The sequence below is a fragment of the Vibrio sp. ER1A genome (assembly GCF_000733315.1).
Classification (GTDB): Bacteria; Pseudomonadota; Gammaproteobacteria; order Enterobacterales; family Vibrionaceae; genus Vibrio; species Vibrio mediterranei.
In genome coordinates this window covers 481,192-596,534 of record NZ_JPJA01000092.1, presented here as the reverse complement: position 1 = coordinate 596,534, position 115,343 = coordinate 481,192, and the positions used below count along the sequence as shown (strand labels likewise).

Here is a 115,343-nt window from a genome sequence, read left to right as displayed (position 1 = left end):
GCACGATAGGCAGATCATTCAGATTCCACTTTTTATAACGCTCATCGTAGGCATCAGGCTCTACCTGCTCAAGCAAATGACCAATACACCATGTGACCACATCACCATTTCCACATTGGATGTATCCTTCGCCTTTTTTTTGAGGGTTTGGCAAAGCGGCGGCAATAGCACGCCCTAAGCTGGGTTTTTCGGCAATAAAGAGACGAGTCATAGAGAAGGGTCACAGGTATCTGAAAAAATAAAGGTAAGCTTAACTAAGCTTACCTTTAAGAATCAAGAAAAACTGTATAAATAGCCAGTTAAATATTCCGTTATAGGAACTTAACGTATTTATTTAAATCACGCTCTGGCGCTTTCATTGGTGTACATCCGGGCGTACCGACGTAGAGAAAACCAACGATTTGATCATCACCCTCAACGCCAAACGCTTGACGAACGTGTTCATCAAACATCCATTTGCCCGAACGCCAAAATGCTTGGAAGCCTTGAGCCACAGCTGCCATTTGCATTGCTTGAACTGCACAACCAGCAGAAAGATGTTGCTCCATCGCGGGTACCTTGTCATGTTGCGTCACTTTCGCAATGACGGTGATGACCAGAGGAGCACGAAAAGGGGCTTTCTTAGCTTTTTCAATCACCGCCTCCTCACTGCCCGCTTGAGCAGCGGCATCACTTAAGATATCAGCCAGTTTCTGTCTGCCATCACCCTGCGCCAGCACAAACTGCCAAGGAGTAAGCCCTGCATGATCGGGAGCGCGCAAGCCCGCTCTAATAATATTTTCTAACGCTTCTCCTTCAGGAGCCGGTTCTGATAGTCGAGCAATCGAACGCCTATTGAGTAACAGTTCTAGGGCATCCATAACACTTCCCTTTTTGTTTGTTGTAATAACGCTCATTATAACAAAACGTTAACGTCATGACAGCAAAAGTGAGAACTGTTCTCAATCTACTCTATAGCTTGGCAGCTAATTCGACACCTTGGCGAATCGCTCTAACCGCGTCCAGTTCACCAGCATAGTCAGCACCACCAATAACATGCAATTTGTCACCAAAGCTTTGCCACTGGTCTTCGAATGGTTTTACAGACTCTTGCCCAGCGCAGATGACCACTTTATCTGCGGGTATCAACTGCTCTTCACCTTTGACAGTAATGTGCAGACCTTGATCATCAATCTTGTTATAAGTCACGCCACCTAAAAGATGTACACCTCTCTTTTCAAGGGTTTTCTTGTGGATCCAGCCTGTCGTTTTACCCGGGCCTTTACCTACTCTGCCTTCTTTACGCTGCATTACCCAGACATTGGTATCGGTCACTTCTTCCGGGAATGGGAATAGACCTCCTGGATGCTCGATGGTTTTGTCGATGCCCCATTCGTGTAACCAGTCATCTAACGTCTGACCATGAGGTTCAGTAATCATGCTCGCAACATCGACCCCAATACCGCCTGCTCCCATGATCGCCACGTTGTCACCTACTGGTGTCTTATCGCGAATCAATGTTTGATAGTCGATGACTTTATCTTGGTTATCGATACCACCAAGCTTGGGCATTCTTGGCTGAACACCGGACGCCATCACTACTTCATCATATTCGCGTAGCAGGTCAGCCGTCGCTTCGGTGTCAAGATGTAGCTTGACGCCGGTCTCTTCAATACGGTTGGCAAAGTAACGGATAGTTTCTCTGAATTCTTCTTTACCTGGGATTTGCATCGCTAAACGGAACTGGCCACCAATGCGGTCACTCTTCTCGAAAAGATCCACAGAATGGCCTTTTTCCGCCAACATGGTCGCACACGCTAATCCGGCAGGTCCGGCACCTACAACGGCAATGGCCTTACTATTTACGGCCTTCTTGACGATTAAATCCGTTTCATAACACGCTTGAGGGTTGACCAAACAAGTAGCGCGCTTGCCTTTGAATGCATTATCCAAGCACGCTTGGTTACAACCTATACACGTATTGATTAGTTGTGACTTGCCTTGCTCTGCCTTCGCGATAAAGTTTGGGTCGGCCAAGAAAGGTCTCGCCATCGAGACCATATCAGCGTGCCCTGATGAAAGTATCCGCTCGGCTTCTTCCGGTGTATTTATTCGGTTAGTCGTGATAACAGGCACATTGAGATAAGGACGGATTTTTTCGGTTACCCAGGTGAAAGCACCACGAGGAACTTGAGTGGCAATCGTCGGTACTTTCGCTTCGTGCCAACCGATACCAGTATTGATTATCGTTACGCCAGCCTGCTCTAGCGCCTGTCCAAGCTGCACTACTTCTTCAAAAGTACTGCCTTGCTCGACCAGATCCAGCATCGAGAGTCGGAAAATAATAATAAACTCTTTACCCACAGCCGCTCTTACTGCTTTAACAATCTCTAACGGCAAGCGGATACGGTTTTCATAACTACCACCCCACTCATCGTAGCGAACATTGGTGCGCTTACAGATGAACTGGTTGATGAAGTAACCTTCCGAACCCATGATTTCAACACCGTCATACCCTGCTTCTTGCGCCAGTGATGCACTGTTTGCATAAGCGTCGATAGTCTTCCAGATTTGACGGCTGCTCATTTCACTAGGTGCAAAAGGAGAAATAGGTGATTTTATTTTCGATGCGCTTTGTGAAAACGGGTGGTAACCATAACGACCAGCGTGAAGAATTTGCAATGCGATTTTACCGCCATGCTTATGCACAGCCTCAGTAACAACTTTATGCGCTTTGGCATGTTTTGGCTTACTAAATTCAGCAGCAAAAGGGGCAAGACGTCCGCGAAGGTTTGGCGCAAATCCGCCAGTGACAATCAGGCCTACTCCTCCTTTGGCTCGCTCTTCATAAAATGCAGCAAGCTTATGCAGTCCTTCCTTGTGTTCTTCAAGACCTGTGTGCATCGATCCCATCAGCACACGATTACGTAGTTGGGTAAATCCTAAATCCAGAGGCTTAAGTAAGTTCGGGTACATAGCAGACTTCACTTCCGTTGTTATAGTTGTGGTCTGACCAGAATATTATGTAAAGGTTAAAAAATCAAACTAGCGTTTACATTTTCTCAACATTATTAAAAATTTTTTCCTGAATATTTGAACTTAATCTAGTATGTTAAGTCTTTAATTTTTATTCACTTAAAACCTTGATTGAGTGATAGTGGCAACAAGCACGTACAATTACATTATTCATACAGCGAATCTGCCACGCCAACGCTACACTAGTAATTGATGTTTAGGGACAACAACACTCACCAATTGGTGATGTGGAGAGATGATGAAAAAAGTATTTCGATTTATCGGTTTGATCTTCAAAGGGTTCTGGAAAGTCATTAACTTTACCAGACTTGCCATTATTAACCTGCTCTTCTTTGCTGTGATTGCAATGATCTATTTTGCTTTCACTCAAGTCGAACCTGCGCCAGCTACCGTCAAAAAAGAGTCAGCGTTAGTCCTGAACATTTCTGGGCCTATCGTCGAGCAAAGCAGTTATGTGAATCCTATGGATTCTGTCACTGGATCACTGTTCGGGCGCGACCTTCCAAAAGAAAACGTTCTGTTTGATATAGTAGATTCAATCCGCCACGCATCGACTGATGATTCTGTAAAAGGATTAGTGCTATCGTTGAGAGACATGCCGGAAACTAGCTTAACCAAACTTCGCTACATTGCCAAAGCGTTGAATGAGTTTAAGGCGACAGGCAAGCCTATCTATGCCTACGGTGCTTTCTACAATCAAAGTCAATACTATCTAGCCAGCTATGCCGACAAAGTCTACCTTGCTCCTGATGGTGCGGTACTTATCAAAGGCTACAGCGCGTACTCAATGTACTACAAGACGTTACTCGAAAAACTCGATGTGACAACTCACGTATTCAGAGTCGGGACTTACAAATCCGCGGTCGAGCCATTCCTTCGTGATGACATGTCTGATGCAGCGAAAGAATCTGCCACTCGCTGGGTTTCACAGCTATGGGGCGCTTACGTAGATGATGTTGCCTCTAACCGTCAAATCGAAACCAGCGTACTAACGCCAACCATGGATGAGTTTCTTAAAGAACTAGAAGCTGCTGACGGCGATTTAGCCGGGTTATCTAAGCAACTAGGATTGGTCGACGAACTTGTTACTAAACAGCAAGTCAATCAGGCTATGGTCGAGGCATTTGGTAGCGACGGCGATGGTGGCTTTAACGCTGTGGGTTATTACGAGTACTTGGCATCCATGCCATACGACCTACCTGAGCAGCCAGACAACCAAGTTGCCGTCATCGTAGCGAGCGGCACCATCATGGACGGTGAGCAACCACGTGGTACTGTCGGCGGTGATACAACAGCAGCCCTTCTCAAACAGGCTCGTGAAGACGACTCTGTTAAGTCAGTGGTATTGCGTGTTGATAGCCCAGGTGGAAGTGCGTTTGCTTCAGAAGTGATTCGCAACGAGGTTCAAGCGCTACGCGATGCTGGTAAGCCTGTCGTAGTGTCCATGTCGAGTGTTGCTGCCTCCGGTGGTTATTGGATTTCTATGAACGCTAATAAGATCATGGCACAGCCAACAACCATCACTGGTTCAATCGGTATCTTTAGTGTGGTAACAACCTTCGAGAAAGGGTTAAACAATATTGGGATTAACACCGATGGCGTTGGTACATCACCCTTCTCAGGCGTTGGTGTAACCACAGGCATCAGTGAAGGCGCGTCAAAAGCATTCCAAATGGGCATCGAAAATGGCTATAAGCGCTTCATTACGTTAGTCGCGAATAACCGCAACATGTCTGTCACGGATGTCGACTCTGTCGCGCAAGGTCGAGTATGGACCGGTAAAGACGCATTAGATCGCGGCTTAGTTGACCAGATTGGCGATTTTGATGATGCTGTCGCTCTCGCTGCTGAACTCGGCGGTATGGAGAAGTACGATATCTATTGGGTCGAAGAACCGCTAAGCCCAGCGCAACAGTTCGTCCAAGATATTATGCAGCAGGTAAAAGTGAGTCTTGGACTCGACATATCAGCTTGGGTCCCACAAAGCTTACTGCCTGTCGCAACTCAGTTGCAACAACAAGCCAGTTTGCTGGAAAGCTTTAACGACCCAAAAGGCCAGTACGTACTGTGCTTGACCTGTAATATCCAGTAGGCATGCAGAGCTAACAAATTCATTTATCTAGAGCCACCAATCGGTGGCTCTTTTATTTGTTTTGGTTATAATCGCCTGCATCTGTTCCCCTTGATAATAAAGCGATCCCTGGCATGACAAGAAAACACATCTATATTGCGTACACTGGCGGCACCATCGGCATGCAAAAGTCCGATCACGGCTATATTCCCGTCGCCGGTTTTATGGAAAAGCAACTGGCTAGTATGCCGGAATTCCATCGCCCTGAAATGCCAGAGTTTACTATTCACGAATACGAGCCGTTGATTGACTCTTCAGACATGACACCTGCAGATTGGCAACAGATTGCTGACGATATTCGTGATAACTACGACAACTATGATGGCTTCGTTATTCTGCATGGCACCGATACGATGGCGTATACCGCATCGGCACTATCGTTTATGCTAGAAAATCTAGGTAAGCCAGTCATTGTCACCGGATCACAGATTCCTTTAGCGGAACTACGTTCTGATGGACAAGCTAACCTTTTGAATGCACTGCACATTGCGGCTAACTATCCGATTAACGAAGTCACACTGTTCTTCAATAATCAACTGATGCGTGGTAACCGCAGTACCAAATCTCACGCCGATGGTTTCAACGCGTTTACGTCTCCAAACATGTCGCCGATTTTAGAAGCGGGTATCAATATTCAGTTAGGTAGTGGTGTAGAACTGAACAAAATGCCTGAGGGCAAGTTTAAAGTACACGACATTACACCACAGCCTATTGGGGTCATTACTATGTACCCAGGTATCTCACATGAAGTGATTCGTAACACGCTACTTCAACCTGTTAACGCTATGATATTGCTCACTTTCGGTGTTGGTAATGCGCCACAAAACCCTGAGCTTCTCGCGCACCTAAAAGAAGCTTCTGAACGTGGCGTGATTGTGGTTAACCTTACCCAATGTCTAGCAGGTAAAGTCAATATGGGCGGTTATGCCACTGGCTGTGCCCTAGCCGATGCCGGTGTTATCAGTGGTTTTGACATGACCCCAGAAGCGGCTCTAGCCAAGCTACACTATCTACTTAGCCAAAACTTGGGCTACGAAGAAGTCAAAGCCCAAATGTTAGAAGTGCTACGTGGTGAAATGAGTAAATAAATCCTTAATATTGATCATTCTAAAAACGCAGCTATGCTGCGTTTTTTTGCCATTAGACTTTAGCTAACACTGCATCGGCCGCTTCTTCAATGAGATCCAACACCAACTCAAAGCCCTGCTCCCCTCCATAGTAAGGGTCTGGGATCTCACTATAGGATGAAGAGCCATGGCTAAGAAACAACGAAAGTTTGTACTTGAGATGTTGAGGACAACGTTGTTTAAGGTCGGCCAAGTTATCCTTATCTGCGGCTAGAATCATGTCAAAGATCTCAAAGTCTTCATCTGTCACTTGTCGCGCTTTTATTCCCGAAAACGAGTAACCACGAGCTTCGCCAGCGGCTTGCGCTCGCTTATCAGGGGCGTCACCGTGATGGTAGCCAATCGTCCCTGCTGAATCGATAAGGACCTCAACCCCTTGATTCGCTGCTCTAGAGCGTAATACCGCTTCGCCCGTTGGCGAGCGACAAATATTGCCCATGCATACCACCAATATCTTTTTCATCCTATTACCCCTGAACTTTGTCTTGTTTTTTTCTGTTTCTATTTCATTATCATATACCGAACACAGAGGACTAGCAGCTAAACATAAGGAATCACCATGTCACTCTCCGAAGAGCAAAAACAGGATCGTCATAAAGCACGACAACAGAAAGTAAAAGAAAACGTAGATAAAAAGATCGCCAACGCTCAAGAAGAAAAAGGTTTGTTGTTAGTCATCACCGGAAACGGTAAGGGCAAGTCAACATCTGGCTTTGGTACCATTGCTCGAGCCGTTGGTCATGGAAAGCAGTGCGCGGTTGCTCAGTTTATCAAAGGAACATGGGATAACGGCGAACGTAACCTACTCGAGAAGTTAGGTGTTGAGTTTCAAGTGATGGCAACAGGCTTTACTTGGGAGACCCAAAACAAAACCGCTGACACGGAAGCAGCTCAGTTAGTTTGGCAAGAATGTAAACGCATGCTTAAAGACGAATCACTTGATGTGGTTCTATTTGACGAACTGACCTACATGGTGAGCTACGGCTATATCGATTTGGAAGAAGTGGTAGAAGCGTTAACCAACAGACCAAAAATGCAGTCTGTCATTATCACCGGTCGCGGTGCTCACCGAACGCTCATAGACATTGCAGATACCGTTTCAGAGGTTAAAAATGTCAAACACGCCTTCGAATCAGGCGTAAAAGCGCTAAAAGGTGTCGATTGGTGATGTTCTAGCCAATCGAACCAAAAGAGTAAAAAATGAGATGTAAGTCTCATTTTTTACTGTATACTGCCCTCCCGTTTGTTAGGGCACTTCGCATTGTTGCGTAATCTTCTAGCTATACACCAATACAAGCCGTCACCAAGGAACTGTGAACGACCCAAGGATTTGGACCAGCTGCAATCTCCACGCTTGTAAAGGGTATAAAAATGGGCAAATTTATCTTCAGTTACCACAATCAGTGGTTTCCTCAGCTTTCCGCTGTTTCCTCTTGGTCATCGTATTCCATGCTTAACTGTCTAAGCTACGGTGAGGTGACCCAATGTTAATGACTATCCTGTTTGGTTTTGTAGGCATTATCTCGCTGTTAACTATCGGTTTTATTTTCTCCGAAAACCGTAAAGCAATTAACTGGAATACCGTATTACGCGCACTCCTCCTTCAAACATTGTTTGCTGCTTTTGTTCTTTACATTCCTTTTGGTCAACATGTTCTTGGCGCAATGAGTTCTGGTGTTGCCAAAGTACTGAGCTTCTCCGACGTTGGTATTCAATTTCTATTTGGTGATTTAGCTTCTGAAGGCTTTATTTTTGCCATCCGTGTTCTTCCTATCATCATCGTTATTAGCGCTCTTATTTCGGCACTTTACTACCTTGGCATCATGCAAGCGGTTATCCGCGTACTCGGTGGTTTAATTCAGAAGTTCTTAGGAACAAGCAAAGCGGAATCGTTGGTGGCAACCGGCAACATTTTCCTGTCACAAGGTGAGTCCCCACTGCTTATTCGTCCTTTCCTTGCAACTATGACACGCTCGGAACTGTTCGCAGTCATGGCGGGCGGAATGGCGTCTGTGGCCGGGAGTGTTCTTGGTGGCTATGCCGGGTTAGGCGTAGAGCTAAAGTACTTAATCGCCGCAAGTTTTATGGCTGCGCCAGGATCCTTAATGATGGCTAAGCTTATCGTGCCTGAGCAACAAACTCCGGTAGCTCATGACTCTGTCGACTTAGATACTGGCGATCAAAGTAATGTGATCGATGCCTTAGCAGCGGGGGCCATGAACGGAGTAAAAGTTGCGGTCGCAGTGGGTACGATGCTTATCGCTTTTGTTAGTGTTATTGCGATGGCTAACGCCGCTATTGAATCCATAGCGGAGCTGTTTGGTGCGCAAGGAATCACATTACAACTGCTATTCGGTTACCTCTTTGCTCCAGTAGCTTGGCTTATTGGTGTCGATCAAAGTGAGATGCTGATGGCAGGGTCATTTATCGGCCAAAAGGTAGTCATGAACGAATTTGTTGCTTTCATCGACTTCATTCAGCATCAAGCTAGCTTATCGGAGCACAGCCAAGTTATCGTTATATTCGCTCTTTGCGGTTTCGCCAACATTGGCTCTATTGCCATTCAGCTAGGGTCTATTGGTGTAATGTCACCGGAGCGCCGCTCTGACGTGGCAAGCCTGGGCCTTAAAGCCGTGCTAGCCGGTACGTTAGCCAACCTGATGAGTGCTTGTTTAGCGGGCATTTTCATTGCGCTTTAACGCCAAGTAAAACTGCCTTTAGGGTAGCAGTTTAAAGTGTTAGCTTGTTAGCGCTTTGAATCTGTTACCCTCGCTTTAACTCTTACTGACTCCTCTCCTAGCAACAACACCCTGTCACCCCATTTAGGTACAACCAGGCAACCAACTTGGCGTGAAACTGTCGTTATAATTGTTTAAATTAACACAAACACAACATTATAATAACAAGGAGAGTTTCATGGAAAGTGGTCGTTTGATCCTATGGATTGGTAGTAGCGAACACCGATTTATACTTGGCCAAAGTTCAACTCAACCCATCAAACAGCTGAAGCAAGACTGGCAAAATATCGAAAATAGCCAAGAGAAGAGTAGCTATTCGATTACTCTGCAACATGACGGCTTGCCTGCCCATGCTACTCACAACCTATACAAAAACATCACCATGGCCACTGCCGCAGCACTCATAGAGTCATGGCAGCTTCTAGCAGTTGAAGAGCCTGAAGAACAAGATCTCGACTACCATTGGTAGCAAAATCTCTAACGTAATTTGTTCGCCAATACGAAAAATGCCAGCGTCATATACGCTGGCATTGACTTTACTTGTAGCTGGCTAGCTTAGTTAAACAGCCCTTTTAGTAGCCCATCGACGGCTTTCTTGGTCTTTTCATCTTTAATACCAAGACGCTCAGTCGCGCGTTCTACTTCTTTTTGAGCTTTCTGTTTCAACACATCGTCAAACACAAGAGCAAACTTAGGCTCAGTCCAAGCGCCGGTCACTTTGATTGGAATCGTAACATCACGCAGCTCAGTAATGCTTTGACCACCTTGCCCTTCTAGTGTCCCTACGATAGAAGTGCGCACCAAAAAGTCGACCGTCTCATTAATGTAATTCGCAGAGCCTTCACCTTGAATACGCAGTAGCGGCGATTCTGCTGACATATCTTTGGTAGATACGACACCTTTGGCTAGCTTGAGTGTGGCTTTCATCGCACTAAAGTCAGTTTTCTTAGGCCCTTTTTCGGCTTCAACAGACTGACCCTTAAAGCGAGCGTAATTTTCTCTGATAATCTGCGCAACGTTGATACCATTGACGGCACCATCAGCAAAATTGATCTTCACCGTACCCGCTAGATTCTTCTTAATACCCGTTGGGGTTAAGCTCTTACCTGTAACATTCACATCGATATTACCGGTACCTTCGAGCATGTCGTTGTTGGCAACATCTTTTAGAAGCGGTTGTACTTTTACGCCTTTAATGCGCTTCACGGCACTATAAGATGCTGGTGATTTACGCGCATCCAGTTTTGCTTTTGCTGTAATTGAGCCGCTATACAGCTGAGAACTAAATGACGTGAGTTCTGCGACGCCACGATTAACATAAAAGTCGGCTTTTACTTTCTGCATGTGGGCATTAACCGCTTTAAACTTATCAATCGTTACACTGCCTTTTACATCCAAGCCTTTAAGTGCACTTAAGTCAGGTTCTACCTCTTTCACAGGCGCCGAGTTGTCTGAAGAAGCGCTTGGCTGGCCACCAGTCTTGGCTGTTTTGTTGCCGGTCTGAGTTTGGTTTAGTCCTAAAAACTCATCAAGGTCAATATTAGAGCTATGCAGTGAGAAGCGGACTTTCGGAATAGCAGCCAATTGAACCGTCGCCTTCCCATCTAGCTCCATTTTGTTGAGTGATAGTTTTTGAAGCACAAAGTTCAAGAAGTTCTTCTTAAGATCAAAGCTAAGATCTGATGACATTCCCACTTTCATTGGAGACTGAGGTAGTGGTTTACCCTCTAAGGTAGAGTCAAGTGTCAACGCGCTTAGTTTAAGCATGGTCATCGCTTTATCAATTTCAAATGATGTACCACCTTTGGCATCGAAACTAAGATCTGGCGTTTTACCTTTAACCGCAAACTCGATACTGTTTGGTTTATCAAATTCGAATGTCGCTACCGTAAGCTGAGCTTGCTCAACATTATTAACCGCGTCTTGGTATGTAGCATCGAACTTGATGTTTTTCAGTGCGTACTCAGCAAAGTCCTTGCTCAACTTAAAGTCCGCAGTACCTTTAGCAGTAAAACTTTGGTCGTTGTTTTGACCTTTCAAATCAAAGTCGGCTGTAGTCCATTGGTCCGCTGCGAACTGAGAAATATTTAAACCGACATCATAAAGCTTGGTAAATGACCCTGTTTCTTCGTTAGAAATCTCAAGTAACGCATTGGACACCGTCACACCAGAAAGTGAAATGCTCCAACCTTGTGCGGCAGACGCGGACGACGTAGCCTCAGGCTCGGTCGTTGCCTTATCGGCTGGGGTTGCAGATTCAGCCTCTTTGCTAGCCGCAGTCAACGCGTCCAAGTTAGACGTTCCGTCTTTTAATGTTTCTAAGTGAACTTGCGCACCATCAAGAGTCACAGAACCAATTTCTAGGGTTTTATCGAGCAGAGGCATCACCCCAACACTCACGCCCACTTGGCTGACACTGAATAGATTGGGATTCTTAAAGCCCTGAGGATTCTTAAGATTTGTTTGACCAAGTTCAAATCCAAGTGAAGGGAAGAACTGCCAACTGATATCACCGCTTATTTCAAGTTCTAGACCAGTTTGTGCCTGAACCTGCTCAGTTATCATAGGTTTGAACTGATTAGGGTTTACAAACATCACCAAGGCGGCGATAGCGACGACGATAAGCACAATCGGGATCGCCAAGATAAGGAGTAGTTTTTTCATTCGCATCTTCCTTGCAAAGCGGAAAACAAAAAGTGGCACATAAAGTGCCACTAATCTATTAAAAAATAAAGCAATTTAAACGTTATACGTGCACCCGTTCAGTATAGAACAGTTTGGTTACTTATAACGTAAGAATTCAATCCGAATATTGTAAGGATTACGCTTTTAACAGCTTTGCGATGTGTGCTTTGAGTACATCGATCGCAATACGGTTTTTACCGCCACGTGGAACGATAATATCAGCGTACTGTTTTGACGGCTCAATAAACTGCATAAACATAGGACGAACCGTTTTTTGGTACTGCTGAAGAACGGATTCCATGGTACGTCCGCGCTCTTCAACATCACGTTTAACGCGACGCAGTAGGCAGATATCAAGCGGAGTATCCATAAATACCGTCGCATGCATTAGCTTGCGAAGACGAGGATCAGTCAGAAGAAGAATACCTTCAAGGATGATGACTTTCTTTGGTGTCATCGACGTAGTGTTATCAGTGCGAGTGTGTTCGGAGTAGCTATATTCTGGCACTTCTACCGCTTCGCCTTGAATCAGCTTTTCAAGATGGTTGCAAAGCAAGTCATGATCCAGTGCACTTGGGTGGTCGTAGTTCGTTTTTACACGCTCTTCCATACTCAAATGACCTTGGTCATTGTAGTAACAATCTTCCGTGATCACTCCGATTTGATGGTCGCCTACCTTCTCGCGAAGTTCGTTATAGATTGTGCTCGCAATGAGGCTTTTTCCGGAAGCAGAAGCGCCAGCGATACCTACGATGACACATTGATTATTATCAGACATTCTTTGCACCTAGTACATATATGGTGGTGAGGACAAAACCGGGTAATTATATGGACATCAACCCTTAGATACTAGTCGAGATCTCACTTATTTGATGCCCAATTTTGCCCTCGCTCAAGAAATAGGAAATTGCAATCGATTACTTCATTTTACAAAGTAGAAGGCAATAAGAAACCGAGCTCACAACTAGCTCGGTTTCTCCGTTATTCCACCATTTTAAACAAGATGGATTCCGGTTTCGCTTTTCCATTCCAATACAGGTCTGCACATACTCTTTCAGCCAATTGTGTGTAGATCTGAGCATGCTCTCCCTCTGGATTGGACACCACAGTTGGCGCACCATTATCAATGGATTCTCGAATATCAATATGAAGCGGAACTTGGCCCAGCAGGTTAAGACCGAATTTCGAAGCCATCCATTCAGCACCACCTGCGCCAAAAATATGTTCTTTCGAGCCACATTGGCTACAAATGTGATAACTCATATTTTCGACGATACCCACCACAGGAACAGACACTTTTTCAAACATAGCGGCACCTTTGATAGCATCTGCTAGCGCTAAGTCTTGTGGGGTGGTGACAATCAATGCGCCAGTCACCGGGATCTGTTGAGACAGGGTAAGTTGGATATCACCAGTACCTGGCGGCATATCAATCACCAGATAATCAAGTTCTGGCCATTCGGTTTCATTAAGCAGCTGAGCTAACGCTTTGGATGCCATCGGACCGCGCCAAATCGCCGCATCATCAGAGCTAATAAGGTAACCGATAGATTGAGTATAAATGCCGTGCGCCGCAATTGGTTGCATCCACTTTCCGTCGCGGACTTCGGGATGCGCATTGATTTGCCCAAACATCATCGGAATAGATGGTCCATAGACGTCGGCATCAAGAATACCTACCTTCGCCCCAAGCTTACTGATGGCAAGCGCTAGGTTGACCGCTGTTGTCGATTTCCCGACCCCTCCTTTTGCGGACGTGACCGCTATAACGTTCTTCACGCCTTTGATTTCTGACGCCACCGTAGTTTCTAGTGCTTTCACTTGGCTTGATACAGAAAACTCAAATGCTGCCACTTGGTTTGATTGTTGCTGCGTTTTAATCCAAGTCGTCAGCTCTGAAATCAGTGATTGATTAGCGAAAGGCAACGTAATCTGAAATTCACCAGATGCCGATACAGACACTACATCCGGTGACTCGCTCCAACCCAGTTTTAGGTTTTCCCCGTGAAACTCCCCGAGCCACTGGCAAAAATCTTGTTTTGATTCGAACGTGCGCATCTTGCTTTCCTTATTATTTTTTAGTCCTGTTAAGATTAGCATTACGTCGCCAGAACCAGAACCCCAAAAAAGTTATGGGGATTGACTCTGGATACCTTGGAGTCATGGCAGTCATCATGTAGTATTAGCGAATATTTTACTCTGAATAAAGAAAGCGAAACTAAAGTATGGCAACCGATCCAAGAAACCTTAACTCAAGGAAACTGTTGGTCACTTGCGCGCTACCGTACGCTAACGGTTCTATTCACTTAGGACATATGCTTGAGCATATCCAAGCGGATATCTGGGTGCGCTACCAACGTCTACGTGGCAACGTAGTAAACTTCATTTGTGCTGATGACGCTCACGGCACACCAATCATGCTGAAAGCTCAGCAGATGGGGATCTCGCCAGAAGAAATGATCGCTGCAGTTAGCGAAGAGCACCAAAAAGATTTCGCTGGCTTCGATATCAGTTTTGATAACTACCACAGCACGCACTCAGAAGAGAACCGCGAGCTTGCATCTCACATCTATCTGGAATTGAAAAAGAACGGCTTTATTTCTAGCCGCACTATTTCTCAGTTGTTTGACCCAGAGAAAGAGATGTTCCTCCCAGACCGTTTTGTTAAAGGTACTTGCCCTAAGTGTAAGTCTGAAGACCAATACGGTGATAACTGCGACAACTGTGGTGAAACATATAGCCCAACAGAACTTATCAACCCTAAGTCTGCGGTATCCGGTGCAACACCAATCATGAAGGATTCTGAGCACTTCTTCTTCGACTTGCCTCAATTTGAAAGCATGTTGAAAGAGTGGACTCGATCTGGCTCACTTCAGACTGAAACTGCAAACAAGATGCAAGAGTGGTTTGAATCTGGTCTACAACAGTGGGACATCTCTCGCGATGCACCGTATTTCGGTTTCGAAATCCCTGGCGAAAAAAACAAGTTCTTCTACGTGTGGCTAGATGCACCTATCGGTTATATGGGTTCATTCAAAAACCTATGTGACAAGCGCGACGACTTAGACTTTGAAGAGTACTGGAACAAAGACAGTAGCACTGAGCTTTACCACTTCATTGGTAAAGACATTGTTTACTTCCACAGCTTGTTCTGGCCTGCAATGCTTGAAGGTTCTGGTTTCCGCAAACCAAACAACGTATTCGTTCACGGCTACGTAACGGTTAACGGCGCGAAAATGTCTAAGTCTAAAGGTACATTTGTGAAAGCAAGCACTTACCTTGACCACCTAGACCCAGAATGTCTACGTTACTACTACGCTGCAAAACTGAACAGCCGTATCGACGATCTTGACCTTAACCTTGAAGACTTTACGCAACGTGTAAATGCCGATGTGGTGAATAAGATTGTTAACTTGGCTTCACGTAATGCAGGTTTCATTACTAAGCGTTTCGAAGGCAAACTTTCTGAAAACTTCGCTGAGCCTGAGCTATACAATGAATTTATAGCCGCTGCTGATCGCATTGCTGAGTTGTATGAAGCTCGCGAATTTGGTCGTGCAATTCGTGAAATCACCGCACTTGCTGACAAAGCAAACCAATATGTTGATGAAAAAGCACCATGGGTTGTCGCGAAAGAAGAAGGCAAAGACCAAGAGCTACAAGATATCTGCTCTGTTGGTATAAACTTGTTCCGTGTGCTGATGACTTATCTCAAGCCTGTAATGCCTGCTCTTGCTGCTCGCACTGAAGCTTTCCTAAACGAAGAGCTATCATGGGATGGCATTGCGCAGCCACTCACTGCTCATGAGATCACTAAGTTCAAGGCTCTGTTCAACCGTATTGATCCTAAGAAAGTAGAAGCAATGATCGAAGCGTCTAAAGAAGACGCAGCGGCAGAGCAAGCTGCGAAGGAAAAAGCGGAAGCGGCTAAGACTGAAACTGAACTAAGCAAAGACCCAATTGCAGAAGAGATCGAGTTTGATGCTTTTGCTAAAGTTGACATGCGCATTGCTCGTATCATCTCCTGCGAAGAAGTGCCAAAAGCAAACAAGCTATTGAAATTCCAGCTTGATATTGGTGGTGAAACACGTCAAGTATTCTCAGGAATTAAGTCCGCGTACAAGCCAGAAGAGCTTGAGGGTAAGCTAACCGTGATGGTTGCAAACCTAAAACCTCGTAAGATGAAGTTTGGCATGTCTGAAGGCATGATCTTGGCTGCAGGACCAGGTGGCAGCGATCTTTGGATACTTGAACCGCATGAAGGCGCTCAACCAGGTATGCGAGTGATGTAACCGACTCTTTTATGACTAAAAGCCAGCCTTCGTGCTGGCTTTTTTTTGTGACAGAATTCACACAAAATGTGCATTTGCACCAATTAGTCGCATTCCCATTGATTGACTAATATATAAGCCATTGTTTTCAATGGGATAATCAATTGGCATTGAGCTTGCTGAGACATAGACAGTAGATATTGTTCGACAAAGGAGGTCGTTATGTTTGTATTACTGTCTCTACTTCTATCTTTAGCCATACTTGCAGCAATCTATCGATATGCCAAAGTCACCGAGGCAAAAACTGAGCGTAAATATCAACTCATCGTTCATTTACGTGAGTTAGTCACATTAGCCAGACAGCACCGCACCGCTACTCACTACACATTGATGTTTGAGCAGAAGAAGAATAAGCAGCTGGAGAAAATTGAAGTCGCAATGGAAGAGTGCTGTCTTGCATTGACTGACATTGCTCACTTCGACAACAAGCCTATGTACCGTGTGCTGCACAGCAATATTAAGCTGTTAAGTCGTTCTTGGAAGAAACACAGCGTCAACAAAAACCAAATTGTACATGGCAAGCTCATCCGCCAGACATTACTGCTGATTGATGACATTCTGGTTGCTTGGTTGATGGCTGTGGAAAGAGAGGACTTAGAACAAGAGTATCGTACTCTATGGCAAAGTGTTATTGACTCGCTTGATTGCCTAACTCAGTTAAGACTTTGTATTGATAGCATTGACTCTGAGCTCGGCAAACAACGCGCCTTGCATTACTGCAATCAAATCCATCGCAAGGTTAACCAACTTAGCTTAGTTGGTCCGCTGTCTATTCCTTCTCCTATGTACAGCACTGCCATAGGAAAAATAGAAGCGTTGATTGACCATCCGAAAGCCGAGCTCGATAAAGAATTTATGTATCAGCTCACGTCGGAGCTCTCTGAACTTATATTCACCAACTACGATGGCATCATTAAAGAGCTAGCAGAAGAACTATACCAGCCGATTCCCAATTCGGTCATCGTCTGAAGCCAGACTTGCACTCACAAAAAAGGCCACGATTGTGGCCTTTTCATTTTTAACTGTCGTCTTCGGTAAAATCCGTCGGAAGAGTGGTCTTCATCTGATTCCAGATCTGACTACTCTCAATACCATAGTGACGAATAACCAATGGTAATTTGTCTCTATTACCCGTTTGGCAAACATCTAGAAGCTCTTTATAGAAGTTCAGAGCCAACGCACGTGCTTCTGGATTCGAGAAGTAGTAGCTACCTACACGATCATAAAGCTTCTTAAGACCGTTAAAGATCAAACCATAGATCTGGTTCCCAGAATGGAATGCGAGGCGTTGGAAAAGCATGTAATCATAGAAGTTGAAAGTGCGAGCCACCAGCATAGCTTGGCGCTTAGCTTCATCTTTCTCACCTTCATCTTTTACGTTCTGTTTGATCTTGTCAGCGTATGGGGAAGAAGCGACAAACTCGTCCCACGACTCCGCTTTCAACAGACTCTCACAAGAATCAATCACACCTTCAATCGTGCGCTCAGAATTCTCTTTATTAGCTTTAAACGCATAGCGCATAAAGATTGGGCTGATGTTCGTTCTCGCTGCTAACAAATCTTCTACGATAGAAGTCGCGTTATCCGCATCAAGAGTCATCAGCGTATCTAGGATATGAAGACCAGACGTCTCCATAAATTGGTTCACTTTTGTTGGCTTGCCATGTTGGATCGTCAACCAACCATCTCTTGCTAGGCGCTGTAGCACTTCTCGAAGCGTGGTTCTTGTTACCCCAATTAGTTCAGATAGCTCTCGTTCAGCTGGAAGAATGGAGCCAGGAGGAAAACGGCCATTCCAGATGCTCTCAATAATATACTTTTCAGCGAACCCTGCTGGGCTCTTCGCCTTAATTACCATTATGGGGTGTATCCAATCATTTTATTTATTCGTGTATAGAACTCATCATACCACTACTTCGAGAATTTGGTAAACCTACACTACTTATATCTGTAACAATACCAAAATAGAGCAAATACTCCATTTTAACAATTTTCTCAGCATAACCATTTATAGGTACGAGGCATAAGTATTACATATTTATTAATGTTCTATTAACCTCAAACCCCTTATAGATTATGGTTATTCAACCTATCATAGCCAAAACTAATCAATACGTTTTTATCGAGTATTAGGCGCAAATCACGCTAAAAAACATACTTTTTTGAAGGCTATGTTTCGAATACTATCCATGAGTCATGTTTTAGGTGGTCAGCCACCTAGAGGCTAAAAACGCAACTATTGTATAGGTCTATGTTTTGCTTATTACACATAGATCGCGTTTTTAACAAAAAGTAGAAATTTACCAATCTGAATTTGTAATTTTTGTTGACTATATCTTACCGAAGAGTAGAGTTTCGGGCGAAGCAAGGAGTGCTTAGCAACTGAGGGACTTGGCAAGTGAACAATGATCTCCACTCCATGTAAGCATTGTTCGTTTACTAAGTTTTTTAAGTTAGATATTTTGGAAGCCCTCTCAAATACTCTCGTACCCTTGCATTTGTCGATTAATAACAACATAAGAGTATTACTATGCCGATGTCTTTAGGAAATGCTTTTATCAAGAACTTTCTTGGTAAGGCTCCCGATTGGTATAAAGTAGCGATCATCGCTTTCCTAATTATCAACCCTATCGTTTTCTTCTTCATTGACCCGTTTACCGCTGGTTGGCTGTTGGTCATTGAGTTCATTTTCACGCTTGCTATGGCGCTAAAATGCTACCCGTTACAGCCTGGTGGCCTACTTGCAATCGAAGCCGTTGCAATTGGGATGACCAGCCCGGGTATGGTGAAGCATGAAATCGTCAACAACATTGAAGTTCTATTGCTTTTAGTGTTTATGGTTGCCGGTATTTACTTTATGAAGCAGCTTTTGCTGTTCATCTTTACCAAAATACTTCTCGGTATCCGCTCTAAAACAATGTTGTCTCTCGCATTCTGTTTCGCAGCCGCTTTTCTGTCTGCGTTCCTAGATGCTCTGACCGTTATCGCTGTTGTTATCAGCGTAGCTGTAGGTTTCTACTCGATTTATCACAAAGTCGCGTCTGGTCAACCTAGCAGTTCTTCTCATGACCATACTCAAGATGAACACTTATCTGAACTAACTCGTGATGACTTAGAAGATTACCGCGCGTTCTTACGCTCGCTACTTATGCACGCTGGTGTTGGTACCGCACTGGGTGGCGTAATGACCATGGTTGGTGAGCCACAGAACCTGATTATTGCCGATCAAGCAGGTTGGCTGTTCGGTGAGTTCATCATGCGAATGCTGCCAGTTACTGCGCCAGTATTCGTTTGTGGCCTTATTACTTGTGCACTTGTTGAGAAATTCAAGGTATTTGGCTATGGAGCCAAGCTACCAGACAACGTTCGTCAAATCCTTGTTGATTTCGACCGCGAAGAACGTAAAACACGTACTAAACAAGATGTTGCTAAACTTTGGATTCAAGGCGCTATCGCAGTTTGGTTGATTGTTGCTCTTGCAATGCACTTGGCCGCTGTCGGTCTTATTGGCCTGTCTGTGATTATTCTTGCCACGTCTTTTACCGGTGTTATTGAAGAGCACTCAATGGGTAAAGCGTTTGAAGAGGCACTACCATTCACGGCACTACTTGCAGTGTTCTTCTCAATTGTTGCTGTAATTATTGACCAAGGGCTATTCAAGCCAATCATTGATGCTGTGCTGCATATCGAAGACAAAGGTACTCAGTTGGCGCTGTTCTATGTTGCGAACGGTCTGTTGTCGATGGTATCTGATAACGTCTTCGTTGGTACGGTATATATTAACGAAGTGAAAACAGCATTGGTCGAGGGTGTCATTGACCGAGCGCAGTTTGACTTATTGGCCGTCGCTATTAACACAGGTACTAACCTACCTTCAGTAGCAACACCGAACGGACAAGCAGCCTTCTTATTCCTGCTCACATCTGCTTTGGCACCACTTATTCGTTTGTCTTATGGCAAGATGGTGGTCATGGCCCTGCCATACACTATCGTTCTCGCTTTGGTCGGCTTATTTGGTATTGTTTATCTCTTAGAGCCAATGACAGCGATATTCTACGATCTAGGCTGGATTACCGAAGCCACAGGTAAGGTAATTGAGGCGAGTGTCTCATCTGGGCACTAATTTTTAGTTGATTGTGAAACTAATCCGCGTTAAAAAGCTCTGAGTATTCAGAGCTTTTTTATTTCAACAAGGACGTATCAGTGACGGTTCTTTCCAACATCAAAGCATTTTCCAAAACTCGTTTGTCTTGGGGCCTGCTTTTTATCTGCACCATTTTCTTCGAGCTTTGTGCCTTATTCTTCCAACATGTTATGCAGCTTGGTCCATGCGTGATGTGTATTTATGAACGGGTTGCCATGTTTGGTATTACCGGTGCTGCGCTAATAGGTATGATCAATCCGAAAAATACGGTAATGCGTTGGATTGGATTTGGTGCTTGGGGTGCTTCGGCAATCAAAGGATTAACATTGGCGCTTGAACACGTGGACTATCAGTTCAATCCATCACCATTCAAGACCTGTGATTTGTTCGTCACCTTCCCAGATTGGGCACCTTTAAATCAATGGGCTCCTTGGTTATTTGAAGCCTACGGTGACTGTTCTAAAGTCGTCTGGCAGTTCCTGACACTATCAATGCCGCAATGGCTGGTGATTATCTTTGCAGGTAACTTAGTTGCACTGGCCATCATCATTATCTCCCAAAGCGCGAAACTGTCTGGATCCAGAGCACGTGGTTTTCAGTAACGCTTTTCGGTAACTAATTGATAAAACAAAGCCTCCAAATTGGAGGCTTTGTTTCTTATGGTTGTAAGCGATTACTGACCACAGCACTTCTTGAACTTTTTGCCACTACCACAAGGACAAGTGTCATTACGGCCCACGTCTTTAAACGGGTTAACGGTTTGAGATTGATGTCCAATCATCATTTCATCAGCCGCCATACCTACTTCGTGTATCATCGCATCTAACTGTGGTAGAAATTCCGTTAGTTGTGGTAGCTGTTCATACCCTGCTTGACGCATTTCGTTATGCGTCTGCTCTTCATCAATAGCCAGCATAAACGTAGTTAACAGCGCTTGAAGCATGCGCTGCGTGCCATCTGCAAACTGCTTATTAATCCATTGCTGTTCAACAGTAAGCCACACAGTCATAAACCCTTCGGCTACGTCTGCTAACTGCTCAGTATTACTGCCAATAAAATCCGTAAGATGGTACTGAGCGGTCTTCAATTGGGCGTATTGAGCATTTAGATGCTCTACAATCCACGCTTCTTGCTCAGCCGAATAGTCGCCGACCACATTAGCTAACCAGCTTTCCGGCTTTAATGGTTCGACAGCAAAGTTTGCCGCCAAGATTGCGCCTTCAATAAATGCACTAGACTCACCTGTCCAATCAGCAGGTAGCTCGATGAATTTCATACGTTGATCTTTTATCTTAAAAATTTGCAGCAAGTATATTTGGCTACGTCGCTGAACTCAATGGTCGATTCTTTACCATATAACAGGTAGAATCCCCGCTCCCTGAGTATAGTGAGAACTGGTATGCGTGTTGTTTTGGGCCCAATGGAGGGCGTTTTAGATCATCTAATGCGAGAGATTCTTACAGAGATCAACGATTACGACCTCTGTGTGACTGAGTTTGTTCGTGTCGTTGACCAAACCCTACCCGATCACGTATTCCACCGACTGTGCCCTGAGTTAGCGCAAGGTTCAATGACCAAATCCGGTACACCCGTTCATATTCAATTACTGGGTCAAGACCCTCGCTGGATGGCAGAAAATGCGGTAAGAGCGGCGAGCCTTGGCGCTAAAGGTATCGACCTTAATTTTGGTTGCCCCGCAAAACTGGTTAACAAAAGCAAAGGGGGCGCTGCCCTACTGCAACATCCAGAGCTTATTCATAACGTCGTTAAAGCGTGTCGTGAAGCTGTTGACCGCAATATCCCGGTGACAGCGAAAATCCGCCTAGGTTGGGAAAACCCGGATGATTGCTTTGAGATTGTCGATGCGATAGAGCAAGCTGGAGCCAACGAGTTAACCGTTCATGCTAGAACCAAAACTGGTGGCTATAAGGCAAGCGAGATCAAGTGGGAATATATCAATGAGATCCGCAAGAAAACATCAGTTCCCTTAATTGCCAACGGTGAAATCTGGAACTTTGAAGATGGTCAACGCTGTATAGAAACTACCGGTGTTGATTCACTCATGGTCTGCCGTGGCGCGTTTAATGTCCCTAACCTCGGCAATGTAGTGAAACATAACCACACCGTGATGCCATGGCAAGACGTGGTTGATTTGTTGCTGGTCTATTCGACTTATGAAATCAAAGGCGACAAAGGACTGTACTACCCTAACCGAGTAAAACAATGGTTCTCGTATCTTCGTCAGCAATATCCTCAAGCGAACGAGTTGTTCCGAGAAATCCGCACCTTCAATAAGGCTGCACCTATCGTTGAGCATATACAGAACTACCGTGACAAAGTACTTGAGACATTGCCACAGTAGTTTACTCAGGCTAAAGGGTTAGAAGCAGTGAATGTTCGCCTTCTATCGAGACGGTGAGCATTCCTTTGTTAGCAGAGATCATCTTCTCGGTAATTGGACAACGAAACGCTCCCTGTTCAATCCCCAGCTTCCATACGGGCAATTCTACTTGGTTAGACTGTTTTCCTAGATTGAATCCACTTAGCACCACATCGCTATCGAGTTGGCGAGCGAACACCAAACAATCCTCATCAACATACAAAGGCATAAAGTTACCTTTTTGCAGTGCCTTCGAGCTCCGACGAATGGCAATTATCTTTTTAAAGTACGGTAGCCATTCACTGTGCTCAACCTTTTCCCAAGGGAAACAACGACGGTTGTCTGGGTCGTGCGAGCCCTCTAGAGCAATCTCGGCACCGTAATACAAACATGGCGTCCCCACATAAGACATCAATAGTTGGTTCGCGATAGCAAACTTCGCTTTGTCGCCACTAAGTGTTGTAATAAAGCGTTCAGTATCATGGCTATCTAACTGGTTGAGCTGTGACAGCTGGTTGTTCCATGGAACCTTTGCACTTGCTTCCTGAAGCCACTCAAGAAAGTCATGGCAGTCAATGTTAATTGGATCAAATTGAATGTCCTTGCTTGCTAGCAAAGCCCTAACTGGATGCGCGAATCCATAATAGTTCATCGCCCCATCTTCTTGATCACCCTGTAGCCATTGAGTCGCCTCAAAGAAATGCTCTCCGAGCATATAAGAATCTGGGTTCACCGACTTCATCGAATCACGGAATGCTTTCACATAATGCGCATTATTGGTTGCTCCCTCTCCTTCACCTAACATATGAATCACATCAAAACGCCAGCCATCGATATTATATGGGGGCTTTAGCCAGTACTTGATGACTGAGCTTTCATCCAGATAGATCTGGTTGCATACTTCTTGGTTGTGGAAATTCAATACTGGTAACGTGTCAATCCCTTTCCAACCGACGTACCTATCTGAATCAGCTTCAAAAAAGTAGTAATCACGATATGGGCTATCTTGCGATGTATAAGCTCCATTGCCTTGACTAAGGATATCGAACCATGAATGTGAGATGGATGTGTGATTGAGTACTGCATCTAGCACCACTTTCAAGCCTCGTTGATGAAGCTTATCCGTCAATTGGGCAAATTGTTCATTAGTGCCAAATTTTGGATCAATTGAGTAGTAATCAACGGTATCGTATTTATGGTTAGAGTATGACGTGAATATTGGATTCAGATAAAGCGTAGTGATACCTAAATCTTGAAGATAGTCGAGTTTACTTTCGATGCCCGCTAGGTCACCACCGAAGAATTCTACTGCGCCAGTATCACCATGAGTACCAACACTTTCTCCCCACTGTTTTTTCACAGACTGTCTATTCCGAGCAGGGTATTGATATTCACCCGTTTCCACCGCTAAGTCTGTGTCACCGTTGCAAAAACGTTCAGGGAAGATTTGGTAGAAAACTTGCTCTGCTACCCAACTTGGGGGCTGATGACAGCGATTGTACTTAAAATGGTACTCTCTCCCGGGCATACGTTTTTGAACACCGCGGGCATCTAACCAGTACTGCTCCGTTTGCGTTAGAGCTTTAAACACGTAGTAAGTAACATCTTTATCTTCACTAAGAGGAAGCGTCGCCTGCCAAATATCAAGTCGTCCTTTCGTGCCCACTTTAGACATAGTGACTATGTATTCTTCATTGTCAGGCTCATGACGAAGACTTACCGACTCATAATCTTTTGCTTCAGCAAACAAAGTAATGGTTAGCTTATCTTTGACGCGCACCACCCCATCATGAGTCTGTGGATGAAATAAAAAAGGCTGTGTCATTGTTATTCTTCTTAAATAGAGGGAACGAGGTTACGTTATCTTAGTTGAATAACCACAATAAAAAATCCCCCTTCAAATTGAAGAGGGATCACAGTCTGTAGGCGTAGCACGGAGGCTTAGAAACAGCTCGATTATTGATGTTTAAGAATAGACTGTTAACTCAATAGCAAACTGTCATCCGCCAGTTCTTCACCACGAACTTTTGAGAACATTTCTAATAGATCTGGAACTTGCATATTTGCGCGCTGTTCCCCTTCTACGTCCAAGACGATTTCTCCTTGGTGTAGCATTACGGTTCGATCACCGCAGGCCAGCGCATCTTTCATCGAGTGCGTTACCATCATTACCGTAAGGTTAAACTCCTTGATCACCTTTTTAGTTAAGTCGATAACAAAAGCTGCCATACGTGGGTCAAGTGCCGCGGTATGCTCGTCAAGCAGTAACAGCTTACTATCTGACAGCGTTGCCATCACTAAACTTACCGCTTGGCGCTGACCACCTGAAAGTAACCCAATGTTGTCACTCAATCGGTCTTCAAGGCCCAAACCAAGAATGCTAATGCGCTCTTGGAATAGCTTGCGACGCTTTGACGATAGCGACAAACTCCAGCCCCGTTTTTTACCACGCATATATGCCAGGGCCATGTTTTCTTCAATAGAAAGGTCACCACACGTTCCTGCTAAGGGGTCCTGGAATACACGAGCACATTGGTTTGCTCGCTGATCTACCGTTTGTCTGGTCACGTCCATTTCGTCAATGAGCACTCGACCGCCAATCATAGGTGTTTCACCAGTAACAGCGCCAAGTAACGTAGATTTACCCGCTCCATTTGAACCAATCACCGTTAGAAACTGATGTTCCGGAACCTCTAGATTAACGCCTTTCAATGCTTGGTTTTCTAGGATAGTACCTGGGTTGAAGGTAACTTGAATATCTTCTAAACGAATCATGCTACTTTCCCCGCTTTGCCTGAATTAGATACTGCTTGACTCTTTACAGGCTTAACGCCCTTTTTTGCTTTGAGGTTTCCTTTTAGTTTCGGAGCAATCAGTGCGATGGCTACCAAGACCGCCGTCACCAAGTTAAGGTCCGATGCTTGCAATCCAAACATGCCAGAACTTAATGCGAACGCCACAGCTAGACGATACAAGACGGAACCGACAATCACCGCGGTCACCGCTATCCAAATCTTTTTACCCGGAATCAAGGTCTGACCCAGAATAACAGCAGCAAGGCCAACCACGATCGTACCCACACCAGAAGTCACATCCGCAAAGCTATTGGTCTGAGCGAACAGTGCACCAGCGAAACCTACGAAACCGTTGGATAAAGCAAGACAAAAATAGGTATAAAACGATGTGCTTGCACCTTGAGCCTTAACCATGCGCGCATTGACACCAGTCGCTCGTAGCCCCAAACCGAAGTCACTATTAAGAAGGCGGACAACAAACCATGCCGACACCAGAACGAGTACACCCACCACTAAAGGCCTGATGTACATGGCATCACCCATCATTTCAAATGGAGTTAAAATAGTATCTTCACCAAGTAGTGCAATATTTGGGCGTCCCATGATTCGAATATTGATCGAAAACGCCGCGATCATAGTCAAGATAGATGCTAGAAGATGAAGAATGCCACACCTAACGGCTAAGAATGCTGTCACCCAACCCGTTGCTGCACCAGCAACGATAGCCATCCCCGTTGCTATCCAAGGGTCGATTCCAGCCACAATAGCGGTCGCTGCAACGGCCGCTCCCATAGGGAAACTGCCATCAACACTAAGATCTGGAAAATCAAGAACTCGGAATGTGAGATAGACACCCAACGCGACCAGTCCATAGATAAGACCGATTTCTAGAGCGCCGAAAAAAGCGAAAGCAGACATAACAACTCCTCTTCTGCTTAATAAAAAAGCTGGGCCTTAAATCATAAAGCCCAGCCACTATCACTCGTGCGTTACTTTACGCTTGTTGCACGATCCATCACTGATTTAGGAATCGCTAAACCCAATTTTTTAGCTGCTGTTGCGTTGATAACCAAGTCAGAGCCTTTCGCAACTTTGACATCCATTTTGCCTGGATCTTTACCATCTAGGATATCGGCTACGTAGTCTGCGGTTTGAACACCAATTTGGTAGTAGTCGAACCCAAGACTTGCTACCGCACCACGCTCAACATAAGACGTTGCTGCACCAAATACCGGTTTCTTCGCTTGGTTTGCAGAAACAATCATGCCTTCAATCGCACTAGCAACCGTGTTATCGATAAGTGCGTAGATGATGTCTGATTTAGCAGCAATTGCTTGAGTCGCAGTTTGTACATCAGCACTTTTAAGTGCCGTCGCTTCTACCAATTCAATACCGCGCTTATCAGTGCTCTCTTTAAGCAGCTTCATAAGGCTAACCGCGTTAGCTTCACCCGGGTTATAAACCACACCAATACTTTTCACATCTGGCATAATTTCTTGAATTAATTCAATGTGTTGATCAACAGGAGAAAGGTCAGACAGACCCGTTACATTTTTACCTGGTTGCTCAAGCTGCTTCACTAACTTCGCTCCCACTGGATCAGTAACGGCAGTGAAAACAACCGGTATATCGCGCGTTGCTGATACCAGAGCCTGAGCCGTTGGAGTTGCTATACCAACAAGAACATCAGGGCGCTCACCTACATATTGGCGTGCAATCTGTACCGCAATAGCTGGATTGCCCTGCGCCGTTTTATAGTCAAATTCTAGATTCTTTCCTTGCTCATACCCTTTCGCTTTTAAACCATCCACTAAGCCTTGGCGAGTCGCATCAAGCGCTGGGTGTTCAACGATTTGGGATACTGCCACTTTTGCCGTCTTTGCCATAATGCTCGTAGACGATAATAGAGCCACGCCAGTTAGTGCTGCTGTGACAAGTAACTTGCTTGCTTTCATCTTCACTCCTTGATTCAGCAATTTTTCCTTGTGAGGCAGAAAGCTCTCACTCGAGAGGAAATTGGGTGTAATTATTGTTTTACATTAAGTGTCGAATATTTATTTAATTTTCGACTTACTGCTATTTCTACCAGTAAGCTTACCAAATTGAAAGATAATATTAACAATCCGACCAGATAAACGTGCTGAAAGATTGATTTAATGACGTACATTTTAATCAGGATGTACACTCTGCGATACATGCGACTAATATTTAGCCAAATCTTAGCGTAATGCATTTTTGACAAAAGTGAAGGATTGTGAGTGATTTTTTGTGAAAGGTGTCTATATTCATACAGATAGCGTTCTGCTTAATATATGCTCGCTCCCGATAGATACCAAGGAAGACCTTCATGAACCTACATATTCAAAAAGCTTTATTTATATCTCTAATTTGTGTGTTCTCTGCGTTCGGGTTTGCGAGGGAATTGGAAAGCAGCAAACTTGATAAAGTTGCCGTCATTGATGGCGTACCGTGGTCAATAGAGCCAATTGATAATAAACATTTTTTGATAGCTTTACGCCAAGGCAGCCTTGTTATCCTTGATGGGGAAACCGGAAAGGTATCTGCTGTCTCCGGTGTGCCAAATGTGTATTCGTCGGGTCAAGGCGGTTTAATGGACATCATCGCTAGTCCTAAAGACAAAAATGTTTTTTATTTCACATATGCCAAACCCGTTGGTAAAGGTGGCACCCCGACACTTGCCAAAGCGCGTTTAAACGGGTCAACCATAGAGTCATGGAAGGACTTGTTCTCCAGCAACGTTGTCGTCACCTCGGGGCGACATTTTGGCAGTCGTCTTGCTTTTGATAATGAAGGCTATATCTACATGACCATCGGAGACGCAGGGGAACGGGATAATGCGCAGCAAACCGACAATCACGCGGGCACTATAATTCGGCTTAATCAAGATGGCAGCGTGCCTAAAGACAATCCATTCATTGATAACATGCGCTTTGCGCCTGAGATATACTCGTATGGTCACCGAAACCCACAAGGCATAATCTACGACAGTAAAAGAAAACAGCTTTGGGCCATTGAGCACGGACCACGAGGCGGAGATGAGCTCAACCTAGTCAAAGCTGGGGCAAACTATGGCTGGCCAATTACTTCTCATGGAAAGGAATATTGGGGGCCGATTAATGCGGGTGAAGCTCAAGAAAAAGATGGAATAGAGTCGCCGAAGAAAGTGTACATCCCCTCTATCGCACCTGGTTCACTGCATCTTTATCAAGGCGATAAGTTCCCTCGATTAAACGGCATACTTCTGATCGGCGCATTAAAGCTCACTCATATGAACGTCCTCGATGTCAATGAAGCTGGCCAAGTACTCGAAGAACGCCGTTATTATGAAGAGCTGGGCGAACGTATCCGCGATATCACTTCTGATGCCGCGGGTAACGTATGGTTTACGACAGACAGTGGCACCGTCTACAAGATCCGTCGAGCCTATGAATAGCGGTAACAAAACAAGCCTCTATAAAACAAAACCCCGCATTAATGCGGGGTTTTGTTTTGAAACCAATTAGATTAGAACCAACGGTCAAAATCGCTGCGATCGAGCTGTCTAAACGCTCTATTTAGAGTGACAGCGAGTTCTTTATATTTGGGCTTGGCCTTAACTGGCTCCATCGCACAGCCGGTCTCAATGATTTTTTGATGCAGCTCTCGATACCAAGACGCAAGTGCTGGAGGTAGTTGTGTGTTGTAGCGGTTTCCAAGCCACCACATACCTTGAACTGGTAAGCTGATAGCAAACAACGCGATAACAATAGATTGTGGCATGGCTTGAGCATTGCTAAATGCCATTTGCGTTAACACGCTAATAGCTGCAACCGCAGGCATGACTTTGATACCAAATTTTGTTGCTTTGATTATGCGCTGCTCTGGGAACAATGGTGTGAGTTCCTTTCTCATTGGCCATAGTTCCATGTACTTTTGGCCATTTTTTATACTCTGAGTCAGACTTACTCGCTCGCTCATAGGCAACCTCACTAAAAAAAAGTTGAACTCTTCAACTAAATCAGCAAAATATTGACTGAAGTTAATATTCTTTCAAATTTATTTTGTTATCTTCTGTCATTATCGTTATTCTTTGCGTTTCCTCAATCTCATTGTTGTCTTTATTTACAAATAAGGCAACCAAGAGATGAACGTCGCAAGGACGCAAATGTGATTTTAATGAAGAAATCGCATATTATTATACGGCAATTGATGAATTTTTGACCAAGACTGAATGGTAAATCTTTTGTACCTTCTCAGCCTTGAGATACGTTTTATACCCCAATGATCCATGATCAATAAAATACAGGTAACCTCTAATGTCTAAGCTGGTTTTAGTTTTAAACTGCGGTAGTTCTTCTCTTAAGTTCGCCATCGTTGATGCAGAAAACGGTGATGAGCACCTAACAGGCCTTGCTGAATGTCTACACCTTCCAGAAGCTCGTATCAAGTGGAAACTTGATGGTAAACACGAAGCTCAACTAGGCGACGGCGCTGCTCACGAAGAAGCGTTAGCGTTCATGGTAGAAACTATCCTTGCTTCTAAACCTGAGCTAAAAGCTAACCTAGGCGCTATCGGTCACCGTATCGTTCACGGTGGTGAGCAATTCACATCTTCTGCGCTAATTACAGACGATGTACTTAAAGGTATCGAAGACTCTGCAACATTTGCACCTCTTCACAACCCAGCTCACATCATCGGTATCGAAGCGGCGAAGCACAACTTCCCAGAGCTTAAGAACGTAGCAGTATTTGACACTGCGTTCCACCAAACTATGCCTCAAGAGTCTTACCTATACGCCCTACCGTACAACCTGTACAAAGAGCACGGCATCCGTCGCTACGGCATGCACGGTACGTCTCACCTATTCATCGCACGTGAAGCAGCTGAACTACTTGGTAAGCCAGCTAACGAACTGAACATCATCAACTGCCACCTAGGCAACGGTGCTTCTGTTTGCGCTATCAAGAACGGTGAATCTGTAGATACTTCAATGGGTCTAACTCCTCTTGAAGGTCTAGTAATGGGTACTCGTTGTGGTGACATCGATCCAGCGATCATCTTCCACCTGCACGACGCACTAGGTTACTCTGTTGAGCAAATCAACAACATGCTAACTAAAGAGTCTGGCCTTCTAGGTCTAACTGAAGTGACTTCTGACTGCCGTTTCGTTGAAGACAACTACGGTGAGAAAGAAGAAGCAACACGTGCAATGGACGTGTTCTGCCACCGTCTAGCGAAATACGTAGCGGGTTACACTGCATCTCTTGACGGTCGTCTAGACGCTATCGTGTTCACTGGTGGTATCGGTGAAAACTCTGCTCCAATCCGTGAGATGGTTCTAAACCGTCTAGGCGTATTCGGCATCGAAGTTGACGGTGAAGCTAACCTTAAAGCTCGTTTCGGCGGCGAAGGCACTATCACTGCTGCAAGCAGCCGTATCCCTGCAATGGTTATCTCTACTAACGAAGAGCTAGTAATTGCTGAAGACACTGCGCGTCTAGCAGGTCTTTAATTTTCAAACTGGCTAACTTAGGTTAGCCAGTTTTCTTATTGGGCTCAGCCGACCGTCTGTTTTTCTCCTAAAAGGACGTTCACCACGCTGAGTTTCTTCCCTACATATAGTTTGAGGTACTCAAAGAATGTCCCGTACTATTATGCTTGTACCAACTAGCGCTGGCGTAGGTCTTACCAGTGTTAGCATGGGTGTATTGCGTGCTATGGAGCGCAAAGGTGTGAACGTTGCGTTCTACAAGCCTATCGCTCAGCCTCGCCACGGTGGCGATCAACCAGACTTAACTTCTACTATCGTTGGTAACACCAGCGATATGAAAGTGGGCCAACCACTTCCAATGTCTGACGTTGAGAACCTATACGGTAGCGAAAAAGTTGACGTACTACTTGAGACAATTGTTGAACGTTACAACCAAGTAAGCAAAGACGCTGAAGTAACGCTTATCGAAGGTCTAGTACCGACTCGTAAACACCCATTTGCGAACGCAGTTAACGCAGAAATCGCAAAAACACTTGGTGCAGAGATCGTATTCGTAGCAACGCCAGGTACTGACAACCCAAGTCAGCTTAAAGAGCGTATCGAAGTTGCATGTACTAACTACGGTGGTACTAAAAACAAGAACATCTCTGGCGTTATCATCAACAAGCTAAATGCTCCTGTTGATGAAGCAGGCCGTACTCGTCCAGATCTTTCTGAAATCTTTGACGACGCAGACACCGCGCAGCAAGCTAACCTTGAAGTAATGCAAATCTTCAACACTAGTCCAATCCGCGTTCTTGGCTGCGTGCCTTGGAAGATCGATTTAATTGCAACGCGTGCAATTGACATGGCTCAGCATCTAAATGCTGAAGTAATTAACGCGGGCGATATCGAGAAGCGTCGTATTAAGAGCATCACGTTCTGTGCGCGTTCTCTACCAAACATGATCGAGCACTTCAAACCAGGTTCTCTACTTGTTACTTCAGCAGACCGTCCAGACGTTATCGTCGCTGCGGCACTTGCTGCAATGAACGGTGTAGAAATCGGCGCTATCCTGTTAACGGGTGGCTACGATGTTCCGGTTGAAATTGCTGACCTAATCAAGCCAGCACTAGACACTGGCCTGCCAATCTTTAAGGCTCAAGGTAACACATGGCAAACATCTCTGAATCTACAGAGCTTCAGCCTAGAAGTACCTGCGGACGATAAAGAGCGTATAGAGTTCGTTAACGAGCACGTTGCTGGTCACATCGACGGTCCATGGATTGACTCTTTACTTGAAGGTACTATCGGTACTCGTAAGCTAAGCCCACCAGCATTCCGTTATCAGTTAACAGAACTTGCTCGTAAAGCTGGCAAACGTATCGTTCTTCCTGAAGGTGATGAGCCTCGTACAGTTAAAGCTGCGGCTATCTGTGCTGAGCGTGGCATCGCGGAATGTGTGCTTCTTGGTAACCCTGACGAAATCAAGCGCGTAGCTGCACAGCAAGGTGTTGAGCTAGGTGCAGGTGTTACTATCATCGATTCTGATGCGGTACGTGAAAACTACGTTGCTCGTCTCGTAGAACTGCGTGGCGCGAAAGGTATGACTGAAGTCGTGGCTCGTGAGAAGCTACAAGACTCTGTTTACCTTGGCACAATGATGCTTGAAGCAAACGAAGTAGACGGTCTAGTATCTGGTGCTGTTCACACAACAGCAAATACTATCGTTCCTCCGTTCCAAATCATCAAAACGGCTCCGGGTACATCTATCGTATCTTCAATCTTCTTCATGCTGCTGCCTGATCAAGTATTGGTGTACGGTGACTGTGCAATCAACCCTGACCCAACAGCTGAGCAACTTGCTGAAATCGCTATCCAATCTGCAGACTCTGCTGCGGCATTCGGTATCGACCCACGCGTTGCAATGATCTCATACTCTACTGGTGAGTCTGGTAAAGGTGCTGATGTAGATAAAGTACGTGAAGCAACCAAACTAGCAAAAGAGAAACGTCCTGATCTTATCATCGACGGTCCTCTACAGTACGATGCAGCGATCATGGAGAACGTAGCGGCTTCTAAAGCACCTAACTCTCCAGTTGCTGGTAAAGCGACTGTATTTGTATTCCCAGATCTAAACACTGGTAACACAACATATAAAGCGGTACAGCGTTCAGCAGACCTAGTTTCTATCGGTCCAATGCTGCAAGGTATGCGCAAGCCAGTTAACGACCTTTCTCGTGGCGCACTAGTAGACGATATCGTGTACACAGTAGCACTAACTGCGATTCAATCAGGTCAAGAGCAAAAGTAATCTGCTCTCTAACTGAATGAAAAAAGCCTCCGTCATCGGAGGCTTTTTTATTGTATGCAGCTTAACGCTCTCTTCCATGAGGCGAATCCAAATCCAAATCAGGGCCAGCAGGAACAATTTGAGTTGGATTGATACCCGTATGACTGAAGTAGTAGTGGCGTTTAATATGGTAGAGATCCGTGGTCTCTTTAACACCTTTAACTTGGTATAGCTCTTTAAGGAAACCTTGGATATTTTCGTAATCAGCGATACGTTTTTTGTTGCACTTAAAGTGCCCCACATACACCGCATCGAAACGCACTAATGTGGTAAACAATCGCCAATCTGCTTCCGTTATCTGGTCACCCGTTAAGTATCGATGGGTCGCCAACTGCGCTTCTACCTTATCCAAAGCTGCGAACAAGTTATTATAGGCTTCTTCATACGCCTCCTGAGTAGTTGCAAAACCGCAGCGGTATACCCCATTGTTAATGTTTGGATAGATAAACTCATTCCACTCGTCAATCGCGGACTGCAATTGCTCCGGATAAAAATCGTCACTATTACCTGTCAGTTGGTTGAACTCCGAGTTGAACATTCGGATGATTTCCGATGACTCATTACTCACGATAGTGTTGGTCTTTTTATCCCATAAAACAGGTACAGTAACTCGACCGGTATAGTCTGGTTTAGCTTGTGTATAAATTTGGTGAAGTTTGGTGAATCCAAATAGTGGCTCAGGAAGCCCAAAAGACCACCCTTCAGAAAGCATGTCAGGACAGACGACCGTAACATCAATGTGCGCTTCCAAACCTTTAAGAGCGCGAAAGATCAGTGTTCTATGAGCCCAAGGACAAGCTAGCGATACGTATAAATGATAGCGACCAGATTCAGGCTGGAATTCTGCTTGTGGGCTATTGTCTATCCAATGACGAAAGCCAGCATCTTCACGCACAAACTTACCGCCAGACGTTTTAGTGTCATACCATACATCATGCCAAACACCTTCAACCAATTTCCCCATGCTTTCATTCCTTCTCTTCATTTAGTGATGACATTATATGAAACGAACATGAAGAACTTGAGGGGATGGTTTGAAAGAAGTCGTTCGAATAACTTGAATGATCTTTGGGTAAGATCAAAAAAAGCGCGACCAAAAAAGTTGCCGCGCTTAGGCCCGTCACAGGCTGAAAATAGCGACTCTAATTATTCAAACACAAACAACTAAAGCCATTCCTTGCTGGTTAGTAGGATTCCCTAAACACTGACGTTTAGGCACGACACTGCGTGTACGTCCGTTCCCTGAATTGTTGGTTTCTGTTGAGCACACTGCTCCGTTGCTTGTGGGCAGCGTGTTCTGAACACACAACCTGATGGAGGACTGATCGGAGATGGCAGATCCCCTTCCAACATCTGAATCGTTTTAGTGCGTTCAATTTTTGGATCTGGAATCGGAACTGCTGACATTAGCGCTTTAGTATAAGGATGCGACGGATTGGCAAATAGTGCTTCTGCCTCACCTAGTTCAACAGCATTGCCAAGATACATTACCAATACACGATCAGAAATGTGCTTCACGACTGACAGGTCATGCGCAATAAACACTAGACTCAAACCCAGTTCTTTTTGTAGCTCTTTCAGTAGGTTAACCACCTGAGCCTGGATAGATACATCCAATGCCGATACAGGCTCATCACAGATAATCATCTTAGGACGTAAGATGAGTGCACGCGCAATACCGATACGCTGACACTGACCACCAGAGAACTCATGAGGATAACGGTTAATCACGTTTGGTAGCAGACCTACTTTCGCCATCATTTCTTTGACGCGATCTTTCACTTCCTGTTTTGAGAGCTCTGGATAGAAGGTCTCTAATGGCTCGGCAATGATGTCACCTACCGTCATACGAGGGTTAAGTGATGCCAAAGGATCTTGGAAAATCATTTGGATTTCTTTGCGTGTATCACGACGCTGAACCGCTTGCATCTTAGTCAAATCTTGACCAAGCCACATCACTTCACCATCTGTCGCTTCTACAAGACCGATAATGGCGCGTGCAAACGTAGACTTACCACAACCTGACTCGCCTACTACACCCAGTGTTTCACCTTCGTATAAACGAACGTTTACGCCATCTACGGCCTTAAGCTGTGCAGGTTTTGACCAAGGCCAAGCTGATTTCGATGCAATGCTGAAGTGAACTTTTAGCTCTTTTACATCAAGTAATAGTGATTTGTTGTTTGTCATTGCATTCATTTTGCCCAAGCCTCCCAATCAGAAAAACACGCACGTTGACGACCTTGTCCGAAGTTCTCTAGTGTTGGCGCAGACACGCTACACTGTGGAGTTGCACGGTGGCAGCGCTCTTGGTAAGGACAGCCCGGTGGCAAACGTAATAAGTTTGGTGGATTACCTGGAATCGTTGGTAGGATCTCCCCTTCCGTGTCCAGACGAGGGATTGCCTTCAACAGACCTTCCGCATAAGGGTGGCTAGGGTTATAGAAGATTTCATCTACCGTGCCGTACTCCATCGTACGACCTGCATACATCACTAATACTTTGTCACATGAACCTGCAACAACACCCAAGTCATGCGTAATCATGATAATAGCTGTGTTGAACTCTGATTTAAGCTCGTTCAGAAGATCCATGATCTGAGCCTGAACCGTAACATCCAATGCCGTTGTCGGCTCGTCAGCAATCAGCAGTTTTGGACGACACAATAGTGCCATCGCAATCATCACACGTTGACGCATACCGCCAGAGAATTCGTGTGGATACATAGTAATACGCTTGCGCGCTTCTGGAATTTTTACCGCTTCAAGCATACGAACAGACTCTTCGAATGCTTCCGCTTTACCCATGCCTTTATGCAGCATAAGTACTTCCATCAATTGGTCGCTAACTTTCATGTATGGGTTAAGCGACGTCATTGGGTCTTGGAAAATCATCGCAATTTGCTCAGCGCGAACTTTGTTCAGCTCTTTTTCTGGCAAGTTGAGGATCTCACGCCCTTCAAATTGTGCACTACCCGAAATGATACCGTTTTTCGCTAACAAACCCATGATAGCGAATACAGTTTGCGATTTACCTGAACCGGACTCACCTACAATACCCAGCGTTTCGCCTTGGTTGAGGGAGAAATTCAAGTCGTTTACAGCGGTAACAATACCGTCCTGCGTGGTGAACTCAACACGCAGATCTTTGACATCTAATAAGCTCATATTCAATCCTTTCTTCTAGTTCTTATCTGTCTTTTGGATCCAGCGCGTCACGAAGACCATCGCCAACATAGTTAAAGCAGAACAAGGTTACGACCATGAAAATAGCAGGGAAAACTAACTGCCAAATAGCCACTTCCATTGTTTGAGAACCCTCTTGAAGCAATGCGCCCCAACTGGTCATCGGCTCTTGTACACCAAGGCCAAGGAATGAAAGGAAAGATTCTGTCAAAATCATACTTGGGATAAGTAGTGTTGAATACACCGCTACGATACCAAGTACGTTAGGAACAATGTGACGTGTGATAATTTTCCAATTACTCACGCCCGAAACGTGTGCCGCCTCGATAAACTCTTTGCTGCGTAAGCTGAGGGTTTGACCACGTACAATACGCGCCATGTCCAGCCATGCAATCGCACCGATAGCCACAAAGATAAGCACAATGTTACGACCGAAGAATGTCACTAGTACGATAACCAAGAACATAAACGGTACAGCGTACAAGATCTCAAGTACACGCATCATAATGCGGTCAACACGACCACCAATAAAGCCTGATGTTGCGCCGTAAAGTGTACCAATCAGTACCGCAACAAATGCACCTAGAACCCCTACCATTAGAGAGATACGGCCACCCATTAATGTACGTACATAAAGGTCACGTCCAAGACTATCAGTACCAAACCAGTGCTCAGCACTTGGCGCAGCATGCATGGCATACCAGTCCGTATCATCAAACGCATATTGCGCAAACATTGGCAGGAAAATCACTGCTAATGTCATTAGGGTTAAAATAAATAAACTCACCATCGCAGCTTTATTACGCATAAAACGGATACGCGCGTCTTGCCACAAGCTACGACCTTCAATTTCTAAATTCTCGGAAAACTTCTCTACCGCTTCCAAGTTTTCTTTCTTCGTTAGCATCATTACCACACTCCCTTAGTAACGAATTTTCGGGTCGATCATCGCAAGCAAGATGTCTACGATGGCGTTAAATAGAATAAATAGGAAACCAATTAAGATGGTGACCCCCATTACTAACGAATAGTCTCGGTTAAAGGCTGCGTTTACGAACAGCTTACCGATACCAGGTAATCCGAAAATAGTCTCTACAACTACCGAACCGGTAATGATACCTACGAATGCTGGGCCCATATACGATACTACTGGCAGCAGTGCAGGCTTAAGAGCGTGCTTAAGAACGATATAACGATAGCTCAAGCCTTTTGCGCGAGCTGTGCGGATAAAGTTACTGTTCAATGTCTCAATCATGCTACCACGGGTAATACGTGCAAACGTTGCAACATAAAGCAGTGACATGGCAATCACGGGTAACACGATGTATTGGAAGCCACCATCATGCCAACCACCAGCGGGGAATAGATTCCAATGCAGTGAGAACAGGTAAATCAGTGCTGGTGCCAATACGAAAGAAGGCATAACGACCCCAAGCATGGCCGTGGACATAATCGTGTAATCGAGCCAAGTGTTTTGCCGTAAAGCGGCAATAGTCCCCACGGTTACCCCCATGATAACGGTAAAGATGAAGGCAATCAGACCTACTTTGGCCGATACAGGTAGAGCAACCGAAATAAGCTCGTTTACGGTGTAATCTTGATATTTAAAAGATGGACCAAAATCACCTTGTAAGATGTTGGTCAAGTACGTGGTGTACTGTTCAAATACTGGCTTATCAAGGCCATATTTTGCTTCAATGTTAGCCATAACTTCCGGTGGAAGTGGGCGCTCACTTGAAAAAGGGTTACCTGGTGCGAATCGCATCAAGAAAAAGGAGACAGTAATTAATACCAACAGTGTTGGTATCGCTTCAAATATCCGTTTAAGTATGAATTTAATCATAAACTCATCCATCCAGTCTGTGACAATTTAAAATAAAATAGACACTGCGTGTGCTTACGCACACACAGGTCTTAGTTAGTTATATTTTTTATAGGGAATTATTTTGCTTTGATATATAGATCTTTTGAGTAGATCTTATCTTCAGCGTTACCTTCTGGGTAACCACCAAGCTGAGGTGATACTAGACGTGTTGTAACATACTGATAGATAGGAGCAATTGGCATATCTTTCGCTAGCAATTTCTCTGCATCGATGTATAGCTGAGTACGCTCTTCTTCAGAAGTAGAGTGTAGAGCTTTATCGATGATCTTATCGTATTCTGCACTCTTATAGTGCTGACCCGCCGTTGTGTTTTGACTAACCATTAGTGTTAGGAATGAAGACGCTTCGTTGTAGTCACCACACCAACCAGCACGTGCAACGTCAAAGTTACCTGTGTCTTTGCTGTCTAGGTAAGACTTCCACTCTTGGTTTTCAAGCTTCGCGTTGATGCCTAGCTCTTTCTTCCACATAGATGCGATTGCAACAGCAATCTTCTTGTGGTTTTCAGATGTGTTGTAAAGTAGGTTGAACTCTAGAGGGTTGCTCTTCGTGTAACCTGCTTCTTCAAGAAGACGCTTCGCTTCAGCGATACGCTCTTTCTGAGAAAGCTGACCATACTCAGGAGTTACAGGGTCGAAGCCCGCAGTGATCTCTGGCGTTAGGAAATAAGCTGGTTTTTGACCTTGGCCAAGGATAGCTTTAGTAACGATATCGCGGTCCATTGCATAAGACATTGCTTTACGTACGCGAACGTCGTTAAACGGTGCTTTTTGTGCATTGAACTGATAGTAGTAAGTACATAGGTTACCCTTGATGTTTACATCTTGTGGGTACTCTTTTTGTAGACGACGGAAGTGCTCGTTAGGTACTTCGTTTGTGAAATCTAGTTCGCCAGAAAGGAAACGGTTCATTTCAGCAACTTGGTTCTCGATAGGCAAGAACGTTACTTTATTAAGAACAGTATGGTCGTTATCCCAGTAGTTGTCGTTACGTACAAGCTCTAGACGCTCGTTAACTACCCATTTGTTAGGAACAAACGCACCGTTACCAACGAAGTTCTCTGGCTTAGTCCACTGGTCACCGAATTTTTCTACCGTCGCTTGGTGAACTGGCTTAACCGTTGTGTGACCCATCATCATTACGAAGTAAGGTACTGCTGTATCTAGTGTCACCTCTAGCGTGTAGTCGTCTACTGCTTTAACACCTAGCTCGCTTTTGTCTTTCTTGCCAGCAACGATGTCTTTAGCATTCGCCATCTTGGTGTATTCCATATACCAAGCGTATGGAGATGCTGTTGCTGGGTCAACCGCGCGTTGGAAGCTGTATACGAAATCGTTCGCCGTTACAGGATCGCCGTTAGACCATTTTGCGTCTTTGCGTAGGTGGAAAGTGAAAGTTTGGTTGTCTGCCGTTTCCCAAGTTTCGGCAACACCAGGGATAGTCTTACCATTTGCATCTTGGTTCACTAGGCCTTCAAGAAGGTCACGAATTACGTGTGACTCTGGAACACCTTGAGATTTGTGTGGATCGAGTGTTGCTACCTCGGTACCGTTACCACGAACAAGCTCTTGTTTCTCTGCTAGTTTAGTGCCAGCTGGTACATCTGCGGCAAGAGTAGAAAAAGAAGTGGCAGCCACTGCCATGCCAGCACCTAGAAGAAGGGCTTGCGTGATTTTATTCTTATACATGCATTTAACTCCAAGTTTTAATTTTGCATCCATGACTTCTTCGTAGGATTGCTAGAACGGACAGCATTTTAGATTTATTTAGCTCACTTTTTGAGCATTTAATTCTAAATCCATACAAAGATTGCGGTTCACATTACCAACCTTCGAACTAATTTGCCATATTTTTGTAGCAAAAATGGCATAATTCTCCTACAACAGGTAAAAATCAGATGAATGTACTGCAATGTGAAGGTGAATTGACAACTTCTCTCTACTCTGAGAAATATTGCCAGAAATTAATATTGATAATTCTATTTGTTAACCATTCTTCAGCACATTATGCCAATTATCCAGCAACAAGTTTAACAATTCGTTTTCATTTTACCCTTGCTTTAGAATTATCAAATGTCAAAAAAAACCTAAATGTGAACGCAATCACATACAAGTGATTGGTGCGCGAAAACCCTAGGATAGAGATCACAAAAAGACCCGACCTCTGACTACCAGGAGGTCGGGGAAACTGGTGTTTTCACGCGGCTCAAGCGTGAATTCAGATAAGGAGATGTGTCACTCGCAAACTTGATTGTTGCTGCTTGATAGCTGCTGCTTGCCCGTTCCAACATCATCATTGTTCCGCGCTTTAGGTAAAAGTTGAATTCCCCAATGAGGTGACAATACCCTCATCATCAGTGGACATGTTTGCCTCCGAAATAGACCGTCAACGGGTCAATGTTACTATCAGCAGGAACCGTCGATGCTGCCTCAAGAAAAAGTGAAAACAACTCAGATTGGGAAGATATCTTGAGTTTGTTATGAATCCGCTTCCGGTAAACTTTGACCGTTTCGGTGCTGACTTCTAACAATGGTGCAATCGCTTTGGTTGAATAGCCTTGCAGAACCAATTGCGTCACTTGGCATTCCCTTTCACTTAAGAAGTCTTTCCCAAAGTTACTAAAAATGTCATTGAGCTGATGTCCAATCGTTCTCTCTTCTGGGCTACCCAACTCAAAATGTTTACGAATGGCTGATTTAAGCATGTCAAAGTACAAATTCAGACGCTGCTTCTCATCACACTCCACGCTCTGTTTATTTCTCAGCCCAGCAGAGAGCACCAAAGTGAATCCTTCGGTACAAGTAACGATCAAGCCTATTTCTTGCTGTAAGCCGGTCTTTTTGTATATCTGATGGTAATAATCACTGCTATAAAACTCATCCGGGGCTATTTCATCCAGTTTGTACACCCCTTCTCTCACACCTCTACGGATCAGTTGGTAAAACGGATCCAAAACTAGCGCCCCCATAAATTCTTTGTCTTTGCTCTGTTCGGCAAAGAAGTTGGTATCGTTATAGATGACCACTGGGGCTTTATCTTCGCTAAAGCCCATAACCACTAGACTTTCGTAGTCAACAATATTGGTGATGAGCTGCGACAGTTTTTCCAAAAAGCACTGCTCACCTATTGCTTCAATAAGAGGAGGATAGCGATGACTAAACTCCATCCACCCATCCATAAAAACTGACATAGACACTCCCTATCACGTATTGCACCCTGATGAAATACCACGTCAGGGGCACGAGCTCAAATCCACCAATTCAACATCTCAAACGATGGCCCAATGACCTATTCGATTTGTCAAACTTGCAACTATTTTTGGACATTATTTAGTACAAGATGGCAAATATTGTTGATGATAAAAAGTAAAATACCTGCGTTTTGATGAAGACCATCACAGATTGAACCGAGTTAGAACATAGACCCCTTAAGTCACTTCGAACACGTAACCCCATCAGGGTACATACCCAAAAGGAAAGCGATCACATACTGTTTACATTTCATCAACACAAATGGAGTTGCATAATGAAAGGACAGATGATGAACGTCCCTCTCACCATTACTGAAATCATGCGTCACGCCGACCGCGTCAATGGCGATACCGAGATAGTCTCGGTGACCTACGACAACCCCAGGCACCGCTATACCTTGTCGGACGCCTTTTCACGAACTCGACAATTGGCGAATGCACTCAAATCACTGGGATTAAAAAAAGGTCAGCGCGTCGCTACGCTTGCATGGAATGACTACCGACATCTTGAGTTGTACTACGCCATCTCTTGTTCTGGGGGAGTATTACACACCGTCAATCCTAGACTCTTTGAACAACAAATTGAGTACATCATCAATCATGCAGAAGACACCATAGTGTTCTTTGACCCCATCTTCACACCTCTTATTGAAAAACTGCAAAGCAAACTCTCTACCGTTAACCACTTCATCGCACTAACGGATCACGCTCACTTACCTGAATCTCAAATCGAAAACCTATTGGACTACGAAAGTTTTATCGCAGACCGAAGCACTGCATTTACTTGGCCCGAGCTAGAAGAAGATGACGCCAGTTCTTTATGCTATACCTCGGGGACAACGGGCCATCCCAAAGGCGTGCTTTACTCACACCGGTCGACAGTCCTTCACTCATTAGGCAGTGCTCTACCTGATGCGTTTGGGCTTTCCATCGATGAGTGCGTAATGCCTATCGTACCTATGTTTCATGTTAACGGATGGGGTCTGGCGTACAGTGCCCCGATGACTGGGACTAAACTCGTGATGCCCGGCCCCAAAATGGCAGATGGAGCTACATTGACTGAGCTTATCAACAATGAAGGCGTAACCATGACTGCGGGTGTGCCTGTTGTGTGGCTGATGTTGTTGGAGCATTTAAAACAATCAGAGCTTCAAGTACCAAGTCTCAAGCGAATCGTCGTCGGTGGCTCTGCTTGTCCTGAAGTATTAATAAGGGAGTTCGATGAATTATTTAATGTCTCGATGCACCATGCTTGGGGTATGACCGAAATGAGCCCCCTTGGTACCTTCAATAAACTCAAGCCAAAGCTACGTTCACTTGCTGATGAACAAAAGATGGGGTACCAGCTTAAACAAGGTCGCATTGTGTTTGGCGTAGATATGCGAATAGAAGATTGGCAAGGCACTCAGGTGCCGTGGGATGGTCACCAATTTGGTTCGGTCAAAGTACGAGGCCCGTGGATTGCATCAGGGTATTACAAGCAAGGAGAAAGTGTTGATAGCAACGGCTACTTTGATACCGGAGACGTAGCCAGCATTGATCCTGATGGTTACATGCAAATCACCGATCGTTCAAAAGATGTTATTAAGTCAGGAGGCGAGTGGATTAGCTCAATTGAACTGGAGAATATCGCTGTAGGGCACCCTGATATCAAGGAAGCTGCAGTGATCGGTGTTTCGCACAACAAGTGGGGTGAACGCCCGCTGCTTATTGCAGTCACTCATGATGTGACTGTGACGGAATCAGAGCTCTTGGCTCACTTCGATGGTAAAGTTGCGAAGTTCTGTATCCCCGACGCCGTTGAGTTTATTAACGAACTTCCTCACACCGCCACTGGCAAACTCAGTAAAAAAGATCTGCGAGATCACTTTAAAGACTATGTTCTCGGTTGATCGTCACTTTGAGTTAAACGATAACACGCCAATAGATAGCGCTCCCCTCTAAATCTCTCCGCCTTCAATATGTGTTCGATAAACAGATATTGAAGGCAGTAACGGTTTACACAACAAGTACAATTGCAACATTTTTGTAACCCATAAGGGTACTACTGTAATTCATCAATAGCACTCATGATTAACATATCATTAACAACCCTAATCTAGGATGGATAGGAGATAACTATGTTAAAACACTTTGTGAGCCCCGCTAGGACTATCGACTCCAAAGCCCTGATCATTGCAGCCATGATGCTGGTAATGTTCGCCCCAAATGCCTTTAACTTTCTACCTTTTATGCTAGGTGGCGCGGCCGAAGTGATGTCATTAAATGACGCACAAATCGAAAGTATTGCCATGTACGAATTATTAGCCACCGCCCTTTCATCACTTCTCTTTTCGTTGCTACTCATTCGTCGTACTAATTGGCGCTATATTGGATACCTTGCTGCACTTGCATTGATTGTGGGCAACTATTTAAGTATGACGGCACAAGATTTTGACAGTTTTATCTTAAGTCGCCTCATTGCAGGTAGTGGTCAGGGTATTGGTTACTCACTAGGTCTTGTCGGAATGAGTGTGACTCGTCACCCTGGTCGGAATTTTGGGTATATGATTGCAGCTCTGAATGTATGGCTGATCACGTGGTTTATCCTCATTCCAGAGTTAATGGCTACCTATGGTTTGAATGCGCTATATCAATTCTTCATGTTCGCATCCGCTCTTTGTCTAGTGGCATTTTGGTTCTACCCAGATAATGGCCGTCTCGACAAAGATCTTGAGATATCAGAGGGTAGTCAGAGCAAGGTGGATAAGAAAACATTTGTCGTCCCGATGATATGGGTCGGCGGCGCGTTTCTTGTGTACAGTTTGAGTCTAGGAATTATTTACCCGTACATCGAAATTATTGGCGATGATATGCAAGCTTCCACTGAAGATGTTGGTTTGGTGTTAGCGGTTGGTTCAGTAATGGCAGTTGTTGGTGGTATTTTGACGGCTGTAGTGGATAAAAAGTACAGTCATACCACGATAATTGTCTCGCTAAGTATCATCAATGCCGCAGTCTGCTTTGGTATGGCTAGCACCAATGACACCACCTCTTTCCTCGGTTTTTCAGCATTTTATATTATGCTATGGAACATGATGTACGCACGTTACTACACCGCATTAGCCACCACCGATAAGTCAGGGTATTTCAGTTCCTACGGGCCAGAAATTGGTACAGTAGGTCTTGCACTTGGGCCAATTGTCGCCCAGTCAGCTACGGCAACTGGTGACTTTCAAGGACAAGTCGGTGTCGGTGCTATCTGCATTGTCTTCGCCACCGTGATGGTGTTCATTGGCCTTGGAAAATCCAAACTCATAGAACGCTCTTTAGCGACGTCAACTGATTCAAGTCATCAGAAAGCATAAACGAAAGGAGCCGATATCTTATCGGCTCCTTTGCTTTTTCTATCGATTATTTATCAGCCGGGAACACCACACCGGTCTGCAATCGTACTTCGGTAATTATTCTCGAAATATCCAATGAACGCTGCACCGCATGCGGATCCATTTCTTGCGCAGTGATCATAGAAGCAAACGCCTCAGCTTCATACATCATGCTGTTCTCTACTTGTGGAAGCGACACGCTGGTGATTTCACCGCTTCTTTCTCGCTTTTCAAAGCCTAGACACTCAGAAAAGTGAGTGAGTAGTAAGCTCGCTTCTTCACCTTGAATCTCGCTCGCCGCGTAACTGTTACTCACCTTTGAATGCTCCAGCGTCACATCAAAGTCCGAATAACTTAGCAATACACTGCCATGCGCATCAACGCCCGACTCCAGTAAATGCCCAGACGCTTGAATCTTGTTTGGGGCGCCAAACAACTCAACCGCTGCCGCAACGGAATAAAAACCAATATCCATAATAGAGCCGTTAGAAAACTCAGGATTGAACGTATTTGGATTTTCGCCGTCAAGGTATCTTTGGTAACGTGAGGAATATTGGCAATAGGTCAAATGAACCTTATGTAGGCGACCTAATTCCTTCGTGGCTTTTTTTAACTCAATAAAGTTAGGTAAGTACGCCGTTTTGAAGGCTTCCATTAGGACAACGCCATTCTCTTTGGCAACCTCAAACATCTGCTCAACTTCTTTAATATTCGAAGCTAACGGCTTTTCACAAATCACGTGTTTGCCCGCGCGCATAAGTTGAATCGCTTGTCGGCAGTGCAGACTGTTAGGAGAAGCAATATATACTGCATCAATGTCTGTCGATATTCCAAGCTCATCTAAACTATCAAAAAACAACGTCGCTCCAAGAGGCTCACCAAAACGCTTTGCTGTTTCTAACGCTCTAGAATAAACGCCACGCACGATGAATTTTTCACTTTCTAGTGCCGCCTGAGCAAACTTCTCACTAATCCAATTGGTTCCTACTATCGCAAGCTTAATCATGATACATCCTTATGATTTTAGTTTGCTGCTAGGGTACTCCTTCAGCTTGATAAACATCAAATGAAATCGTCAATATTGATAGACCATCACGATTCGTCGCTTCACCTTATTCGATCTCTTCCACTATCAGTTTGGACGGGCACTGCCCAAAGTGCTTGCGAAACGCTAAGGTAAAATTAGAAGGGTGATGATAGCCCGCTTCGTATGCAGCTTCGGATATGGATAGCCCACTCTGTTCAATAGACTGCTTAGCGCGCTCTAACTTGCGCGCTCTCACATAACTTATGACCGTCATGCCAATCTGATTCTTGAATTTTCTTTGTAATTTAGAAACACTCATTGCCATCGACCTAGCGAGTTCTTCCAAACCTAGATCCTGATCTAAATTGTACTCAATGTGTTTAATCAACTGCGCCACACTGTCCGGCCGTTTTTGTTGTGACAAGTTCGAGATTGGTAATCGTCGCTCAATTTCATCCGTGACGATTTTGACCAACTGCAATGTCGCAATATCTCTTGAGATCGTGTCATTAAAGTTGTTGTTTTGTCTTGGTTCAATAAGACTACGAACTATCCGATCCAATTCTTCAGAATAATGAACGTCGATATGTGCCTTATGAGTATTGAGAAATTGATTCAGTGCACAAGACCCGCTCCCCAGCCTAGATTGCAACCACTGGTGAGAAAACAAGATGTTAATTTTCTTTAATGTCGATTGCTTGATGATATCTCTTCGAAAACTTGCGGGCTTCGTCAGATTAACCGCTATCGCTTGCGATTGATTCGTTACCGATAAATCAAAACAGAGGTCATCGTACCCAAAGCTGAGCCTCCCCTCGAGTAGCACAGTAACGATGAGAGCTGGCGTGGCGACAGAAACTACTTTGGTATTCATTAATTCTTCACTGATCCCTCCGTGAAGAACATACCCTTCCTCAATAGTAGAAGGGTGTGAGATAAACACCCCTCTAGCCAATTGCGAACGTCGGGAAGGTGTCTCACTAACAATCGCCTCAAGGTCGTTGTCAGCGACTCTTTTTGTCATTACCACTTTCTTAAAAGCATTATTGGCCAATTCCACTGCCATTCCTCTTTATAAAACTCATAACTGTTGGACGATTTCTCATAATTGTTTTTGCTATTCACGACCAAATTACAAACCTATCATAAATGCAAACTATTATCATTTACATCATTGGTTAATTTTATGAATGTTTGTCTACTCTCAAAGACCTATCACGACTTATCTAAAACCAGCTTAGCGGTGGCTCTTGCTTTAGTAAGTGCCCAATCTTTGGCGGATACCGCTGTCAATAACGAAAATACTCCACTTGAAGAAACCGTTGTGGTCTGGGGAGCAAAAGTCTCCAGTAGCTCGGAGTCAGTGTTTGCTGAAGATATGTCACTACGCCAAGCCGATCATATGTCCGACTTATTACGAGATATACCCGGTGTCGATGTTGGCGGTACGCACTCGGTAAACCAACGAATTAATATTCGCGGATTTGGTGAAACTGATTTAGATATTCGTTTAGATGGCGCTTCGCAGCACGCGAGTATGTTCCATCACATCGGTAACTTGACACTCAACCCTGACATCATCAAACAAGTAGACATTCAAGTTGGCAATAACTCTGTTACTCAAAGTGGCATTGGTGGCGCGGTTTATTTTGAAACGAAAGATGCAAGGGATTTGCTTCGAGGTTCTGATCAGTTTGGCGCCCGTGTGTTTGGTGGCTATGCTGACAACAACAGTAAGCAAGGCTCGCTAACTCTTTATGGACTGATGTCAGAGAAAGTTGATTATATGGTGTACGGCCACGGTGTAAGTCGTGGTAATTTTAAAGATGGTGATGGTAATCAAACTTATGGCTCCGAAGGTGATGTTTATAACATTCTGGGTAAACTAGGATTTGAACCCACTCACGAACACCGTTTTGAACTGGCTTATGACTACTATCGTGACAAAGGTGATTACAACCCTCGCCCTGATATGGGTGGAAACGCCAATATAGGGCTCACTCAGGACGATCTCATTCCGACAACTTATGACCGCAATACCATTACGCTTAATTACGAACTCAACAAAGAGAAACATATAGGTCGGATAAATGCGTTTTACAGTAAAACCAAGATAGAGCGCGATGAGAGCGCCATCAGTGGGCGCTGGCCGGGCAACCGACATTCCAACAATAGCGCTGAAAACCGTAATCAGGGCTTCAACGCTAAAGTGCAATCTCAACTACCTGTCTTTGGCTTCGACAACTCACTCACTTACGGTGTCGATTATGTCGACAAACAGTCAAAAAGTGCCTACGGTGGGGTCGAATTTATGGATGAAAGCGCTATTTCCAGCGCTGCATTCATCGAAGACAAGTTTTATGCTTCAGATAGGTTTGCAGTAACGCTTGGAGGTCGTTACGACAACTATAAACGTAAAGCCACAACCAGCGACAAGACATTTTCTGACTTCACATGGGCTTTGGCAGCAGATTGGGAATTTGTTGATGGATGGACATTATTTGCCAGTGGGCGAACACTCTTTAAAGGACCAGAACTATTAGAAACCTTTATTCGATATCAGGATGTGGCTTATTTGTCCGACGATATCAAACCAGAAACAGGTTACAACGCTCAAGGTGGACTCAAGTTCAATCGACATATCTCGGAACACTTTATTGGCGGTAACTTAACTCTATTTAATACTCGTATAGATGACTATATCGTCGCAGAAGGTAGTGGTCGCCCATATGTTTACAACATTTACAACAAAGGCGACGCCCAATACCGCGGCTTTGAGCTAAGCGGTACATACAGCTATCAAGCATTCCGCTCGAAAGCATCATACTCCAAGTCGGACAACAAAGATTTGACCAACGGTGGGCCCGTAGTCAACGCTGCGGGACGCAGTGCGGATATTGGAGATAGTATTGCCGTAACCTTGGAATATGATATTTTTGCCGTTGATACGCTAATTGGATGGACGTCCATAGTGGTACTTGATGAAACGAACGTTCAGGATGGGGCGCCTATCAAGCAAGGTTACAATGTTCACAATTTCTACGCACAATGGGTTCCTAACCAAACGCCTGAGCTTTCGGTAACCTTTGGTATTGATAACATCTTTAATGAGCAGTATGTCTCTCACGCTTCACGCTCTGGAACTGCAAGAGGATTTACGTTGGACGACTATGAGCCTGGACGTAATATTAAAATCTCAGCAGCATACGAGTTTTAAATCAATATAAGACAATCTGATAGAGAAAAGGCGCCATTTGGCGCCTTTACTTATAACTGTTTAACAGCAGTTTGAATTTGCTCAGCAAGTTCTGCATTACGCAGACTTCCCGCTTCCAAGTCAAAGTTGTCGTAGAAACTTGGCACTGAGACTGTGGCTTTAACATTGCCGCCAAAATAAGGTGCAGAGTTAACCGCAGCCGCAAGAACGTTACTTGCTCCACCTGGGCCCGGTGAGGTAGCTAAATAAACCGCCGGAATGCCTTTGAACACTTCGCGTTCAATGCGCGTTGCCCAGTCAAAAAGGTTTTTATAAGCCGCTGGATGATGGCCGTTATGTTCAGCAAAAGACACCACCAAAGCATCAGCTTGATGAATAGCCGCTAAGAATGCCTTTGCCCCTTCTGCTTGGCCAATTTCTTTTTCTTTATCTTCGCTAAACATTGGCACATCAAACTGGGTAAGATCGAGTACTTCAACGTCCGCGCCTTCAATCAAATTGGCAGCATAAGTAGCTAATGCTTTGTTAATAGAAGTACTGCTCGTGCTGGCTCCGAATGCGATTACTTTCATGACAGGTTCCTTATTAGTGACAACGTTTTAAGAAGTTGTTTAAAGGTTAACCTATCCATCGTTTTCAACAAGCGAGTAAAACCAATCAAATCCATCGATTTTTTCGAACAAGATTAGATCGCGGCTTGTAGTTCGGTCCAAAGATCGTTCACTATGATTCTATCGGCTGGAGACAATTCAGATTTCGCTTCATCAATGCTAGCCTGAATACGAGTTTTGAACTCAGCCAAATCCACTACCCCCTCTTCCTCACAAGAAGCCGCTGACAACGAAATGTGGCCGCGAAGATACCCACCAGCAAACAACTCATCTTCGGATGCGTCTTGGATGCGAGAATCAATGGTCTCTAGAAGTTTTTCTTCATATTCGATGATCATAGTTTAGGTTTTTCCTAGTTTACTCTAACGAACCGCAAATTGGTCACGGCTAAGTTCAGGGGTTTGATAAAACTGTCTTAGTGCTTGAGACAGAGCCAATACCCGCTTAGGGATACCTTCGGAAAGTATTGCCATTACTTCGTCGTGTACTTTACTCATAAACGCCACTCTATCTGGCTCAAAATCGCCGCTTAGATTGTCACAACTTACGGTAAACGGGAACCCCGCACTGACGGATAAAATCCATTCATAAGCTTGAGGGCGAATTTCTACTTTCTCAAATTCACTCTGCACTTCCTGAGTACGCCCATCAGGATGATACCAGTAGCCAAAATCTTCCAATAATCTTCTCTCAGGTCCCGCCACACACCAGTGTGCAATCTCATGTAAACCTGAAGCGTAAAAGCCCCGTGCAAAGACAATACGATGATATTCCATTGTTTCGTCGGCAGGTAAATAGATAGGCTCATCTCCACCAAGCTCTAGCTTAGTGTTGTATTCCTGATAGAAAGTTTGGTTAAAAATAGTAATTAAATCTTGGTACTGATGCTGCATAATGACAGTTAAGCGAAAACAATTGAGGCGTATTGTCTATGGAATTTTGCTAGAGGTAAAGTCTTGAGGTGAAGGAACAAGTCGTATCATTAGTTTTATTAATCAGAAAAACGTTTCCTTTATATAATATTTCATTCGTCACAACGCCTTTATGCCACTACACTAGCGCATCTTTTATTTTCGAGTATCGTGTCATGTTGCTAAGTGTCTTATATATTATTGGGATTACCGCCGAAGCAATGACTGGCGCACTGAGCGCTGGCCGTCGCAATATGGACTGGTTTGGAGTTATGTTAGTAGCGAGTGCTACCGCTATCGGCGGTGGTACCGTTCGCGATATTCTGCTTGGTCATTACCCTCTTGGTTGGGTAAAACACCCTGAATTTCTCGCCATCACTTGTGTGGCAGGTGTTCTCACTACTGGGCTTGCCAAATGGATCATCAAGTTCAAAGGGGTGTTCATTCGTTTAGATGCACTCGGTCTTGTTGTCTTCACCATCATTGGCACTAACGTCGGGCTTGGCATGGGATTACACCCGTTTATCTGTATCGTTTCCGGATTAGTAACCGGCGTTTTTGGTGGCTTGTTGCGTGACTTGATTTGTCGTCAGACACCTCTGGTACTGCACCAAGAGCTTTACGCATCGATCTCCGTCATCGCTGCTTGTTTGTACCTTGTTCTTCTGGAATACGGTGTGAGCACTTTGACCACAACGATAGTTACCTTAGTGATCGGTTATACCCTGCGCATGGCAGCGGTTCGGTTTAAATGGCGTTTGCCTTCTTTCCACCTTGATAGTGAAGAAGCCGTCCACTAAGCCCAATTCAACACCACTTTTCTCTTAGCTGATATTTACTAAGTAAATATCAGCTATCTTCTCCGCTCTATCGCTCCTACTCTCTTCTGCTTTTATAGTAAGACTCATCCAAAGCAACCAACATTAAATGTTAGCTGCGCAGCAACGTTTGCTCGTGGCCGCACAATAGGTACTCAACTATGTTTAAGTCTAATTCTTTAAAAGCACTCGCGATCGTTATGGCTATTTTCGCAACGGGATGCGCGTCTAATAAGGCTACGGATGGCGAGGAAGAGAATCGAAATGCAGCGCGTAATCGTGGTGCCATCGGTGGTGCACTTATTGGCGTCACAGCAGGTGCTTTGACTGGTAGCCCTGAAGTCGCAGTAAAAGCTGGCACTATGGGTGCGGTTGCCGGTGGCGTATCGGGCTCCATGAAAGATACCGCAGAAGCGAGAGAAACCGAGCGTACTGAGATCCTTGCCGAGAGCTTGGACAAAGATACGCGCAGCGAATCAGAAAAACGTGTTGCCGAGCTTGAAGCAGAAATTCGAATTAAAGAACTTGAGCAGCAAATCGCAGAGATGGAGCAGCAAGAACAAGCCACGGATTCGGAAAATGACCAAACTACAACTAAACTAGAATCACAACAAGAGAGTGACAGATCCTAACTTATAGCGTTTGAAGAATAACAACAACGTCGGTTGGAAGCCCCTGCAACCTCATTCGAGGTGCGGGGCTTTTTTTCATCGTTTAGGAAATATCAGAATCAATCAGCGCCTTCACATACTTTCTTTTGTATCGTTGGCGGTGCCGGTTCATAGTGGCTAAGCGTCATACTAAATCGCCCTTCGCCACCCGTCAGTGCTTTGAGGCGTCTCGAGTAATCTTGTAGTTCGTTAATTGGCGACTTGGCTTCCAGTAACGTACTACCAAACGCCCCCTGTTCGCTGCCAACAATCAATCCACGATTGCCGGACAAGTCGCCAGATACATCACCTACTGACGCAGTCGGTATCTCAAGTGTTAAATCCACAATCGGCTCCAGTACTATTGGACCTGCCTCTTCAACCGCTTGCAAAAAGGCTTTCTTACCTGCGATAACAAAGGCAATTTCTTTTGAATCTACTGAATGGTATTTGCCATCAAAAACCGTCACTTCAATATCACGAATTGGGTTACCGGAAATCGCCCCTTCTTCAAGGGCCTGTTGAATGCCTTTCTCCACAGCAGGGATTAATGCCGTTGGAATGGCACCACCTACCACTTTATTGACAAACTTAAATCCTGCGCCTCTTGCTAGCGGTTTTACTTTTAGCTGAACCTCTCCAAACTGCCCAGCTCCGCCACTTTGTTTCTTGTGACGATATTGCGCTTCTGCTGGTTTGGTAATGGTCTCAAAATATTCAACGCTTGGCTGACTGGTTTCAACGTCCAACTTAAACACTTTAAGCATTTTTTCGAGCGCAATTTTGAGGTGGAATTCACCCTGTCCACTCAAGACCGTTTCATTGGTACGAGTGCGATGCTCAATTTTCAGTGTCGGATCTTCTGCGGCAATCTTAGCCAAAACATCAGAAAGCTTCTGCTCATCACCACGCTTTTTGGGGCGCAGGGCTAAGCTATACATGGATTCAGGGAAGTTTAGTGTTTTGAATGCCACTCCATCTTCATCATGGGAGTCATGAATGACCGAATCAAACTCCAGATCATCCACCTTAACAAGTACACATAAATCGCCGGCTTTAGCACTGCTAATTTCTTGTCGTTTTTTACCTTGTAGATTATACAAATGGCCCACTTTGAATGCCTTGCTGCTATCTCCAACAAACAACTGGCTACCTGTTGTGAGCTCCCCTTGGAAAACTCGGACATAAGCAAGTTTGCCCATGTATGGGTCTACATTTATTTTATAGACATGTGCGACCGTGTGGTCACGTTTATCGCAGTCAATTGATACTCGTTTGCCATTTTTCTCTAATAAAGGCGGATTACCTTCATCAGGCATCGGCATAATTTCTGCCAATGTACGAAGCAGAAGATCACAACCTGCCCCAGTATCGGACGATACGAAACATACTGGTATTACATGCCCAGTGCGCAAGGCTTCCTCAAATGGATCATGAAGCTGTTCTGGTGTTAATTCTGAGCCTTGTTCTAAGTATAGCTCCATCAAGGCTTCATCAACCTCCACTACTTGATCGATGAGCAGTTCATGGGCATCTTCAACTCCGCTAAACAAGGTCGCTTGCTCTGGATTAGGTTCGAAGTAACAGTCTATGACCTCTGCGGGTTTATCGGAAGGTAAGTTTATTGGCAAACATTGAGCGCCAAAACGTTGCTCAATGTCTTCTAAGAGTGCCACCAATTTATCGGTATGTTGGTCAATCTTGTTCACCACGATCATTTGGCATTTTTTCTGCTCTTGAGCAAATTTGAAAAGGCGTTCTGGCACTTGGTTAATTGGTAAACTGGCATCAAGAATCAATGCCGTCGTTTCAACAGCAGGAAAGATACTCAAAGTGCGGCCAAGCAGCTCAGCTTGTCCTGGAGTATCGATAATATTCATCTGGTGTTTTTGCCAAGAGAGCGTAACGGGAGTTGCTTCAACACTATGCTGGTAGTGTATGGATTGGTCATCAAAATCAGTGATGGTGTCACCATCTTCCACATGACCAAGATGCTGGCTGGAATGGGACTCAAAAAGCAGACGTTCAATTAGGCTGGTTTTACCGGTTCCTGTTTGACCGACAAAGGCAATATTTCTGATTTCATGTTGAGACATAATGGACTCCTAAAATGATTGGAAACAAGCACAGTTGCATCGAGTCGGCGGTTACCCGCCAGCTCGTCTTCCAAGTCATTTTTCGGATCCTTCTGTCCAATAAATGCACTCCTTTTCTCGATGAAGTTCTAGTGTGACTCTATACCCCTAAAATTATTGTGACTAATTTCATATCATTACTAATTTTGCGCATTTATTGTCCAAGACGTGATGAGGTACAAAAAAAGCCTCGCAGCGTTACTGCGAGGCTTCAAGTCTGTTGCTTATTCGAGCTAAATAACCGGTGTTTCTGTCGTTACACCGTGGTTTTGACCTCGATGACGCAGTAGGTGATCAAGGAGAACAATCGCTAGCATCGCTTCCGCGATTGGCACAGCACGAATGCCCACGCAAGGATCGTGGCGACCTTTGGTAATTAGCTGAGTTGGCTCACCAGTTCGAGTAATTGTGTCTCCCGGAACGGTAATACTTGATGTTGGTTTTAGAGCAATATTCGCAACGATATCTTGCCCGGTAGAAATACCACCTAAAATACCCCCAGCGTGGTTGCTTGAAAAGCCTTCAGGCGTTAAAGGGTCACGATGTTCGCTGCCTTTTTGGTTTACCACATCAAAGCCATCGCCAATCTCGACACCTTTAACGGCATTAATGCTCATCAATGCATGAGCGATATCGGCATCAAGACGATCAAAGATAGGCTCCCCAAGGCCAACTGGTACATTGGTTGCTACTACTTGCAGCTTAGCGCCAATGGAATCACCCTGTTTTTTTAGGTCACGAATCAGCTGATCAAATGCTTCGACTTTGTCCACGTCAGGGCAGAAGAACGCGTTGTTTTCGATTTCATTCCAATCGACCTTATCGATAGACACATCGCCCATTTGTGATAAGTAAGCACGAATTTCTACACCGAATTCTTGTTTAAGATATTTCTTTGCAATTGCACCAGCCGCAACACGCATTGCGGTTTCACGAGCTGATGAACGACCACCACCTCGGTAATCGCGTACCCCGTACTTTTGGTGATAGGTATAGTCGGCATGACCGGGGCGGAATTTATCTTTAATTTCCGAATAATCTTTAGAACGCTGATCGGTATTTTCAATCAGCAGGCCAATTGATGTACCTGTTGTTTGTCCTTCAAACACCCCAGAGAGGATTTTTACTTCATCAGGTTCACGTCTCTGAGTTGTGTACTTTGAGGTACCTGGGCGGCGACGATCTAAGTCTACTTGCAGATCGGCTTCGGTAATTTCTAGCCCTGGAGGACAACCATCAACGATACAACCCAATGCAATACCGTGACTTTCTCCAAATGTTGTTACACGAAAATGTTGTCCGATGCTATTTCCTGCCATTACTTCCTCTGTCTGTCAGAACAAGCTATATCCGAGCTTGTTCAATGCCTGTCTGTTCTTCGTGATTTCATAGTGACGACAAAGGCAGACGTTGTAAACCCCCAAACAAAAAAACGCCGCAATTCTCATTGCGGCGTCTTAAGTCATCTCGTTAACGATCAATCTTTATAGATTGCAAATTCCTCAGCGTGGGCAACAAGCTGCTCTCGCGTCAGCATAAATACGCCGTGCCCACCGTTTTCGAATTCAATCCAAGTAAATGGAATATGAGGGTACTGTTCCATCATGTGAACCATGGAGTTACCCACTTCACAAATAAGAATGCCGTTGTCAGTTAAGTAGTCTGGTGCATTAGAAAGAATACGACGCACCAATTTCAATCCATCTGTCCCTGCCGCAAGACCAAGCTCCGGCTCATGAGTAAATTCTTCTGGTAAAGAATTCATATCTTCTTCATCCACATATGGTGGATTTGAGACAATCAGGTTGTATTTCTCTTTTGGCAGATCGCGGAACAAATCAGAGCGAATTGGGAACACTTGCTGCTCGAGGCCGTGGTCTTGAACGTTTTGTTCTGCAACTTCCAATGCATCGGTAGAGATATCAATAGCGTCTACTTCGGCATCAGGGAATGCATGTGCACATGCAATCGCAATACAGCCACTGCCAGTGCAAAGGTCCATGATGCGTACCGGCTCTTCACTTAACCATGGCTGGAACTGCGCCTCAATTAATTCGCCAATTGGAGAACGCGGCACTAATACGCGCTCATCAACGAAGAACTCTAAACCACAGAACCACGCTTTGTTAGTCAAGTAAGCTGTTGGAGTGCGATCGTTGATACGCTTAATCACACGCTCAACAACGCGAAGACGCTCACTACTTGTTAAGCGTGAGTTCAAAACATGCGGTGGCACATCGATAGGTAAGTACAGCGTTGGCAGAATCAGCTGAACCGCTTCATCCCAAGCATTGTCAGTGCCGTGGCCGTAAAAAAGACCCGCTGCGTTGAAACGACTGACCGTCCAACGAATCAAATCTTGTAATGTGTGAAGCTCAGAAACGGCTTCTTCCACAAAAATCTTATCCAAAATTGCCTCCAAAAAGCGCTACAATACTGCTAATAACCTAATTTAATGAGTTGTTCCCATTAATGAGCCAGAAAGACGACAATACCGATGATGATTTCGGTCTATTCCGGGACGCAGTACAAGGCGTAAAAAAGTTGCGACAGGATACCATAGTCCAGCAGCCAAACCGAAATAAGAAACAAAAAGAAGCGAAAAGAACCAATAGAGAAGCGAAAGACGCAGAGTTTTACTTCTCGGACGAGTTTGTTCCGCACTTAAGCGATGAAGGACCAACGCGCTATGCTCGCGATGATGTGTCTACGTATGAAGTAAAGAGGTTACGTCGTGGTGTCTATGTACCTGATGTTTTCTTAGACATGCACGGCATGACACAACAAGAAGCAAAACGTGAATTAGGCGCAATGATTGCTCATTGCGTGAAAGAGAACATTCATTGTGCTTGCGTTATGCATGGCATCGGCAAGCACATTCTGAAACAAAAAGCGCCTCTTTGGTTGGCGCAGCATCCAGACGTAATGGCGTTTCACCAAGCACCACTCGAGTTTGGTGGTGATGGTGCTCTGTTGGTATTGCTTTCAATACCAGAAAAGTAACGCCCTAAGGGTGAATGTGCCAGAGCACTTCGCCCTGCCTTCTCTCCACATCATACTCAATACACACTAAGCCTGATGTTGGAAACATTGGTGCACTGATATCACCGACAAACTCGGCAGTTAGGTAACCAACCAACGGCAAGTGCGATACCAGCAAAATTGACTCTAGATTTTCTAACTCAGCAATAGCTGACACATACTCAACCACGTCTTCCGCTTGACCATAAGGCGTAATATCGTCAGAGGTCACCACATCGTTACTACTAAACTCGCTACTAATTGCAGCCCAAGTTTGTTGTGCTCTCAGGTATGGGCTGACCAGCACTTTATCAAACTCCGAGTAACCTTGCTGTTTGCAAGCTCTCGCAACGATTACCGAGCATTCTTTACCGTGAGATGTCAGAGCTCGCTCTTCGTCGCTAGGTGCGTAATGGACAGCCTCGCCATGGCGCATTATAAAAACTTTCATATGTTTACCTGTTTCTACTGATGGTTAACTTCATCGTTCCATCGATACAGAGCTATACTTATTTAGAAAAATTAATTATATCAATTCACTTGCTAAAGGCTTCGACTTTCTTAACAATTTAATAAGTAGTCTAAAAATATTTGTAACTTTGTTTTTGCGTGTCTCTTATTTAACGTCATAATTATTTTACTTAAGTATTGGTAAACCCTGTTAGTACCAATAGTGAGACATTGCTTTTGTTGCCAGGTGCTTGGTTGAGCTGTCCAAGCTTCCGCTTAATCTGGAGAAGATAAGTGCATCTAAGTCCTAATGATAGTCGCTCCTATCGCTACCTTACTCTCAACAATGAGCTAAGAGTACTGCTTATTCAAGACATGCAGGCTCAAAAATCGGCTGCCGCTCTGGCCGTTAATGTCGGTCATTTTGACGATCCTGATGATCGTGAAGGGCTCGCTCATTACCTGGAGCATATGCTGTTTCTCGGCACAGACAAATACCCCAAAGTTGGTGAATTCCAGTCTTTTATTAGCCAACATGGTGGCTCAAATAATGCGTGGACAGGCACTGAGCACTCGTGCTTTTTCTTCGATATTTATCCAAACGCTTTTGAAAAAGGTCTCGACCGTTTCAGCCAGTTTTTTTCTGCCCCTCTTTTTAATGAGGAAGCGCTCGACAAAGAGCGTCAAGCGGTAGATTCAGAGTACAAACTAAAGCTGAATGAAGATGGACGACGTTTGTATCAGGTCCAAAAAGAGACCATTAACCAAGCTCACCCATTTTCTAAATTTTCCGTCGGAAATATCGACACGCTGAGTGATCGAAATGGGCAAAGCATTCGCGAAGAAATTGTTCGTTTTCACAACGAACAATACTCTGCTGACCTTATGACATTAGCACTCATAGGTCCTCATGAACTTGATGAGCTAGAGCAATGGGCTGCCGGCAAGTTCAGCGATGTGGGCAATAATCAATTACACGGAAAAGTAGTCGATGTCCCTTTTACAACGAAAGAACATACCGAAGTTCTAATTCAAGTAGAACCTATTAAAGAGATCCGCAAGCTGATTCTCTCTTTCCCATTACCTGCCACGAATCAGCATTATCACCAAAAGCCAATGTCATACTTCGCCAACTTACTCGGCTACGAAGGTCAAGGCAGCTTAATGCTTTATCTTAAAAACAAAGGGTGGATTACCTCGCTATCTGCTGGTGGTGGAGCGTCGGGCAGTAACTTTCGCGAATTCAGTGTCAGCGTCTCTTTAACACCTGTTGGCTTAGAGCATGTTGATGAGATCATCCAAGCCGTTTTCCAGTTTACCGCGCTAATAAAGTCTGACGGCATGGATGAATGGCGCTACGATGAAAAAAGGGCTGTCACCGAATCAGCGTTCCAGTTTCAAGAACCTGCACGCCCATTAGATCTCGTTAGCCACCTCGTAATGAACATGCAAAACTATTTGCCAGAAGATATTGTCTACGGCGACTATAAAATGTCTGGTTATGATGAAGAGCTATTGAAGCTATATGGTTCCTATCTCACCACAGACAATTTGAAAGCAACCTTAGTCGCTAAAGAGCAGCATTACGACCAACAAGCGAAGTGGTATTTTACGCCCTATTCAGTAACGCGTTTTACTGACGAACAGTTAGCATTCTTTAATCAGTTGCCTGCGTTTTCTGACCTTCCATTCGGATTGCCAGAGAAAAACCCATTTATTAACTACGATTTAAAGACCTACCCTGTTGAGTCCAATGGTGAGCACCCTGAGCTAATTGAAGACCTTGACGGCTTTAGGCTGTGGCACCTACAAGACGATAAATTCAACGTCCCAAAAGGCGTAGTGTTTATTGCTATCGATAGTCCTCATTCTGTCAATTCACCCAAGAACATTGTCAAGACTCGCTTATGTGTTGAAATGTTCCTCGACTCATTGTCTGAAGAAACTTACCCCGCTGAAGTGGCTGGTCTTGGATATGACATGTATGCACACCAGGGTGGTGTTACGCTGTCCATCTCAGGATTCAGTAAGAAACAGCCTCAACTACTGGAAATGATTCTTAAGCGATTCGCGTCTAGAGAGTTCAATCCTGCCCGGTTCGAAAGCATCAAATCTCAACTATTGAGAAGCTGGCGCAATACCGCCAAAGATCGTCCTATTTCACAGTTATTCAATGCGATGACAGGGATATTGCAACCAAACAACCCGCCTTATCCGGTGCTAATCGAAGCACTTGAGTCTATCGAGGTGGACGAGCTACCAAACTTCGTTCAGTCTATTTTGTCCGAGCTGCATATTGAGATGTTTGTCTACGGTGACTGGCATCGTCAAGGTGCACTCGATATCGCCACTACTTTGAAAGATGCCCTTAGACTGAATAATCAAAAATACGAAGAAAGCCTACGTCCTTTGGTCATGCTTGGGGAGAATGGCAGTTTCCAAAAAGAAGTGTTCTGCGACCAAGATGACTCTGCCATCGTGGTTTACTATCAGTGTGAAGATATTGAACCAAGAAGCATTGCGCTGTATTCGTTGGCGAACCACCTGATGTCCGCCACCTTCTTCCATGAGATTCGAACCAAGCAGCAGCTCGGCTATATGGTTGGTACCGGTAATATGCCGCTTAACCGCCATCCTGGTATTGTATTGTATGTCCAATCACCAAATGCGGCGCCCAACGATTTGATTCGTTCAATCGACGAGTTTCTAAACGCCTTCTACATGGTGCTACTAGAACTTAATGATTACCAGTGGCACAGCAGTAAGAAAGGTCTTTGGAATCAAATCTCTACCCCTGATACCACTTTACGAGGACGAGCTCAGCGACTGTGGATTGCTATTGGCAACAAAGACACAGAGTTCAACCAACGAGAGAAAGTACTAGCTGAACTTAAATCACTCACAAGAGCGGATATGATTCGCTTTGTTGTGAATGAGCTAAAACCCAGAACCGCCAATCGACTGATCATGCACAGCCAAGGTAAAGCGCATATTAACGCGCCACGCTTGGACCTAGGTTTCGAGATAGGCTCAATTGAAGAGTTTCAATTAAGGCCGAAGGATACGGATTTAGGATAATAATAAACCCCTCATTTGAGGGGTTTTCTTTTTTAACGCTTATTTATAGAAGGTTTCGTCAAGTCCAGCTCGAGTTAACAAGCCGTCGCATGGCGCAAAGCGGTCACCGTATTTCTCAGCGTGCTGGTTCATCAACTCAACGACTTTCTTAATTCCAATCGTATCCATATAGCGGAAAGGACCACCTAAGAATGGTGGGAAACCAATACCGAAGATCGCACCAATGTCACCATCACGTGGACTGCGAATAATGCCTTCGTCCAAGCAGCGCACTGCTTCGTTCAACATAGGTAAAGCGCAGCGAATAGCGATATCTTTCTCAGACATCTTAGCTTCAGGTTTTAGCCCAAGAACACTGTACACCGAGCTGTCCACTGACTTCTTCTTACCTTTATAGGTGTAGAAACCTTTACCTGTTTTTCTGCCTTTACGACCATCGTTTAATAGTTTGTCGAAAACATCCGGACCTTGGAATCGCTCGCCTAGTTCAGCGACTAGAATTGGCATGATCTTGGCGCCAATATCAACACCTACTTCATCTAACAATGTGATAGGTCCGACAGGGAAACCAAAGTCCAACAAAGCGTTATCAAGTGCTTCAATTGGCTCGTTTGATAGTAGAACGTTTGCCGCTTCATTCATGTAAGGCGCTAGAATACGGTTTACGTAGAAGCCTGCTTGGTCTTTAACAACAATCGGTGTTTTACCCTGCTTTCTGGCAAACTTAACCATAGTCGCGATAGTTTCATCCGACGTACCTTCATGCGGAATCACTTCCACCAACGGCATTTTATCGGCTGGACTAAAGTAATGCAGACCAACCACATTTTCTGGACGTTCCGCTTTTTCAGCAATCTGAGCGATAGGAATGGATGAAGTATTGGTTGCAAAAATGGTTTCTGGTTTAGCGTTGGTCTCGACGTCATTCACCATCTGTTGTTTCAACGACAGATCTTCAAATACCGCTTCGACCACAACATCGGCCTTGGCAAAACCGGTAAAGTCTGTGCCGCCAGCCATTTGCAACATTTGCGCTTGTAGCTCCGCTTTAGAGATAATGCGACGCTTACGCTTTTTCTCTAACAACTTAAAGTTGTAATTAAGCGCATTCACAATGCCTTCATTAGCAACATCTTTAATGCGAACCGGCACTTTCGCTTTGCATACGGTGACGTGAGTAATACCCGCCCCCATTAAGCCACCACCAAGTACCACAGCATTGTCGACGGCTTTAGGCTGTGCGTCACTACCAAATTCTTTCTTCATCTCTGTAGTAGCGAAGAAAATAGAACGTAACGCTTTAGATTCTGAAGTCATCACTAATTCGCCAAAGCGTTTAGCTTCATTCTCCAACCCTTTCTTCATGCCTTTTTCGAGACCATAGCGAATCACATCTAAAATGGCATCGGCCGCAGGATAGTTGCCGCGTGTTTTTTCGTTGGTCTTCTTCGCTGCTTGGTCAAAGATAACTTTACGACCAAGACCGGTACCTGACATCAACACTTCTTTCTTGGTGAGCTTTTTCGCTTTGCGCTTTTTGCCCTTATCTAAGAAATCTTTCGCTACGTCCAACAAAATAGTGTGCGGCACGCTTGCATCGACAACACCCAGTTTCTTCGCCTTTTTGGCTCGAAGTTGCTTACCAGTAAGAATAAGGTCAAGAGAAGGCAGTAGCCCAATAAGTCTCGGTAATCGCTGTGTGCCACCAGAGCCAGGAAGCAGACCGAGCTGAACTTCAGGTAGTCCTAGCTTAGTAATACCCGAATCACTACATACTCGGTAATCACAGGCAAGTGCGAGCTCTAGACCACCGCCCAAGCAGGGGCCGTGAATCGCAGCGACAACAGGGAATGGGAGATCGGAAAGCTGCTGAAACATCTCTTGCCCTTTTGCAGCTAACGCTTGTGCTTCTTCTGCAGATGTACATGCATCAAGCATTCTCACATCTGCTCCGGCAATAAAGTTATCCGATTTCAATGAGTGGACAATCAACCCTTTAAGTGCCGATTTTTTCTCTTCAAGCTCAGAAAAAACTTGTGCCATTTCATCGGCAAACTCAGCTTGAAGGGTATTCATTTTCTCACCTGGAACATCTATTCCAAGCCATGCAATGTTCTGCTCATCAACATTAAGATGAAAGGCTTTTTGCTCGCTCATTATTCTACCTCCAGAATCATTGCCGCACCTAAACCACCAGCCGCGCAAGCGGTGTTAAGCGCTAATCCACCACCGCGACGCTTAAGCTCGTTCAGTGTTTGCGTAATCATTCGTGCACCAGTGGCTGCGAATGGGTGGCCATAGGCAAGTGAACCACCAAGTACGTTGAATTTCTCCATATCGATTTCACCAATTGCACTCGAACGGCCAAGCTTTTCTTTAGCAAACGACTCGCTTGCAAACATCTTGACGTTAGAAAGTGCTTGGGCCGCGAAGGCTTCATGCATGTCGATAAGCGTTAAATCTGATAACGAGATTCCAGCGCGATCTAGTGCCATAGGTGTCGCATAAGATGGCCCCATCAGCATATCTTCACGAACGCCAATAGCAGAGAACGCATAAGAACGGATATAGCCTTTGATTTCTAAACCCAGCTCTTTAGCTCGACCTTCACGCATCAACATAATAGCTGCAGCGCCATCAGTCAGCGGCGTACTGTTAGCCGCAGTTACGGTGCCATATTGGCGATCGAATGCTGGACGAAGCTTACTATAGCTAGCAAGCTCTGAGTCATGACGGATGTTGTTATCTTGATCTAGGCTCTTCTTATATGGTTCAGGGAAGGCCGTCATTACCTCATCACGCACTTTGCCCTCTTTCCAAGCTTGCGCTGCAAGAGAGTGAGAGCGATGCGCTAACTCATCTTGTTCAAGACGGGTGATTCCATGAGATTTCGCCATCTGTTCAGCCGTTTGTCCCATGGATAATCCAGTCGAATACTCTGCAACCGCAGGTGGCACAGGCATAAGGTCCTTGAAAGACAACTTCTTAAGAATGCTAAGTTTTTGGCCGACTGTTTTAGTTTTACTCAAAGCAAGAAGGTTCGCAGCCAGTTTTTTAGAAACCCCAATAGGTAAAACAGAAGATGAATCGGCGCCACCAGCAATCCCAACATCAATGGTGCCAGCCATAATACTTTCGCAGACATTGGCAGCAGCTTGGAAACTAGTCGCACAAGCTCTTGTCACACTATAAGCGTCAGTATGAATGTTCATGCCTGTGCCAAGAACAATTTCTCGTGCAATGTTAGGGGCTTCTGGCATCTGAACAACCTGACCAAATACCACTTGGTCAATTAACTTAGGGTCGATATCGGTACGTGCCATCATTTCGGCAACGACCATCTTTCCTAGGTCAACAGCGGGTACTTGGCTAAATTCGGTGCTTTGGCGCGCAAAAGGGGTGCGCAACCCTGCAACTACAGCGATACGTTCGCCGTTACGGGTGGTGAGATCGATTTTCCCCACTTCCTTACTGCTCATAATTTCTCCTTCCTAAGAGGTCTGACCACAGCATTGTAACGAAGATGTTAAGAATTTAAAACAGTCGTTTAATAAAACTTGATGGATTTATTGAATAACGTGATATGGTCGACCAAAATGGAATATGAGAATGACGTAAGCTAAGCGACAATAGGAACAGTGAAAACAAGAAGATAGATTCTACGAGCAAAAAAAAACCACACAGTAAATTGTGTGGTTGGAATCTATAAAGCAATTAACTTGCGCCAATTGAAAATAATCAGTTTCCTGATTAGGAGAAAGTAAAGTCAGCCTTCAAAAGGAAGTGTCATCTTGCTCAACATGTTAGTCCCGAAAGACCAACGAGATGACAAGGGTTAATATAACCGCTCCTCAGGTCTTAATTTTGAACTAGATCAATTTTGAGTGACTTTGCCATCAATCTAGGGAAAAAAACACGAATCACAGAGCAAAATGGGGACTCCTGTGGCATTTATTAAAATGTTTGGAAAGAAATCTTCGAGTGGTCCGGTCAACTCGAATATGGACAAACAAAGAAAATACGAAGCACTGGTTCGTGCTTATCATAGAGATTTGTATCGATACGCTTATTGGTTGTGCAAAGATAAGCCGGTCGCAGAAGATCTCGTACAAGAAACTTGCTTGCGAGCTTGGAAGTCTCTGGATAGTCTCCAAGACGAAAAAGCAGCGAAGTCATGGCTTATCACGATTCTACGTAGAGAGAATGCTCGACGTTTTGAACGTAAGCAATTTGATCTCGTTGATATCGATGATTACGGCAATGATGCAAAGGTTTCTGATGATCCGCACCATCAGCAGGAATGGCTTCAAGCACAAATTATGAAACTCGATGTCGAGTATCGAGAACCGCTCTTTCTGCAAGTCGTTGGTGGCTTTAGTGGTGAAGAGATCGGCTCGATTCTCGACCTTAACAAAAACACTGTAATGACTCGATTATTTAGAGCGCGCAACCAGCTCAAGGAAATGTTGGAGTCTGCGGATTCACCTAGGGGGCAACACAATGGATGAGTTAGAATTCCGTCGTCGTATTATGTCCGATCCGAAGGCGAAAGATGCTGAGTTATTGGAAGCAATACAACAAAGTGAAAGCAATGCGAAATATATGGACGATATTTTGTCATTGGACGCTCGCATCGAACAAGCGATGAAAGTCGATGTTCCCGATGATTTAGCCGACCGGATCTTATTTAACCAACCAGAAGGCAATGTGGTCAAAGTGAAGTTCGGTAAGCGTGCGCTTTCGTTAGCTGCGTCCATCGCTTTCGCATTTGGCTTGCTAGTTGGCCAAGTTAATTGGGGAAATGTGGTCGTTTCACCGGCCCAAGCTTCGTTATCTGATACTGCTATGAAACACGTTCATGAAGAAATGGGCTTTATTGAGCCGCTTGATGAAAACGTCTCTAAGGCTCAAATCAATGCTAAATTGCTGCCATTTGCATATCAAATCGGTCAGAGCGTTCCTTACCATGTTTATTATTTGAATCACTGCGGTTTTGGTGAATCCAACGCAATGCACATGGTATTTCAAGGCGAGAAAGGTAAAGTTACTCTGTTCTTAACCGGCGTCGCAAGCGAGCAAACGAAATCTTTCGATAAAGACGGTATGGCAGGAATGGTCGAACCGATTGGCGACGCTAGTTTTATCCTTGTTGGTGAAGAAGGCGAAGACTTTAGTAAAATCGGCGAAAACATTAAGAAAATCCTTAACCCTGCTTAATTTTACAGATAAAAGAGCCCTATTTCTGAGTAGGGCTCTTTTTTTATTGATATCGCCATTTTTAGAGTACAAACTCTAGAAATAACCTTTTTCGATGCATTTCCTGCCAAATAGTCATCATTTATATACTTTTTACGCGATTTTAGTTACTGGTCAGATTTCTATTGCCTATACTAGCGATTAGGATCAGCCCCGAAATTGAGCATTAACTCAATTTTCACTAACGCCCAAAGAGGCGATTACAAAAAAGGATGTATACTAAATGACTACTTCGCGTCTGTATAAAAAAACACTATTAGCAGTGGCAGTCTCGTCACTCACTTTCGCCTCTCAACATGCAGCAGCAGCAGGTTTCCAACTTAACTCTCAATCAGCAACAGGTTTAGGTCGTGCGTTTGCGGGTGATGCAGTAATTGCGGATAACGCTTCGGTAATGGCGCGTAACTCAGCAGCTATGGCACTTTTCGATTCTCACCAGTTCTCTGGTGGTGTGAATTACATTAAGACAAGTATCGATGTTAAAAATATCGATTATGCATATCCAAATTCCGGTATTTCTGATGTAAATAACAGCAGCGGCACTCCTGTACCTAATATTTACTACATTCATCGTCTGAACGATAAATGGGCACTCGGCGCTGGTATTTATTCTAATTTTGGTACCAACAACAATTTTGACGACTCATTTGGAGCCGGAACTGGCGGTCCTCTTCCAGGCGGTGGTACTTACCCAGACGCTTCTGTTTTTGGCGGTACAACTGAAATTTCAAGCATCAACTATGCATTGAGTGCTTCTTATCGTTTAAATCAACAATGGAGCTTTGGCGCTGGTATCGATATCGTTCAGGGTAGCGGTAAGCTAATAAGAAGTGCAGCTCCTGGCGTAAATTTGGTAGACATCGAAGCTGATGGCGTGGGTGTGGGCTTTAATCTTGGCACCGTATTTGAGTTAAACGACGATAACCGTTTTGGTCTTTCATATCACTATAGCCCAGAAATTGAAGCTAAAGGCACTGTGAAATACGTCAATGACCCTTCAGCAGATAGTATCACTCTTCCTTTGCCAAGCATGCTTGAATTCTCTGGGTACCACAAAATCCAAGATACGAAATTTGCAGTGCACTATAGTCTGCAATGGATTGGTTGGAGTGCGTTTGACAAAATCGTTACAAATAATAACGTAACCGTTAAAGACTACGAGTGGAAAGACGGTTATCACGCGGCCATCGGCGGTACATATTATCTGAATGACGCTTGGACATTACGTGCAGGTTATATGTATGACACTGCTGCTCAAGATAAACTCACGTCAATTTCAGTACCTGATTCAGACCGTCAATGGTTATCAGCAGGCTTCGGTTATAACTTTAAAAAGCACCATACTGTTGACTTTGGTCTAACATACCTGATGGGTAAAGATGTAGATGTACAAGAAACACTAGACCCAGCACTTGGTACAATGCTTACCGCTACGACTAAAGCTAACGCATGGCTTGCAGGTATCCAATACAGCTACAGCTTCTAAGCTAAATAGCTAAAGTTCTTAAGGGTCGGTATTCCGACCCTTTTTTCTATCTACCCCTACTCTACCCTTCACTTTCAGCATACAACTGGTCATACCTTTTCTTAATTTTTGTATACAGATGTAAGCTGAATTTCTGAAACATCACCGTAACATCTAGATTATTAGCCCATAGGAATGTAGCTTTACGATATTTAAATTCAAAAATGATGTATTTGTAATAAATTAGTTTTAAAGCATTTACTCTAAAAATAGAATCACCGCTCTAAATGGAAATACTTTGAGCGAACAATAATGACAATTTCAAAACGAACTCCCCTATCTCTTGCAGTGGTTTTGGGGCTGCTCTCCTCTACACAGGTCTCAGCGGCAGGTTTTCAACTAGCAGAATATTCAGCGACTGGTCTAGGACGCGCATTTGCTGGTGAGGCAGCAATGGCTGACAATGCAAGCGCACAATGGCGTAACCCAGCAATGTTGAGTTATCTAGAAGGTACTCAGATATCTGGTGGTGTGCTTTATGTCGACCCAAATATTGACGTTACAGGCACCTCTTCAACATATGGTTACACAGAAGCGAAAGACATTGCTCACAGCGCACCTGTACCTAACTTATACCTCTCCCATCAAATTAATGATAGTTTTACGGCTGGCCTCGCTCTAGGGTCAAACTACGGTATGGAAACAGAGCTTGATAGCAGTTTCCTTGCTACCCAATATGGCAATCAAGCGAAAGTAATGACCGTAGAAGCTGTCGCTAGCTTAGGCTATAAAGTCAACGAGCAATTTAGTATTGGTGGCGGTATTCGTTTCGTCACTGGAGAAGGACATTTTGGTGCATCAGTTCCTGTAGCAGGCACTGACCTGAAGTATATGGAAGGAAAGGATAGCTCTTGGGGCTATCAGCTTGGTGCGGCTTGGCAGATTAATCCTGACAACCGTGTTGGTATTGCTTATAAGTCGAAAGTGACTATGGACTTCGAAGGTGATGCCAGTGGTTTATTAGTACCAAACCAAAGTATCGGTGGAACGCTCTCAGTCCCTCTACCAGCAACCCTTGAACTAGCTTCATTCCATCAGCTAAATGAAAAATGGGCAGTTCATGGAAGCATCAACTGGACTCAATGGAGTGACTTCGACAAACTTGTTGCCGAATACGACAATGGTATGAGCGATCATATTAAAGGTGAATACTGGAAAGATAGCTATCGTTTCGCTCTGGGTACTACGTACAGTTTAAATAAAAAAGTAACGTTGCGTGGTGGTGTTGCTTACGATATGTCAGCTGTTGACGATAAATACCGTACAACCACTATTCCAGAAACAGATCGTACATGGTTAAGTGCTGGTGCTAGCTATGCATTTACAGAACAGTTCACTTTGGATGGTGGTTTGACTTATATAATGGCGCGCAAAGCTCCGATCGTTGAACCTCGCGACTCACATGACCAAGCCGCGTCAGTTTTTGGTGATTTCACTGGTGAAATCTCAGGTGATGTTTGGATTGTAGGCGTACAAGCGAACTATCGATTCTAAATTCTTTATAATTTTCAACATGCTTTAAGAGATTCTCATTTTCACGAGAATGACGATTATTTTGATTAGGGATTACTCGTCATCCTCACGAAAGTGAGGATCTCATCCAACAAGTGTCATCCTCAACGACATTCTATTGAAGTCACCACACGCTTTAAGAGATTCTCGTTTTCACGAGAATGACGATGGTACCGACCGAAGGCTACTCAAAATCCTCCAAGTAGTCATCAATATAAGCTTCTTCCTCCGCATCCACTTCATCATCCACTACTTCTGCTTTGTAGTTCTGACGTTGGATATAAATATCCCGAGTAAGAGAATAAGGATCTGGTGACTGTTCGAGTGTTGCTTCTTGAGGGACGACTAGCGCGCGTTTTTCCATTCCTTCCAAGGCCCACTTGCCAAAGCTAGCCCAGAAGTTTAAGAAAGATATTGGCGGATATAATCCATCTACTACATCCGCACCTTCACGCAAGGTAATCGGTCCGTAACCCGGTATCATAAAGTATGGGCCCGTACCGACTCCATAATGCCCAATTGCATCACCGAACTCTTTTTTATCTCGCTTTTCAATACCGGCCGCAGACGCGATATCAATAAAGCCTAATAAACCTAACGTACTGTTTATCCAAAAGCGATTGAAGTGATCCAGCGCCTTGCCGCCGTTCCCCATAACAGCATTGTTTACAGCGCTAAACGGCTCGTCAAGGTTCGCTAGGAAGTTACGTACACCTAGTCTGACCGGGTCAGGCGTGTAGTTGACATAGGCGAGAGAGACGGGACGCACAAAATAGGGGTCTAAATAGTCATAGTTAATCGCCCACATTGCTCGGTTAAAGCTCTCGAAGGGGTCATAGACATCGGTGCCAACCTGAGTCGTATCATTGTCAGGTTGTTGTTCACTGTTCTCGACTTGCAGATCGCTGGACTCACTTGAGCTAGAATCCAAAGTCGTCGTTGTCTCTTGGCTTTCTATTGGCTGGATTTCTTCAGGAGATGAAGAGCAACCAAACAGAAATACGCAAGAAACAAAAACGGCAAAAAGAGTTATCTTTTTGCCGGTTGATGCTGACTGCATAACCTCATCCATAAGCCATGACAATCTGAGCAGATTCGTATTTTTCTATCCTAATACTTTGATAATTAGGAATTAAGCTCTAGATTGTTGTTATAACCACTAGTAATGAGTATAGCGGTATGCAACTACACAGGCTAGTTAAAGCAACAATCTAGGCCAATATTTATTAATCAGTATGACTATGTGTTATAGGCATTAGTACTGCTGATTAATAGACACCTCCACGGTATCACCTAATTTAGCAGGCTGGCTTTCACCAAACCAATCGCCATCACGAGTAGCAACATTACCATCACTGTCGATACGAACTCTCACAATAAGGCCATCTAAACTTGATAGCTTACGCCCTTCCATCATGCTGTTGTTATCATCCAAAACAACAGTGCGTGGGAAAGTGCCTAGCGGATATCGCGCTGCCGCAACTGGCATTGGCGAACCGTCGGCTGGATGTACTGAGACGATTAGTGCTGCATCATCTGGGATACGAGCATCAGGGCTTAGTGAAATCGTCACCGCCACTGACTTACCTTGAACAATCGGCTCACCCATACGCGCTTTGGCACTCTCAATGCTTCGAGAAAGCATTTCATAGCGGCTGTCTTCTGGACCAATCATTTTCTGCATAATCGACCAGTAACGAATAGCGCCAGGGAAATCTTCTCGCTCAAATGCATCAAATGCCAATAGCGAGAACACTCGAAGATCAACATACTCTTCTTGAATCAGGCTAGTAAGAAGGCTTCTTGCACGATTATTGTCCATTTCATCTTGAGACATCATCAGAGCTTGAGCGTAACCTAACTTAACATCTGCATCATTAGGCGTTAAGCGATAGGCTTTTTCCATCGCGTCTGTTGCGGTTGTCACGTCGCGATTTGCAAGGGCGATTCGACCTAACAGCAACCAGCCCGTTGCATCGTCTTTTTGGTAGTGCAAACGCGTACGCAATGCCAAAGTAAGATCTTGCATCTCATCTTCAGTCATTGGCTCAGCAGAGCCCGCCATCAGCTTCTTCGACAATTCAGGAAGATTAGCCGTGACTTCTTGCCAATTTTTCACCTTGGTTGACGCACCAAAATGCATATACATGCCGTAAGTCAAGATCACAACCAAAGCAACAGAAGGAATCAATATCGCCATTGGCGAAATATTGAATTTCTCGGTTTGTTGCTGCTGTTGTGGAATATCGTCAAGCAGTGATTGTTTAAGGTCATCGATTAAGTCTTGTTGGTTCTCTACCAAGCCTTCTTCGTTTTCCACTTCCAACTCAGAAAGACGATCTTTATAGAATGCCTTGTTTAATTCATCACGAAGCTGTTCATCGTTGTTGGCTTTCTTACTGCTAAGAGTGATTGCCAGCAGTGCGATTGCAACGACAACAAGACCGACTGTTGATATCCAAAAAAGTGTCATTATTGCTTATCTCCAGTCTCTTTTTCATCCAGCAACGCTTTCAGTTGAGCTTCTTTTTCATCGCTCCACTCGCTGCCTGCTTGTTCAGTTTGCTTAGCGCGGTTCTTACGACTGCGCATCACAATCAGACCAAAACCGAACACCACAACAAATAACGGGCCAACCCAGAGGATCGCCGTTGCGAATGTCAGCGGTGGATTATAAGTCACAAAGTTACCGTAGCGAGCGATCATATAGTCGATAATCCCTTGCTTAGATTTACCTTCTTTGGTCATCTCATAGACTTTCTGACGAAGGTCTACAGCAAGCTCGGCATTAGAGTCACCTATAGTATTGTTTTGACACTTAGGGCAACGCAGCGTGTGGTTTAGCTCTTTGAACTGGTTTTCCTGTTCTAACGAGTCAAACTCATGAACTTCAATTGCAGCATTAGCTGCCAACGCGAGCACTAATGAAGAAGCTAGAGCGATTAACCACTTTTTCATTTTTTCGCCTCCTCTAACATTTGCTGATATAGAGGCTGAAGTTTCTCACTCCAGTTACGAGCGTTCACATCACCAACGTGACGGTAACGAATCACACCATTAGCATCGATTAAGAAGGTTTCAGGCGCACCGTAAACCCCTAAATCTAAACCTAGCATACCATCACCATCGAACAGGCTAATCAAGTAAGGATTACCCAACTCATTAAGCCATTGAATCGCTTTGTTACGTTGATCTTTGTAGTTCAAACCGATGATTTTTACGCCATTCCCCGCAAGCTCATTGAGATACTGGTGCTCGGCATAACAAGTTGGGCACCATGTGGCCCAAACATTAAGCAGTAAAGGCTCACCTTTGAAGATATCCTGATTGTATAGCTTTCCAGGCTGGGCAAGATCTTCTAAACGAAACTCTGGAACGTGTTTGCCAATCAGCACCGATTCTAGCTTGGTAGGATCGTCCCCAGCCTGGTTACGCCCTAGCTGAACGGCAAAGACCGACACCAGAATTAGAAATGCGACTAAAGGAATAAATAGGATCTTCTTATTCATTATGCGTCTCCTTCCGCCTTCGCTGTCTTTCTGAAACGGTAACGTTTATCACTGATAGCTAATGCACCACCGATAGACATAATCAGTGCACCTAACCAAATCCAACGAACAAACGGTTTGTGGTAGATACGAACTGCCCATGACTTACCATCATCTAGACGCTCACCCATCGCAATATACAAGTCACGAGTCACTCCACGATCTATAGCGGCTTCAGTCATCATAGACTTAGCAGTGCGATAGAAACGCTTTTCTGCATGAAGGGTGTTGATGTATTTTCCATCTTTGGTGATTTCAAAGTCAGCGATATAACCATCGTAGTTAGGGCCATCTTTGTCACGCAGACCTTTGAAGTAGAAATCGTAGTCATTAATCTGGTAATGCTCACCCGGTGCTAAACGCACATCGCGCTCAATGCTATAGTTTTGCACCATAGCGATACCAATCACGCTTACCGCTAAGCCGATGTGACCCAACATCATCGCCCAGTGGCTGCGAGGTAGCTTAGTAATGCCTTTAGCAAAACTGTGGCGGTGAGTTGCACGCTCGTAAAGTTCAAAACCATGCATGGTAATGATCCAAGATGCCATCAACCATCCAAGGAATGCGAGACCTGTAAAGTATTCAGCCAAAACGGTTACCATCAACGCAGAGAAAGCAAGTGAGATAACACCAGAGATGACCATTGGCTTAATAAGCGTCGACATTTTGTCACGCTTCCAACGAATCAGAGGGCCAATACCCAGTAGGAACGCGAATGGCACCATTAGCCAAGTAAACAACATATTAAAGAATGGCGCACCGATCGATACCGAGCCCAAACCAATCTGTTTATGAACAAGTGGTAGCAAAGTACCAACAAGCACCACGACGAGTGCTGCCATCAACAGAACATTGTTACCCAACAGCGCGTTTTCACGTGACAGCAAGTCGAAGTTACCACGTACTCTCACCGAGGCTCCTTTCAAAGCAAACAGCAGTAATGAACCACCTATCACGAATACTAAGAAACCAAGGATAAACATACCGCGCGACGGATCGGAGGCAAATGCGTGTACTGAGACCAAAATGCCGGAACGTACTAAGAAGGTACCCAACAAACTCAAAGAGAATGCAGAAATAGCCAACAATACCGTCCAAGCTTTGAACGTGCCGCGTTTTTCAGTCACTGCCAACGAGTGCATTAATGCGGTACCCGCTAACCAAGGCATGAACGAGGCATTTTCAACTGGGTCCCAGAACCACCAGCCGCCCCAGCCAAGCTCATAATATGCCCACCATGAACCTAGTGCGATACCTAGAGTTAGGAAAACCCATGCAGCGGTTGTCCAAGGTCGAGACCAGCGAGCCCAAGCAGTATCCAAGCGACCTGACATCAATGATGCAATCGCAAAAGAGAACGCAACCGAGAAGCCAACATAACCCATATATAGCATTGGAGGGTGGATGATCAAACCAGGGTCTTGCAACAGTGGGTTGAGATCTCGTCCATTAACCGGGAAGAAAGGTAATGTTCTTAAAAATGGGTTTGAAGTAACAATGATAAACAGTAAGAAACCTACTGTGATCATGCCCATTACTGCTAGTACTCGCGCGACTGACTCTTGAGGCATACCACGGCTAAAGCTAGCTACAGCAACGGTCCAAGCCGCTTGAATCAACACCCAAAGTAATAATGAGCCTTCGTGAGCACCCCATACTGCCGTTAGACGGTAGTACCAAGGCAACTGAGTATTCGAGTTGTTCGCCACATACTGCAACGTAAAGTCGTTAACGTAAAACGCCCACTCGAGAATAACAAAGGACAACAGTAGCATAATGAACATACCCCAAGAGAGAGGCCTTGCCGTGTTCATCAGCAATGTGTTGTTTTTCGATGCGCCTATGAGCGGCAAAATACTGAGTAGCACTGATAAACTCAACGAGAGTATCAGTGCAAAGTGACCAATTTCAGCAATCATTGACCGCTTCCTTGTTTCTGTTCTTGAGAATATTGCAGTGGTTCATGCGTCTTCTTCATAGCTTCTGCTACTTCAGGCGGCATGTATTCTTCATCGTGCTTAGCTAGTACTTCAAAAGCCTCAATCTTAGTAGGCTCCACTAGTACTCCTTGAGCAACAATGCCCTGCCCTTCACGGAACAAGTCAGGAAGAATACCATCATAAACCACTGTCACCTTAGGACCGACATCAGCTAAATCGAAGCTGACGCGCAGTGATTCTGTATCACGACTTACCGAACCTGCAACCACCATTCCACCAATACGCAGGCGTTGGCCAATTTCAGGTTTTGAGCCGTCTTTCTTACCATTCACCAATTCCGTTGGTGTATAGAACAGATCCATGTTTTGATTAAGTGCATAAATGATCAAGCCAACAGTCGCACCGATACCAATGAAAATGGCCAGAATAATGCCGAGCCTTTTCTTACGCCTTGGGTTCATAGAGTGTTCTCCATATTTTTCGCTGCTTCGATACGCGCCTGCCTATCGACTTTAGCTTGAACGTCTTTAAGTAGTTTTTTTCCTCGTGACACGCTAGTCACAAGAAGAATAATCATGGACAAAAAGGTGATGCCAAATGCACTCCAAACATAGGAGGCATAACCTCCCATAGCAAAAAAGTCACCTAAAGATTCAAAATGCATAATATCTAACCTCTTTGCTTGGCTTGTTCAGCCAGTTTGATCACCCACGGACGGTGCCCCTCTTTATTGATGATCTCATTACGTAAACGAATCATCGTCACAGCTCCAAAGAAGAAGGCAAATCCGAAAATATTCAATAGTAGTGGCCACAGCATGTCGCTGGAAATCGAAGGTTTAGCGAACTTAGTAATTGTCGCGCCTTGATGTAGCGTGTTCCACCACTCCACAGAGAAATGGATTATAGGGAGGTTAATCACACCTACTATGGCAAGAATACCCGCTGCTTTTGCTGCCGTTTTTTGATCATCAAAAGCGTGGTAAAGCGCAATGACACCTAAATAAAGGAATAGAAGAATCAGTTCTGACGTCAGACGAGCATCCCAGACCCACCATGCACCCCACATAGGCTTGCCCCACACTGCACCTGTTAACAGCGCGATGAAGGTGTAGACCGCACCAATTGGCGCCATCGCCAGAGCCGCTAAGTTAGACAACTTAACCTGCCACACTAGACCAATAAATGCCGAAATCGCCATCGACATATACACGCCCATAGACCAAATTGCAGAAGGGACGTGAATATAGATAATACGGAAGCTATCACCTTGTTGATAGTCTGAAGGTGCAAAAGCAAGTCCCCAGACGGTGCCGATGGATAGACATAGTAATGCTATCGTGGCAAACCATGGTAAAAGCTTACCGCACAATTGGTAAGTGGTTTCGGGTTTGGCATAAGGATGGAGCCATTTCCACATAGTGTTTCTCACTCTTTGACGACATTTCTCTCATCGCCGAATCGGCAATGTAAGCGTGGTATATTTTTAGTTTACGCTAACTCTTAGTGCGGCACTGATAGCAAACGGAGTCAGAGTCATTGCTCCGGCTAACATAGCAGCTAGCAAAGCTAACTGACCATTATACGCAACACCCAATGATGCAGCATCAATCGCAGAGGTAGCAAATATTAGAATAGGAATATAGAGAGGCAATACGAGCAAACTCAGCAGCACCCCACCTTTTTGCAACCCAACGGTCAATGCAACACCGATAGCGCCTATAAAACTCAAGGTAGGTGTCCCCACCAATAAAGTTAAGACGACAGCAATCCATGTATTTGCGTCCAGTGATAGCAAAATCGCCAGCAGTGGACTAATAATGATAAGAGGCAGCCCTGTCAGCAACCAGTGAGCGATAATTTTAGCTATAACAACCAGTTGTAGGGGAATAGGCATGAGCATCATCTGTTCAAGAGATCCATCTTGGAAGTCATCTTTAAACAGTCGCTCCAATGACAAAAGTGCAGAAAGCAAAGCGGCTACCCACACAATACCAGCAGCAATACGCGCCAGTAAGTTTGGCTCAGGTCCGATACTTAATGGAAAAAGAGTAATCACTATGATGAAAAACCATAGTGGATTGAAAATATCGGCTTGACGACGAAACGCAATGAGTAGCTCTCGACGGATTATTTTCATCATGGACGCAATCATACTACTCTCCAAGTTTGATCTTTTTAAGTTTAGGATTGTCGCTAAACATATCTTGGTGAGTCGTTAACAATACGATACCGCCCTGTTCCGCATGGTTGAGAAATAGATCTTCTAGCACTTTAACACCCTGCTTATCGATCGCAGTCAGTGGTTCATCCAAAATCCACAATGGTTGCTTACTGAGCCAAAGACGCGCCAACGCTACTCTGCGTTGTTGACCTGCAGAAAGTTGAGCAACAGGTACATCTTCTCGACCAGCAAGGCCGACTTGGGTTAACGCAGAAAAAATCTGTTCCGTCGATGTGTCAGGAGCATGAATAGACTGATAAAACTTTAGATTTTCGAACGCGGTCAGATCGCGTTTGACGCCAGTTTGGTGTCCTAGAAACAACAAAGATTGGTGATAATCTTCCCGACTGGATTCGATTTTTTCACCGTTCCATTTGATCTCACCTTCTTCTTTATCTCCCAGTCCAGCAACAATACGCATCAGCGTGGTTTTACCGGTACCGTTTCGGCCCTCAATCTGTACGAGATCGCCTAATTGTAAAGAAAAAGATAAATTCTCAAATAATACGCGGTCATCGCGAATCGCTGTTAATTTTGTTACTTCTAACATTCATTTACGTACTGGTTCGACAGGGCGTCCATCTTACCATAGCTAAAATAGCGTTAAACGATAATGATCAAACTCGCTTCACGAAACTTGGTAAGAAACTATAAATTACTGTTCTTAAAACGAAATATATACCCACAAAGTGGTAGATATTTTCTTAATTTGTCATATCATGCCGAACCATAGAATAGCAAACCGTACACCTATGACGACTAGAAAAAGGTAAAGAATTGTTAACGTTGTTATTAAAATAGAACAAGGACATCAATGAGTTATTGATGTTCTGTAACGCCTATCTACTCTTTTTAAGGGAGGGATAACCTTTACTGGCGGGTGCTCGGACAGGTTGCTTTGCCTTGTGTAAAGGCGGCACTTTTTCTTTGCCGGCAATTTTGTTCTGCAGGGAGAGCATCAGCTCTGCTTCTGCCTTTGGAAGTTCGCACTCTTCGATAAGCTCGTTGATATCCGCGCCCAGTTTGACCATTTTGTTAGCACGAGTGTACAAACGACCGTCACTATCGACATTTTCCAGCTCGATAATACGCTCGGTTAGGTGAGCTATAATTTCTTCTTGTTCAGATACTTTCTGACCAAGTCCAACTAACACCGAACGTACTTCAAGAAGCTGTTTATTGCATTTTTCTACATCTTTCTCCAGCGCTCGCTTTTGCTGGCGAGCATGTGCCTTATGTAGATTCAGGCCACGATGAACCTTCACCAACCATACAAAGAGAATAATTGCTAATGCCACCGCTCCCCATAGCAGTGGTGACATCAAAGACACAGAGTCAATCATTATAGATAAGCCATTTCATCCCACTCATCTTCAGAGAGCAGTTTATTAAGGTCAACAAGAATCAACAATTTACCTTCACGGTTGCTCACCCCTTGAATGAACTTCGCGCTTTCATCTGTACCAACACTTGGCGTTGTATCAATTTCAGAAGAGCGCAGATAAACCACTTCAGCCACACTATCGACTAGAATACCAATAACTTGGCGTTCAGATTCGATAACAATGATACGAGTATTATCCGTGATTTCACCAGGCATCAAGCCAAAACGTGAACGAGTATCAATCACCGTGACCACGTTGCCACGGAGGTTAATAATGCCCAAAACGTAGTCTGGTGCTCCAGGTACAGGCGCTATCTCTGTATAACGAAGTACTTCTCGAACTTGCATAACATTGATGCCGTAGGTTTCTTCTTCTAACTGAAACGTCACCCATTGCAGCACTTCATCGTTAGCTTGATCTTTTCTTAGTTCAACATCCATCGTTTGAGACATAGTCTTCCTCTCAATTCATTTCTGCCTTGCTTCATAATGAAAGCGGAAGCAAATAGCATTAATTTTGTTGTTTACTGTACCGATTTAACATCTAATCCAGCATTAAGCATGTCAATTAGCTCAGACACATGAACTAACGCACACATTTGTTCTTTTACCATCCCAGCAAGCCAAGGACGCTTACCGGATTTTTCTCTCCAGCGCACCGCTTCTGGTTGAAGTAGCTCAGTACCTTTAAGCTCTGTAGACGCCAGTCCCCAATGGCTCTCACCTAACATCACAATATACTCATAGGCATCTTTGTAACTATCGTCATTAAGAACATCAGGCATTACCCACATAGCCGTATCAACCACATCAAGTTGACTATCGCGACTCGACTGCAGCCCCAGATACCAAGCAGGTTTGCCAATCAAATGGTTTAGCGCACCAATCTGGTGGATACCCCCAAGCTCATCCAAAGGCACGGCAAACGTCATACCATTGACATCAAAATACAGCACCTGAAAACCTTCAGTACGCTCGCCATTTTGCCAAATGTTCTGCTCACCCGACCTACCATCTGCGGTAACCAGTTCTACATCAACTGTATCGGCAATCTCAGAATCAACTTTAATATCACTAATTACATCCGAAGTTTCTTCTAGATCCCACGATTGAATTTCTTCTGTTGCTGCTTCAGCAGCAATTTGTTCTGACTCTACCTGAACGGCTATGTTTGGCTCAGCAACTATTGACTCTTCAGTTGCTTGGGTTTCTGACTGGTGCTGCAACCCACTAAACAGCTTCTCAAGGTGTTGTAGATCAGGCTCTTCAGCTTCCGCGATAAGTTCGTCGTAAGTGCGTGCAACTTCTTTTGATTGACTAAGTTGTAGTTGAGGCTCAGGTTGCCAAGTAGATTGTGAACCCTGCTGCTCAATAGAAGCCTCAGCTTCTGATACTTCAACAACAGAAACTGGTTCACTCAATTCGATTGGCTCAGACTCACCACTATCAAATTCAAGGCCATCTTCTAGCCCTAATAATGACGTAAAGTAATCGTCTAGCGCTTGTTCGCTTGAGAGGGGAGCTGCATCAGCTTTCATCTTGAGCCAACCTTTCTAAATAAATCAGCAACTGCTTATAGGCAAATACGCCACGACTTCCAGCGGCAAAATGCGACGCAGGTAAGTGCTTAAGACTTGCGTCTCTAAATTTGGTATCGATAGGTACCGCAGAGCTCCAAACTTGCGATGGATAATCGTGTTTAAGCTGGGTGAGTGTTTGCAAAGATGCCCGAGTCCGTTTGTCATACATGGTAGGGACAATCGTTACTTTGAATGGGCGTTGACGTGATTTCTGCATGATAGCCAACGTACGCACCATTCTTTCCAGCCCTTTCATAGCCAAAAACTCGGTCTGTACTGGGATTAAAATTCTATCACTCGCCGCCAACGCATTGACCATCATCACACCTAATATTGGTGGGCAGTCTATCAACACATAATCGTACTCATCACGAAGTGCCAATAATGCGCGCTTTAAGATAAGTCCCATGCCACTGCGATTGCCCATAACGCGGTCGAGTGTCGCCAGCGACATATGAGCTGGCAAAATATCAATATTATCTATCTCGGTCTGGTGAATTAAGGCTTTAACACGTGTCTCACTGAATTCTTTCAGTTGGAACAAATCAAACAAGCTATGAGTCAGCTCGTCTGAATCCATACCCAGATAAGTGGTCAATGATGCATGAGGGTCGGTATCGATCAATAAGACTCGATGCCCCTTTTGGCTCAATAGCCCTGCCAACGTTATCGTGGTGGTGGTTTTGCCCACTCCACCTTTTTGGTTAGCCACACTCCAAACAATCATAGCTAGTGCCTCTTGAGCTCTACTAAAATACGTTCGGCGATGCGCTCCAACGGCAGGTCTTCCGTCGAAATACCTGCTTTCGCTACAGCCTGAGGCATGCCATAAACCACGCAAGACTCTTCGTCTTGTGCCCAAATCGTTGACCCTGCAGCTTTGAGCATACGAGCGCCTTCTCTACCATCTGCACCCATTCCAGTTAATATCATCGACAACACTTTGTCTTGATAGATCTTAGCGGCAGAACCAAAGGTGACATCAACACAGGGTTTGTAATTCATGCGTTCGCCACCATCAATGATGCGGATCTTGGTATTACCAGGACGTCCTTCGAGCATCATCTGCATTCCGCCTGGCGCCAAATAGGCAACACCTGGTTGCAACATATCGCCATCCGCCGCTTCTTTGACCGTAATTTGGCAAAGAGAGTTTAAGCGTGCTGCAAACGCTGCCGTAAACGTCGCTGGCATATGCTGTACAAGTAGAATCGGGTGGGGATAATTAACAGGTAACTTGGTTAAGATCTTTTGCAGAGCGACTGGCCCGCCCGTTGAAGTTCCGATCGCTGTCAACTGATACGACTTACCACTGGCACGAAACCGTGCGGCTGGCGCGGTGGCCTTTACAGCACTCACTGAAGGTTCGACACGTGAAGCGGCTGTTCTCGATGATAATGTGCCCGCTGGTCTTGATATTGGACGAATAGGAGTTCTGCGCAACAACGCGCGACGGCTAGCAATTTGCTGCACACGTTGCTGCAATAGGCTGACAGCTTCGTCTTTGTTGCGCGCAATATCTTCAAATTTCTTTGGTAAGAAATCTAAAGCACCAGCTTCCAATGCATCTAAGGTCGCTTTGGCGCCTTCATGCGTCAAAGACGAGAACATAAGTATTGGGGTTGGTTGAGACGCCATGATCTCACGTACCGCAGAGATGCCATCCATAACTGGCATCTCTATATCCATAGTGATCACATCGGGTTTCAGAGACAGTGCCTTTTCGACTGCCTCTTTGCCATTCACAGCAACATCAACCACTTCTAATCGAGGTGCTGCATTAATAATATCGCTAACACGTCTGCGGAAAAAACTTGAGTCGTCGACGACGAGTACTTTAAGTGACATAGACTTCCCTAAATTAGATACGCGATGCCGCTGCGTACTGCTTAAGTAAGTCAGGTACGTCTAATATCAATGCGATGTGACCATCACTAGTAATTGTTGCGCCTGCCATGCCCGGCGTACCTTGTAATAGGCTATCTAGCGGTTTAATCACCACTTCTTCTTGGCCGATCAAAGTATCCACAACAAAGCCAACACGCTGGCTGCCTATCTGAACGATGACCACATGCCCATGACCCGTACGCTGCTCAGCGCGACCCGCGTGTGGTGCGAGCCAGTTTTGCAGATAGAACAGAGGAATAGACTTATCACGAACAATGATCGTCAATTGACCATCAACCACATTGGTACGGCTTAAATCTAGGTGGAAAATTTCGTTCACGCTTGCCAAAGGCAGTGCAAATGGATTACCTCCCACGCCCACCATTAAGGTTGGAAGTATCGCTAATGTGAGCGGAACTTTAATGGTAATTTTGGTGCCTTTACCGAGTTCTGAGTCAATATCGATAGAGCCGTTTAAGGTATTAATGGCAGTCTTCACCACATCCATACCTACGCCACGACCCGATATATCCGAGATCTTTTCTTTGCTGGAGAAGCCCGGCATAAAGATAAGATTAAAGCACTCTTTGTCGGTCAGACGAGAGGCTGCGTCCTCGTCCATCATGCCACGTTTTACTGCGATAGCTCGTAGCTTCTCAGGGTCCATACCACCACCATCATCAATAATGGCAAGTTCGATATGGTCACCTTCTTGAGAGGCAGAAAGGGTTATCTTACCCGTGCGAGATTTACCTGACTGTTCACGAACATCTGGCATCTCCACACCATGGTCAACCGAGTTTCGAACCAAGTGAATCAGTGGATCCGCTAGGGCTTCTACTAAGTTCTTATCGAGGTCGGTATCTTCACCTTGCATTTCAAGAACAATGTCCTTGTTAAGGCTACGCGCCAAGTCTCTTACCACTCGTGGGAAGCGACCGAATACTTTCTTAATAGGCTGCATGCGGGTTTTCATTACCGCACCTTGCAGATCTGCAGTCACAACATCGAGATTGGAGACTGCTTTAGACATCTCTTCATCATTACTGTTGAGACCAAGACTTACCAAGCGGTTACGAACCAACACCAGCTCACCAACCATGTTCATGATGGTATCCAGTGTTGAAGTATCAACACGCACTGTTGCTTCGGCCTGTGGTTTCTTGACCTGCACAGCCGTGTTCTTGCTTTCCGCTGGTAAGGATTTTTCTGGGGCTGGCGCAACAGCGGGGGCCGCCGCTTTGGCAGGTTCTGCTACTTTAGGCTCGATCGTCGCTGGTGCAACGTTTTGAGATGCAGGTTTTGTTGCTACATCCAGTTCATCTGGAGAAGGACCCTTACCAACACCATGCAGTTCATCCAGCAGTTTCTCGAACTCTTCGTCCGTCATCAAATCACCGCTGTCAGACCCTGCTGGTGTCTCTTTAACCTCTGGATTAGAGGCAGCTACAGGTGTCACTGCCGGGGCAATATCTGCCGCAGAAGGTCCCTTCCCAACACCATGTAGTTCGTCTAACAGTTTTTCGAATTCATCGTCCGTAATGTCTGACGAGCTAAGTTCCGCTGGCGCAACAGGCGCGCTATCCACCGCAGAGATGGCAGGCGCAGCCGCAACTTTACTCGGGCCACTCCCCTTGCCATGAAGCTCATCTAGAAGACGCTCAAACTCATCTTGAGTAATATCATCGATGGAGTCGCCTTGCGCCACCGTTGAAGATTCAACTACGCTGAGCTCTGGCTCAGAGACGGTCGGAGGTTCTGGGATTTCAACCTTAGGAGCTACGGCCTCATCTGCGGACTCTGGCTTACTTAGGCGATGAAGTTCCTCTAGTAGTGCAGGATCGGCTGGTTCAATCGGAGCCATGTTCTGAACTGATTGGAACTGATGGTTAACGGTGTCTAACGCTTTAAGCATAGTATCCATTAGACCAGCACTCACTGAGCGCTGGCCGTTTCGAAGGATATCGAAGACGTTTTCCGCACCATGACAGGTATCAACAAGTTCAGTTAATGCTAGAAATCCCGCGCCACCTTTTACGGTATGGAAACCTCTAAATATCGCATTCAAAAGATCTTTATCTTCAGGGTTGTTCTCTAGTTCGACTAGCTGCTCTGAAAGCAACTCGAGTATCTCACCCGCTTCTACTAGAAAATCCTGTAGAATCTCTTCATCTAATTCGTAGCTCATTGTCCACCCCTAAAACCCAAGACTCGAAAGCAAATCATCGACTTCGTCTTGCGAAGAGACGGCATCGTCTCTCTCATGAGGGTTAATAATCGGTCCCTCGACGCCAACTGGTGCCTGCTTTGGTTTTGTTGTTATTGGTTGTTGTTCGTCACTGAACACTTTCAAGATTTCCACCAGCCTCGTTTCCACTTCACTGACTAAAGTGATGACGCGGCGAATGATTTGTCCAGTAAGGTCTTGAAAATCCTGCGCCATTAGGATGTTGGTGAGCTGAGTACGCAGTTCGGTACCATCCCCTTCCACCTGACTAAGTAGATCATCAATACGATGACACAGGTCTTTAAATTGTTTTAGCTCAAGCCTGCCATGCATTAGCTCGTTCCACTGTGGACGAACCTGTAATAAACATTCATGGAGATTGTCCGCCATAGGCAGACAACGTTCTACCGCGTCCATTGTGGTATTGGCAGAAATTTCCGTCTTGTTGATGACGTATTCTAAGCGGTCGCGAGCTTCAGGGATTTCATCATTGGCAATCTCATTAAGACGCGTATCAATGCTGAATTCCTTTAAAGCATCGTGCAGGTCACGAGTCAGAGCCCCAACTTCTTGAAGTACTCGACTTTCGTTGCCGCCTTGAATCATCATGACCAGCTCATTGGCTTCTTGTTGTTTGTCGTTTTCCAACAAATCAACAAGCTGCTTAGCTTGTTCTAATGAAATCATTCTGATATAGCCATTCGCTATGATGAGCGCGTTATAAACGCTCGAAAATTTTGTCTAATTTTTCTTTTAGTGTTGCTGCGGTAAATGGTTTAACGATGTAACCATTTACACCGGCTTGCGCCGCCTCGATAATCTGCTCGCGTTTAGCTTCTGCAGTGATCATAAGAACAGGTAGGTGTTTAAGTTCTTCATCCGCTCGTATGTGTCGTAGTAGATCGATCCCTTGCATGCCTGGCATATTCCAGTCGGTTACGACAAAGTCAAAATCGCCCTTCTTGAGCATTGGTAGTGCCGTTAAACCGTCATCAGCTTCTAGCGTGTTGCTAAAGCCCAAGTCGCGTAGAAGGTTTTTGACAATACGGCGCATTGTTGAAAAGTCGTCAACAATAAGGATTTTCATGTTTTTATTCAAAATTGCCTCCACTGAAAGCAAGATCAGTGTTTATTAATTATTATCTGTCCAAGCACTTAGCTTGGTGCGAAGACGCTGCATCGATTGGCTCAATATTTGACTAACGCGCGATTCGCTGACGCCCAATACTTCACCTATCTCCTTCAAATTTAACTCTTCGTCATAATACAAGGATAACGTTAATGCTTCACGCTCTGGTAGCGATTTTATTGATTCTATTAACGCTTCACGGAACGCATCGTCCGCGACACCTTGAAACGGAGTATTATCTTCTTCATCTGAAACAGAGACAGAATCTTCCGAAACGCCTAAATCTTCTATTCCCACCAGCTTCGAACAATTAATATCGGTCAGAGCTTTGTGGTATTGAGCAAGACTCAGCCCCAAATAGTTAGCCACCTCAGAATCGGTTGGATCTCGATTGAGTTCGACTTCCAACACTGAAATGGCCTGAGAAATATCACGGCTATGTTTATGTACCGAACGTGGTACCCAATCACCGCGACGAATATCATCAAGCATGGCTCCTCGAATCCGAATCCCGGCGTAGGTTTCGAAACTCGCGCCTTTAGTGCCATCGTAATTTTTTTGTGCTTCAATCAAGCCGATCATTCCAGCCTGAATCAAGTCTTCAACCAACACGTTCGGTGGAAGTCGCCCAATCAAATGGTGGGCAATACGCTTCACCAATACTGAGTACTTCTCTAAGAAAGCTTGCTGACCACTCAAATTGGCATGTTGGTCATAGGTCAAAGCTTTATTCACTAAACGGTTCCTCTAGCGCTTCTGGTCTATTTAGTAGCCTTTCGACAAAAAACTCTAGGTGCCCACTTGGTACTTTTGGAATTGGCCAAGTTAACGCTTTGTTCGCCAGAGAACTTAGCGCTAGAGCAGCAGGTGAACGTGGAAATGCATCAACTACTATTTTTTGTCTCTTCACTGCTTGTCGCACTTTATCATCTAATGGGATGCATGCGACTAACTCAAGACTCACATTGAGGAATCGTTCTGTGACTAGTGTCAATTTTGTAAACAATTCTCGCCCTTCTCGATAGCTACGAACCATATTCGCCACCACTTTGAAGCGCTGAACTTGATGCTCTCGACTAAGTAGCTTTATAAGCGCGTAAGCATCGGTAATTGAGGTTGGTTCATCACACACCACCACTACTACATCTTGCGCTGCACGAGAAAAGCTCACCACCATATCGGAAATGCCTGCTGCAGTATCTACAAGCAGTACGTCCATTTCTTCTTCTAAGCTACCAAACGCTCGAATCAACCCCATATGTTGAGCATGACTTAGCTCTGTCATACTTTGCGTACCAGATGTCGCCGGGATAATTCGAATGCCGTGAGGACCTTCGACAATGGCATCTTTTAAATCGCATTCGCCTGCCAATACATGGCCAAGGTTTTTCTTAGGTCGAATACCAAGCATGACGTCGACATTTGCCAGACCTAAGTCAGCATCCAACACCATCACTTTTTTGCCTTGACGAGCCATACAGATTGCAAGTCCAAGCGTCACATTGGATTTACCAACACCACCTTTACCGCCAGTAACTGAAATTACCTTCGTCAACGTTGGCTGAGTCAAACGTCTTAGGCCACTCGCTTGGTCATGTATCATGTTATTTGTCATATTCGCTTGCACCTAAACCCCCTCCATATCACTGTTCCAGAAGTGGGGTTCATTCTCTGTCGACTTCTCTAATAGTTCGTTCGCTTTCGCGACCATATATTTGGGCTGCGCAATTACAATGTCTTCTGGCACCCGTTGTCCATTGGCAATATAGGTGACTGGCAGTGCATTTTGTACTACAACACTGATAAATTCGCCCAAGCTTAACGACTCATCCAACTTAGTCATAATGCACCCTGATAACGGGATGCGTCTAAAGTGGTCTAACGTTTCTTGCAACACTTGACGCTGCGCCGTCGCCGGTAGCACCAAGTAGCTATGTATTACTTCTCCACTCTCCTGCATCAGCGTATCTAGCTGTTCGGAAAGCCTAACGTCTCGCTGCCCCATACCTGCGGTATCAATTAGCACTAAGCGTCTGTTTCTTAACTGATATAGTACATCGGCAAGTTCTTCAGAATCTTTAGCAACTCTGACGGGACATCCCATAATTCTGCCATAAATGGATAATTGCTCATGAGCACCAATTCGGTAGGTATCCGTTGTGACTAGCGCTACGTTATCCGAACCGTATTCCATAGCGGCTCTTGCCGCTAATTTAGCCACTGTCGTCGTTTTACCGACACCCGTAGGCCCAAGCAACGCGACAATCCCACCTTTGCGCAGAATATCTTGCTTGCTCACAACGATTTGATCTGAGACTAAAGACAACAACGCCTTCCATGCTTTTTGAGGCGGCGTATCTTCTGGAATATAACAAGCGAGTTGGTCAGAAAGTTCAGGAGACAAACCCATTCTTTCTAATCGTTTGATTAACATGGCTCGAAGTGGCTCTCGGCGCTCGACTTCTTGCCACATTAAACCGGACACCTGATGTTCAAGAAGGCGGCGGATGGATGACATATCTTCCTTCATCGCTTCGAGTTCTTCACCGATTTTCGCGTCACGTGGATTGGAACCTCTGCGCGGTGCATCTGTACTATTTTCAGCGAATTGATGACGCCCTGTGGAGCGTAGGCTTGGACGATTGTCGCGAGAGTCAAAATCTGAGCGATTTTCTTGAGCGTATTGATAGCGATCGCTGTTTTGATAACCGTCACTGACCGATTTTGCTCGCTCTGATTGTCTTTCTAACAAAGCAGAAAGAGAATCAGGTGGTGTCGATGCGCTTTTACTCGCGTTGCTGTCAGCACCACGATAGTTTTTGAGCATATTGGCAAATCGATCGGTGACCGAAGGCGCGCTTGCTGAACTTTTTTGATTGAGATTCACAACGTCGTCCTTGAGGCTGCGTCCACTGTTATGGTTTCTACCATCAGCCTGACGGTCATTGGTCTGACGACCACCGTCATAGCCGCTTTGTGGACGTGTTGGTGCCGCCAATGCGTTGCTTTGCATCTGACGTGGTTCCGATGGTGAACTATCACCATCGACGGCAGCAACGATTTCTACCCCACCCGCCACTTTTTTATTGGACATGATCACCGCTTCAGCACCAAGTTCTTCTTTTACTTGGAGCAGCGCCTGACGCATATCTCTGGCAAAAAATCGTTTAATTTTCAACTGTTACATCCATTTTCCATCCAAACCGCTAATTACCAACGGCTTGCACAATTCTGATTTGTTTCTCATCTGGGATTTCTTGGTAAGACAAGACGCGTAAGTTTGGAATGGTATTTTTCACAAACTTAGCCAATGTCGAACGTAGTACCCCTGATGTCAGCAGCACAGCTGCCTCACCTTTTAGCTCTTGCTCTTGTGTCGCTTGAGTTAGCGACGCTTGCAGTCGTTCGGCTAATCCAGGTTCAATTCCGGTTGATTCGCCACCAGAAGCTTGCATTGTTTGATGCAATATTTGTTCCAGCTCAGGAATAAGGGTAATGACCGGCAACTCTGGCTCTATTCCATTGATTTCCTGAACAATTAGTCGTTTTAGCGCTATACGAACCGCTGCTGTCAGAACGTCAGGTTCTTGACTCTTGCCGGAGTACTCGGCCAAAGTTTGCACAATAGTTCGAATATCTCTGATTGGTATGGCTTCATGCAGCAAGTTTTGTAGCACTTTCACCACAGTTCCTAGAGGTAATTGCTCTGGTACAAAACCCTCGACCAGTTTTGGCGCACTGCGCCCCAGCATTTCAAGAAGGTTTTGCACTTCTTCGTGTCCAAGCAATTGCGCTGCATTGTTGGTCAGCAACTGACTTAAGTGAGTCGCCAACACGGTAGATGAGTCGACAACGGTATAGCCTAGTGCTTGAGCGTGCTCTCGCTGTGCTTCCTGAATCCAGACCGCTTCAAGTCCGAATGCAGGGTCTATGGTTTGTTCGCCGTCGATCAGGCCATAAACTTGCCCCGGGTTAATCGCTAATTCTTGGTCAGGACGAATCTCTGCTTCACCCACCGCGACCCCCATCAACGTGATTCGATAGGAGTTTGGTGTTAGCTCTAGGTTGTCGCGAATATGCACAGCAGGAATGAGGAAGCCAAAATCTTGGGACAGCTTCTTACGAACCCCTTTAACACGCTCGAGTAATTCACCACCTTGGTCTCGGTCAACAAGCGGTATCAAACGATAACCGACTTCCAAGCCAATAACGTCCACTGGGTGAACATCATCCCAAGACAGCTCTTTAGGAGTTGATGATGTTTCGTTGCTGCTGATCTCAGCGGGCAGATTCTTCTGCTCCTCTTTCTTAGCTTGTTTTCTGTGTAACCAATAAGCCCCTAAGCCGGCGATCAATGCCAGCATCAGGAAAGCAAAATGAGGCATTCCAGGCACAATACCCATCACACCTAGGATCCCCGCAGTAATGGTTAGAGCTTTCGGATTATCAAACAGTTGGAAAACAACCTGCTGGCCCATATCCTCGTCAGTATTTTGACGGGTCACCATGATTGCCGCAGCAATGGAGAGCAAAAGTGATGGAATCTGTGCTACTAAACCATCACCAATGGTCAGTAACGTATAGATTTGGATTGCTTCACCAAAACTGAGTGAGTACTGCATCATACCAATACTCAAGCCGCCAATGATGTTTAAGAACAAAATCAGGATACCAGCAATGGCGTCTCCTTTAACGAACTTGGATGCACCATCCATCGATCCGTAGAAGTCTGCTTCTTTGGTTACTTCAAATCGGCGTGTTCTAGCCTGCTCTTGATCAATAAGGCCAGCGTTTAAGTCTGCATCAATGGCCATTTGCTTACCTGGCAAGGCGTCCAAAGTAAAGCGCGCACTAACTTCAGAGATTCGCCCCGCACCTTTGGTAACCACCATAAAGTTAATGATCATCAAAATCATAAACACGACTAAACCAACCGCGTAGTTACCGCCAATTACGACGTTACCAAAGGCTTCAATTACGTTACCGGCCGCACCACTTCCCTCGTGACCATACAGTAACACCACTCGAGTAGAGGCAACGTTTAGTGCCAAACGCAGTAAAGTCGCGATGAGCAGCACCGTTGGAAAAGCAGCGAAGTCGAGGGGACGACGGGTATAGACCGATACCAATAGCACCACCATCGCTAATGCGATGTTGAAGGTAAAAAACAGGTCGAGAAGAAATGCCGGGATCGGAAGAACGATCATTGCCAACGCTGCAAGAACCATAATTGGCGCACCAATAGCTGGTAATGCTCTGCGAGGAATGTTTGGCAACCTATCGGTAAAAGGTAAAGTCAACTTCATTAATAACTACGTCACTGCGTCACCAAAACCACTAGCCCTTGGTGAAAATAATCCTATAACAACAGCAACTAGCAAGAATCAAGCCACTAGATTCGCCAAATATTTGACGCTATTTTTATATTCTAGCACCTCCGATTGTCTCATTTCTTGAGACAGACAATTCGATATTACCCTGCTTATAAAATGAATTGATTAACTTTAGGATCAGGCGCATTAATTTTCGCGAACTAACTAAGTCATAGCGGATTGAACAGGAAAATTTTGAATCAATGTTAACAATCAGAAATTTAAAACACGTGCCAGTGTTGTTAATGAGCCTGGCACTCGGGTGTACGTCACACACGCCACCAGTTAACCAAGAACTCAGTACATCAAAGTCCGCTTCTGATTATACCTTGCAAAAGTACCTACAACGACCTAACCATATGATTGTTATGCTGTCATTTTCAGGTGGAGGTAGTCGAGCTGCGGCGCTCTCTTACGGTGTACTGGAGGCTCTAGAGCAAACTCAAATACAAATAGACGACCAGTCAATCTCGTTGATAGACGAGGTAGATGTCGTAAGTGCTGTATCAGGAGGGAGTTTCACCGCGGCCTACCTTGGCTTATATGGACATGACAAGCTAGAGCAATATAGACAAGATTTCTTATATCAAGAAGTTTCCCATGATATCGCTTCGCATTTCCTCTCGCCATTTCGATGGGTAGTTCCAAAGAACCTAACTGCCGATGCCACCAATTATTATCAAGATCATATCTTTGGTGACGCCACTTTTTCGGATATAGATAATACTCAATCACCATACGTTATTATTAATGCTTCCGATATTACAACTCGGACGCGTTTTTCGTTTACACCGGAATACTTTGATTTGTTATGTTCTAACGTAGATAACTACCCTATTTCGAGCGCCGTCATGGCGTCGTCTGCTGTGCCTGTCTTGTTTCCGCCCGTTGTGCTAGAAAATTATCCAACATGCGAAACGACAGCAATCCCACTTGAGCTAATCAATCATGGGTCACCTAACCGAAGCCAGCAATTCGTAGACAGCTTAGATAGCTACAGTAGCAAAAAGAAAAACCAATACATACACCTAGTAGATGGCGGAATTACCGATAACCTTGGTTTATTAGCCATTTATGAACTAATGGAGCACTATGAAGCAGAACAAATACTTAACGCCTCTAATTCATCGTCATCTAGCATTCCATTCGTGATTATTTCTGTTGACGCCTCCACCTCCCCAGAACTTGGTCTCGGTCGTCACTATGAAGCTCCAAGCATTAAAGATACCTTGGATGCGGTAACCGACATTCAACTCCATCGCTACAATGACTCTACCAAAGATTTAATTCTCGATTCTATGCATAAATGGTCACACGAAGGCTCAACAAAGCACAAAGTCATCAAACCTTATTTTATTGAGATCAGTGTTCAGAATGCACAAGATGCAAAACTCAAAGCGATAATGAATGAGATCCCCACCGACTTTACCTTAGAACGAGAGTCAATAGACATAATGATCACCGAGGGTCGTCAACAATTACTAAATCACTCTGAATTTCAAGCTATGATTTTGCAGCACACCCAATAAATAAGGCGCTTCACTAAAATCTCATATCTTTTGGAATGGTAATTTGGTCATTTTGCAGTGTAGGGCGCTGTCCACCTTTTTTACGATACTGTTTTAGCTGATACACATACGCCAGTATCTGAGCAACCGCAGCAAACAGGCCATCTGGAATCTCCTGTTCCAGTTCTGTTGTATGATAAAGAGAACGCGCTAGCGGAGGCGAAGGAATTACATAGATGCTGTGCTCTCTAGCCACTTCTCGTATCTTGAGTGCCATGTGGTCGATACCCTTTGCAACTACAACAGGCGCTTTGTCCTGTCCCTGTTTATAGCGAAGCGCTACTGAGAAGTGCTCCGGGTTGGTAATGATAACATCGGCCTGAGGTACTTCCGCCATCATTCTTCGCTGGGCGGCTTCTCTTTGCAGCATTCGAATCCGTCCCTTCACCTCGGGTTTACCTTCGGTATCTTTAAACTCGTCTTTGACTTCTTGCTTGGTCATTTTAAGCTGATTCGCATGCTGCCAAATCTGGAATGGAATATCGATGGCGACCACAATCAATAGTGTCGCACTAATCAACAAGATAAAGTTAAGTAGAATATCGAGCGCGTGAAAAATGTTTTGTGGAAAGACTTCCATACTAAGCTGGAACAAGTCTGCTCTGGAGGCGTTAACAAGATAGAATGCCATCCCTGCCACCAACGTGACTTTTAAAATCGATTTGACCAGCTCGACCCAACTTTGCATTCCCACCATGCGTTTCAGGCCACTAAGCGGGTTCATTTTGGATAGTTTTGGCATCGCCGCTTCTGCGGAGAAACTAATGCCACCAACACCAGCAGCACCGATTAACGCCGCAATAAATAGAACAAACAAGATCAGTAGAAGTGGAAGCAATAGACTGGAAAGTGCGCCAAGTGCCACATCAAATAGCTTGGTCGAATCGTAGATTTCTTCTCGGCTCAAGTTAAACAGCCGAGACATTGAACCAAACAAAGCGCGCGCGAGGCCTTCGCCAAACATCATCAGCGAAAGCGCCCCAACAATCAGCACTGAGACCGACGCTAACTCTTTAGAGCGTGCCACCTGTCCCTTTTCACGAGCTTGTTTAAGCCGCTGGGGGGTGGCGTCTTCGGTGCGCTCTTGGCCATCTGATTCTGCCATCGTCAGCCTCCTACTCGCTTAACAGTTCAGGTCGATCAAGCGACATACCTGACCTTCCACTTCGAGCCAATACAATTGGTAGTGACTATACAGGCCAGCCATGATGTACCAACAGATCATCAAACCAATCAGCAATGCAAAGGCAAAACCAAGAGAGAAAATATTCAACTGCGGTGCCGCACGAGTCATCACACCAAACGACAAATTAACCGTTAATAGAGCGATAATCCCGGCTAAGGCCATACTCAACGCGGTTTGGAACATGATACTTAACCATCCAGCCATCTCGCGAAAGTCGGCACTAGAGAGGTGTCCAGACCCGATAGGCAAAGTCTTAAAGCTCATCACCACCAATTGAATCATTTTCAAATGACCATCCGTTGCCAAAAAAAACATCGTGGCTAGGAACATAAATAGCTGACCCAGCAAAGGAGTATTTTGGCCATTCGCCGGGTCGACCATAGACGCGAAACCCAGACTCGATTGCATACCGAGGATCTGGCCTAGCATAACAAACGTCTGAATCATGAAGACGGTCGTCATTCCCATCGCAGTGCCGATCAGTATCTGTTCTGCGACAGTAAGAAAGCCTTGGAAAGAAAACAACTCGATAGTTTGCGGGACGGCAGGGATAGAAGGCATGACAGCAAGTGTCAGCGCTAACCCCAAAAACAATCGAATTCTAGGTGACACAAAGTTGGCCCCAGTCACCGACATCACCATCAACATGGCAGAAATACGGACGTAAGGCCAAAAGTAATTACTGATCCATTCGAGTACAGCGCTTGTAGGGTACTCCATAACGTTATTACCAGAGTACCTGTGGCAGTCTCTCTATAATTTCATAGAAAAACTCCATCATCATCTGAGTGCCCCAGTGAGCAAAGCCAATCAACGCCAATATGGTGACTATCAATCTTGGTAGAAAACTCAGCGTCTGTTCGTTGATAGATGTGGCCGCTTGGAAAATGGCCACCACCAAACCGACGAGAAGGCTTGGCACTACAATGGCACAGACGAGGATCAGCACCATCCATAATGCGTCTCTAAACAGTTCAACAAATACCTCTGGAGTCATCGATTATCTCCAGCTACAAGGCAAAACTGCCGGCCAACGTGGACAATATTAAGTTCCATCCATCCACCAACACGAACAACATCAATTTGAATGGCAGCGATACGATCATTGGCGACAACATCATCATACCCATCGCCATTAGTATCGACGCTACTACCAAGTCGATAATTAAAAATGGTAAGAACAACATAAAGCCGATCTGAAATGCTGTTTTCAACTCTGAAGTAATGAATGCCGGAATCAATACCGCCATTGACACATCTTCTGGGTTTTGTGCCGTCGAACCGGACATTTCAACAAACGTTTCCAAATCTTTTACTCGCGTCTGCTTCAGCATGAAGGATTTCATCGGACCTTGTGCTTGATCAAACGCTTCTTTTGCCGTGATTTGTTCATTCAAATAGGGTTGAATTGCTGGGTCATTCACCTGATTCAATACCGGCGACATGATGAAAAACGTCAAGAAGATCGCGATACCGATAATCACCTGATTGGAAGGGGTTTGTTGCAGACCCATCGCTTGTCTTAGTATCGACATCACTACAACGATACGGGTAAATGAGGTCATCAAAATGACCATGGCAGGCAAAAAGCCCAACATGGTCATCAGTGCCAAGATCTGCAAGTTTACTGAGTAATCTTCGCTGCCATCAGGGTTGGTTTTCATGGTGAACGCCGGAATACCCGGCCCAGTGCCAAACGAGTTTGAGGTGACGCTGCCCGCTGCCCCGCGGTCATTCTGCATAGCGGTGACAGTCACACCCGTATCTAACGCAGCATTACTCGGTACTGGTGTCGCTACCGCCTCTTCTGCCCATGACAGTGGCGCAAGAAACAACGTCAAACAGATGAAAATCAGTCGAGTTAAGTTAGTCATGGGAATTCGGTTTCTTCATCAGTTTCGATAGCTGCGCAGCAAACGCAGGCTGAGCTAAATCGGCTTCTTCTAGTGGCGTCTCCAACTTTGAAATCAGCTGAATCGACTGCGAGGTAATACCCACCAAAAACTGCTCTTCACCCGCCTGTACGATAGCAATACGTTCTTTTGTACCGACTGGAATCTGCCTAACAATTTTAAGCCCTTGCTGGTTGACCAGTGATGGCACCTTCATGCGTTTTAGCACCCATGCCAAACCAAGAATTATCAGAATAACTAACACTAAAGAACCTAGCGTAGTAGCTAGGTCAAATGGAGAGCCTGAAGCGCTTAGTGGAGCACTTTCTTGAGAGGCGATCGCCGTCGATGCCCCTCCCACTGAAACAGCCACTAGCAGAACTTTAGAAAAAAGCTTTATCGCCATATTAACGCAACTTCTTAATTCGCTCAGTTTGACTGATGACATCCGTCAAACGAATACCAAACTTGTCGTTCACCACAACCACTTCACCATGGGCAATCAAGGTGCCATTGACCATGACATCGAGTGATTCGCCAGCAATGCGGTCTAATTCCACTACCGAACCTTGGTTTAGCTGAAGCAGGTTACGGATACTAATTTGTGAACGGCCAACTTCCATAGAGATGGTCACTGGAATATCCATAATCGTGTCCAGTTTACGACGCTCATCCTCTGAAATCGGCGCTGGTGAGTCTTGCAGTTCATCCAGTGGGGCGGCGAGTACCTCATCCACATCAATTTCTGGCGCCATTGGATCTTCACCTAAAGCGGCTGCCCATTCGTCTGCAAGTTTTTGGTCGTCACTAATCGTCATTATTTATATCTACTCTGGTTATTCTTCGTCTGCGTCTTCCACATGCTCCAACTCAGCCATAATATCCTTACCAAGGAAAGCTAAGTCGGTTTTCACTACATCTGGGCGTCTTATTTTTTCGGAAATCTGTACGGCAACTTTTTCGCCAGTACGTCCCATCTTCACTCTGAACGTCGGTAATTCCTCGACAAACATGGTGGCATTTTCCGGCATATCGATAGGAATGATATCTCCGGCTTGCAACTCCATAAGGTCGCGAAGTGATACGTCTTTCTCTAACAAATTCACGCGGAAGTTCACTGGAACATCCATAATCTCTTCACGCAAGGCGCTACTCCACCGGACATCGGTTTCCATCTTGTCCGACTGGACACCTGCATCGAGTAATTCGCGAATAGGCTCCACCATAGAATACGGCATCACCACATGGAAATCGCCACCACCGCCATCCACTTCAATATGGAACGAGCTGACCACAATAACTTCAGTTGGGCTGACAATGTTTGCCATGCTTGGGTTCACTTCTGAGTCCAAATATTCAAACTCAACGCCCATAACTGGCGACCACGCTTCCTTGTAGTCTTCGAAAACAGTTTTCATTAACAACTGAATGATACGGCGCTCTGTAGGGGTAAACTCTCGACCCTCAATCTTGGCGTGGAAACGGCCGTCACCACCGAAGAAATTCTCCACTAAGATAAAGACTAAACGAGCCTCCATCGTAATAAGAGCCGTCCCTTTTAGCGGTCTAAAACGCACCATATTCAAGCTTGTTGGCACGTATAAGGTGTTTTGGTATTCACCAAACTTCATCATCTGAACGCCGTTAATCGACACTTCAGCGGTTTTTCGCAACATATTGAATAAGCTGATTCGCATATGGCGCGCAAAACGTTCATTGATAAGCTCGAGCGTAGGCATTCGACCACGAACAATGCGGTCTTGCGACGAGAAGTCAAAATGCACCACATCATTGGGGTCTTGATCTAACTCATCTTCAACTTCATCGACATCGTCTACTCCGTGGAGAAGCGCATCAATTTCGTCTTGGCTTAATAAATCGGTCACACAATACCTACTGGATTACAAAATCGGTAAATAACACTCTTTCGACTACAGGCTTACCGACAACCTGAGACAAACTGGCTTGAACATCCGCGGTAGCTTGGTCACGTAATTCAACGCGGCCATTATTGCTGCGTAGTTGCTCAACCGTCGCCGACGCAAACGTCGACAACAATGTACTTTCAATTAAAGGGGAGTGGTAACGCGCTACTTCTTCGTTATCTAGGCCGCGTACCATAAGCTGTACTTTAATCTGAACCATACGATCACGCTGCTTACCAGCGACGTTAAAAATAAAAGGCTGGGCGATGTTCACATACGATATTGGATCAACTGGCACCGCAGCAGCACCACTTTGTGCCGCGGGTGTACTTGCTGGCGTCTCTTCAGAGCCAAGCAACCAATAAGCAACACCACCAGCGGCCAGCAATAGCACCAGCACCGCGACAATAATGATCAACAGCTTTTTGTTGTTCTTGGGTTGTTCTAAAGTATCTTCTGCCATTTTGTTCTTCTATTTTCCATGAGATTACTCGCCTTAGGCATAGTAACTAATACCATCTTTTTTATTGGCAACATTCACGTTCAAACTCACGCTTTCTTCACTATCATCGAAACCATGGTTCGACTCACCTCTAGATTGAGAGCCAGAACCACTTGATTCATGAGAAGCATGACGCTGTTGCTGACCTTGGTTCTGTTGCTGAACCGATGAATCTGCCAGTTGAATCCCTTGTTGAGACAGCATTTCACGAAGCCTTGGCATCGCTTGATCCACCATGTCGCGTGTTTGTTGGTTTTGGACCGTAAAATGCACGGTTGCAGAGTCATTGTTTAAACTCATACGAATTTGCATTCGACCTAAGTCCGGCGGATCCAGACGAATATCTACATGCTTCAAGTTTTTCGCCATCATCATTTGAACGCGCTCTGCAACTTGGTCACTCGCATTCTCTTTGGTGAGCACGAGAGGCGACTGTACGTTTGTTGGTGCTTGTGATTGCTCAGCTCGCAGTTGATTAGCAGTCACACCTGCTGCTGCGGCATGCGTTATACCGGCAGGAGCTTCATTTGCTTGTCCAAGGTTGGCGGCGCCTTTTTGTTTTTGCACACCAGCCAAACTTACATTACTCGCGGTTAACGATGGATTATTGGCGTTGTGATTGGTTGCGGCAGCATTAGCGGCTAATACACTCGCGGTCATCGCAACCTCTGAACCGGCTTGAGTTGCACTATGTATTGGAACCGCTGTAGCTTGGGCTGCTGGCGTCGCCATAGCAGCACTTTGACTTGTACTCGAATGAAGCTTATCTGCAGTAAAAGCCGTCGCAGCTAGAGTCTTGGCGTCCAATTTGCTGCCTTGCTCTACATCAGGCTTAGACCAGGCAATTTGGTTTTGTGTACCAGCTTTTGTGTCTCCATCAACCGTCGTTGCTTTCGCCTCTTGGCCGGACGCTAAATGTGTTGTCGTTCCTGCAGCAACCGCCATAGATTTATTTGAGCCTTCGAGGCTATTGCCAGAAAGCGAAGCGCTACCTTGTGTAGAGTTTTGATGTGCAGTCTCATTTTGTGAAGGGTTGCCCTGAGACGCTGAAAGTACCATGCCACTAGCCACAGCTGCGACTTCTTCTGTAGCATCATTGATAGCTCCATCAGCAGCGACGGTATTTTTGCTTTGTTTGTCTATTGACGAGCCGTCGTCACTCATTGATGCTGCGTGTCCATCGACTTGACTCATCTTTTGAGGGCTTTGAGCGTTTACAGTCGCAGCACCTAATATCGCGGTTCCTGCTAATTTAGCTTCATCTTGAGACTCAACTGATGTTGATTTGGGTTTTAACGCACTATTTGATTCATCTAAACGATTGAGCAATTCAGCACTGTCGCTTACTGTTTTTTTGGCTTCGACACTACTGCCTTGAGAATCGGGGCGTAACGTCTCATCGCTCACAGCTATTACGCCACTCGTTGCCGCCATTTTTTTGACGCTCTTCTCTTCAGTGCCCTCTGTATCTTCAACATTCGCCTGACTGTTTACCGTCGTTGAAGTGGCTTGTGAAGACTTAGTGGTCTCTGCGGCCTTTCCTACCTCATCACTCACTTCAGCGCCATCTTCCAATAAAACGTCCGTCGAACTCGACGTCATCTTATCGCCTGATTTTTTACCTTCAACCTTCTGGTTTTCCTCAGTATTTTCTGAAGAAATTGCGCTTTTAAGCTTGTCAAAAAAGCCCTGCTCTTCCGCGTTATCGACGGAATCGACCAAGGTGGTTTTGTCACTAGACTTAGCATTTGGTGTCGCTGAAATACTGTTGTTAGTAATTGCCAGACTCATTCCATTAAGGCCCGTAAAGAAGAGTTAAATACGCTAGGTGGCAAAATGCCGCCGCTTACAGTTATGTCATCTAACGATGCAAAATTTGTACCGAAGAGTAAATTTAACTTAAGGATAGGGTTAACGAGCAGAGCGACGACGAGCGAAAAGCAGGTTAGAAAACTCATCCATCTGCTTTTGCTCAAGCTTTTGTTCTTGCAGTTGTTTCTCTTTGGCTTTTTTATCGATAAGCCACTCATAAGACCGACGTTGTTTACGAGTGTTGTGCCAGTAATCTTGACAATCTTCGACCTGTTGTTTGAAGTGACTTTCTGCGGATTTTTGCTTGGTTAAGGTCTCATCTAGCTGTGTCAAAAACCGATTGAGGTGACCATACTCACTCGCCGTTAGTCCTCCTTTGCCACGCTCTACAAGTTGATTACAGTAATCAAGGCGATACTGCTCAATTTGTCTTACTTGGTTGTAATAGTCTTCAAGCTCTGATCGTGCTTTGTTGAGAGCTAACACCGCTTGTTGCTCGCTGTCTTTGGCTTGTTCTAGAAGAAAATCGAGAGCATTATCCATAACCGAATCAGTTTACCTGTAACAGCTGTTTAAGCATTCCCAAGCACATATCGTATGGCACCGTTTCACGCATACTTTGTTGCAAGTACTGGTCAAGCTTAGGTTTAAGCGTAAAGGCGCTATCAATAGCAGGGTCGGTTCCCGGCTTGTAAGCACCTATGGAGACCAGATCTTGGTTTTTGCGACAAACCGATAGCACCTGCCTAACAGCTTTAGACATTAGTACATGCTGATCATCGGTGATTTGTGGCATAACACGACTCACCGATTTTTCTACATCAATGGCTGGATAATGACCAGCATCTGCCATTTCACGAGACAGAACGATATGACCATCCAAAATCGCCCTCGCCGCATCAGCGATAGGATCCTGTAAATCATCCCCTTCGGTAAGCACAGTGAAGAATGCAGTAATGGAGCCCTGATTCACATCACCATTGCCCGCACGCTCAACTAAAGCAGGGAGCTTGGCAAAGACCGACGGCGGATAACCTTTGGTTGCCGGTGGCTCACCTACGGAAAGCGCAATCTCACGCTGCGCCTGCGCAAAACGAGTTAATGAGTCCATTAGAAGTAAGACATCGAGCCCTTGATCACGGAAATATTCGGCAATGGTTAGAGCGGTTTGACAGCCCTTCAGGCGCATAAGTGGTGACGCATCAGCTGGTGCTGCAACGACCACAGAACGCTCACGACCCGATGTCCCTAGAATCTCTTCGATAAATTCTTTAACTTCTCGGCCACGTTCACCAATCAGTCCCACCACAACCACTTGTGCCGTCGTACCACGGGTCATCATACCTAGTGTGACCGACTTACCAACACCTGAACCTGCAAAAAGGCCAATACGCTGGCCTTTGCCAACGGTCAATAAGCCATTAATGGCTTTAAGGCCAACATCAAGTGGTTCAGAAATAGGTTTACGCGCTAGCGGGTTGATAGGCTCAGCATTGAACGGTGCGCGTTTGTCAGTATAGATCTCACCCAGTCCATCAAGCGGGTTTCCCACGCCATCAATCACTCGACCGAGTAGTTCCATTCCAACTGGAAGTCCAGCATCAGAAGTCATTGGCGTTACCCGAGCGCCAGGAAGAACCCCGGTAATCTGTTCACTTGGCATTAGATACAAGTGTTCACCGGAGAAACCTACCACTTCGGCGTCCATTTCACCATGCATGGTTTCCACTTTACAGACACTACCAATGGGTGCTTTGCAACCGATGGCTTCGAGTGTTAATCCAACAACACGAACCAGTTTGCCAGAAGCAATCGCGCGAGACTTATGCCCTTCAACTTTGTAATTGGCCAGTCGCTCGGCAAGTGCTTGCATCACTCGCCTCCCTGATGGCGATTGGTTCCACAAAAACTTTGTAATACGCTTTTCACACGCTCTTCGAGTTTGTAGCTCACGCTCGATTCACCCGCTTCGATAAATACATCACCACGATTGAGAGACGGTTCAATAACAAGCGTCCAATTGCGAATATCAAGCTCTTCATCACCATAAGCGGCACGGATAATATCAACATCAGCCGGATGGAGTTTTAACGTAATTGCATGACCAACAATCGGTAACGCGTCGACCGATTGCTTGACGGTATCGAGAATGACTTGCGGATTGGTTTGTACCTCAACATGCACCACTTCCTTGGCCAACGCGAGCACCATGTCGACCAATTGCTTTTCAACTTGATTGTTCATTAGCTCTAACGGTTGAGCAAATTGGTTCGCCATGTTCATGAAGACTTCAACCTGCTGCTTAATGTACTCTTCACCAGCGGCAACGCCTTCTGCTTTGCCTAACTCAAGTCCCTCGGCATGTCCTGCTTGAGTTCCCTCTTCCTTGCCTTTGTCGTAGCCTTGTTTAAAACCGGCTTCTTGGCCTTGGAACAAGCCTTCTTGATAAGCACCCTGTTTGATCTGCTCAATCTGTTCTTCCGTGAGCATCAAAGGCTCTTCTTCAGCAGGTGCTTCTTCTAGAGGAACCCAACTAGGATCGTAGTTAAGCGCGGTCTCTTTGGCGTGTTGATTAGTTTGTGAGGTGTAATCTGGTAACCCCCAAGAATGAGCTGACTCTATGGTATTGTCTTCTGACGGACGCAAAAAGCCACGTTTTCTATCTCCAGACATCAAGCCTTCCCTTTTATTCTTAAGAAAGTTTTCCAAATGAATATGTTATGAGTTTTTATAGGAACTCATCTGCGCCACCAGAAAGCATCAGCTCACCGTTGTCCGCCATTCGTCTAGCAATCGTGAGAATTTCTTTCTGTGCCGTTTCTACATCAGCAACACGCACAGGTGGCATCGCCTCAATATCTTCACGCATCATGTCAGCAGCACGTTTCGACATGTTATCGAAAATCTTCTCTTTAAGCGCATCATCGGCACCTTTAAGAGCACGTTGCAACACGTCTTGCGGTACATCTCTAAGCAGCTTTTGGATACCTTGGTCGTCCACTTCGATAAGGTTCTCGAATACAAACATAAGATCTTGAATCTGAGTCGCCATATCTTCGTCTTGGTCGCGAATTTGATCCATAAGAATCCCTTCGACGTTGTTGTCGAGGTAGTTCATGATCTCCGCAGCCGCCTTCAGGCCGCCAATCTTCGCGGCTTGAGCGCCTGCTTGGCCTGCGAACTGCTTCTCCATAATTTCGTTCAGTTCTGCTAAGGCAGACGGCTGAACTTCTTCCAAGTTCGCAATACGCATCATCAAATCAAGACGAACTCTCTCAGGGAACTGAGAAAGAATTTCTGCTGATTGATCAGCTTCCAAGTAAGAAAGTACGATAGTTTGAATTTGTGGGTGTTCGTTAACAATGATGCTGGCAACTTGACGCGGATCCATCCATTTCAATGAATCCAAACCTTTGGAACCAGTTCCCAGAAGGATTTGGTCCACAAGGTTGTTGGCTTTATCTTCACCTAATGCGGCTACCAAGGTATTGCGCATGAAGTCTTCGCTACCCATACCAATATTGGTGTACTTCTGGATATCTTCTAAGAAGGCGCGGTGAACCGCCCCCACTTTGTCTTGGCTCAGATCGCTGGCTTTCGCCATCGCACTACCCACACGCTGAACTTGTTTAGGTTCAAGATGACGAATGATGCTGGCCGCATCGGATTCATTCAAACTGAGTAGCAAAATAGCCGCTTTTTCATCTCCGCCAATGCTCGAAATGTCGACACTGGTTTCTGCAAGTTGGCCGCCATTTGCTGCCACGATCTCGTTTGCCATTAGTTTTCAGCCATCCAATTTTTAACAACTTGTGCCGCGAGTTCCGGCTCATTCGCTACCAGAGCTCGTACTGCTTTAAGTACATCTTCGTCTTTGTGTAGGTTTGGTAGGTCAATACCGGTACTAAATTCGAACAACTCACTGCCGTCAATATCGGTACCAATCAAGCTGGTTTCGCCATCGGCGCCAAGCGGCAGACCATCCGGGCCATAAAGCTGGTCGTCTTCTTCCTGAGCGGCTGGGTTAAGCAGCTTCTTCATTGCTGGTCGAATTAGAACAAAGACCACGACGATGATCACCAAGGCACTCGCAAACCAGCGAATCCAATCATTGAAATTAGGGTGCTCCCAGATTGGTACATCCGGTAACAGATCGGCGGCAGGCTCTTCAAACGTCATACTCAAAACATTGAGTAAATCACCACGGTTTTCATTAAAACCAACTGCACCGATAAGTACTTGTCGAATTGCCGCCAGTTCACTCTCTGAACGCGGCTGATAAGTGACCTCGCCAGTATCTGGATTCACGCTTGAACGGTTTTTGATAGCAACCGCAACGGTCTGGCGATTTACTACACCGCTTTGTTTGCGCTCGTGACTAATCGTGGTATCGAGTTCGAAGTTACGCGTCGCTTCTTTATGAACTGAACCTTGCCCCATGATCGAGCCATCTTTCATTTGCGCGACATCAGTAGGAATAGAAGCATCAGCAGGTGGCTGGTTACTAAGTGCACCCGGCACACCAGCCACAACATTGCCGTTGTTGTAGTCTTCTAAGGTGTATTCACTTCGAGTTGCTGGCGTATTCGGGTCAAAGCGCTTACGCGTTTGCTCGACGGCGCTAAAGTCGAGTTCAATATCAACTTGAGCGGTGTAGTTACCTAAGCCAAGAATTGGAATCAATACCGAATCGATTTTTTCACGTAGCGCTTGCTCTTGATTTCGCTCTAACTCTTGCTCTTTTCGACGCGCCATAGAAGCTGCATCTTGAGAGCCTGAACTCAATAGGCGACCATGCTGATCAGTAACGGTAATACGTGATGGCTTCATGCCCGGTACGGCGCTCGCTACCATATCCACAACAGAGTCAACTTCTTGCTGCCTTAATACAGCGCCTGTTGCTAGAGTGAGAAAGACTGAAGCGGATGCCTCTTGATTATGGCGAACAAAAACACTTTGTTTTGGCAGCGCCAGCAGCACGCGAGCGGTGCGCACTTGCTTCATCTGCTCAATAGCTTTACCTAATTGCCTTTCGCGGCTTAGCTTAAGACGTTCTTGTTCAAGACGCTGAGAAACACCAAATCCCATATCCTGCATCAGGATATCGTCACCGGTATTTGATGCGCGGTTTATTCCTGCACGCACCATATCAAGTTTGAGGTTATTGTATTCACTCGCAGGAACACTCAGTGCATTACCTTCTAACTTGTACTGCACTTTCTTTTGGTCAAGGTAATCAAGAACTGGAATAAGCTCTTCGGTCTCATATACACCTAACGGACGCATCTCTGGTTCTTTAACCCAGAAGAACAACATCACGATGAGCGCCACACAAATAGAGATAGACAGAACTAGGACGATTTGCCTGAGAAGATCGAGATCGCCTACGGCTAAGTCAAACTTAGAGCTGCTTTTCTCGTTGATGTCTGGATTTTGACTTTCTGCGGCGATGTCTGAGCTCGTCACCATTGCGGTATCTGAGCCACTATCCATTAACGCTACGTCTGTCGATTGATTATCTTGAGCCACTACTTTTTACTACCTAGATTAAACGGGCATATTCATGAGTTCTTTATAGGCTTCTACAAGCTTATTTCTCACTTGAATGGTTGCTTCAAAGGCGACGCTAGACTTGTTTCGAGCGATCATGACATCAGAAAGAGAGACATCAGCGTCCCCTCGGTCAAAACGCATTTGCAGATCACCAGATGATTTTTGAAGACCATTCACGTTGTTCACCGCTTGAGAAAGCATGTCGCCAAAGTTAGCACCAACCTGATGGGCGTTTGCTGCAGGCTTAGAGTTGGCCGCTTCCAACATCATGGTCTGCATTTCATTGTGTAATCCGTCTACTTTCATGCTTTATCAATCGCCGTCAATCTTTTGACAGTGTCCTTACAATATCTTGATTCTTTCCTGAAAATTGCAAAAATTATGCCATGGTTTAAACCTAAAGTGTTAGCTCTAAACCAACACTTTAGGACACATCTTAGCTCGGGATCTCAATACCGGCATCGCGCATCTTCGCTAACTTATAGCGCAAGGTTCGTGGGCTAATACCAAGTTTCTCCGCCATTTCTTTGCGGCGACCTTCGCACTCTTTGAGCGTCTCCAAAATAATTGAAAACTCTTGGTCACGAAGTTCACCGCCCAAGCCTTCGCTCGATGCTGCGCTGCGACCCATCACGTCACTTGAAACCTGAGCAACAGGAGCGATCTCCGGTGCAACTTGCTCAGGGCTCGACACCACTTGTTGTAAGCTCGATGCATCTTGCCAGTCCACACCTTCTAATAGAATGTGCTCAGCACAAATGGTCGACTCGTCACATAAGATCAAAGCGCGTTGCACCACATTATCTAGCTCACGAACGTTACCCGGCCATGGGTAACTCATGAGTTTTGCTAACGCTGGTTGACCAAATTCTGGCACTGGCATTCCCAATTTCTTACAGTGGCGCTCGGTTAGATGACGGGCTAAAGGCGCAATATCTCCTGGACGATCACAAAGAGCAGGCCACGCAATTGGGAACACATTTAAGCGATAATATAGGTCTTCACGGAAGTTACCTTCCTGAACATATTGTTTAAGATCACGGTTACTGGTCGCCAATACTCGAACGTCTAACGCAATGCTTTTACGACTACCTAACCGCTCTACCTCACGCTCTTGTAGTACACGAAGTAATTTAGCTTGAAGGTTTAAGTCCATTTCACTGATCTCATCAAGCAAAATGGTGCCACCTTGGGCTTGTTCAAATTTCCCCGGACAAGCTTGAATAGCGCCGGTAAACGCCCCTTTCTCATAGCCAAATAGGGTTGCTTCTAACATGTTGTCTGGAATCGCCGCACAGTTGATTGCGACAAAAGGACCGTCCGCACGTAGCGATTTGTTATGGATATAGCGTGACATGACTTCTTTACCTGAGCCACTCGGCCCCAGCACCATGACACTGGCGTCAGTTTTGGCAACTTTTTCAGCCAAAGTAAGCAATTGAATACTCTTAGCATCCGCAACGACCGCATCACCATTGTCATCTGACTTCACTGGCGCATAACGACTGACCATATTCAACAACACTTCCGGTGCGAAAGGTTTTGCCATGTAATCAATCGCACCTTCCTTCATGGCCGCGACTGCATCTTCAATGTTGGCATAAGCTGTCATTAACAACACAGGTAAATTAGGCCAATGCTGCTTAATATTTCGCAGGAGTGCTAAACCGCCCATACCCGCCATCTGCACATCGGAAACAACAATATCTACCGGCTGAGTTTTGAGTTTCACTAGGGCATCTTCAGCGCAATCGGCTTCTACCCACTCGTAACCTGCAAGGGCCAATGTATCGACGAGAGCTTCGCGAAGACCTTCATCATCCTCTACGATAAGTACTTTGCTTTGAGCCATCAGCTTATTCCTTCATTTGTTACTTCTTGAGATGACGTTGCCAATGGCAAACACATGGTAAAACATGCGCCATCATCCTCTTCTGATATCAATTCAAGCCGTCCTTCATGAGCACGGCAAACCATTTGCACTACCGCAAGACCAAGGCCCGTGCCTTGTGAGCGAGTAGTGAAAAACGGTTCCATTATTTTCTGTTGCAGTTCAGCAGGCACGCCTGGCCCGCTATCTTGGACAGAGATTTTTAATTCGTTATTAACTGGACGGAAAAACACATCCAATTGCGACCCTTTACCAGCAATTTGCACGGCATTAAGTACAAGGTTACTCAAGGCAGAGGCAACCGCATTAACATTACCCAGCAGCGCTACTTCATCTTGCTCTACTTCTAAGCAATAATCGATGTTGTTGCTTTTTAGTGTGGTCTCGACCATCGGCTGATACTCATCCACCAGCTGTTTTAAGGTAAATGGCTTTATGACCTTATTGTCGCCCCCCTTTGCAAACAACAGCATGTCATTGACCTGCTTCTCAAGATCATGAAGTCTGTCGACCAATTTGATTTGAAAGCGTTCACGAGTAGGTTGTGGAAGGTTAGGCGCACCAAGGTTAGAGGCATACAACATAGCACTGGATAACGGCGTGCGAACTTGATGAGCGAGTGAAGCAACCATTCTTCCCAAAGATGATAAGCGCTGTAAATCGCTGACTCTTGATTGCAGCAAGCGCGTTTCAGTGAGGTCAGTAATGAGAATCAACTGTCCAGTTGAGGAAGCGGAAATAGCCAATCGAACCTTGCGACCATTGCGCAAAGAGACCTCATGACCATCATCTTCTTTGGGGTCAAAAACCACTTGAATCAGATGAAACCATTTTTGGCCAACAAGGGGAATATCGAGAATACGGTGCGCTTCTGGGTTCGCTTCCCTGACCACACCTTGTGTATCCAACAAAATGACACCTGCAGGCATCGCTTCTATAACCTGCTGATATCGTTCTACTTGCGATTCCAAGGAATCTAAGTGTGAGCTTGATTGCTCATCTTGTTGTGATTCGCCCGTTGCCAACTGATCCATTTACGAGATGTTCCTTCTCAATACGACTCGCAGAAATACGTAGTCCATAAAAGACTTAAGCCCGAAAATGCAAAAAGCATGCCGGGCTTAAGTCTATATATTTCAACAAGTTAATCGCGTCAATAAATTGTCATAGCAAATTGAGCGTGACTTAAATCACATCAAAAGCAGCTTCAATCTAGCGGTGTAAGTTATACTTACGCATTTTTTCAACAAGGGTGGTACGACGCATACCGAGCATATCAGCAGCACGAGCAACGATGCCTTCTTGAGCATCCAAAGCTTGGCTAATCATGTTCACTTCGAGGTCGGCCAACATTTCTTTCAGGTTGACACCTTCAGGTGGTAGCGATTGAGGTGCGTTGTGACTTTCCAGTTCAGGCTCTTCAAAAGTAAAGTTTTCCGCAAATATACTATCGAGCGCATCACGCTCTTGTTCTTCAATCGTCTTGAACGCATTCATTTCTGGCTGGAATTCTGGGATATCACTATAGCGGTATTTAACCGGAAGATGATTCACATCCACCAAGCTATTTGGATACAAGATCACCATACGTTCAACGAGGTTGGCAAGTTCACGAACGTTACCTGGCCAATCATGTTCCATTAACGAATTAACGGAACGTGGGGCGAAACAGATAGGTTGTCCACCTTCTGCTTCCATTCGTGCTAGCAGCTCTTGCAACAACAGAGGGATGTCTTCTTTGCGCTCTCGAAGCGATGGCATTTCAATTGGGAAAACATTTAAGCGATAGAACAAGTCTTCGCGGAAGTCACCCTGTTGGATCATACTTTCAAGATCGCGGTGCGTTGCTGCCACAATGCGAACATTGGCTTTAATCACGCTACTGCCACCAACGCGTTCAAACACGCGCTCTTGCAATACGCGCAGTAACTTGACCTGCATCGGCATTGGCATATCACCAATTTCGTCAAGGAATAAGGTACCGCCATCGGCAAGCTCAAAACGTCCTTTGCGAGAAGTAATCGCCCCCGTAAAGGCGCCTTTCTCATGACCAAACAACTCACTTTCTAGCAAGTCCGGTGGAATCGCTCCGCAGTTCACTGGAACAAACGGCCCACTACGACGAGTTGAATGGTAGTGAATATTGCGAGCAACAACTTCCTTACCCGTGCCCGACTCGCCCAGAATCAACACGTTCGCTTCTGAACCAGAGACCTGTTCAATCAGATGACGAACTTCCTGTATGCCAGGACTTTGTCCAACTAAGCTACGAAATAACGTATTTTTACGAAGATTCGACGGAACCTGAACGCCCTTACGTCCCAAAAATTCACGACAATGACGCAGCGCATCACTTAGCTGCGGGTAGTTGAGAGGGAGCTCTAACTCACCAACAAAGTTGGAAAGTGGCTCAACTGCGCCAGTAAATTCACTCGTAACCAGTAAAGGAACATGATTAGACAACGAAAGCTGCGATAACAAGACTTGAGATAGATTTGGGCTTTCCAAAGCACCTACGATGCAACCCGACCACGTCTGGGACCAATCGATTTGGTTTATGTCTGTAGATGGAATCGCCACACAATGCTCACCAACAAACTCCAAAATGGTGTTTAGATTAGTGCGAATTTGCGGATCATCAGCAATAACAAGAAGTTTAGCTAAGCCTTGCATGAGTCAGGAATTATGCCTTGATCAAAACCAACCACAGTGGCGTCAATTTTTTGTCACTCGTCAATTTTACGCCGAGCTAACAAAAGCCAAAAAACACCTTATAAAATTGACAAGCAATTTATAAAACAAGTGGTTAGATATAAAAAAACGCCATTAGGCTGGGAATGGCGTCTATTCTATTGACATTATTCTGATATAGCAACTTTGTCACGTTGACTTTAAGAGGTTAATTCCGCTTAGATTCCAACTTCTTGTGCTGTTAAGTTGTGGTAATCAGTAGGAATTTGATCCCAAGCAGATTTTATCTCTCGTATGATCTCTATCACATCATCAATTGGTTTTGGGTTGTTTTCGTGATTAGCCGTTGTGATTTGCGCAATCATGAATTCATACAACTGGTCGAGGTTTTTAGCGATGTCGCCGCCATCATCCATAGACAAGCAGCTACGTAGTGCAATGATGATATCCAAAGCTTTGCCGATGCGCTCGCCTTTTACAGGTACATTGCCTTGTTCCATCGCTGCTTTAGCTTGAATCAGTCTTTCTATCGCACCACCCATTAGCATTTGGATAACTTTGTGCGGTGACGCAGCACTCAATTGGCTGTCTACAGATACTTTCTTATATGCTTGTAATGAACCACGCATCACTATCCTCTCAAATAAATTTTTGGTACTGCTGTAGGGACTTTCTACCATGTCGGTACTTTCTGAGTTCCAGTCCCAATTGATCCGTTTTAGTTTGCATATGGGTCGCAATTCGACGTGTCGATTGTTCCACTTGCAGCCACTCATCACTCTGCTTTAGGTTCGGATTCCTTTGGCACGCGGCTATTAACTTAGTGATTATCTGTTCTCTTTTATCGACCAGAAGGTGAATTTCTTCAGTATCCAGCTCATCATTTTCTAAAACAGATTGTAAACGGTGATCCAAATCACCTAATTCTTTGAATATGCTCAATTAGTAGCCCCAAATCTCGACACCAGCTTAGCCTCCCATCGCACTCATCATGCCGGCTAATTGCGACTGCATCTTTCCGGTAGCGTCTTGCATAGCGGCAAATTTGTCGTGAGTTCGTTTCTGCAGGCTATCCATGCGGCGGTCTAAATTGACCTGTTGGTCATTCAGTCGATAATTTTGTTCAACTAAGCTTTGCTCTCGAGTACGGATCGTCCCGGTAGCACCGGTCATACTGTGAATGGCATCTTCGACGCGTTTGGCAAATCCGTTATTGCCGCCGAAAAACTCGCCTAGCTTGTTGAAGTTATTATTCAACTGCTTATCAAGCATTTGATAGTTTATTTCGAGATTACCTTGGCGCGTCGTAGTGACACCAAACTCAGTTAAGGTCTCTAACCCTTCAGGAGCACCTTCTACCGCTGATGAAAAGACACTTTTCAAACGCGAGTCCGCACTTCTCACCACACTATCTCCCGCCAATGGGCCGGTTTGCCCAGTTGTGGGGTCTGCACTAGAAAGCTCTTTGGACACTTGATAAAACTGGTTGTAGGCGGCAACAAATTGTTCAATATCAGCACGCACACTAGCGCGGTCATATTCCACACCAATTTCAGCTGGACGATCCCCTTGCATGGTCGTGCCTTTCAACGTTAAATCCACACCTTCAATGGCACCTTCAATGACATTGTTGTGACTTGATAGCTCAGCAATACCGTCGAGTATGACTTTTGAATCTTGCGCCGCTTGGACTTGTGACATGCCATTGTAGATTTGCAGCGATCGCTGTGCTTCGGCAAGTTCAGCTTGAACTGATTCTACTTTTTCTAAACGCTCACGTTCTTCCGGTGATAGCTTGGCACGTTCTAGTTGCTTGGCCTCCGCTTCGGTCATATCACCGTCAGCAACAGCTTGGGCAATGGCCGCTTTTTCATCGGCCAATTCTTGCTCTAGCTGAGCTTGTGCTTCACTTGGCGTTACATAAGAGTCGGTCAAAGTGCCTGAGGCCGTATTACTCCAACCCGGGACTTCACCCGATTTCTCTAATGCTTTTTGGTCAAGCTCCGGCTCTGGCGCTTGATAGGAATCCATCAAGGTTCCTGATGCAGTTTCTGTCCAACCGGGAATAGTGTCTTCAGGGCGGCCAGATGTTGCCTCTTGCGCGACAGATTCTACGCTTTGCTCATCCTTGGTGCTTTCCTCTGCCAAAGTTTCATTAGCAGTGCCTTCATTCACCTCATCTGCTTTCTTAGCTTCATCTTCCTCAGAAGATGGAACATCCAGCAAAGCTAAAGCATCAGCCTGAGCTTGCTCCAACGCCTTAACGCGCTGCTCAATAGTTTTGTATTCGAATCGATAGAGATCGTTGCCGGGCTCAGCGTCCACAGCAATTAACAAGGCATGTTCAGCCCCTGATTGGTTAGCCGCCACAATGAGTCTAGGACCATTGATGTCTTTAACGATAGATGCGCGTACACCGGGGTTGTCACTCGCGCCGTTAATGGCACGAACTACGTCGGTTAAACGAGAATTACTGCGAAGGGAAATATCAAAGCTGTCATCACCCATTGAAATTTGCAGCTTACCTGGACCAAACTTCGTATCTTCTGGAATAGCATCCGAAGCGATTTTATGGCTTTGAGCAAGCTGCAATACATCGACAGCGTATTTGCCAGCAATAGCATCGGTAGATGCTATTGCCGTGACAACGCTTTCTTCGGAGGTGTTGACGCTTCTCAGCGCAAACGCCTTCTCCTGGCGAAAGCTTGCCATAAGATTTTTCATCGTATCTAGTGACTCTTTGAGTCGTCCGTAGGCACTTATACCGGTATCAATTTTGCTACGCTCATAGTCGAGACGTTGCTGTTTCGGAATCCGCTCAGCATCGACTATTTTGCTCACCATGGAATTGATATCCATGCCTGAAGACATCCCTATCGGGCCCATATTCACCAAACCACTTCGAATTTAATACTATTGCATCTTAGTGATGCGACTACACCAACATGTCAATGCTGAGTGCGCCATGTTTTTCAACACGCTTTAGTACGTCGAGAAGCTCTTGATCTGGAAACTGACGAATGATCTCACCGCTGTCTTTCGCATAAACAGTAATGATGTCGCGCCCTGATTCTTCATCTCTTCGAAACGATAATCCCGTATTCATTGAGGTGAGAAACTCATCAAGACGTTTGACCATATTTTCACGTTCTGCCTGATTGAGGTCATGACGCTCGGTCGCAATTTTCTGAATCAATTCGGAAGTTTTCTGGCTAGAAAACTCCACACTTTCCGCCGTTCTCAGTTCATTGACCTTTTTCGGCTGTGAGCCTTTATCGGTATCAACTGACGGTGTTGTTTTGTTAGTATTTTTCGAAGCAAGTTCTGTGCCACTAGAAGAGGCAAAAGGCTGAATGTTCGACGCGTAGGATGAGATATCCACTTTCGTTCTCCCGTTTCTAACCTTCTCTATTGTCCAACTCCAACTGGGGTAAAACTAGTTGAGCAATAAGCTTGAAATTGGAAGTTGGTGATAGAGTAACCCTATCACCAACACACTTGCCTAAGGTGTAAGCCTTTTTTAGCCTAGTAGGCTAAGTGCAGCTGATGGCGATTGCTTCGCTTGAGCTAGAATTGAAGTACTCGCTTGCTGCAGGATTTGGTTCTTGGTCATTGCCGTCGTTTCTTTCGCGTAATCGGTATCTTCGATACGGCTCTTAGATGCATTAACGTTTTCGTTGATATTATCTAAGTTATTGATTGCGTGATTGAAGCGGTTTTGGAACGCACCAAGTTCTGCACGGTTACTGTCTACGTATTTTAGCGCCGCATCTAGAATAGCTACTGATTCTTGTGCACCACCTACAGAAGTAACATTGATGTCATTAACTGATACCGCGCTTGCTGCACCAGAGAGGTCAAGCTCAGAACCGCCCGCTAGTGAACCACCGAACGTTAGTGAAGCACTATCAGCTTCGCCGTTGCTGCTTGCGAAGATTTGCAGAGCACCGTCTTCATCAACAGATGCTTGAACTTGGTCTGTTTGACCATTGATGTAGGTTGCAAGTTGCTCGATATCATCACCTTCTTTACCAGTGATAGCAATCTGAGTCATTGCGTTACCCGCTTTATCATCTAGGTCAATCGTTAAGGTCGCACCCGCTGCAACTGTCCAGCTTTCATCTTTCGCGTTAGCCGCTTTATAAGAAGAACCGCCCATTTGAGCATTATCAGAGCGCATATCGTTCATGCTCAGCATAACCGCTTCGCCACTGTTAGAACCGATTTGGAACGACTGTGTACCGTATGTACCATTTAGAAGACGGTTGCCACCAAAAGACGTGGTTTCCGCGATACGGTTTAGCTCGTCATTAAGCGCTGTCACTTCTTCTTGAATTGCTACACGCTCTGCTTTTGAGTTAGAGCCGTTTGCAGATTGTAGAGATAGGTCACGCATACGTTGTAGGATGTTAGTTGTTTCATCCATCGCACCTTCAGCTGTCTGTGCAATAGAGATACCATCGTTTGCGTTTTTTACAGCCATATCTAAGCCGCGGCTTTGAACATTCAATCGGTTCGCGATTTGCAGACCTGCTGCATCGTCTTTCGCACTGTTGATTTTGTAGCCTGAAGACAAGCGTTCCATTGATTTTTGTGTGTTCTCTGCTGCGTTATTCAGATAACGCTGAGCAGTCATTGCAGACACATTCGTGTTTACATTAATTGCCATACTGATCTCCTTAGGCATTTAGGATAGATGGCCTCTGTGTCTCTCACCTCACATTGGCACATCCGATTTTATTTCTCTCAATCCCTGTAACGGCGATAAATTTAGAAGCTTTAGAACAAATTGGCGTTTTTTTTACTATTAATTCAATTGATTGGATAAATGTGATTTAGATCGGAGATTCGAAGGGAGGATAGTTGTGTTTGCAACGCTCTAAAGCCAAATGAAAAAAACCAGAGCCGAAGCTCTGGTTTGTTGTTTGTCATCTGAGGCAATGCTTAGCCTAGTAGGCTCAATGCTGCGTTTGGCGCTTGCTTTGCTTGTGCCAAAATCGAACTTGAAGCTTGCGATAGAATTTGGTTCTTCGTCATCGCTGTCGTCTCTTTCGCAAAGTCCGTGTCTTTGATACGGCTCTTCGACGCGTTCACATTCTCATTGATGTTGTCTAGGTTGTTGATAGCGTGGTTGAAGCGGTTTTGGAAAGCACCAAGCTCTGCACGGTGACTATCCACATACTTCATCGCTGAGTCCAGAATCGCAACGGACTCCTGAGCGCCACCTACTGACGTGACATCAATATCGTTAACTGTTGCTGCTGCCGCTGCACCTGACATGTCTAGCTCACCTGAGCCCGCTAGCGTACCACCGAAGCTTAATGATGCGCTGTCGATGTCTTTATTGTTGCTCGCGAATACTTGTAAAGCGCCATCTTCATCTACAGACGCTTGTACTAGGTCAGTTTGACCATTGATGTACGTCGCTAGCTGCTCAATGTCGTCGCCTTGTTTCGCGTTAATCGTCAGCGTTGTCATCGCGTTACCCGCGCTGTCGTTCATGTCGATTGTCAGTGTTGAGCTTGCTGCCACTGACCAATCTTTATCTTTTGCGTTTGCTGCTTGGTAAACCGAGCCACCCATGCCGCTGTTGTCTGAGCGCATATCTTTCAGGCTTAGCATCACCGCTTCACCATTATTTGAACCGATTTGGAATGACTGAGTACCGTAAGTACCGTTCAGTAGACGGTTACCACCAAATGCTGTGGTTTCAGCGATACGGTTTAGTTCGTTGTTCAGCGCCGTCACTTCTTCTTGAATCGCCACACGCTCTGCTTTTGAGTTTGAGCCGTTTGCGGATTGCAGTGATAGGTCACGCATACGTTGCAGGATGTTCGTTGTCTCGTTCATCGCGCCTTCAGCTGTTTGAGCGATAGAGATACCATCGTTCGCGTTGCGCACTGCCACATCAAGACCACGGCTTTGAACGTTCAAACGGTTCGAAATTTGTAGACCCGCTGCGTC

Annotated in this window: 103 protein-coding genes (1 of these 103 running past the window's edge); 25 read left to right on the top strand and 78 right to left on the bottom strand. The window is 45.2% G+C overall.

Annotation, left to right across the window (positions count from 1 at the left end):
* From HW45_RS21070 to HW45_RS21060, 3 genes are all read right to left on the bottom strand, one after another.
* Positions 1 to 211, bottom strand: partial view of a DNA topoisomerase III gene (locus tag HW45_RS21070; RefSeq protein ID WP_038229473.1) — the 5' end (the start) only. It extends 1,742 nt beyond the left edge of the window; the window shows 211 of its 1,953 coding nt (coding positions 1–211); it begins with the start codon at positions 209 to 211; the stop codon falls past the left edge of the window.
* 100 nt (positions 212 to 311) lie between these two features.
* Positions 312 to 860 carry an NAD(P)H nitroreductase gene (locus HW45_RS21065; protein WP_038229472.1) on the bottom strand — a complete coding sequence of 183 codons (549 nt, stop codon included), beginning with the start codon at positions 858 to 860 and terminating at the stop codon, positions 312 to 314.
* A 91-nt stretch (positions 861 to 951) separates the two neighbouring features.
* Positions 952 to 2,955, bottom strand: a complete 2,004-nt coding sequence (locus HW45_RS21060) for an NADPH-dependent 2,4-dienoyl-CoA reductase (protein ID WP_038229471.1) — start codon at positions 2,953 to 2,955, stop codon at positions 952 to 954.
* Between the two features lie 298 nt (positions 2,956 to 3,253).
* Between HW45_RS21060 and sppA the strand changes: the two genes are divergently transcribed.
* A complete protein-coding gene (gene sppA / locus HW45_RS21055) occupies positions 3,254 to 5,107 on the top strand; it encodes a signal peptide peptidase SppA (RefSeq protein WP_038229470.1) in 1,854 nt (617 codons plus the stop codon).
* A 113-nt stretch (positions 5,108 to 5,220) separates the two neighbouring features.
* Positions 5,221 to 6,234, top strand: coding sequence for an asparaginase (gene ansA, locus HW45_RS21050; RefSeq protein ID WP_038229467.1), 1,014 nt, complete (start codon positions 5,221 to 5,223; stop codon positions 6,232 to 6,234).
* 52 nt (positions 6,235 to 6,286) lie between these two features.
* Here the strand turns inward: ansA and HW45_RS21045 are convergent, their stop codons facing one another.
* A complete protein-coding gene (locus HW45_RS21045; protein WP_006070049.1) occupies positions 6,287 to 6,736 on the bottom strand; it encodes a low molecular weight protein-tyrosine-phosphatase in 450 nt (149 codons plus the stop codon).
* Between the two features lie 96 nt (positions 6,737 to 6,832).
* On the opposite strand from HW45_RS21045, the gene cobO reads away from it, so the two are divergent.
* From cobO to HW45_RS21030, 3 genes are all read left to right on the top strand, one after another.
* Positions 6,833 to 7,441, top strand: a complete 609-nt coding sequence (gene cobO / locus HW45_RS21040; RefSeq protein WP_038229460.1) for a cob(I)yrinic acid a,c-diamide adenosyltransferase — start codon at positions 6,833 to 6,835, stop codon at positions 7,439 to 7,441.
* Positions 7,442 to 7,763: 322 nt separating this feature from the next.
* Complete coding sequence (locus HW45_RS21035) at positions 7,764 to 8,972, top strand: NupC/NupG family nucleoside CNT transporter (protein ID WP_038229686.1); 1,209 nt, start codon at positions 7,764 to 7,766, stop codon at positions 8,970 to 8,972.
* A gap of 217 nt (positions 8,973 to 9,189) precedes the next feature.
* The gene (locus HW45_RS21030; protein ID WP_038229457.1) at positions 9,190 to 9,480 is read left to right on the top strand and encodes a hypothetical protein; all 291 of its coding nucleotides are present in this window, start codon (positions 9,190 to 9,192) and stop codon (positions 9,478 to 9,480) included.
* 86 nt (positions 9,481 to 9,566) lie between these two features.
* Here the strand turns inward: HW45_RS21030 and HW45_RS21025 are convergent, their stop codons facing one another.
* The 3 genes from HW45_RS21025 to apbC form a co-directional block, all read right to left on the bottom strand.
* Positions 9,567 to 11,675 carry an AsmA family protein gene (locus HW45_RS21025; RefSeq protein WP_038229455.1) on the bottom strand — a complete coding sequence of 703 codons (2,109 nt, stop codon included), beginning with the start codon at positions 11,673 to 11,675 and terminating at the stop codon, positions 9,567 to 9,569.
* Between the two features lie 157 nt (positions 11,676 to 11,832).
* Positions 11,833 to 12,474 carry a uridine kinase gene (gene udk / locus HW45_RS21020; protein ID WP_038229453.1) on the bottom strand — a complete coding sequence of 214 codons (642 nt, stop codon included), beginning with the start codon at positions 12,472 to 12,474 and terminating at the stop codon, positions 11,833 to 11,835.
* Between the two features lie 203 nt (positions 12,475 to 12,677).
* On the bottom strand, positions 12,678 to 13,754 hold the full coding sequence (gene apbC / locus HW45_RS21015; protein ID WP_006070043.1) for an iron-sulfur cluster carrier protein ApbC: 1,077 nt from the start codon (positions 13,752 to 13,754) through the stop codon (positions 12,678 to 12,680).
* 167 nt (positions 13,755 to 13,921) lie between these two features.
* Between apbC and metG the strand changes: the two genes are divergently transcribed.
* Entirely contained in the window at positions 13,922 to 15,988 is a 2,067-nt protein-coding gene (gene metG, locus HW45_RS21010; RefSeq protein ID WP_038229451.1) for a methionine--tRNA ligase, read from the top strand.
* A 201-nt stretch (positions 15,989 to 16,189) separates the two neighbouring features.
* Positions 16,190 to 16,996 carry a hypothetical protein gene (locus HW45_RS21005; RefSeq protein ID WP_038229449.1) on the top strand — a complete coding sequence of 269 codons (807 nt, stop codon included), beginning with the start codon at positions 16,190 to 16,192 and terminating at the stop codon, positions 16,994 to 16,996.
* Between the two features lie 49 nt (positions 16,997 to 17,045).
* Here the strand turns inward: HW45_RS21005 and fadR are convergent, their stop codons facing one another.
* On the bottom strand, positions 17,046 to 17,885 hold the full coding sequence (gene fadR, locus HW45_RS21000; RefSeq protein WP_006070040.1) for a fatty acid metabolism transcriptional regulator FadR: 840 nt from the start codon (positions 17,883 to 17,885) through the stop codon (positions 17,046 to 17,048).
* A 672-nt stretch (positions 17,886 to 18,557) separates the two neighbouring features.
* Here fadR and nhaB point away from each other — a divergent pair.
* Together nhaB and dsbB are read left to right on the top strand one after the other, a co-directional pair.
* Positions 18,558 to 20,150, top strand: coding sequence for a Na(+)/H(+) antiporter NhaB (gene nhaB, locus HW45_RS20995; protein WP_038229448.1), 1,593 nt, complete (start codon positions 18,558 to 18,560; stop codon positions 20,148 to 20,150).
* An 80-nt stretch (positions 20,151 to 20,230) separates the two neighbouring features.
* Entirely contained in the window at positions 20,231 to 20,773 is a 543-nt protein-coding gene (gene dsbB, locus HW45_RS20990) for a disulfide bond formation protein DsbB (RefSeq protein ID WP_006070038.1), read from the top strand.
* A 71-nt stretch (positions 20,774 to 20,844) separates the two neighbouring features.
* Here the strand turns inward: dsbB and HW45_RS20985 are convergent, their stop codons facing one another.
* Complete coding sequence (locus HW45_RS20985) at positions 20,845 to 21,447, bottom strand: YecA family protein (protein WP_038229447.1); 603 nt, start codon at positions 21,445 to 21,447, stop codon at positions 20,845 to 20,847.
* A 123-nt stretch (positions 21,448 to 21,570) separates the two neighbouring features.
* Between HW45_RS20985 and dusC the strand changes: the two genes are divergently transcribed.
* The gene (gene dusC / locus HW45_RS20980) at positions 21,571 to 22,533 is read left to right on the top strand and encodes a tRNA dihydrouridine(16) synthase DusC (protein ID WP_038229445.1); all 963 of its coding nucleotides are present in this window, start codon (positions 21,571 to 21,573) and stop codon (positions 22,531 to 22,533) included.
* Positions 22,534 to 22,543: 10 nt separating this feature from the next.
* On the opposite strand, the gene malZ is transcribed toward dusC, so the two are convergent.
* From malZ to HW45_RS20960, 4 genes are all read right to left on the bottom strand, one after another.
* Positions 22,544 to 24,376 (bottom strand): maltodextrin glucosidase, encoded by a 1,833-nt coding sequence (malZ, locus tag HW45_RS20975; RefSeq protein ID WP_038229443.1) that lies wholly within the window; start codon positions 24,374 to 24,376, stop codon positions 22,544 to 22,546.
* A 155-nt stretch (positions 24,377 to 24,531) separates the two neighbouring features.
* Positions 24,532 to 25,326 (bottom strand): ABC transporter ATP-binding protein, encoded by a 795-nt coding sequence (locus HW45_RS20970; RefSeq protein ID WP_006070034.1) that lies wholly within the window; start codon positions 25,324 to 25,326, stop codon positions 24,532 to 24,534.
* Positions 25,323 to 26,264, bottom strand: a complete 942-nt coding sequence (locus tag HW45_RS20965; RefSeq protein WP_038229441.1) for an ABC transporter permease — start codon at positions 26,262 to 26,264, stop codon at positions 25,323 to 25,325. Before HW45_RS20965 ends, HW45_RS20970 begins: the two co-directional genes overlap by 4 nt.
* A 71-nt stretch (positions 26,265 to 26,335) precedes the next feature.
* Entirely contained in the window at positions 26,336 to 27,301 is a 966-nt protein-coding gene (locus tag HW45_RS20960) for an ABC transporter substrate-binding protein (RefSeq protein ID WP_038229439.1), read from the bottom strand.
* A 392-nt stretch (positions 27,302 to 27,693) separates the two neighbouring features.
* On the opposite strand from HW45_RS20960, the gene HW45_RS20955 reads away from it, so the two are divergent.
* Entirely contained in the window at positions 27,694 to 28,800 is a 1,107-nt protein-coding gene (locus HW45_RS20955) for a PQQ-dependent sugar dehydrogenase (protein ID WP_038229437.1), read from the top strand.
* Positions 28,801 to 28,871: 71 nt separating this feature from the next.
* Here the strand turns inward: HW45_RS20955 and yfbV are convergent, their stop codons facing one another.
* The gene (gene yfbV / locus HW45_RS20950) at positions 28,872 to 29,324 is read right to left on the bottom strand and encodes a terminus macrodomain insulation protein YfbV (RefSeq protein ID WP_006070030.1); all 453 of its coding nucleotides are present in this window, start codon (positions 29,322 to 29,324) and stop codon (positions 28,872 to 28,874) included.
* Positions 29,325 to 29,662: 338 nt separating this feature from the next.
* Here yfbV and HW45_RS20945 point away from each other — a divergent pair, with 338 nt between their 5' ends.
* Both HW45_RS20945 and pta read left to right on the top strand, forming a co-directional pair.
* Complete coding sequence (locus tag HW45_RS20945; RefSeq protein ID WP_006070029.1) at positions 29,663 to 30,859, top strand: acetate kinase; 1,197 nt, start codon at positions 29,663 to 29,665, stop codon at positions 30,857 to 30,859.
* Between the two features lie 127 nt (positions 30,860 to 30,986).
* Positions 30,987 to 33,131 (top strand): phosphate acetyltransferase, encoded by a 2,145-nt coding sequence (gene pta / locus HW45_RS20940; RefSeq protein ID WP_038229435.1) that lies wholly within the window; start codon positions 30,987 to 30,989, stop codon positions 33,129 to 33,131.
* 61 nt (positions 33,132 to 33,192) lie between these two features.
* On the opposite strand, the gene HW45_RS20935 is transcribed toward pta, so the two are convergent.
* From HW45_RS20935 to HW45_RS20905, 7 genes are all read right to left on the bottom strand, one after another.
* Positions 33,193 to 34,134, bottom strand: a complete 942-nt coding sequence (locus HW45_RS20935) for a glutathione S-transferase family protein (RefSeq protein WP_038229433.1) — start codon at positions 34,132 to 34,134, stop codon at positions 33,193 to 33,195.
* 233 nt (positions 34,135 to 34,367) lie between these two features.
* On the bottom strand, positions 34,368 to 35,360 hold the full coding sequence (gene oppF / locus HW45_RS20930; protein WP_038221908.1) for a murein tripeptide/oligopeptide ABC transporter ATP binding protein OppF: 993 nt from the start codon (positions 35,358 to 35,360) through the stop codon (positions 34,368 to 34,370).
* A gap of 5 nt (positions 35,361 to 35,365) precedes the next feature.
* A complete protein-coding gene (locus tag HW45_RS20925) occupies positions 35,366 to 36,337 on the bottom strand; it encodes an ABC transporter ATP-binding protein (protein ID WP_006070025.1) in 972 nt (323 codons plus the stop codon).
* A gap of 22 nt (positions 36,338 to 36,359) precedes the next feature.
* A complete protein-coding gene (gene oppC / locus HW45_RS20920; RefSeq protein WP_038229684.1) occupies positions 36,360 to 37,262 on the bottom strand; it encodes an oligopeptide ABC transporter permease OppC in 903 nt (300 codons plus the stop codon).
* 15 nt (positions 37,263 to 37,277) lie between these two features.
* On the bottom strand, positions 37,278 to 38,198 hold the full coding sequence (gene oppB, locus HW45_RS20915; protein WP_006070023.1) for an oligopeptide ABC transporter permease OppB: 921 nt from the start codon (positions 38,196 to 38,198) through the stop codon (positions 37,278 to 37,280).
* A 98-nt stretch (positions 38,199 to 38,296) separates the two neighbouring features.
* The gene (locus tag HW45_RS20910) at positions 38,297 to 39,928 is read right to left on the bottom strand and encodes an ABC transporter substrate-binding protein (RefSeq protein ID WP_038229431.1); all 1,632 of its coding nucleotides are present in this window, start codon (positions 39,926 to 39,928) and stop codon (positions 38,297 to 38,299) included.
* Positions 39,929 to 40,593: 665 nt separating this feature from the next.
* Positions 40,594 to 41,430 (bottom strand): response regulator transcription factor, encoded by an 837-nt coding sequence (locus tag HW45_RS20905; protein WP_038229428.1) that lies wholly within the window; start codon positions 41,428 to 41,430, stop codon positions 40,594 to 40,596.
* A gap of 335 nt (positions 41,431 to 41,765) precedes the next feature.
* On the opposite strand from HW45_RS20905, the gene HW45_RS20900 reads away from it, so the two are divergent.
* Both HW45_RS20900 and HW45_RS20895 read left to right on the top strand, forming a co-directional pair.
* Positions 41,766 to 43,382 (top strand): long-chain-fatty-acid--CoA ligase, encoded by a 1,617-nt coding sequence (locus HW45_RS20900; protein ID WP_038229427.1) that lies wholly within the window; start codon positions 41,766 to 41,768, stop codon positions 43,380 to 43,382.
* Positions 43,383 to 43,610: 228 nt separating this feature from the next.
* Positions 43,611 to 44,837: an MFS transporter gene (locus tag HW45_RS20895; RefSeq protein WP_038229425.1), complete on the top strand. Its 1,227-nt coding sequence runs from the start codon at positions 43,611 to 43,613 to the stop codon at positions 44,835 to 44,837.
* A 46-nt stretch (positions 44,838 to 44,883) separates the two neighbouring features.
* On the opposite strand, the gene HW45_RS20890 is transcribed toward HW45_RS20895, so the two are convergent.
* Both HW45_RS20890 and HW45_RS20885 read right to left on the bottom strand, forming a co-directional pair.
* A complete protein-coding gene (locus HW45_RS20890; RefSeq protein ID WP_038229423.1) occupies positions 44,884 to 45,861 on the bottom strand; it encodes a Gfo/Idh/MocA family protein in 978 nt (325 codons plus the stop codon).
* A gap of 106 nt (positions 45,862 to 45,967) precedes the next feature.
* Complete coding sequence (locus HW45_RS20885; protein ID WP_038229682.1) at positions 45,968 to 46,906, bottom strand: helix-turn-helix domain-containing protein; 939 nt, start codon at positions 46,904 to 46,906, stop codon at positions 45,968 to 45,970.
* A gap of 162 nt (positions 46,907 to 47,068) precedes the next feature.
* On the opposite strand from HW45_RS20885, the gene HW45_RS20880 reads away from it, so the two are divergent.
* A complete protein-coding gene (locus HW45_RS20880; RefSeq protein WP_038229421.1) occupies positions 47,069 to 49,099 on the top strand; it encodes a TonB-dependent siderophore receptor in 2,031 nt (676 codons plus the stop codon).
* A gap of 50 nt (positions 49,100 to 49,149) precedes the next feature.
* On the opposite strand, the gene HW45_RS20875 is transcribed toward HW45_RS20880, so the two are convergent.
* From HW45_RS20875 to HW45_RS20865, 3 genes are all read right to left on the bottom strand, one after another.
* On the bottom strand, positions 49,150 to 49,671 hold the full coding sequence (locus HW45_RS20875) for an NADPH-dependent FMN reductase (RefSeq protein ID WP_038229419.1): 522 nt from the start codon (positions 49,669 to 49,671) through the stop codon (positions 49,150 to 49,152).
* Positions 49,672 to 49,784: 113 nt separating this feature from the next.
* On the bottom strand, positions 49,785 to 50,048 hold the full coding sequence (locus HW45_RS20870) for a YfcL family protein (protein WP_006070013.1): 264 nt from the start codon (positions 50,046 to 50,048) through the stop codon (positions 49,785 to 49,787).
* Between the two features lie 24 nt (positions 50,049 to 50,072).
* Positions 50,073 to 50,603: an elongation factor P hydroxylase gene (locus HW45_RS20865; RefSeq protein ID WP_038229418.1), complete on the bottom strand. Its 531-nt coding sequence runs from the start codon at positions 50,601 to 50,603 to the stop codon at positions 50,073 to 50,075.
* A 194-nt stretch (positions 50,604 to 50,797) separates the two neighbouring features.
* On the opposite strand from HW45_RS20865, the gene HW45_RS20860 reads away from it, so the two are divergent.
* Complete coding sequence (locus tag HW45_RS20860) at positions 50,798 to 51,421, top strand: trimeric intracellular cation channel family protein (RefSeq protein ID WP_006070011.1); 624 nt, start codon at positions 50,798 to 50,800, stop codon at positions 51,419 to 51,421.
* 179 nt (positions 51,422 to 51,600) lie between these two features.
* Positions 51,601 to 52,071, top strand: coding sequence for a hypothetical protein (locus HW45_RS20855; RefSeq protein ID WP_006070010.1), 471 nt, complete (start codon positions 51,601 to 51,603; stop codon positions 52,069 to 52,071).
* A 98-nt stretch (positions 52,072 to 52,169) separates the two neighbouring features.
* Here HW45_RS20855 and fusA read toward each other — a convergent pair whose 3' ends face one another.
* From fusA to prmB, 3 genes are all read right to left on the bottom strand, one after another.
* A complete protein-coding gene (gene fusA, locus HW45_RS20850; protein WP_038229416.1) occupies positions 52,170 to 54,185 on the bottom strand; it encodes an elongation factor G in 2,016 nt (671 codons plus the stop codon).
* A 272-nt stretch (positions 54,186 to 54,457) separates the two neighbouring features.
* A complete protein-coding gene (gene aroC, locus HW45_RS20845; protein ID WP_006070008.1) occupies positions 54,458 to 55,543 on the bottom strand; it encodes a chorismate synthase in 1,086 nt (361 codons plus the stop codon).
* A 158-nt stretch (positions 55,544 to 55,701) separates the two neighbouring features.
* A complete protein-coding gene (gene prmB / locus HW45_RS20840) occupies positions 55,702 to 56,634 on the bottom strand; it encodes a 50S ribosomal protein L3 N(5)-glutamine methyltransferase (RefSeq protein WP_006070007.1) in 933 nt (310 codons plus the stop codon).
* Between the two features lie 62 nt (positions 56,635 to 56,696).
* On the opposite strand from prmB, the gene smrB reads away from it, so the two are divergent.
* Entirely contained in the window at positions 56,697 to 57,227 is a 531-nt protein-coding gene (gene smrB, locus HW45_RS20835) for an endonuclease SmrB (protein ID WP_031493271.1), read from the top strand.
* Positions 57,228 to 57,231: 4 nt separating this feature from the next.
* Here smrB and sixA read toward each other — a convergent pair whose 3' ends face one another.
* Positions 57,232 to 57,696, bottom strand: a complete 465-nt coding sequence (gene sixA, locus HW45_RS20830; protein ID WP_006070005.1) for a phosphohistidine phosphatase SixA — start codon at positions 57,694 to 57,696, stop codon at positions 57,232 to 57,234.
* A 293-nt stretch (positions 57,697 to 57,989) separates the two neighbouring features.
* On the opposite strand from sixA, the gene HW45_RS20825 reads away from it, so the two are divergent.
* On the top strand, positions 57,990 to 60,773 hold the full coding sequence (locus tag HW45_RS20825) for an insulinase family protein (RefSeq protein WP_038229414.1): 2,784 nt from the start codon (positions 57,990 to 57,992) through the stop codon (positions 60,771 to 60,773).
* A gap of 39 nt (positions 60,774 to 60,812) precedes the next feature.
* Here the strand turns inward: HW45_RS20825 and fadJ are convergent, their stop codons facing one another.
* Both fadJ and fadI read right to left on the bottom strand, forming a co-directional pair.
* A complete protein-coding gene (gene fadJ, locus HW45_RS20820) occupies positions 60,813 to 62,930 on the bottom strand; it encodes a fatty acid oxidation complex subunit alpha FadJ (protein WP_038229412.1) in 2,118 nt (705 codons plus the stop codon).
* Positions 62,930 to 64,252, bottom strand: a complete 1,323-nt coding sequence (fadI, locus tag HW45_RS20815) for an acetyl-CoA C-acyltransferase FadI (RefSeq protein WP_216613687.1) — start codon at positions 64,250 to 64,252, stop codon at positions 62,930 to 62,932. The genes fadJ and fadI overlap by 1 nt, the downstream gene beginning before the upstream one ends.
* A 480-nt stretch (positions 64,253 to 64,732) precedes the next feature.
* Here fadI and HW45_RS20810 point away from each other — a divergent pair, with 480 nt between their 5' ends.
* The 4 genes from HW45_RS20810 (at position 64,733) to HW45_RS20795 (ending at position 69,048) form a co-directional block, all read left to right on the top strand.
* Positions 64,733 to 65,281, top strand: a complete 549-nt coding sequence (locus tag HW45_RS20810; protein WP_370736766.1) for a sigma-70 family RNA polymerase sigma factor — start codon at positions 64,733 to 64,735, stop codon at positions 65,279 to 65,281.
* Positions 65,274 to 65,990 (top strand): DUF3379 domain-containing protein, encoded by a 717-nt coding sequence (locus tag HW45_RS20805; RefSeq protein WP_038229405.1) that lies wholly within the window; start codon positions 65,274 to 65,276, stop codon positions 65,988 to 65,990. Before HW45_RS20810 ends, HW45_RS20805 begins: the two co-directional genes overlap by 8 nt.
* Positions 65,991 to 66,252: 262 nt before the next feature.
* Positions 66,253 to 67,515, top strand: a complete 1,263-nt coding sequence (locus tag HW45_RS20800; protein WP_038229402.1) for an outer membrane protein transport protein — start codon at positions 66,253 to 66,255, stop codon at positions 67,513 to 67,515.
* A gap of 291 nt (positions 67,516 to 67,806) precedes the next feature.
* A complete protein-coding gene (locus HW45_RS20795) occupies positions 67,807 to 69,048 on the top strand; it encodes an outer membrane protein transport protein (RefSeq protein WP_038229400.1) in 1,242 nt (413 codons plus the stop codon).
* A gap of 202 nt (positions 69,049 to 69,250) precedes the next feature.
* On the opposite strand, the gene HW45_RS20790 is transcribed toward HW45_RS20795, so the two are convergent.
* From HW45_RS20790 to flhA, 22 genes are all read right to left on the bottom strand, one after another.
* Entirely contained in the window at positions 69,251 to 70,126 is an 876-nt protein-coding gene (locus HW45_RS20790) for an MlaA family lipoprotein (RefSeq protein WP_038229398.1), read from the bottom strand.
* Between the two features lie 195 nt (positions 70,127 to 70,321).
* Positions 70,322 to 71,539 carry a c-type cytochrome biogenesis protein CcmI gene (gene ccmI / locus HW45_RS20785; RefSeq protein ID WP_038229396.1) on the bottom strand — a complete coding sequence of 406 codons (1,218 nt, stop codon included), beginning with the start codon at positions 71,537 to 71,539 and terminating at the stop codon, positions 70,322 to 70,324.
* Positions 71,539 to 72,024: a cytochrome c-type biogenesis protein gene (locus HW45_RS20780; RefSeq protein ID WP_038229394.1), complete on the bottom strand. Its 486-nt coding sequence runs from the start codon at positions 72,022 to 72,024 to the stop codon at positions 71,539 to 71,541. Before HW45_RS20780 ends, ccmI begins: the two co-directional genes overlap by 1 nt.
* On the bottom strand, positions 72,021 to 72,575 hold the full coding sequence (locus HW45_RS20775) for a DsbE family thiol:disulfide interchange protein (RefSeq protein ID WP_038229392.1): 555 nt from the start codon (positions 72,573 to 72,575) through the stop codon (positions 72,021 to 72,023). The genes HW45_RS20780 and HW45_RS20775 overlap by 4 nt, the downstream gene beginning before the upstream one ends.
* Positions 72,575 to 74,536, bottom strand: a complete 1,962-nt coding sequence (locus HW45_RS20770; RefSeq protein ID WP_038229391.1) for a heme lyase CcmF/NrfE family subunit — start codon at positions 74,534 to 74,536, stop codon at positions 72,575 to 72,577. The genes HW45_RS20775 and HW45_RS20770 overlap by 1 nt, the downstream gene beginning before the upstream one ends.
* Entirely contained in the window at positions 74,533 to 75,018 is a 486-nt protein-coding gene (gene ccmE / locus HW45_RS20765) for a cytochrome c maturation protein CcmE (protein ID WP_006069992.1), read from the bottom strand. Before ccmE ends, HW45_RS20770 begins: the two co-directional genes overlap by 4 nt.
* Positions 75,015 to 75,221 (bottom strand): heme exporter protein CcmD, encoded by a 207-nt coding sequence (gene ccmD, locus HW45_RS20760; RefSeq protein ID WP_006069991.1) that lies wholly within the window; start codon positions 75,219 to 75,221, stop codon positions 75,015 to 75,017. Before ccmD ends, ccmE begins: the two co-directional genes overlap by 4 nt.
* Positions 75,222 to 75,226: 5 nt before the next feature.
* Complete coding sequence (locus HW45_RS20755) at positions 75,227 to 75,976, bottom strand: heme ABC transporter permease (protein WP_006069990.1); 750 nt, start codon at positions 75,974 to 75,976, stop codon at positions 75,227 to 75,229.
* A 66-nt stretch (positions 75,977 to 76,042) separates the two neighbouring features.
* Positions 76,043 to 76,711, bottom strand: a complete 669-nt coding sequence (ccmB, locus tag HW45_RS20750; protein WP_038229390.1) for a heme exporter protein CcmB — start codon at positions 76,709 to 76,711, stop codon at positions 76,043 to 76,045.
* A 1-nt stretch (position 76,712) separates the two neighbouring features.
* Entirely contained in the window at positions 76,713 to 77,330 is a 618-nt protein-coding gene (ccmA, locus tag HW45_RS20745; RefSeq protein WP_006069988.1) for a cytochrome c biogenesis heme-transporting ATPase CcmA, read from the bottom strand.
* Positions 77,331 to 77,619: 289 nt separating this feature from the next.
* Complete coding sequence (locus HW45_RS20740; protein ID WP_038229389.1) at positions 77,620 to 78,123, bottom strand: DUF2802 domain-containing protein; 504 nt, start codon at positions 78,121 to 78,123, stop codon at positions 77,620 to 77,622.
* The gene (locus tag HW45_RS20735; protein ID WP_006069986.1) at positions 78,123 to 78,617 is read right to left on the bottom strand and encodes a chemotaxis protein CheW; all 495 of its coding nucleotides are present in this window, start codon (positions 78,615 to 78,617) and stop codon (positions 78,123 to 78,125) included. Before HW45_RS20735 ends, HW45_RS20740 begins: the two co-directional genes overlap by 1 nt.
* 71 nt (positions 78,618 to 78,688) lie before the next feature.
* The gene (locus HW45_RS20730) at positions 78,689 to 79,702 is read right to left on the bottom strand and encodes a chemotaxis protein CheW (protein WP_038229388.1); all 1,014 of its coding nucleotides are present in this window, start codon (positions 79,700 to 79,702) and stop codon (positions 78,689 to 78,691) included.
* The gene (locus HW45_RS20725; protein ID WP_038229387.1) at positions 79,692 to 80,471 is read right to left on the bottom strand and encodes a ParA family protein; all 780 of its coding nucleotides are present in this window, start codon (positions 80,469 to 80,471) and stop codon (positions 79,692 to 79,694) included. Before HW45_RS20725 ends, HW45_RS20730 begins: the two co-directional genes overlap by 11 nt.
* A 2-nt stretch (positions 80,472 to 80,473) precedes the next feature.
* Entirely contained in the window at positions 80,474 to 81,592 is a 1,119-nt protein-coding gene (locus HW45_RS20720) for a protein-glutamate methylesterase/protein-glutamine glutaminase (protein WP_038229385.1), read from the bottom strand.
* A gap of 13 nt (positions 81,593 to 81,605) precedes the next feature.
* Positions 81,606 to 83,819: a chemotaxis protein CheA gene (locus tag HW45_RS20715; RefSeq protein WP_038229383.1), complete on the bottom strand. Its 2,214-nt coding sequence runs from the start codon at positions 83,817 to 83,819 to the stop codon at positions 81,606 to 81,608.
* 9 nt (positions 83,820 to 83,828) lie between these two features.
* A complete protein-coding gene (locus HW45_RS20710; protein ID WP_006069981.1) occupies positions 83,829 to 84,545 on the bottom strand; it encodes a protein phosphatase CheZ in 717 nt (238 codons plus the stop codon).
* Between the two features lie 31 nt (positions 84,546 to 84,576).
* Positions 84,577 to 84,945, bottom strand: a complete 369-nt coding sequence (gene cheY / locus HW45_RS20705; protein ID WP_006069980.1) for a chemotaxis response regulator CheY — start codon at positions 84,943 to 84,945, stop codon at positions 84,577 to 84,579.
* A gap of 45 nt (positions 84,946 to 84,990) precedes the next feature.
* Positions 84,991 to 85,722 (bottom strand): RNA polymerase sigma factor FliA, encoded by a 732-nt coding sequence (locus HW45_RS20700; RefSeq protein WP_038229381.1) that lies wholly within the window; start codon positions 85,720 to 85,722, stop codon positions 84,991 to 84,993.
* Positions 85,715 to 86,602, bottom strand: a complete 888-nt coding sequence (locus tag HW45_RS20695) for a MinD/ParA family protein (RefSeq protein WP_031495379.1) — start codon at positions 86,600 to 86,602, stop codon at positions 85,715 to 85,717. Before HW45_RS20695 ends, HW45_RS20700 begins: the two co-directional genes overlap by 8 nt.
* Before the next feature lie 12 nt (positions 86,603 to 86,614).
* The gene (gene flhF, locus HW45_RS20690) at positions 86,615 to 88,165 is read right to left on the bottom strand and encodes a flagellar biosynthesis protein FlhF (protein ID WP_038229379.1); all 1,551 of its coding nucleotides are present in this window, start codon (positions 88,163 to 88,165) and stop codon (positions 86,615 to 86,617) included.
* Between the two features lie 28 nt (positions 88,166 to 88,193).
* A complete protein-coding gene (gene flhA / locus HW45_RS20685) occupies positions 88,194 to 90,293 on the bottom strand; it encodes a flagellar biosynthesis protein FlhA (protein WP_038229377.1) in 2,100 nt (699 codons plus the stop codon).
* A 311-nt stretch (positions 90,294 to 90,604) separates the two neighbouring features.
* On the opposite strand from flhA, the gene HW45_RS20680 reads away from it, so the two are divergent.
* Positions 90,605 to 91,888 carry a patatin-like phospholipase family protein gene (locus HW45_RS20680; RefSeq protein WP_160171226.1) on the top strand — a complete coding sequence of 428 codons (1,284 nt, stop codon included), beginning with the start codon at positions 90,605 to 90,607 and terminating at the stop codon, positions 91,886 to 91,888.
* 13 nt (positions 91,889 to 91,901) lie between these two features.
* On the opposite strand, the gene flhB is transcribed toward HW45_RS20680, so the two are convergent.
* The 24 genes from flhB to HW45_RS20560 all read right to left on the bottom strand — a co-directional run.
* Positions 91,902 to 93,032 (bottom strand): flagellar biosynthesis protein FlhB, encoded by a 1,131-nt coding sequence (gene flhB / locus HW45_RS20675; protein ID WP_038229375.1) that lies wholly within the window; start codon positions 93,030 to 93,032, stop codon positions 91,902 to 91,904.
* 18 nt (positions 93,033 to 93,050) lie between these two features.
* On the bottom strand, positions 93,051 to 93,833 hold the full coding sequence (gene fliR / locus HW45_RS20670) for a flagellar biosynthetic protein FliR (RefSeq protein ID WP_006069974.1): 783 nt from the start codon (positions 93,831 to 93,833) through the stop codon (positions 93,051 to 93,053).
* Positions 93,834 to 93,840: 7 nt separating this feature from the next.
* On the bottom strand, positions 93,841 to 94,110 hold the full coding sequence (gene fliQ, locus HW45_RS20665) for a flagellar biosynthesis protein FliQ (protein WP_006069973.1): 270 nt from the start codon (positions 94,108 to 94,110) through the stop codon (positions 93,841 to 93,843).
* Positions 94,111 to 94,123: 13 nt separating this feature from the next.
* Positions 94,124 to 94,987: a flagellar type III secretion system pore protein FliP gene (gene fliP, locus HW45_RS20660; RefSeq protein WP_051868257.1), complete on the bottom strand. Its 864-nt coding sequence runs from the start codon at positions 94,985 to 94,987 to the stop codon at positions 94,124 to 94,126.
* Complete coding sequence (gene fliO / locus HW45_RS20655) at positions 94,980 to 95,411, bottom strand: flagellar biosynthetic protein FliO (protein ID WP_088876012.1); 432 nt, start codon at positions 95,409 to 95,411, stop codon at positions 94,980 to 94,982. The genes fliP and fliO overlap by 8 nt, the downstream gene beginning before the upstream one ends.
* A gap of 1 nt (position 95,412) precedes the next feature.
* Complete coding sequence (fliN, locus tag HW45_RS20650) at positions 95,413 to 95,823, bottom strand: flagellar motor switch protein FliN (RefSeq protein WP_006069970.1); 411 nt, start codon at positions 95,821 to 95,823, stop codon at positions 95,413 to 95,415.
* A gap of 18 nt (positions 95,824 to 95,841) precedes the next feature.
* Positions 95,842 to 96,891, bottom strand: coding sequence for a flagellar motor switch protein FliM (fliM, locus tag HW45_RS20645; RefSeq protein WP_006069969.1), 1,050 nt, complete (start codon positions 96,889 to 96,891; stop codon positions 95,842 to 95,844).
* 7 nt (positions 96,892 to 96,898) lie between these two features.
* Positions 96,899 to 97,393, bottom strand: a complete 495-nt coding sequence (gene fliL, locus HW45_RS20640) for a flagellar basal body-associated protein FliL (RefSeq protein ID WP_038229373.1) — start codon at positions 97,391 to 97,393, stop codon at positions 96,899 to 96,901.
* 33 nt (positions 97,394 to 97,426) lie between these two features.
* Positions 97,427 to 99,223: a flagellar hook-length control protein FliK gene (locus HW45_RS20635; RefSeq protein WP_038229371.1), complete on the bottom strand. Its 1,797-nt coding sequence runs from the start codon at positions 99,221 to 99,223 to the stop codon at positions 97,427 to 97,429.
* 120 nt (positions 99,224 to 99,343) lie between these two features.
* Complete coding sequence (fliJ, locus tag HW45_RS20630) at positions 99,344 to 99,787, bottom strand: flagellar export protein FliJ (protein ID WP_031494285.1); 444 nt, start codon at positions 99,785 to 99,787, stop codon at positions 99,344 to 99,346.
* Positions 99,788 to 99,794: 7 nt separating this feature from the next.
* The gene (gene fliI / locus HW45_RS20625) at positions 99,795 to 101,117 is read right to left on the bottom strand and encodes a flagellar protein export ATPase FliI (protein ID WP_038229355.1); all 1,323 of its coding nucleotides are present in this window, start codon (positions 101,115 to 101,117) and stop codon (positions 99,795 to 99,797) included.
* Positions 101,117 to 101,917 carry a flagellar assembly protein FliH gene (gene fliH, locus HW45_RS20620; protein WP_006069964.1) on the bottom strand — a complete coding sequence of 267 codons (801 nt, stop codon included), beginning with the start codon at positions 101,915 to 101,917 and terminating at the stop codon, positions 101,117 to 101,119. Before fliH ends, fliI begins: the two co-directional genes overlap by 1 nt.
* Before the next feature lie 55 nt (positions 101,918 to 101,972).
* Positions 101,973 to 103,025, bottom strand: a complete 1,053-nt coding sequence (gene fliG, locus HW45_RS20615) for a flagellar motor switch protein FliG (RefSeq protein ID WP_006069963.1) — start codon at positions 103,023 to 103,025, stop codon at positions 101,973 to 101,975.
* Entirely contained in the window at positions 103,025 to 104,773 is a 1,749-nt protein-coding gene (gene fliF / locus HW45_RS20610; protein ID WP_038229354.1) for a flagellar basal-body MS-ring/collar protein FliF, read from the bottom strand. Before fliF ends, fliG begins: the two co-directional genes overlap by 1 nt.
* Before the next feature lie 18 nt (positions 104,774 to 104,791).
* Complete coding sequence (gene fliE / locus HW45_RS20605; RefSeq protein ID WP_006069961.1) at positions 104,792 to 105,103, bottom strand: flagellar hook-basal body complex protein FliE; 312 nt, start codon at positions 105,101 to 105,103, stop codon at positions 104,792 to 104,794.
* Between the two features lie 130 nt (positions 105,104 to 105,233).
* Positions 105,234 to 106,649, bottom strand: coding sequence for a sigma-54-dependent transcriptional regulator (locus tag HW45_RS20600; protein ID WP_038229353.1), 1,416 nt, complete (start codon positions 106,647 to 106,649; stop codon positions 105,234 to 105,236).
* The gene (locus HW45_RS20595) at positions 106,649 to 107,722 is read right to left on the bottom strand and encodes a sensor histidine kinase (protein WP_006069959.1); all 1,074 of its coding nucleotides are present in this window, start codon (positions 107,720 to 107,722) and stop codon (positions 106,649 to 106,651) included. The genes HW45_RS20600 and HW45_RS20595 overlap by 1 nt, the downstream gene beginning before the upstream one ends.
* Before the next feature lie 178 nt (positions 107,723 to 107,900).
* Positions 107,901 to 109,361: a sigma-54 dependent transcriptional regulator gene (locus HW45_RS20590; RefSeq protein WP_006069958.1), complete on the bottom strand. Its 1,461-nt coding sequence runs from the start codon at positions 109,359 to 109,361 to the stop codon at positions 107,901 to 107,903.
* 236 nt (positions 109,362 to 109,597) lie between these two features.
* On the bottom strand, positions 109,598 to 110,008 hold the full coding sequence (gene fliS / locus HW45_RS20585) for a flagellar export chaperone FliS (protein ID WP_038229351.1): 411 nt from the start codon (positions 110,006 to 110,008) through the stop codon (positions 109,598 to 109,600).
* Between the two features lie 10 nt (positions 110,009 to 110,018).
* Positions 110,019 to 110,321 (bottom strand): flagellar protein FliT, encoded by a 303-nt coding sequence (locus HW45_RS20580; RefSeq protein ID WP_038229349.1) that lies wholly within the window; start codon positions 110,319 to 110,321, stop codon positions 110,019 to 110,021.
* 27 nt (positions 110,322 to 110,348) lie between these two features.
* A complete protein-coding gene (gene fliD, locus HW45_RS20575) occupies positions 110,349 to 112,271 on the bottom strand; it encodes a flagellar filament capping protein FliD (RefSeq protein WP_038229347.1) in 1,923 nt (640 codons plus the stop codon).
* A 43-nt stretch (positions 112,272 to 112,314) separates the two neighbouring features.
* Positions 112,315 to 112,761 (bottom strand): flagellar protein FlaG, encoded by a 447-nt coding sequence (locus tag HW45_RS20570; RefSeq protein ID WP_038229345.1) that lies wholly within the window; start codon positions 112,759 to 112,761, stop codon positions 112,315 to 112,317.
* Positions 112,762 to 112,899: 138 nt separating this feature from the next.
* The gene (locus tag HW45_RS20565; RefSeq protein ID WP_038229343.1) at positions 112,900 to 114,048 is read right to left on the bottom strand and encodes a flagellin; all 1,149 of its coding nucleotides are present in this window, start codon (positions 114,046 to 114,048) and stop codon (positions 112,900 to 112,902) included.
* A 275-nt stretch (positions 114,049 to 114,323) separates the two neighbouring features.
* Positions 114,324 to 115,343 (bottom strand): flagellin (locus tag HW45_RS20560; RefSeq protein WP_038229202.1); only part of this gene is annotated, 1,020 nt, incomplete at its 5' end.

Bases quoted from the DNA above. Each gene is read 5' to 3' on its own strand.
- HW45_RS21065 (WP_038229472.1), bottom strand. From the start codon at position 860: ATGGATGCCCTAGAACTGTTACTCAATAGGCGTTCGATTGCTCGACTA.
- HW45_RS21060 (WP_038229471.1), bottom strand. From the start codon at position 2,955: ATGTACCCGAACTTACTTAAGCCTCTGGATTTAGGATTTACCCAACTA.
- sppA (WP_038229470.1), top strand. From the start codon at position 3,254: ATGAAAAAAGTATTTCGATTTATCGGTTTGATCTTCAAAGGGTTCTGG.
- ansA (WP_038229467.1), top strand. From the start codon at position 5,221: ATGACAAGAAAACACATCTATATTGCGTACACTGGCGGCACCATCGGC.
- HW45_RS21045 (WP_006070049.1), bottom strand. From the start codon at position 6,736: ATGAAAAAGATATTGGTGGTATGCATGGGCAATATTTGTCGCTCGCCA.
- cobO (WP_038229460.1), top strand. From the start codon at position 6,833: ATGTCACTCTCCGAAGAGCAAAAACAGGATCGTCATAAAGCACGACAA.
- HW45_RS21035 (WP_038229686.1), top strand. From the start codon at position 7,764: ATGACTATCCTGTTTGGTTTTGTAGGCATTATCTCGCTGTTAACTATC.
- HW45_RS21030 (WP_038229457.1), top strand. From the start codon at position 9,190: ATGGAAAGTGGTCGTTTGATCCTATGGATTGGTAGTAGCGAACACCGA.
- HW45_RS21025 (WP_038229455.1), bottom strand. From the start codon at position 11,675: ATGAAAAAACTACTCCTTATCTTGGCGATCCCGATTGTGCTTATCGTC.
- udk (WP_038229453.1), bottom strand. From the start codon at position 12,474: ATGTCTGATAATAATCAATGTGTCATCGTAGGTATCGCTGGCGCTTCT.
- apbC (WP_006070043.1), bottom strand. From the start codon at position 13,754: ATGCGCACGTTCGAATCAAAACAAGATTTTTGCCAGTGGCTCGGGGAG.
- metG (WP_038229451.1), top strand. From the start codon at position 13,922: ATGGCAACCGATCCAAGAAACCTTAACTCAAGGAAACTGTTGGTCACT.
- HW45_RS21005 (WP_038229449.1), top strand. From the start codon at position 16,190: ATGTTTGTATTACTGTCTCTACTTCTATCTTTAGCCATACTTGCAGCA.
- fadR (WP_006070040.1), bottom strand. From the start codon at position 17,885: ATGGTAATTAAGGCGAAGAGCCCAGCAGGGTTCGCTGAAAAGTATATT.
- nhaB (WP_038229448.1), top strand. From the start codon at position 18,558: ATGCCGATGTCTTTAGGAAATGCTTTTATCAAGAACTTTCTTGGTAAG.
- HW45_RS20985 (WP_038229447.1), bottom strand. From the start codon at position 21,447: ATGAAATTCATCGAGCTACCTGCTGATTGGACAGGTGAGTCTAGTGCA.
- dusC (WP_038229445.1), top strand. From the start codon at position 21,571: ATGCGTGTTGTTTTGGGCCCAATGGAGGGCGTTTTAGATCATCTAATG.
- malZ (WP_038229443.1), bottom strand. From the start codon at position 24,376: ATGACACAGCCTTTTTTATTTCATCCACAGACTCATGATGGGGTGGTG.
- HW45_RS20970 (WP_006070034.1), bottom strand. From the start codon at position 25,326: ATGATTCGTTTAGAAGATATTCAAGTTACCTTCAACCCAGGTACTATC.
- HW45_RS20965 (WP_038229441.1), bottom strand. From the start codon at position 26,264: ATGTCTGCTTTCGCTTTTTTCGGCGCTCTAGAAATCGGTCTTATCTAT.
- HW45_RS20960 (WP_038229439.1), bottom strand. From the start codon at position 27,301: ATGAAAGCAAGCAAGTTACTTGTCACAGCAGCACTAACTGGCGTGGCT.
- HW45_RS20955 (WP_038229437.1), top strand. From the start codon at position 27,694: ATGAACCTACATATTCAAAAAGCTTTATTTATATCTCTAATTTGTGTG.
- yfbV (WP_006070030.1), bottom strand. From the start codon at position 29,324: ATGAGCGAGCGAGTAAGTCTGACTCAGAGTATAAAAAATGGCCAAAAG.
- HW45_RS20945 (WP_006070029.1), top strand. From the start codon at position 29,663: ATGTCTAAGCTGGTTTTAGTTTTAAACTGCGGTAGTTCTTCTCTTAAG.
- pta (WP_038229435.1), top strand. From the start codon at position 30,987: ATGTCCCGTACTATTATGCTTGTACCAACTAGCGCTGGCGTAGGTCTT.
- HW45_RS20935 (WP_038229433.1), bottom strand. From the start codon at position 34,134: ATGGGGAAATTGGTTGAAGGTGTTTGGCATGATGTATGGTATGACACT.
- oppF (WP_038221908.1), bottom strand. From the start codon at position 35,360: ATGACAAACAACAAATCACTATTACTTGATGTAAAAGAGCTAAAAGTT.
- HW45_RS20925 (WP_006070025.1), bottom strand. From the start codon at position 36,337: ATGAGCTTATTAGATGTCAAAGATCTGCGTGTTGAGTTCACCACGCAG.
- oppC (WP_038229684.1), bottom strand. From the start codon at position 37,262: ATGCTAACGAAGAAAGAAAACTTGGAAGCGGTAGAGAAGTTTTCCGAG.
- oppB (WP_006070023.1), bottom strand. From the start codon at position 38,198: ATGATTAAATTCATACTTAAACGGATATTTGAAGCGATACCAACACTG.
- HW45_RS20910 (WP_038229431.1), bottom strand. From the start codon at position 39,928: ATGTATAAGAATAAAATCACGCAAGCCCTTCTTCTAGGTGCTGGCATG.
- HW45_RS20905 (WP_038229428.1), bottom strand. From the start codon at position 41,430: ATGTCAGTTTTTATGGATGGGTGGATGGAGTTTAGTCATCGCTATCCT.
- HW45_RS20900 (WP_038229427.1), top strand. From the start codon at position 41,766: ATGAAAGGACAGATGATGAACGTCCCTCTCACCATTACTGAAATCATG.
- HW45_RS20895 (WP_038229425.1), top strand. From the start codon at position 43,611: ATGTTAAAACACTTTGTGAGCCCCGCTAGGACTATCGACTCCAAAGCC.
- HW45_RS20890 (WP_038229423.1), bottom strand. From the start codon at position 45,861: ATGATTAAGCTTGCGATAGTAGGAACCAATTGGATTAGTGAGAAGTTT.
- HW45_RS20885 (WP_038229682.1), bottom strand. From the start codon at position 46,906: ATGACAAAAAGAGTCGCTGACAACGACCTTGAGGCGATTGTTAGTGAG.
- HW45_RS20880 (WP_038229421.1), top strand. From the start codon at position 47,069: ATGAATGTTTGTCTACTCTCAAAGACCTATCACGACTTATCTAAAACC.
- HW45_RS20875 (WP_038229419.1), bottom strand. From the start codon at position 49,671: ATGAAAGTAATCGCATTCGGAGCCAGCACGAGCAGTACTTCTATTAAC.
- HW45_RS20870 (WP_006070013.1), bottom strand. From the start codon at position 50,048: ATGATCATCGAATATGAAGAAAAACTTCTAGAGACCATTGATTCTCGC.
- HW45_RS20865 (WP_038229418.1), bottom strand. From the start codon at position 50,603: ATGCAGCATCAGTACCAAGATTTAATTACTATTTTTAACCAAACTTTC.
- HW45_RS20860 (WP_006070011.1), top strand. From the start codon at position 50,798: ATGTTGCTAAGTGTCTTATATATTATTGGGATTACCGCCGAAGCAATG.
- HW45_RS20855 (WP_006070010.1), top strand. From the start codon at position 51,601: ATGTTTAAGTCTAATTCTTTAAAAGCACTCGCGATCGTTATGGCTATT.
- fusA (WP_038229416.1), bottom strand. From the start codon at position 54,185: ATGTCTCAACATGAAATCAGAAATATTGCCTTTGTCGGTCAAACAGGA.
- aroC (WP_006070008.1), bottom strand. From the start codon at position 55,543: ATGGCAGGAAATAGCATCGGACAACATTTTCGTGTAACAACATTTGGA.
- smrB (WP_031493271.1), top strand. From the start codon at position 56,697: ATGAGCCAGAAAGACGACAATACCGATGATGATTTCGGTCTATTCCGG.
- sixA (WP_006070005.1), bottom strand. From the start codon at position 57,696: ATGAAAGTTTTTATAATGCGCCATGGCGAGGCTGTCCATTACGCACCT.
- fadJ (WP_038229412.1), bottom strand. From the start codon at position 62,930: ATGAGCGAGCAAAAAGCCTTTCATCTTAATGTTGATGAGCAGAACATT.
- fadI (WP_216613687.1), bottom strand. From the start codon at position 64,252: ATGAGCAGTAAGGAAGTGGGGAAAATCGATCTCACCACCCGTAACGGC.
- HW45_RS20810 (WP_370736766.1), top strand. From the start codon at position 64,733: ATGTTTGGAAAGAAATCTTCGAGTGGTCCGGTCAACTCGAATATGGAC.
- HW45_RS20805 (WP_038229405.1), top strand. From the start codon at position 65,274: ATGGATGAGTTAGAATTCCGTCGTCGTATTATGTCCGATCCGAAGGCG.
- HW45_RS20800 (WP_038229402.1), top strand. From the start codon at position 66,253: ATGACTACTTCGCGTCTGTATAAAAAAACACTATTAGCAGTGGCAGTC.
- HW45_RS20795 (WP_038229400.1), top strand. From the start codon at position 67,807: ATGACAATTTCAAAACGAACTCCCCTATCTCTTGCAGTGGTTTTGGGG.
- HW45_RS20790 (WP_038229398.1), bottom strand. From the start codon at position 70,126: ATGCAGTCAGCATCAACCGGCAAAAAGATAACTCTTTTTGCCGTTTTT.
- ccmI (WP_038229396.1), bottom strand. From the start codon at position 71,539: ATGACACTTTTTTGGATATCAACAGTCGGTCTTGTTGTCGTTGCAATC.
- HW45_RS20780 (WP_038229394.1), bottom strand. From the start codon at position 72,024: ATGAAAAAGTGGTTAATCGCTCTAGCTTCTTCATTAGTGCTCGCGTTG.
- HW45_RS20775 (WP_038229392.1), bottom strand. From the start codon at position 72,575: ATGAATAAGAAGATCCTATTTATTCCTTTAGTCGCATTTCTAATTCTG.
- HW45_RS20770 (WP_038229391.1), bottom strand. From the start codon at position 74,536: ATGATTGCTGAAATTGGTCACTTTGCACTGATACTCTCGTTGAGTTTA.
- ccmE (WP_006069992.1), bottom strand. From the start codon at position 75,018: ATGAACCCAAGGCGTAAGAAAAGGCTCGGCATTATTCTGGCCATTTTC.
- ccmD (WP_006069991.1), bottom strand. From the start codon at position 75,221: ATGCATTTTGAATCTTTAGGTGACTTTTTTGCTATGGGAGGTTATGCC.
- HW45_RS20755 (WP_006069990.1), bottom strand. From the start codon at position 75,976: ATGTGGAAATGGCTCCATCCTTATGCCAAACCCGAAACCACTTACCAA.
- ccmB (WP_038229390.1), bottom strand. From the start codon at position 76,711: ATGATTGCGTCCATGATGAAAATAATCCGTCGAGAGCTACTCATTGCG.
- ccmA (WP_006069988.1), bottom strand. From the start codon at position 77,330: ATGTTAGAAGTAACAAAATTAACAGCGATTCGCGATGACCGCGTATTA.
- HW45_RS20740 (WP_038229389.1), bottom strand. From the start codon at position 78,123: ATGATTGACTCTGTGTCTTTGATGTCACCACTGCTATGGGGAGCGGTG.
- HW45_RS20735 (WP_006069986.1), bottom strand. From the start codon at position 78,617: ATGTCTCAAACGATGGATGTTGAACTAAGAAAAGATCAAGCTAACGAT.
- HW45_RS20730 (WP_038229388.1), bottom strand. From the start codon at position 79,702: ATGAAAGCTGATGCAGCTCCCCTCTCAAGCGAACAAGCGCTAGACGAT.
- HW45_RS20725 (WP_038229387.1), bottom strand. From the start codon at position 80,471: ATGATTGTTTGGAGTGTGGCTAACCAAAAAGGTGGAGTGGGCAAAACC.
- HW45_RS20720 (WP_038229385.1), bottom strand. From the start codon at position 81,592: ATGTCACTTAAAGTACTCGTCGTCGACGACTCAAGTTTTTTCCGCAGA.
- HW45_RS20715 (WP_038229383.1), bottom strand. From the start codon at position 83,819: ATGAGCTACGAATTAGATGAAGAGATTCTACAGGATTTTCTAGTAGAA.
- HW45_RS20710 (WP_006069981.1), bottom strand. From the start codon at position 84,545: ATGATTTCATTAGAACAAGCTAAGCAGCTTGTTGATTTGTTGGAAAAC.
- cheY (WP_006069980.1), bottom strand. From the start codon at position 84,945: ATGAAAATCCTTATTGTTGACGACTTTTCAACAATGCGCCGTATTGTC.
- HW45_RS20695 (WP_031495379.1), bottom strand. From the start codon at position 86,602: ATGACAAATAACATGATACATGACCAAGCGAGTGGCCTAAGACGTTTG.
- flhA (WP_038229377.1), bottom strand. From the start codon at position 90,293: ATGAAGTTGACTTTACCTTTTACCGATAGGTTGCCAAACATTCCTCGC.
- HW45_RS20680 (WP_160171226.1), top strand. From the start codon at position 90,605: ATGAGCCTGGCACTCGGGTGTACGTCACACACGCCACCAGTTAACCAA.
- flhB (WP_038229375.1), bottom strand. From the start codon at position 93,032: ATGGCAGAATCAGATGGCCAAGAGCGCACCGAAGACGCCACCCCCCAG.
- fliR (WP_006069974.1), bottom strand. From the start codon at position 93,833: ATGGAGTACCCTACAAGCGCTGTACTCGAATGGATCAGTAATTACTTT.
- fliQ (WP_006069973.1), bottom strand. From the start codon at position 94,110: ATGACTCCAGAGGTATTTGTTGAACTGTTTAGAGACGCATTATGGATG.
- fliP (WP_051868257.1), bottom strand. From the start codon at position 94,987: ATGACTAACTTAACTCGACTGATTTTCATCTGTTTGACGTTGTTTCTT.
- fliO (WP_088876012.1), bottom strand. From the start codon at position 95,411: ATGGCGATAAAGCTTTTTTCTAAAGTTCTGCTAGTGGCTGTTTCAGTG.
- fliN (WP_006069970.1), bottom strand. From the start codon at position 95,823: ATGACGATTAGTGACGACCAAAAACTTGCAGACGAATGGGCAGCCGCT.
- fliL (WP_038229373.1), bottom strand. From the start codon at position 97,393: ATGGCAGAAGATACTTTAGAACAACCCAAGAACAACAAAAAGCTGTTG.
- HW45_RS20635 (WP_038229371.1), bottom strand. From the start codon at position 99,223: ATGAGTCTGGCAATTACTAACAACAGTATTTCAGCGACACCAAATGCT.
- fliJ (WP_031494285.1), bottom strand. From the start codon at position 99,787: ATGGATAATGCTCTCGATTTTCTTCTAGAACAAGCCAAAGACAGCGAG.
- fliI (WP_038229355.1), bottom strand. From the start codon at position 101,117: ATGCAAGCACTTGCCGAGCGACTGGCCAATTACAAAGTTGAAGGGCAT.
- fliH (WP_006069964.1), bottom strand. From the start codon at position 101,917: ATGTCTGGAGATAGAAAACGTGGCTTTTTGCGTCCGTCAGAAGACAAT.
- fliG (WP_006069963.1), bottom strand. From the start codon at position 103,025: ATGGCAAACGAGATCGTGGCAGCAAATGGCGGCCAACTTGCAGAAACC.
- fliE (WP_006069961.1), bottom strand. From the start codon at position 105,103: ATGAAAGTAGACGGATTACACAATGAAATGCAGACCATGATGTTGGAA.
- HW45_RS20600 (WP_038229353.1), bottom strand. From the start codon at position 106,649: ATGGCTCAAAGCAAAGTACTTATCGTAGAGGATGATGAAGGTCTTCGC.
- HW45_RS20595 (WP_006069959.1), bottom strand. From the start codon at position 107,722: ATGGATCAGTTGGCAACGGGCGAATCACAACAAGATGAGCAATCAAGC.
- HW45_RS20590 (WP_006069958.1), bottom strand. From the start codon at position 109,361: ATGCAAGGCTTAGCTAAACTTCTTGTTATTGCTGATGATCCGCAAATT.
- fliS (WP_038229351.1), bottom strand. From the start codon at position 110,008: ATGCGTGGTTCATTACAAGCATATAAGAAAGTATCTGTAGACAGCCAA.
- HW45_RS20565 (WP_038229343.1), bottom strand. From the start codon at position 114,048: ATGGCAATTAATGTAAACACGAATGTGTCTGCAATGACTGCTCAGCGT.